Annotated in this window: 115 protein-coding genes, 1 rRNA gene, 3 pseudogenes and 2 riboswitches (1 of these 121 running past the window's edge); of the genes and pseudogenes, 95 read left to right on the top strand and 24 right to left on the bottom strand. The window is 44.2% G+C overall.

The window, feature by feature from the left end; genetic code table 11:
* The 7 genes from J2Z20_RS10380 to pstB form a co-directional block, all read left to right on the top strand.
* Positions 1-260: the end of an MFS transporter gene (locus J2Z20_RS10380; protein ID WP_209849217.1), read on the top strand. It extends 964 nt beyond the left edge of the window; 260 of the gene's 1,224 nt are visible here — the last part of the coding sequence; the start codon falls outside the window, past its left edge; it ends in the stop codon at positions 258-260.
* A 94-nt stretch (positions 261-354) separates the two neighbouring features.
* Positions 355-696: a hypothetical protein gene (locus J2Z20_RS10375; protein WP_209849214.1), complete on the top strand. Its 342-nt coding sequence runs from the start codon at positions 355-357 to the stop codon at positions 694-696.
* Positions 697-963: 267 nt separating this feature from the next.
* Positions 964-2,634 carry a glycoside hydrolase family 13 protein gene (locus J2Z20_RS10370; protein WP_209849211.1) on the top strand — a complete coding sequence of 557 codons (1,671 nt, stop codon included), beginning with the start codon at positions 964-966 and terminating at the stop codon, positions 2,632-2,634.
* Between the two features lie 326 nt (positions 2,635-2,960).
* On the top strand, positions 2,961-3,875 hold the full coding sequence (locus J2Z20_RS10365) for a phosphate ABC transporter substrate-binding protein (RefSeq protein ID WP_209849208.1): 915 nt from the start codon (positions 2,961-2,963) through the stop codon (positions 3,873-3,875).
* 83 nt (positions 3,876-3,958) lie between these two features.
* Positions 3,959-4,861 (top strand): phosphate ABC transporter permease subunit PstC, encoded by a 903-nt coding sequence (gene pstC / locus J2Z20_RS10360; protein WP_209849206.1) that lies wholly within the window; start codon positions 3,959-3,961, stop codon positions 4,859-4,861.
* On the top strand, positions 4,858-5,745 hold the full coding sequence (gene pstA / locus J2Z20_RS10355; protein WP_209849203.1) for a phosphate ABC transporter permease PstA: 888 nt from the start codon (positions 4,858-4,860) through the stop codon (positions 5,743-5,745). The genes pstC and pstA overlap by 4 nt, the downstream gene beginning before the upstream one ends.
* A 13-nt stretch (positions 5,746-5,758) precedes the next feature.
* On the top strand, positions 5,759-6,517 hold the full coding sequence (pstB, locus tag J2Z20_RS10350) for a phosphate ABC transporter ATP-binding protein PstB (protein ID WP_209849200.1): 759 nt from the start codon (positions 5,759-5,761) through the stop codon (positions 6,515-6,517).
* Between the two features lie 258 nt (positions 6,518-6,775).
* On the opposite strand, the gene J2Z20_RS10345 is transcribed toward pstB, so the two are convergent.
* Positions 6,776-6,877, bottom strand: coding sequence for a sporulation protein YjcZ (locus J2Z20_RS10345; protein WP_209849198.1), 102 nt, complete (start codon positions 6,875-6,877; stop codon positions 6,776-6,778).
* Positions 6,878-7,125: 248 nt separating this feature from the next.
* On the opposite strand from J2Z20_RS10345, the gene J2Z20_RS10340 reads away from it, so the two are divergent.
* Genes J2Z20_RS10340 through J2Z20_RS10325 form a run of 4 tightly spaced genes read left to right on the top strand, consistent with a single transcriptional unit; the run spans position 7,126 to position 10,536 of the window.
* A complete protein-coding gene (locus J2Z20_RS10340) occupies positions 7,126-8,028 on the top strand; it encodes an ABC transporter ATP-binding protein (RefSeq protein ID WP_209849196.1) in 903 nt (300 codons plus the stop codon).
* A complete protein-coding gene (locus J2Z20_RS10335; RefSeq protein WP_209849193.1) occupies positions 8,025-8,768 on the top strand; it encodes an ABC transporter permease in 744 nt (247 codons plus the stop codon). Before J2Z20_RS10340 ends, J2Z20_RS10335 begins: the two co-directional genes overlap by 4 nt.
* On the top strand, positions 8,765-9,937 hold the full coding sequence (locus J2Z20_RS10330) for a sensor histidine kinase (RefSeq protein ID WP_209849190.1): 1,173 nt from the start codon (positions 8,765-8,767) through the stop codon (positions 9,935-9,937). Before J2Z20_RS10335 ends, J2Z20_RS10330 begins: the two co-directional genes overlap by 4 nt.
* On the top strand, positions 9,934-10,536 hold the full coding sequence (locus J2Z20_RS10325) for a response regulator transcription factor (protein ID WP_209849187.1): 603 nt from the start codon (positions 9,934-9,936) through the stop codon (positions 10,534-10,536). Before J2Z20_RS10330 ends, J2Z20_RS10325 begins: the two co-directional genes overlap by 4 nt.
* A 110-nt stretch (positions 10,537-10,646) precedes the next feature.
* On the opposite strand, the gene J2Z20_RS10320 is transcribed toward J2Z20_RS10325, so the two are convergent.
* From J2Z20_RS10320 to J2Z20_RS10305, 4 genes are all read right to left on the bottom strand, one after another.
* Positions 10,647-12,161 (bottom strand): sodium:solute symporter family protein, encoded by a 1,515-nt coding sequence (locus J2Z20_RS10320; protein ID WP_209849185.1) that lies wholly within the window; start codon positions 12,159-12,161, stop codon positions 10,647-10,649.
* 40 nt (positions 12,162-12,201) lie between these two features.
* Positions 12,202-12,954 (bottom strand): SDR family NAD(P)-dependent oxidoreductase, encoded by a 753-nt coding sequence (locus J2Z20_RS10315; RefSeq protein ID WP_209849182.1) that lies wholly within the window; start codon positions 12,952-12,954, stop codon positions 12,202-12,204.
* 19 nt (positions 12,955-12,973) lie between these two features.
* The gene (locus tag J2Z20_RS10310) at positions 12,974-14,701 is read right to left on the bottom strand and encodes a methyl-accepting chemotaxis protein (RefSeq protein WP_209849179.1); all 1,728 of its coding nucleotides are present in this window, start codon (positions 14,699-14,701) and stop codon (positions 12,974-12,976) included.
* Positions 14,702-14,857: 156 nt separating this feature from the next.
* Positions 14,858-14,946, bottom strand: a riboswitch (cyclic di-GMP riboswitch).
* 620 nt (positions 14,947-15,566) lie between these two features.
* A complete protein-coding gene (locus J2Z20_RS10305; protein WP_209849176.1) occupies positions 15,567-17,081 on the bottom strand; it encodes a DHA2 family efflux MFS transporter permease subunit in 1,515 nt (504 codons plus the stop codon).
* A 125-nt stretch (positions 17,082-17,206) separates the two neighbouring features.
* On the opposite strand from J2Z20_RS10305, the gene J2Z20_RS10300 reads away from it, so the two are divergent.
* The 6 genes from J2Z20_RS10300 (at position 17,207) to J2Z20_RS10275 (ending at position 23,014) form a co-directional block, all read left to right on the top strand.
* Positions 17,207-17,818: a TetR/AcrR family transcriptional regulator gene (locus J2Z20_RS10300; protein WP_209849173.1), complete on the top strand. Its 612-nt coding sequence runs from the start codon at positions 17,207-17,209 to the stop codon at positions 17,816-17,818.
* A gap of 121 nt (positions 17,819-17,939) precedes the next feature.
* Complete coding sequence (locus J2Z20_RS10295) at positions 17,940-18,455, top strand: RNA polymerase sigma factor (RefSeq protein WP_209849170.1); 516 nt, start codon at positions 17,940-17,942, stop codon at positions 18,453-18,455.
* Positions 18,436-19,794 carry a TolB family protein gene (locus J2Z20_RS10290; protein ID WP_209849167.1) on the top strand — a complete coding sequence of 453 codons (1,359 nt, stop codon included), beginning with the start codon at positions 18,436-18,438 and terminating at the stop codon, positions 19,792-19,794. The genes J2Z20_RS10295 and J2Z20_RS10290 overlap by 20 nt, the downstream gene beginning before the upstream one ends.
* A 29-nt stretch (positions 19,795-19,823) precedes the next feature.
* Entirely contained in the window at positions 19,824-20,393 is a 570-nt protein-coding gene (locus J2Z20_RS10285) for a hypothetical protein (RefSeq protein WP_209849164.1), read from the top strand.
* 80 nt (positions 20,394-20,473) lie between these two features.
* A complete protein-coding gene (locus J2Z20_RS10280; RefSeq protein WP_209849161.1) occupies positions 20,474-22,753 on the top strand; it encodes a beta-glucosidase family protein in 2,280 nt (759 codons plus the stop codon).
* 60 nt (positions 22,754-22,813) lie between these two features.
* Positions 22,814-23,014 carry a hypothetical protein gene (locus J2Z20_RS10275; protein ID WP_209849559.1) on the top strand — a complete coding sequence of 67 codons (201 nt, stop codon included), beginning with the start codon at positions 22,814-22,816 and terminating at the stop codon, positions 23,012-23,014.
* Between the two features lie 84 nt (positions 23,015-23,098).
* On the opposite strand, the gene J2Z20_RS10270 is transcribed toward J2Z20_RS10275, so the two are convergent.
* Positions 23,099-23,323: a hypothetical protein gene (locus tag J2Z20_RS10270; protein ID WP_209849159.1), complete on the bottom strand. Its 225-nt coding sequence runs from the start codon at positions 23,321-23,323 to the stop codon at positions 23,099-23,101.
* Between the two features lie 325 nt (positions 23,324-23,648).
* Here J2Z20_RS10270 and J2Z20_RS10265 point away from each other — a divergent pair, with 325 nt between their 5' ends.
* Together J2Z20_RS10265 and J2Z20_RS10260 are read left to right on the top strand one after the other, a co-directional pair.
* Entirely contained in the window at positions 23,649-24,563 is a 915-nt protein-coding gene (locus J2Z20_RS10265) for a DMT family transporter (RefSeq protein WP_209849157.1), read from the top strand.
* Positions 24,564-24,640: 77 nt separating this feature from the next.
* Positions 24,641-25,486, top strand: a complete 846-nt coding sequence (locus J2Z20_RS10260) for a sugar phosphate isomerase/epimerase family protein (RefSeq protein ID WP_209849155.1) — start codon at positions 24,641-24,643, stop codon at positions 25,484-25,486.
* Here J2Z20_RS10260 and J2Z20_RS10255 read toward each other — a convergent pair.
* From J2Z20_RS10255 to J2Z20_RS18135, 3 genes are read right to left on the bottom strand one after another with little or no spacing between them, the layout of a single operon-like run.
* The gene (locus tag J2Z20_RS10255) at positions 25,478-25,900 is read right to left on the bottom strand and encodes a VOC family protein (RefSeq protein ID WP_209849153.1); all 423 of its coding nucleotides are present in this window, start codon (positions 25,898-25,900) and stop codon (positions 25,478-25,480) included. The two genes, J2Z20_RS10260 and J2Z20_RS10255, sit on opposite strands and share 9 nt — an antisense overlap.
* An 18-nt stretch (positions 25,901-25,918) precedes the next feature.
* The gene (locus J2Z20_RS10250; RefSeq protein ID WP_209849151.1) at positions 25,919-26,785 is read right to left on the bottom strand and encodes an alpha/beta fold hydrolase; all 867 of its coding nucleotides are present in this window, start codon (positions 26,783-26,785) and stop codon (positions 25,919-25,921) included.
* A 36-nt stretch (positions 26,786-26,821) separates the two neighbouring features.
* Positions 26,822-27,472: a TetR/AcrR family transcriptional regulator gene (locus J2Z20_RS18135; protein ID WP_280921754.1), complete on the bottom strand. Its 651-nt coding sequence runs from the start codon at positions 27,470-27,472 to the stop codon at positions 26,822-26,824.
* Between the two features lie 157 nt (positions 27,473-27,629).
* Between J2Z20_RS18135 and J2Z20_RS10240 the strand changes: the two genes are divergently transcribed.
* Positions 27,630-28,343 carry an SGNH/GDSL hydrolase family protein gene (locus tag J2Z20_RS10240; protein ID WP_209849149.1) on the top strand — a complete coding sequence of 238 codons (714 nt, stop codon included), beginning with the start codon at positions 27,630-27,632 and terminating at the stop codon, positions 28,341-28,343.
* A gap of 29 nt (positions 28,344-28,372) precedes the next feature.
* On the opposite strand, the gene J2Z20_RS10235 is transcribed toward J2Z20_RS10240, so the two are convergent.
* Positions 28,373-29,245, bottom strand: coding sequence for an SDR family oxidoreductase (locus tag J2Z20_RS10235; RefSeq protein ID WP_209849148.1), 873 nt, complete (start codon positions 29,243-29,245; stop codon positions 28,373-28,375).
* A gap of 174 nt (positions 29,246-29,419) precedes the next feature.
* On the opposite strand from J2Z20_RS10235, the pseudogene J2Z20_RS18355 reads away from it, so the two are divergent.
* The 11 genes and pseudogenes from J2Z20_RS18355 to J2Z20_RS10185 form a co-directional block, all read left to right on the top strand.
* Positions 29,420-29,581, top strand: a pseudogene (locus J2Z20_RS18355) (GNAT family N-acetyltransferase); the annotation flags it as partial.
* Between the two features lie 33 nt (positions 29,582-29,614).
* Positions 29,615-30,484, top strand: coding sequence for a PhzF family phenazine biosynthesis protein (locus J2Z20_RS10230; protein ID WP_209849146.1), 870 nt, complete (start codon positions 29,615-29,617; stop codon positions 30,482-30,484).
* A gap of 76 nt (positions 30,485-30,560) precedes the next feature.
* A complete protein-coding gene (locus tag J2Z20_RS10225; RefSeq protein WP_209849144.1) occupies positions 30,561-31,352 on the top strand; it encodes a polysaccharide deacetylase family protein in 792 nt (263 codons plus the stop codon).
* Between the two features lie 231 nt (positions 31,353-31,583).
* Positions 31,584-32,986: pseudogene (treP, locus tag J2Z20_RS10220) on the top strand (PTS system trehalose-specific EIIBC component); the annotation flags it as partial.
* Positions 32,987-33,022: 36 nt separating this feature from the next.
* Positions 33,023-34,708, top strand: a complete 1,686-nt coding sequence (gene treC / locus J2Z20_RS10215) for an alpha,alpha-phosphotrehalase (RefSeq protein WP_209849143.1) — start codon at positions 33,023-33,025, stop codon at positions 34,706-34,708.
* Between the two features lie 59 nt (positions 34,709-34,767).
* Positions 34,768-35,478 carry a trehalose operon repressor gene (gene treR / locus J2Z20_RS10210; RefSeq protein ID WP_209849140.1) on the top strand — a complete coding sequence of 237 codons (711 nt, stop codon included), beginning with the start codon at positions 34,768-34,770 and terminating at the stop codon, positions 35,476-35,478.
* A gap of 223 nt (positions 35,479-35,701) precedes the next feature.
* Positions 35,702-36,337 carry a class I SAM-dependent methyltransferase gene (locus J2Z20_RS10205; RefSeq protein WP_209849535.1) on the top strand — a complete coding sequence of 212 codons (636 nt, stop codon included), beginning with the start codon at positions 35,702-35,704 and terminating at the stop codon, positions 36,335-36,337.
* A 217-nt stretch (positions 36,338-36,554) separates the two neighbouring features.
* Positions 36,555-37,856 (top strand): NCS2 family permease, encoded by a 1,302-nt coding sequence (locus tag J2Z20_RS10200; RefSeq protein WP_209849138.1) that lies wholly within the window; start codon positions 36,555-36,557, stop codon positions 37,854-37,856.
* Between the two features lie 139 nt (positions 37,857-37,995).
* Entirely contained in the window at positions 37,996-38,547 is a 552-nt protein-coding gene (locus J2Z20_RS10195) for a DJ-1/PfpI family protein (RefSeq protein ID WP_209849136.1), read from the top strand.
* A gap of 170 nt (positions 38,548-38,717) precedes the next feature.
* A complete protein-coding gene (locus J2Z20_RS10190) occupies positions 38,718-39,767 on the top strand; it encodes a FecCD family ABC transporter permease (protein WP_209849133.1) in 1,050 nt (349 codons plus the stop codon).
* A 14-nt stretch (positions 39,768-39,781) separates the two neighbouring features.
* Positions 39,782-40,819: a FecCD family ABC transporter permease gene (locus tag J2Z20_RS10185; RefSeq protein ID WP_209849132.1), complete on the top strand. Its 1,038-nt coding sequence runs from the start codon at positions 39,782-39,784 to the stop codon at positions 40,817-40,819.
* Here the strand turns inward: J2Z20_RS10185 and J2Z20_RS10180 are convergent.
* A complete protein-coding gene (locus J2Z20_RS10180; protein WP_209849130.1) occupies positions 40,816-41,772 on the bottom strand; it encodes an LLM class oxidoreductase in 957 nt (318 codons plus the stop codon). The genes J2Z20_RS10185 and J2Z20_RS10180 overlap by 4 nt on opposite strands.
* Before the next feature lie 167 nt (positions 41,773-41,939).
* On the opposite strand from J2Z20_RS10180, the gene J2Z20_RS10175 reads away from it, so the two are divergent.
* Entirely contained in the window at positions 41,940-42,116 is a 177-nt protein-coding gene (locus J2Z20_RS10175; RefSeq protein ID WP_209849556.1) for a hypothetical protein, read from the top strand.
* 83 nt (positions 42,117-42,199) lie between these two features.
* Here J2Z20_RS10175 and murQ read toward each other — a convergent pair whose 3' ends face one another.
* Together murQ and J2Z20_RS10165 are read right to left on the bottom strand one after the other, a co-directional pair.
* Entirely contained in the window at positions 42,200-43,114 is a 915-nt protein-coding gene (gene murQ / locus J2Z20_RS10170; RefSeq protein WP_209849128.1) for an N-acetylmuramic acid 6-phosphate etherase, read from the bottom strand.
* A complete protein-coding gene (locus tag J2Z20_RS10165; RefSeq protein WP_209849126.1) occupies positions 43,107-44,069 on the bottom strand; it encodes a BadF/BadG/BcrA/BcrD ATPase family protein in 963 nt (320 codons plus the stop codon). The genes murQ and J2Z20_RS10165 overlap by 8 nt, the downstream gene beginning before the upstream one ends.
* Before the next feature lie 233 nt (positions 44,070-44,302).
* Here J2Z20_RS10165 and J2Z20_RS10160 point away from each other — a divergent pair, with 233 nt between their 5' ends.
* From J2Z20_RS10160 to J2Z20_RS10100, 13 genes are all read left to right on the top strand, one after another.
* Positions 44,303-45,139, top strand: a complete 837-nt coding sequence (locus tag J2Z20_RS10160; protein WP_209849124.1) for a MurR/RpiR family transcriptional regulator — start codon at positions 44,303-44,305, stop codon at positions 45,137-45,139.
* Positions 45,140-45,210: 71 nt separating this feature from the next.
* A complete protein-coding gene (locus tag J2Z20_RS10155; protein WP_209849121.1) occupies positions 45,211-46,581 on the top strand; it encodes an ABC transporter substrate-binding protein in 1,371 nt (456 codons plus the stop codon).
* 97 nt (positions 46,582-46,678) lie between these two features.
* Entirely contained in the window at positions 46,679-47,599 is a 921-nt protein-coding gene (locus J2Z20_RS10150) for a carbohydrate ABC transporter permease (protein WP_209849118.1), read from the top strand.
* Between the two features lie 47 nt (positions 47,600-47,646).
* The gene (locus tag J2Z20_RS10145; RefSeq protein ID WP_209849115.1) at positions 47,647-48,480 is read left to right on the top strand and encodes a carbohydrate ABC transporter permease; all 834 of its coding nucleotides are present in this window, start codon (positions 47,647-47,649) and stop codon (positions 48,478-48,480) included.
* Positions 48,481-48,493: 13 nt separating this feature from the next.
* Positions 48,494-49,600: an ABC transporter ATP-binding protein gene (locus J2Z20_RS10140; RefSeq protein ID WP_209849112.1), complete on the top strand. Its 1,107-nt coding sequence runs from the start codon at positions 48,494-48,496 to the stop codon at positions 49,598-49,600.
* Positions 49,601-49,639: 39 nt separating this feature from the next.
* Complete coding sequence (locus tag J2Z20_RS10135) at positions 49,640-50,332, top strand: hypothetical protein (RefSeq protein ID WP_209849109.1); 693 nt, start codon at positions 49,640-49,642, stop codon at positions 50,330-50,332.
* Positions 50,317-51,492 carry an exo-beta-N-acetylmuramidase NamZ family protein gene (locus J2Z20_RS10130; protein ID WP_209849100.1) on the top strand — a complete coding sequence of 392 codons (1,176 nt, stop codon included), beginning with the start codon at positions 50,317-50,319 and terminating at the stop codon, positions 51,490-51,492. The genes J2Z20_RS10135 and J2Z20_RS10130 overlap by 16 nt, the downstream gene beginning before the upstream one ends.
* A gap of 2 nt (positions 51,493-51,494) precedes the next feature.
* Positions 51,495-53,144, top strand: coding sequence for a beta-N-acetylhexosaminidase (nagZ, locus tag J2Z20_RS10125; RefSeq protein WP_342454293.1), 1,650 nt, complete (start codon positions 51,495-51,497; stop codon positions 53,142-53,144).
* Positions 53,141-54,328: an anhydro-N-acetylmuramic acid kinase gene (locus J2Z20_RS10120; RefSeq protein WP_209849096.1), complete on the top strand. Its 1,188-nt coding sequence runs from the start codon at positions 53,141-53,143 to the stop codon at positions 54,326-54,328. Before nagZ ends, J2Z20_RS10120 begins: the two co-directional genes overlap by 4 nt.
* Positions 54,329-54,371: 43 nt before the next feature.
* The gene (locus J2Z20_RS10115) at positions 54,372-55,787 is read left to right on the top strand and encodes an FAD-linked oxidase C-terminal domain-containing protein (protein WP_209849093.1); all 1,416 of its coding nucleotides are present in this window, start codon (positions 54,372-54,374) and stop codon (positions 55,785-55,787) included.
* A gap of 22 nt (positions 55,788-55,809) precedes the next feature.
* A complete protein-coding gene (locus J2Z20_RS10110) occupies positions 55,810-57,204 on the top strand; it encodes a (Fe-S)-binding protein (RefSeq protein ID WP_209849532.1) in 1,395 nt (464 codons plus the stop codon).
* A 99-nt stretch (positions 57,205-57,303) separates the two neighbouring features.
* Positions 57,304-57,501, top strand: coding sequence for a YwbE family protein (locus J2Z20_RS10105; protein ID WP_209849090.1), 198 nt, complete (start codon positions 57,304-57,306; stop codon positions 57,499-57,501).
* 128 nt (positions 57,502-57,629) lie between these two features.
* Positions 57,630-58,538: an aldo/keto reductase gene (locus J2Z20_RS10100; RefSeq protein WP_209849087.1), complete on the top strand. Its 909-nt coding sequence runs from the start codon at positions 57,630-57,632 to the stop codon at positions 58,536-58,538.
* A 65-nt stretch (positions 58,539-58,603) separates the two neighbouring features.
* On the opposite strand, the gene J2Z20_RS10095 is transcribed toward J2Z20_RS10100, so the two are convergent.
* Positions 58,604-58,954 carry a VOC family protein gene (locus J2Z20_RS10095; protein WP_209849084.1) on the bottom strand — a complete coding sequence of 117 codons (351 nt, stop codon included), beginning with the start codon at positions 58,952-58,954 and terminating at the stop codon, positions 58,604-58,606.
* Positions 58,955-59,178: 224 nt separating this feature from the next.
* On the opposite strand from J2Z20_RS10095, the gene J2Z20_RS10090 reads away from it, so the two are divergent.
* From J2Z20_RS10090 to J2Z20_RS10015, 17 genes are all read left to right on the top strand, one after another.
* Entirely contained in the window at positions 59,179-60,408 is a 1,230-nt protein-coding gene (locus J2Z20_RS10090) for a CynX/NimT family MFS transporter (RefSeq protein ID WP_209849081.1), read from the top strand.
* Positions 60,409-60,690: 282 nt separating this feature from the next.
* A complete protein-coding gene (locus J2Z20_RS10085) occupies positions 60,691-61,449 on the top strand; it encodes a glycoside hydrolase family 25 domain-containing protein (RefSeq protein WP_209849078.1) in 759 nt (252 codons plus the stop codon).
* A gap of 20 nt (positions 61,450-61,469) precedes the next feature.
* On the top strand, positions 61,470-61,604 hold the full coding sequence (locus J2Z20_RS18130; protein WP_280921753.1) for a hypothetical protein: 135 nt from the start codon (positions 61,470-61,472) through the stop codon (positions 61,602-61,604).
* 101 nt (positions 61,605-61,705) lie between these two features.
* Positions 61,706-62,209, top strand: coding sequence for a hypothetical protein (locus tag J2Z20_RS10080; RefSeq protein WP_209849075.1), 504 nt, complete (start codon positions 61,706-61,708; stop codon positions 62,207-62,209).
* 272 nt (positions 62,210-62,481) lie between these two features.
* Positions 62,482-63,114, top strand: coding sequence for a sigma-70 family RNA polymerase sigma factor (locus tag J2Z20_RS10075; RefSeq protein WP_209849073.1), 633 nt, complete (start codon positions 62,482-62,484; stop codon positions 63,112-63,114).
* A 15-nt stretch (positions 63,115-63,129) separates the two neighbouring features.
* A complete protein-coding gene (locus J2Z20_RS10070; protein ID WP_209849070.1) occupies positions 63,130-63,297 on the top strand; it encodes a YvrJ family protein in 168 nt (55 codons plus the stop codon).
* A 2-nt stretch (positions 63,298-63,299) separates the two neighbouring features.
* A complete protein-coding gene (locus tag J2Z20_RS10065) occupies positions 63,300-63,548 on the top strand; it encodes a helix-turn-helix domain-containing protein (protein ID WP_209849068.1) in 249 nt (82 codons plus the stop codon).
* A 177-nt stretch (positions 63,549-63,725) separates the two neighbouring features.
* Entirely contained in the window at positions 63,726-64,661 is a 936-nt protein-coding gene (locus J2Z20_RS10060) for a cation diffusion facilitator family transporter (RefSeq protein ID WP_209849066.1), read from the top strand.
* Positions 64,662-64,984: 323 nt separating this feature from the next.
* Positions 64,985-65,461: an Lrp/AsnC family transcriptional regulator gene (locus tag J2Z20_RS10055; RefSeq protein WP_209849064.1), complete on the top strand. Its 477-nt coding sequence runs from the start codon at positions 64,985-64,987 to the stop codon at positions 65,459-65,461.
* A gap of 123 nt (positions 65,462-65,584) precedes the next feature.
* On the top strand, positions 65,585-67,141 hold the full coding sequence (locus tag J2Z20_RS10050; RefSeq protein ID WP_209849062.1) for an ABC transporter substrate-binding protein: 1,557 nt from the start codon (positions 65,585-65,587) through the stop codon (positions 67,139-67,141).
* A 37-nt stretch (positions 67,142-67,178) separates the two neighbouring features.
* Positions 67,179-68,135: an ABC transporter permease gene (locus tag J2Z20_RS10045; protein WP_209849060.1), complete on the top strand. Its 957-nt coding sequence runs from the start codon at positions 67,179-67,181 to the stop codon at positions 68,133-68,135.
* Positions 68,135-68,965, top strand: a complete 831-nt coding sequence (locus tag J2Z20_RS10040; protein WP_209849058.1) for an ABC transporter permease — start codon at positions 68,135-68,137, stop codon at positions 68,963-68,965. Before J2Z20_RS10045 ends, J2Z20_RS10040 begins: the two co-directional genes overlap by 1 nt.
* 45 nt (positions 68,966-69,010) lie before the next feature.
* Complete coding sequence (locus J2Z20_RS10035) at positions 69,011-69,985, top strand: ABC transporter ATP-binding protein (RefSeq protein ID WP_209849055.1); 975 nt, start codon at positions 69,011-69,013, stop codon at positions 69,983-69,985.
* Positions 69,982-70,962 (top strand): ABC transporter ATP-binding protein, encoded by a 981-nt coding sequence (locus J2Z20_RS10030; protein ID WP_209849052.1) that lies wholly within the window; start codon positions 69,982-69,984, stop codon positions 70,960-70,962. The genes J2Z20_RS10035 and J2Z20_RS10030 overlap by 4 nt, the downstream gene beginning before the upstream one ends.
* A 25-nt stretch (positions 70,963-70,987) precedes the next feature.
* Positions 70,988-71,569 carry a chromate transporter gene (locus J2Z20_RS10025; RefSeq protein WP_209849049.1) on the top strand — a complete coding sequence of 194 codons (582 nt, stop codon included), beginning with the start codon at positions 70,988-70,990 and terminating at the stop codon, positions 71,567-71,569.
* On the top strand, positions 71,566-72,096 hold the full coding sequence (locus J2Z20_RS10020; protein WP_209849046.1) for a chromate transporter: 531 nt from the start codon (positions 71,566-71,568) through the stop codon (positions 72,094-72,096). Before J2Z20_RS10025 ends, J2Z20_RS10020 begins: the two co-directional genes overlap by 4 nt.
* Positions 72,097-72,124: 28 nt before the next feature.
* On the top strand, positions 72,125-73,735 hold the full coding sequence (locus tag J2Z20_RS10015) for a gamma-glutamyltransferase family protein (RefSeq protein ID WP_209849043.1): 1,611 nt from the start codon (positions 72,125-72,127) through the stop codon (positions 73,733-73,735).
* Between the two features lie 130 nt (positions 73,736-73,865).
* On the opposite strand, the gene J2Z20_RS10010 is transcribed toward J2Z20_RS10015, so the two are convergent.
* The gene (locus tag J2Z20_RS10010; protein WP_209849040.1) at positions 73,866-75,212 is read right to left on the bottom strand and encodes a sensor histidine kinase; all 1,347 of its coding nucleotides are present in this window, start codon (positions 75,210-75,212) and stop codon (positions 73,866-73,868) included.
* Positions 75,206-75,883, bottom strand: coding sequence for a response regulator transcription factor (locus J2Z20_RS10005; RefSeq protein ID WP_209849037.1), 678 nt, complete (start codon positions 75,881-75,883; stop codon positions 75,206-75,208). The genes J2Z20_RS10010 and J2Z20_RS10005 overlap by 7 nt, the downstream gene beginning before the upstream one ends.
* Before the next feature lie 195 nt (positions 75,884-76,078).
* On the opposite strand from J2Z20_RS10005, the gene deoC reads away from it, so the two are divergent.
* Together deoC and J2Z20_RS09995 are read left to right on the top strand one after the other, a co-directional pair.
* The gene (gene deoC / locus J2Z20_RS10000; protein ID WP_209849034.1) at positions 76,079-76,753 is read left to right on the top strand and encodes a deoxyribose-phosphate aldolase; all 675 of its coding nucleotides are present in this window, start codon (positions 76,079-76,081) and stop codon (positions 76,751-76,753) included.
* A gap of 192 nt (positions 76,754-76,945) precedes the next feature.
* Entirely contained in the window at positions 76,946-78,238 is a 1,293-nt protein-coding gene (locus tag J2Z20_RS09995; RefSeq protein WP_209849029.1) for a homocysteine synthase, read from the top strand.
* A 90-nt stretch (positions 78,239-78,328) separates the two neighbouring features.
* Here J2Z20_RS09995 and J2Z20_RS09990 read toward each other — a convergent pair whose 3' ends face one another.
* Positions 78,329-79,060: a ZIP family metal transporter gene (locus J2Z20_RS09990; protein WP_209849026.1), complete on the bottom strand. Its 732-nt coding sequence runs from the start codon at positions 79,058-79,060 to the stop codon at positions 78,329-78,331.
* A 385-nt stretch (positions 79,061-79,445) separates the two neighbouring features.
* Between J2Z20_RS09990 and trxB the strand changes: the two genes are divergently transcribed.
* Positions 79,446-80,387, top strand: a complete 942-nt coding sequence (trxB, locus tag J2Z20_RS09985) for a thioredoxin-disulfide reductase (protein ID WP_209849023.1) — start codon at positions 79,446-79,448, stop codon at positions 80,385-80,387.
* A gap of 71 nt (positions 80,388-80,458) precedes the next feature.
* Entirely contained in the window at positions 80,459-80,698 is a 240-nt protein-coding gene (locus J2Z20_RS09980) for a glutaredoxin family protein (protein ID WP_209849020.1), read from the top strand.
* A gap of 83 nt (positions 80,699-80,781) precedes the next feature.
* Here the strand turns inward: J2Z20_RS09980 and J2Z20_RS09975 are convergent, their stop codons facing one another.
* A complete protein-coding gene (locus tag J2Z20_RS09975) occupies positions 80,782-80,982 on the bottom strand; it encodes a hypothetical protein (RefSeq protein WP_209849018.1) in 201 nt (66 codons plus the stop codon).
* A gap of 288 nt (positions 80,983-81,270) precedes the next feature.
* Here J2Z20_RS09975 and xylA point away from each other — a divergent pair, with 288 nt between their 5' ends.
* The 3 genes from xylA (at position 81,271) to J2Z20_RS09960 (ending at position 85,230) form a co-directional block, all read left to right on the top strand.
* Positions 81,271-82,584 carry a xylose isomerase gene (gene xylA / locus J2Z20_RS09970; RefSeq protein WP_209849015.1) on the top strand — a complete coding sequence of 438 codons (1,314 nt, stop codon included), beginning with the start codon at positions 81,271-81,273 and terminating at the stop codon, positions 82,582-82,584.
* A 150-nt stretch (positions 82,585-82,734) separates the two neighbouring features.
* Complete coding sequence (locus tag J2Z20_RS09965) at positions 82,735-83,859, top strand: transglutaminase domain-containing protein (protein WP_209849011.1); 1,125 nt, start codon at positions 82,735-82,737, stop codon at positions 83,857-83,859.
* 84 nt (positions 83,860-83,943) lie between these two features.
* Entirely contained in the window at positions 83,944-85,230 is a 1,287-nt protein-coding gene (locus J2Z20_RS09960; protein WP_209849008.1) for an MFS transporter, read from the top strand.
* Between the two features lie 64 nt (positions 85,231-85,294).
* Here J2Z20_RS09960 and J2Z20_RS09955 read toward each other — a convergent pair whose 3' ends face one another.
* Complete coding sequence (locus J2Z20_RS09955) at positions 85,295-86,752, bottom strand: amino acid permease (protein ID WP_209849005.1); 1,458 nt, start codon at positions 86,750-86,752, stop codon at positions 85,295-85,297.
* A gap of 117 nt (positions 86,753-86,869) precedes the next feature.
* Positions 86,870-87,068, bottom strand: a riboswitch (Lysine riboswitch).
* Between the two features lie 106 nt (positions 87,069-87,174).
* Positions 87,175-88,320: a conserved virulence factor C family protein gene (locus tag J2Z20_RS09950; RefSeq protein ID WP_209849002.1), complete on the bottom strand. Its 1,146-nt coding sequence runs from the start codon at positions 88,318-88,320 to the stop codon at positions 87,175-87,177.
* Positions 88,321-88,734: 414 nt separating this feature from the next.
* On the opposite strand from J2Z20_RS09950, the gene J2Z20_RS09945 reads away from it, so the two are divergent.
* The 4 genes from J2Z20_RS09945 to J2Z20_RS09935 all read left to right on the top strand — a co-directional run bounded on the left by J2Z20_RS09945 (position 88,735) and on the right by J2Z20_RS09935 (position 93,006).
* The gene (locus tag J2Z20_RS09945; RefSeq protein WP_209849529.1) at positions 88,735-90,081 is read left to right on the top strand and encodes a cytochrome ubiquinol oxidase subunit I; all 1,347 of its coding nucleotides are present in this window, start codon (positions 88,735-88,737) and stop codon (positions 90,079-90,081) included.
* Entirely contained in the window at positions 90,078-91,112 is a 1,035-nt protein-coding gene (locus J2Z20_RS09940) for a cytochrome d ubiquinol oxidase subunit II (protein WP_209849000.1), read from the top strand. The genes J2Z20_RS09945 and J2Z20_RS09940 overlap by 4 nt, the downstream gene beginning before the upstream one ends.
* Before the next feature lie 6 nt (positions 91,113-91,118).
* A complete protein-coding gene (cydS, locus tag J2Z20_RS18350; RefSeq protein WP_415640029.1) occupies positions 91,119-91,229 on the top strand; it encodes a cytochrome bd oxidase small subunit CydS family protein in 111 nt (36 codons plus the stop codon).
* Between the two features lie 151 nt (positions 91,230-91,380).
* Positions 91,381-93,006, top strand: a complete 1,626-nt coding sequence (locus tag J2Z20_RS09935; RefSeq protein WP_209848997.1) for an ABC-F family ATP-binding cassette domain-containing protein — start codon at positions 91,381-91,383, stop codon at positions 93,004-93,006.
* Positions 93,007-93,089: 83 nt separating this feature from the next.
* On the opposite strand, the gene J2Z20_RS09930 is transcribed toward J2Z20_RS09935, so the two are convergent.
* Positions 93,090-93,275 (bottom strand): hypothetical protein, encoded by a 186-nt coding sequence (locus tag J2Z20_RS09930; protein WP_209848993.1) that lies wholly within the window; start codon positions 93,273-93,275, stop codon positions 93,090-93,092.
* 204 nt (positions 93,276-93,479) lie between these two features.
* Between J2Z20_RS09930 and J2Z20_RS09925 the strand changes: the two genes are divergently transcribed.
* From J2Z20_RS09925 to J2Z20_RS09915, 3 genes and pseudogenes are all read left to right on the top strand, one after another.
* Positions 93,480-94,349, top strand: a complete 870-nt coding sequence (locus J2Z20_RS09925; protein ID WP_245252224.1) for a cation diffusion facilitator family transporter — start codon at positions 93,480-93,482, stop codon at positions 94,347-94,349.
* 85 nt (positions 94,350-94,434) lie between these two features.
* Positions 94,435-94,859 (top strand): annotated as a pseudogene (locus J2Z20_RS09920) (metal-dependent hydrolase).
* A 98-nt stretch (positions 94,860-94,957) separates the two neighbouring features.
* Complete coding sequence (locus J2Z20_RS09915) at positions 94,958-95,956, top strand: asparaginase (protein WP_209848990.1); 999 nt, start codon at positions 94,958-94,960, stop codon at positions 95,954-95,956.
* Between the two features lie 87 nt (positions 95,957-96,043).
* Here the strand turns inward: J2Z20_RS09915 and J2Z20_RS09910 are convergent, their stop codons facing one another.
* Entirely contained in the window at positions 96,044-96,268 is a 225-nt protein-coding gene (locus tag J2Z20_RS09910) for a DUF1128 domain-containing protein (RefSeq protein ID WP_209848986.1), read from the bottom strand.
* Between the two features lie 156 nt (positions 96,269-96,424).
* Between J2Z20_RS09910 and yyaC the strand changes: the two genes are divergently transcribed.
* The 5 genes from yyaC (at position 96,425) to J2Z20_RS09885 (ending at position 101,935) form a co-directional block, all read left to right on the top strand.
* Entirely contained in the window at positions 96,425-96,970 is a 546-nt protein-coding gene (gene yyaC / locus J2Z20_RS09905) for a spore protease YyaC (RefSeq protein WP_209848983.1), read from the top strand.
* A 46-nt stretch (positions 96,971-97,016) separates the two neighbouring features.
* A complete protein-coding gene (locus tag J2Z20_RS09900; RefSeq protein WP_209848981.1) occupies positions 97,017-97,811 on the top strand; it encodes an alpha/beta fold hydrolase in 795 nt (264 codons plus the stop codon).
* Positions 97,808-98,458 (top strand): DUF6483 family protein, encoded by a 651-nt coding sequence (locus J2Z20_RS09895; RefSeq protein ID WP_209848979.1) that lies wholly within the window; start codon positions 97,808-97,810, stop codon positions 98,456-98,458. Before J2Z20_RS09900 ends, J2Z20_RS09895 begins: the two co-directional genes overlap by 4 nt.
* Positions 98,459-98,606: 148 nt before the next feature.
* Positions 98,607-99,788 (top strand): class I SAM-dependent methyltransferase, encoded by a 1,182-nt coding sequence (locus J2Z20_RS09890; RefSeq protein ID WP_209848977.1) that lies wholly within the window; start codon positions 98,607-98,609, stop codon positions 99,786-99,788.
* 77 nt (positions 99,789-99,865) lie between these two features.
* On the top strand, positions 99,866-101,935 hold the full coding sequence (locus tag J2Z20_RS09885) for an O-antigen ligase family protein (protein WP_209848975.1): 2,070 nt from the start codon (positions 99,866-99,868) through the stop codon (positions 101,933-101,935).
* Positions 101,936-101,948: 13 nt separating this feature from the next.
* Here J2Z20_RS09885 and J2Z20_RS09880 read toward each other — a convergent pair whose 3' ends face one another.
* Positions 101,949-102,260: a dehydrogenase gene (locus J2Z20_RS09880; protein WP_209848973.1), complete on the bottom strand. Its 312-nt coding sequence runs from the start codon at positions 102,258-102,260 to the stop codon at positions 101,949-101,951.
* A gap of 176 nt (positions 102,261-102,436) precedes the next feature.
* Between J2Z20_RS09880 and uptA the strand changes: the two genes are divergently transcribed.
* From uptA to J2Z20_RS09820, 12 genes are all read left to right on the top strand, one after another.
* Positions 102,437-103,051 (top strand): undecaprenyl phosphate transporter UptA, encoded by a 615-nt coding sequence (gene uptA / locus J2Z20_RS09875; RefSeq protein WP_209848971.1) that lies wholly within the window; start codon positions 102,437-102,439, stop codon positions 103,049-103,051.
* Positions 103,052-103,690 (top strand): MBL fold metallo-hydrolase, encoded by a 639-nt coding sequence (locus J2Z20_RS09870; protein ID WP_209848968.1) that lies wholly within the window; start codon positions 103,052-103,054, stop codon positions 103,688-103,690.
* A 158-nt stretch (positions 103,691-103,848) separates the two neighbouring features.
* A complete protein-coding gene (locus tag J2Z20_RS09865; RefSeq protein ID WP_209848966.1) occupies positions 103,849-104,034 on the top strand; it encodes a hypothetical protein in 186 nt (61 codons plus the stop codon).
* Between the two features lie 129 nt (positions 104,035-104,163).
* Complete coding sequence (locus J2Z20_RS09860; RefSeq protein ID WP_209848964.1) at positions 104,164-104,547, top strand: ATPase; 384 nt, start codon at positions 104,164-104,166, stop codon at positions 104,545-104,547.
* 145 nt (positions 104,548-104,692) lie between these two features.
* Positions 104,693-104,980, top strand: a complete 288-nt coding sequence (gene gatC, locus J2Z20_RS09855) for an Asp-tRNA(Asn)/Glu-tRNA(Gln) amidotransferase subunit GatC (protein ID WP_209848962.1) — start codon at positions 104,693-104,695, stop codon at positions 104,978-104,980.
* Between the two features lie 27 nt (positions 104,981-105,007).
* Positions 105,008-106,465, top strand: coding sequence for an Asp-tRNA(Asn)/Glu-tRNA(Gln) amidotransferase subunit GatA (gene gatA / locus J2Z20_RS09850; RefSeq protein WP_209848960.1), 1,458 nt, complete (start codon positions 105,008-105,010; stop codon positions 106,463-106,465).
* A 50-nt stretch (positions 106,466-106,515) separates the two neighbouring features.
* Positions 106,516-107,955, top strand: a complete 1,440-nt coding sequence (gene gatB, locus J2Z20_RS09845) for an Asp-tRNA(Asn)/Glu-tRNA(Gln) amidotransferase subunit GatB (RefSeq protein WP_209848958.1) — start codon at positions 106,516-106,518, stop codon at positions 107,953-107,955.
* Between the two features lie 77 nt (positions 107,956-108,032).
* Positions 108,033-108,506, top strand: a complete 474-nt coding sequence (locus tag J2Z20_RS09840; protein WP_209848956.1) for a GNAT family N-acetyltransferase — start codon at positions 108,033-108,035, stop codon at positions 108,504-108,506.
* A 2-nt stretch (positions 108,507-108,508) separates the two neighbouring features.
* Entirely contained in the window at positions 108,509-109,219 is a 711-nt protein-coding gene (locus J2Z20_RS09835) for an MgtC/SapB family protein (RefSeq protein ID WP_209848952.1), read from the top strand.
* A 21-nt stretch (positions 109,220-109,240) separates the two neighbouring features.
* Positions 109,241-110,953 (top strand): DUF4097 family beta strand repeat-containing protein, encoded by a 1,713-nt coding sequence (locus J2Z20_RS09830; RefSeq protein ID WP_209848949.1) that lies wholly within the window; start codon positions 109,241-109,243, stop codon positions 110,951-110,953.
* 136 nt (positions 110,954-111,089) lie between these two features.
* Positions 111,090-111,515 carry a peroxide-responsive transcriptional repressor PerR gene (gene perR, locus J2Z20_RS09825; RefSeq protein WP_209848946.1) on the top strand — a complete coding sequence of 142 codons (426 nt, stop codon included), beginning with the start codon at positions 111,090-111,092 and terminating at the stop codon, positions 111,513-111,515.
* 211 nt (positions 111,516-111,726) lie between these two features.
* Complete coding sequence (locus tag J2Z20_RS09820; RefSeq protein WP_209848943.1) at positions 111,727-113,337, top strand: glycosyl hydrolase family 18 protein; 1,611 nt, start codon at positions 111,727-111,729, stop codon at positions 113,335-113,337.
* A 47-nt stretch (positions 113,338-113,384) separates the two neighbouring features.
* Here the strand turns inward: J2Z20_RS09820 and J2Z20_RS09815 are convergent, their stop codons facing one another.
* Positions 113,385-113,774 (bottom strand): YgzB family protein, encoded by a 390-nt coding sequence (locus J2Z20_RS09815; RefSeq protein WP_209848940.1) that lies wholly within the window; start codon positions 113,772-113,774, stop codon positions 113,385-113,387.
* A gap of 121 nt (positions 113,775-113,895) precedes the next feature.
* Between J2Z20_RS09815 and J2Z20_RS09810 the strand changes: the two genes are divergently transcribed.
* Positions 113,896-114,774: a nucleotidyltransferase-like protein gene (locus tag J2Z20_RS09810; RefSeq protein WP_209848937.1), complete on the top strand. Its 879-nt coding sequence runs from the start codon at positions 113,896-113,898 to the stop codon at positions 114,772-114,774.
* A gap of 378 nt (positions 114,775-115,152) precedes the next feature.
* A 16S ribosomal RNA gene (locus tag J2Z20_RS09805) occupies positions 115,153-115,343 on the top strand; the annotation flags it as partial.

Genomic DNA, 115,343 nt, shown 5'->3' with positions numbered 1-115,343 from the left:
GTGCATGGGGAGGCATGTACGCATACTCTCCAGAGTTATATCCAACAGCCGTTCGCTCAACAGGTGTCGGGCTTGCGGCTTCCTTTGGACGTATTGGGGGCATCGTCGGTCCGTACCTTGTAGGCATGCTCGTATCGAAGCATACGCCGATTACTACGATATTCTTTATATTCTTCATTGCCATTGTCATCGGCGCACTGACTGTGTTGTTCTTCGGTAAGGAAACGAAAGGGTTCGATCCGGACGAAGCGGCTGCTTAAGTTGTTTCTCAAGTGTCAGCATAATAGGAAGTTGTTTATCTCAAACTACCCCTTAACAAAAGTGATATACTGATTGATGAAGGGGTGAGTTGTTATGCAGATTGAAGTTTTAAAAGATATCATTCGTGACGAACGTGGAAATTATTACGTTGCAGTACACAGTGAAGGGAAAGAATTAACGCTGGTGAACGCTTTTGTTGAAGCGTCTTACGATATTATCCTCAAATTTGACGATGAATTTAAGGAGAAATACCGGGAATACGAGGGCTCATTTATCGGGAAAATCCCAATGGATAACCTTAGACATGACTATGTCTTTGCTCTTAAGGATGAAGGTTACGGCAGAGTGTATGATTTGAAAGAGGTAAGCGAGCATTACAAGGTTACTTTTATCGATATGATTGAGTTTTACCGAAATCCGAAATGGAAAAAATAAATCATCGTCAATAGTATGACCGTTAGCCGAGTGAAATTCAGAATGATCTCTGATTTTCCTCGGTTTTTTGTTGAAATGATGTATTGTGATAAGTGATGGCCTTATGGTATGTTGCTTATTAGGTAGATTCTAGAAACAGACGGGGACGTATAGTCATTAACGTGGCAGTCTAGAACTTTTTAAACGTTCTGGGCTGCTATTCTGTTATGTATAGGTGATGATTTAGCCTCGTCAATCTGAACAAAATACGCTTGAGAGGTAAGAAAGATGAGAACATGGTGGAAAGAAGCAGTTGTGTATCAGATTTATCCGAGAAGCTTTATGGACAGCAACGGGGATGGCATCGGAGATTTGCAAGGCATTATTTCGAAGCTGGATTATTTAAAAAATCTAGGCATTGATGTCATTTGGATTTGTCCGATCTATAAATCACCGAATGATGATAACGGTTACGATATTTCTGATTATCAGGATATTATGGATGAGTTCGGGACGATGGCAGATTTCGATAAACTGCTTGCAGAAGTTCATGCGAGAGGCATGAAATTAATATTGGATTTGGTGATCAATCATACAAGTGATGAACATCCTTGGTTTATTGAATCACGTTCTTCCAAAGATAATCCTAAGCGAGATTGGTACATATGGAGAGATGGCAAAAACGGCCGCGAACCAAACAACTGGGAAAGTATTTTCGGCGGGTCGGCTTGGCAATATGATAAGACTACGGATCAGTATTATTTACATATCTTCTCTACAAAACAACCCGATCTAAATTGGGAAAACGAACAGATGCGGCAAGAAGTATATCAAATGATTAACTGGTGGCTGGACAAAGGAATTGATGGTTTCCGTGTCGATGCAATCAGTCACATTAAGAAAGCTTATGGACTCCCTGATATGGACAATCCAGAAGGAAGACAGTATGTTCCATCTTTCGATGGTCATATGAACCGTGAAGGGATTCAAGAATTTCTAACGGAGCTCAAAGAAAATACGTTATCCAAATATGACATTATGACCGTTGGTGAAGCGAATGGTGTGAATATCAATCAAGCGGATGAATGGGTGGGCGAACGTAACGGGAAATTCAATATGATTTTCCAGTTCGAACATTTGGGACTTTGGGATAAAGGAGCGAAGAAATCGGTTGATCTGCTGGGATTGAAGAATACGTTTACCAAGTGGCAAAAAGGTCTCGAAAATAAAGGTTGGAACGCGCTTTTCTTAGAAAATCACGATCAACCGCGGTCTGTGTCCACATGGGGCAATGACAAAAAATATCGGATCGAAAGTGCGAAGATGCTAGGCGCGTTTTACTTTCTAATGCAGGGAACTCCGTATATTTATCAAGGCCAAGAAATCGGCATGACGAATGTGAAATTCAACTCGATCGAAGATTATGATGATGTAGGCATGATAAATTACTACAACATTGAAACTGCAGCCGGACGCCCTCACGAAGAAATTATGCAAGTGATTTGGGAACGCGGAAGAGACAATTCAAGAACTCCAATGCAGTGGTCTAACGAACAAAACGCAGGTTTTACGACTGGTAAGCCTTGGTTTGGCGTGAATCCAAATTATTCGGAAATTAATGTAGAAAAACAATTGGAAGATCCTAACTCGATACTCCATTTCTATAAAAAAATGATCCAGCTTCGTAAACGACATTCAGTGCTTGTATACGGTCATTATGATTTGCTGCTTAAAGATCATAAACAAATATACGCCTACACTAGAACGTTAGGGGAAGAGAAAGTACTTGTGATCTGTAATTTTGGCGATAGCAAAGCGTTATTTAAGCTTCCTTCGAACATTAAGTTCGAGCGCTCGGAATTGCTGCTAAATAATTATGCGGTTAAAGGGCCAGATACACCGAAGAAAATAAAGCTGAAACCTTATGAGACAAGAGTATATTTGCTGAGAAGTAAGTAATATGAAAGTGCGCTTTTAGTGGAATTATTCCGCTTGAAGGCGCGCTTTTTTAATACAACATCATACATATTACCGAAGCGAATTTTGGATGCGTTAATTTAAGAAAGGTGGCATAGATCATGAATGAAAAATTAAAGCAAGGGTCGTTTTGCTGTTTGAAAAATGCCATTTAATCAACCCACGTTACCAGCGTTATTATTTTTAACATTTTACATTCCGTTTACATTTAGAAAACATCACATTAATAAGCAGCTTCTACAATAAGAACTGTGATCAGCAAATGATCAACATATAAACAAAAGATCAGGAAGGGGAAACAAAAACAAATGAAAAAGACGATGATGCTGATTTTGGCTGCTGTACTCACGTTAGCACTTGCAGCTTGCGGTAAGAATAGCGGAGGTTCAGCGGAAGGTGGAGATCAATCGAGTGCCAATACAAATAGTGAGTTGACTGGTTCAATTCTGGCGACTGGATCTTCAGCGCTTCAACCTTTGGTAGAAGAAGCATCAAAAACGTTTATGGATAAAAACAAAGGCATCACAGTACAAGTTCAAGGCGGCGGAAGCGGCACTGGCTTGACACAAGTTGCCGGCGGTCAAGCGGACATTGGTAACTCCGATGTATTCGCATCTGAGAAACTTGATGCTGCTCAAGCTAAAGACCTTGTAGACCATCAAGTAGCAGTTGTTGGTATGGCTGCAGTTGTGAACCCTAAAGTTAATATAGACAATCTTACGAAACAACAATTAGTTGATATTTTCACTGGTAAAGTAACGAACTGGAAAGAACTTGGCGGACCTGATCAAAAAATTCAAATTGTTAACCGCCCTGCTAGCTCTGGTACACGTGCGACCTTTGAAAAATATGCACTTGGCATGAAAACAGAAGACCTTCAAGGATCCATTCAAGAGGATTCCTCAGGTACAGTTAAGAAACTTATCGCTGAAACACCTGGTGCCATCGGATACTTGGCTCTATCCTATATTGATGATTCCGTAAAAGCTGTTAAATACGAAGGTGTAGCACCGACTGAAGATAACGTTGCAAACGGAACTTATCCAATCTGGGCATATGAGCACATGTATACAAAAGGCGAACCAAAACCTGAAGTTAAAGCCTTCTTGGATTACATGACAAGTGATGAAGTTCAAAATGGCGCTGTTAAAGATTTGGGATATATTCCAGTAAGTAAAATGCAAGTTGTACGCGATGTTGACGGCAACATCAAGAAGAAATAATTAACTTAGATTAATTGATATTAAAGACCATAAAGAGGCGGAGCGTCATCTGCCTCTTTATAGTCGTGTAAAGGGAGAGATTTATGGCTCGATCTACAGAAAGGCAACAAGCAAAGCCGCATCTTGTGGAAGAATGGGTTGGTCGAATTTATACCTTTTTGTGTATCCTTCTGCTTATCGTAACCATTTTTTCGATGGTTTATTTTGTGGCATCTAAAGGTCTAAGTACTTTTTTTGTTAACAAAGTGAATATAGCTGACTTTTTTACAGGCGTAAAATGGAGCCCTGATGGAGTGCCGCCGCTGTTTGGAGCTCTGCCTTTCATTTTTGGATCATTCAGCACATCAATACTGGCAGCTCTAATTGCAGCTCCTATGGGGATTTGTGCATCATTGTTTATGGTTGAAATCGCGCCGAAATTTGGACGTAAATATCTTCAACCGGTGATTGAATTGCTGGCCGGTATCCCTTCTGTCGTATACGGATTTGTGGGTCTAAGTGTGATTGTTCCGTTTTTTAGAAATGTGTTTCCAGGACAAGGGCTTGGGATTGCAGCAGGCTCAGTGGTACTCGCTGTCATGATCTTGCCTACGATAACGACGATAACAACCGATGCGTTAGCTGCGCTTCCTTCAGGTCTGAAGGAAGGATCTTACGCACTAGGCTCAACGCGTTGGCAAACGATATATCGCATTGTGCTTCCAACCACTTTACCAGCACTGCTTACTGGGGTTGTACTTGGAATAGCGAGAGCTTTCGGTGAAGCACTTGCCGTACAAATGGTTATTGGGAATGCGCCGCATATCCCGCATTCACTGTTTGAATCGACATCTACGCTTACAAGCGCAATTACGCTAAGCATGGGTAACACTGCAATGGGTTCAGCACAAAATAATGCACTTTGGACGCTTGCGCTTATTCTACTCTTAATGACATTTGTTTTCGTATTTATCGTCCGCTGGCTGGAAAGGAGATCGAAAATATGAAGGCAAAAACAGCAGATAAAATAGCAACGGCTGCTATTGTGGTTGTCGCCGGGTTGATTATAGCCATATTGGTAGGTATGCTTGGCTTTATACTCGTACGCGGGCTCGGGCATATCAGCTTCCATTTCCTTACGTCTGCTCCAGAAACGATTCGTAAAGGCGGGGGCATAGGTCCGCAATTGTTTAACTCGTTGTTCCTTTTGGTTCTTACGATGGTTATTACGATTCCGTTAGGTCTTGGTGCTGGTATCTATATGAGTGAATATGCTAAACCGAACAAACTCACCGATTTCATTAGACTTGTTGTAGAGGTATTATCTTCATTTCCATCCATTGTGGTAGGTCTGTTTGGACTTTTGGTGATTGTCAACTTATTTGGATTTGGATTCTCGTTATTCTCGGGTGCATTAGCATTAACCGTATTTAATCTTCCATTAATGGTGCGCATTACTGAGCAAGGGCTCAAGAGCGTGCCACGAGAACAGAAGGAAGCGAGCTTAGCACTAGGTATTTCAAAGTGGAAGACAATTACTTCCGTTATGCTTCCTTATGCGCTCCCTGTTATTTTAACTGGGACAATCCTTGCTGCAGGGCGTGTATTTGGTGAAGCGGCTGCGCTGCTCTTTACAGCGGGGATGAGCTCACCGCGCCTTGATTTTACAGATTGGAATCCGCTGAGCCCTGTGTCACCGCTAAATCCATTTAGACCGGCGGAAACACTGGCAGTTCATATATGGAAAGTGAACTCAGAAGGACTCGCTCCGGATGCGTCCGAAATCGCTGCAGGTGCGTCAGCTGTGTTGATTATTACGGTGTTATTATTTAACCTTGCTGCAAGATGGCTCGGTCGTCTCGTGTACCGCAAGTTTACAGCTACTAAATAAGGAGGTAAACCGAATGCAGGAAATCGCATTATCGGCCAGAAATTTGAGTGTTCATTATGGGGATAAGCCTGCAGTGAAGAACATTTCACTTGATTTTGCCTCTAAAGAGGTTACGGCTTTAATTGGGCCTTCCGGCTGTGGTAAATCAACCTTCTTACGCAGCTTGAATAGAATGAACGATTTAATTCCAGGCGCCAAAATTACGGGTCAGATTCTAATTGGTGATGAGGACATTAACAATCCGGCAACCGATGTTGTTTCACTGCGTCAAAGAATCGGTATGGTGTGGCAGCGTCCGAACCCTTTCCATAAATCAATCTATGAAAATATTGCCTTTGGACCTCGGTACCATGGAATAAAGAGCAAGAAGAAGCTTGATGAAATTGTTGAGGAATCGCTAAGAAAGGCTGCGCTATGGGATGAAACGAAGGATCGTCTTCATAAGTCGGCTTTGGCGCTTTCGGGCGGACAACAGCAGCGTCTATGTATTGCGCGTTCAATCGCTGTCAAGCCAGATATTATTCTGATGGACGAACCAGCTTCTGCGCTTGATCCAGTCTCAACGGCAAAAATTGAGGAACTGATTGCTGAGCTCAAGAAGGATTACTCGATTATTATCGTGACACACAACATGCATCAAGCAGCTCGTGTTTCACAGAAAACGGCTTTCTTCCTGAACGGTGAAGTCGTCGAATACGATCAAACCGTCAATATGTTCTCTAACCCTCAGAAGCAAGAGACCAATGATTACATTAGTGGACGGTTTGGATGATTGATGGACAGAGTGAATTGTAGAAATAAATAGGGTAGCAAGCCCTCGGAACTGGGTTGTTCTTGATAAAATCTGACTTCCCTTTAAAAGGTAGCCCCCTTTCGTTATATTCACTTGTAATCTATGAAATATGAGAAATTTTTAAATATGAAACGGCATTTTGAACATTATTAAAATGTAAACCTTTAATAAATTGTATAAAACAAATAAACACTCCAAATGGAGTGTTTATTTGTTTTCATAGCCAGGTTCAAGAGATTAGTATAAAAATGAACGGGTTACAATAACCAAGAGAATAAACAGAACTAAGATCGCAGCTGTACTGGTAAATAAGCCTCCGCCGTATCCTGCACCACCCATACTGATCTCTCCTTTCAAAATAGGTTGTTACTACTCTATATTCATATGTCAGAAAACGAGCCATTGCTTGGACGGATATATATGAGAAAACATCATGCTTTTTGCTAGATTTATAATTACATTTATGTTACATAAAATTCATATGACATTTGTCACCTCAAAAAGGTGATAGCTCTGACTACTACCTTTTTCGGCAATCGTTATGATAAAGACAAGGAAATAACGAAGGATACGAAGGAGTGGAATAGATGGGAAATGTCATTGAACTGGAACGGGTCACGAAACAATACGGCCCTAACAAGGCGGTGGATCATTTATCACTGTCGATCAAATCAGGACAGGTGGTCGCACTTCTTGGACCTAACGGTGCAGGTAAAACGACAGCGATCTCTTTGATACTAGGATTAAAGAGACCCACAGCAGGCACGGTGCGGCTGCTTGGCGGAAATCCTCAAGATGAACATATACGCGGCCGTATTGGGGCGATTCTGCAAGAAGTGGATGTCATTGATCGTTTGAAGGTCAAGGAAGTGATCGATTTGTTCCGCAGCTACTATGCACATCCAATGCCTACGGAAAGATTGCTTCGCCTTGCGGGATTGGAGAAGGAAGCGGAGCTGTTCACCGAGCATTTATCCGGTGGACAAAAACGAAGATTACAATTTGCGCTAGCTTTATCCGGGGATCCTGAAGTGATTTTTCTGGATGAACCGACTGTTGGCATGGACGTAACGTCAAGACGGGTTTTCTGGGAAATGCTCCGCGCTCTTGCTCAGGGCGGCCGAACGATTGTACTCACGACGCATTATTTGGAAGAGGCTGATGCGATTGCGGATCGAATACTCGTTATTAACCACGGGAAAATTGTGGCCGATGGTACACCAGATCAATTGAAAGGGTCGCTTGGCGGCAGATATATTTCGTTTATTGCGGGTCCTGCTATACAGCAAGATGATCTTGCAGCTCTGCCAGGCATCGACCGAACAGAGTGGAATGGACGTCATGTGAAGCTGTATACGGCGAATACCGATAGCCTGTTATTTTCTCTAGTTGAACGCGGATTTGATATGAAGGACATCGAGATTAAAGGCGGTGGGTTGAATGAGGTCTTTGAACAAGTGATAGAAACGGAAGGGGCTGGAATCAAATGAGAAAATTTATGATTCAGTGTAAAGCGGAGCTTAAGAGGACGATACGTAACCGCAGATTTCTTATTTCCAGCGTCCTTCTTCCTCTTGCTTTCTATTTATTCTTCACCTCTACATTTGGAGATCAGCAGGTAGGGGGAACAACTTTCAGTGCCTATTATATGATTTCGATGGCTGTATTTGGTGTGATGGGCGGGGCTGTCCAAACGTTAAGTGTCCGGTACGCACAGGAAAGAGCTCAAGGGTGGATGAAGACGCTGCGGATAACACCGGTATCTCATACTCAGTACATCTTAGCGAAAATGTTCGCACAGATGGTGCTTAGCGCGATCATCATCGCTGTTATTTTCCTAGCAGGACTGTTAGTTAAACATGTAGATTTATCAATTCAGGTATGGATTGAAAGTGCTCTTTGGATTTGGGTCGGCTCGCTGCCTTTCATGGCGCTTGGTATTTTACTTGGTCTTGTAAGCGGCAAAGCAAGTGTGCAGGTGATCTCTTCTGGCGTATATTTAATATTGGCGATGGTCGGAGGGTTGTGGATGCCTATAGAAAGCTTCTCCAAATCTATGCGATCGGTATCTGAATGGACGCCAACGTACCGATTTGCTCACGTCGTTTGGAACATGATTGAAGGAAAGAGCGTTCATGTGCAGGATATAATCGTTTTGCTAGTTTATCTTGCGTTGTTTATAATAGTATCAACGATGATCAGTAAACGACAAGAAGCGGTGAATGCATGAAAAAATGTTCTTTTCGGCTGTTCCCCCCGGCGATGGGGGTTATGCCTTATTTGTGGTTAATCTACTGGTTAATGCCCGTTTACTATTTGTTCAAATTGTCTCATACATCTTGGGAAGCCCTCTTTGGGCTTTCTTTGATTTTGATATTTCAGGTCGCTTATCGGCAATCTTATTGGGAGCAAGGAGCACGCCTTCTTTTATGGGTAACGATTGAAATTGCGATTATTATGACTCTCGCGATACACTGGGACCCAAACTTTTTGTACGTTGGTTTTTTCACAACAGCGGCGATCGGGAATTTACGCAGCAAGAAAATGATGCTCGGTGCAGTTGCATTTTTGCTCGTTGCGTTTATTAGCACACCATTTTTTTCTTCAAATGATTACGATGTCATTGGCCAGTTGGGCGCTGAGCTTGCGCTGTTCGTTACTCTTGCAATTGTTCCGTTCGGGATGCGCGCAGCGCGGAGGTATCGTGAAATGAACCTGCAGATCAAGGATGCGAACATGCAGATTGAACGTCTAACGAAGCAGGAGGAGCGGCAAAGAATTGCGCGTGACCTCCATGATACGCTCGGTCATACGCTATCGATGATTTCGTTAAAAGGTCAATTAGCAGGGAAATATGTGACACGAGATCCGGAAAGAGCTGTTCAGGAGTTAAAAGAAATTGAGGAAGCGGCACGGAAGGCACTCACCCAAATGCGTAATTTAGTGTCGGATATGCATATGGTGAATCTGCAAGAAGAACTGCTGGGCGCTCGACAAATTGCGGAAGCTGCTGATATTAAGCTCGAAGTACACGGAGATATTGAGGCGGTACAAAGGCAGCATTCTTCGCTGACTTGTACTATTTTAGCCATGTGTCTGCGTGAATGTATGACGAATGTTGTGAAGCATAGCGGCGCTTCCCGGTGTGTCATTACGTTCACGGATACCGGCACAGCTACTCAGCTAGAGGTTGCCGATAACGGGAAGTGGGCTCATGATCAGGAGAGAAAGACGGAAGCCATTCGGCAAGGTCATGGATTATTCGGAATGCGGCAACGGCTGGAATTGGTTGAAGGAATACTGGACATGGATCCGAATGCGGCGACCGGTACAATTGTGACCGTCACAGTTCCGCGAATTGTGTCTGGCAATATAGCATTGTCTGGAGGTGGAGCATGATACGCGTCATCATTGCGGAAGATCAATCGATGGTGAGAGGCGCTCTTACCGCCTTACTTAATATGGAAGAAGATATTGAAGTCATCGACGAGGCTGCTGACGGAGAGACAGTCTTACATAAAATAGAATTGTTGCAACCCGATATTTGCATTCTCGATATTGAAATGCCTGGAATGAGCGGGCTTGATGTAGCTGAAGCGATCAAGAATAGAAAGCTCCCCAGTAAAGTAGTCATTGTTACGACATTTGGCCGCGCGGGTTACTTGCAACGTGCACTAAAGGCTGGAGTCAAAGGATACATGCTGAAGGATGCTCCGGTGGAGCAGCTCGCGCAAGTGCTTCGAGATGTATCACGAGGTGGACGCTATATCAGTCCAGAGCTCGCTGTAACTGTATTTGAGGATGAGAACCCACTGACAGAGCGTGAAAGAATGGTTCTGCAGCTCGCATCTGATGGGCTCAGCACAGCCGAGATGGCTAAGCATTTATTTTTATCTGAAGGAACCATCCGCAATTATATGTCAGAATTGATGCAGAAGCTCGAGGCCAAAAATCGTATAGACGCAGTCAAAATTGCACAGTCGAAAGGGTGGATTTAGGTAAGCCCAAATGACGAACTGTAGAGAATAAATCTACATTAAGAAAAAGGAGCTGTCTGCCGGATTCGATAAATCGGGAGACAGCTCCTTTTATTTACACCTTTTATATATTAGGCCTTCGCATGTGCTCCAAAACCGGATTTTACGTCTTTGTTAGGGCTATCAACTCTATCCAATGAAGCGTCCTTCTGTCTGTCAAACATTTCCCGAACAGCAGGAGTAGCCGGAAAGATGAAGCTGAACAGCACAATAGTAATCCCTGACCAGATTACACCGGAAATGCTCGGCATCATCCAAAGGTCGGTGACAAGTCCGAAGAATCCGGTGGAGTCCGTGGTCCATCCTGGCACCCCAACGATGGAAGTGATGATGTAATAGAGTAGACCGACCGTGATGCTGGCCCACACGGCAATTGTGGAAACTCTCTTCCAGAATGGCCCGAGCACGAGGGGCCAGAAAACAGTAACGAAAATAATATCCCATGCGAGATACGCTAGGTTAATAATCTGCTGGAAGTTAATCGCCAGGATAAAGCCGATTACGGCACTCACGGCGATACCAATCCTTGAGATCAGCAACAGCTTTTTCGGGGTCGGATTTTTATTAATGAAATCCAGATAAATGTTCTTGGTGAATACTCCTGAGGAAGCGACGAAACAGGCTGCCAGGGTCGACATCCCCATTGCGCCAAGCGCAGTCAGGAAGATCGCGGAAACTATAGGCGGGAAGTAACCTTGGGCGAATGTCAGCATTAGGTTCTCCGGATTTTGGCTGCCCGGATAAATGAATTTGTAAGCTTCGCCGAGCATGCCCGGAATCCAACTGATGGCAATGACCGCGATACCTGAGATGATCATACCCTGTTGAGCGATCTTCGGGTTCTTGGCTCCAGCGACCCGCTGCCCTAAGTCAGCTGCTGGAATATCGCCAAACGCAAGCACAAGATACAGACTCCAGAACGTCGCACCCCCTTTATTGAACAGGGTGCTTACGTTCCACCAATCGGGGTGGAATATGTTGTCGTGATATGAATAAATGACTGCAACAGTAATTCCTAGTATCCCTAGAATGGAGAGAAGGCCCTGAATAACTTCAGTGTAGGCAACAGCCCACAGTCCGCCAATAATGGAATACAGAGCCGTCAGAAGCACGAAAAGCAGGGCGGCTGGAATGAAAGGAAGATGGAAGATCGCCTGTATGATGTAGGTTCCTCCGACTGTCAGGGCTCCTGCATTAAAGAAGCCGAAGGCAATCGCCATCACGGTTCCCGAGTAAGCGCCCAGCTTCTTACTGGCATAGCGCAGACCATAATAGTCGGCGATGGTCCAGCCCTTGAGTCTGCGCAGCGGCCGGGTCCAAATGAAGGCGCCCAGCACCATGCATGTTCCAAGTCCAGCCATGGTTGCCGTCCCTTCAAAGCCGCCGGTCGTGTAACCGGATCCGATAGCAGCGAAGAAGAACGGGGCGGCAAGCATAGCGGCAAGAAGGCTGCCGGCGACAACATACAGCGGCATGCTCCAGCCTGCGACGAGCAGATCCTCGGCTGTGTTAATTTTTTGATACCCTTTAAAGCCTATGTAATAAATAAACACCAAGTAGATGAGAAATACGATAATGGACGTCATGTTGGTCCTCCTATTTACAACCTTGTTGTAACCTATGTAATCAGTTCATTACGCTGCCGCCGTTGGCGCCGAGCACTTGGCCTGTGTAGAAATTTGCATCGTCGGAAGCAAGGAACAGCACCGACTTGGCGATTTCTTGAGGCTGAGCTAGCCTCTTCAGCGGGTATTTCGCCGCTTCTTCCTCTTCGTATCCCTCGCCGAAGTCTGCGAGGATATCGGTCAGTGTTCCTCCTGGAGCTACTGAATTCACATTAATGTGAGGAGCCAGTTCCCGGGCCAAAGCTTTAGTGAAGGAGGTAATACCGCCTTTAGCTGCGGAATAATGCGTAAATTCCTCACACCCTAGACTGGCTAAATCTGAGGAAATGTTAATGATTTTGCCGGACTTCTTGTCCCACATCCGGCGTGCTGCTTCTCTTGCATTATAAAATGTTCCATATAAATGCACTTTGATCATCCGGTCCCACTGCTCATCGGTCATTTCACGAACCGTAACAGCTTGGGCAATACCCGCATTATTCACAAGAATGTCAAGCGTGCCGAACAAGCGGTCAAATGCGCTGAACATCTCACGCACCTGGGCAGAGTCACTTACATCCGCAAGGAAAACTTCCGCTTTAACGCCATAGGATTCTGCTTCTTTTTTTACTTCAAGAGCGTCCTTGTCATCGCCAATATAATTGATCATGACGTTCGTTCCGGCTTTGGCAAATTCCAATGCCACCGCTTTACCAATTCCTTTGCTTGCGCCTGTAATTAACGCCTGCTTGCCTTTTAGTCCTGTATAACTCATATTTGGTCTCTCCTATTTGCTAAACTTTGAACTGCTGAATTAATTCCTGCAGAGATTGCGAGGTATGGCTTAAAGATTCCGTTGCTTTGGCTACTTCCTTGATGAACTGCAGCTGTTGTCCGGAGGCATAGGAGACTTGATCAGCTTTCTGTGCGATATCCCCTGCGGCAGATCTAAGTTCAGTTACTGAAGCCGTTACCTCTTGGGAGGAAGCAGAAATTTGCTCGGAAGAAGCTGAAATTTCCTGCATTTGCATAGCTACATTTTTAGTAGATTCCAAAATCTGCTTAAAGGAACGTCCTGCTTCTTCCATCAGCTTAAGTCCTATATAGGCCTCGTTCTGTCCTTCCATGGCTATAGTCTGGGATTCTGTAGTGTTGCGTGTAATGCCCGACAGGTGCTCGGCAATGGTACTTGCAGAGCGGCCTGTGCTCTCGGCCAACTTCCGAATTTCTGTGGCTACGACCGCGAAGCCTCGGCCGTGTTCACCGGCACGCGCAGCTTCAATGGAGGCATTTAGCGACAACAAATTGGTCTGTTCCGCTACATCGGTAATCAGATTGGTCATCTCATTAATTTCGCCGATCTGCGAGTTCAGAATATTAACTACATCGGCAATACGCGTTACAGAATCGGTAATTTTGTGCATTTGATCCTGCAATTTTTGGACGGATTCATAACCGTTCTGAGCACTCAAGGCCATTTGCTCGGACTCATCGGAAGCGGTAGCGGTCGATTCAGCAATACGCTGGATTCCCAGCGCAGTCTCTTCCAGGACAGTTACGGTTTCATCAGTGATTTTAGATGTCATTAATGTTTTTGCGGCGACATCGGACATATCCTGATTTACTTTTACCGAGTAGGATTCGGTATCTTGGGAACTTGCAGTCAGCTGTTCGGATGAAGAGGCTACATGCTCGGAAGATTCCTGAATGCTCAGAATCAGAGAGCGCAGATTATTCTGCATTTTGGCGATCGCCATATTGAGCTGACCAATTTCATCATTGGATTTGTAACTGAACTGACTGCTGCTTAAGTCACCCTCCGCGATACGGTTAGACACGTTAACAATAGTTTTCAGCGGTTTGAGAATCATATTTATAATGGAATATATCACAAGTGCTACGATGATCAGACCAATGAGTGTGATCAGCAGCTGTTGGTTCCGTGCTTGATTAGAGAGCTGATTAATGTAGTCCGCGGAATAGTCGATACCGATTACAGCAATGACTTTGCCATCTAACTTAATGGGAGAGAATACGGTTCTCCAAGTACCGAAAGGGTCAGTGAAAATATCAGTAACCTGTGACGTTCCAGTGGAATACACCTTCTTGGCAGTCTGGAGATGGATAGGAGCGATATCCTTAAACAAAGCCCCTGGCTTATAAATTTCATTTAAATTGGACGTAAACGCCTGAGTAGTCACCTGATCGTTCTTCAGGGTCCAGATATAGCTCCAGCTCATGATGCCTTGGTCTTTCTGGATTTGATCAAGCTGTTTCTGCATGCTTACAAAGTCTGGGTTACCGTTACCGTTGCTGCTTAAAAGCCGATTAACCTGAGCGGGATCGATCTGCATGCTTGTCAGTGTACCTACACTAAGCAACTCTCTCTTCAAATCATTATCAAGATTTTTTTTCAAAATGTTTAAGCTGAAGTAGGTCACCGCAGTAAAAATCAAGACAACAATAACAATAACGATAAGTGATACCTTATACTTTAATGATAAATTTCTACCTTTTTGCATTGCTCTTCTCCTTTATTGTAATTTCTCTCTAGCAGACGTTTACGGCTTTCTCTGTTTTTGACGGCCCTCCTCCCAGTGGTGTCTCAATAAAAAAAGCGCCTGCCAGGAAAATACTAGACAGTACGCGAAAACGCATTATTCAGATAGAACAATGACATTGGCGGCCTGTCAACCTTAGGATCTTTTAATCCTTTAGGCACATAGCTTTGCGTCCCCGTGTTTCCGCGGGTTTGCCTTTTACAACTTTTGGTATATCAAATGTACCAAAAAACGACAAAATAATCTATGATTTTTACAATTTTAATAATAAAAATAGTTCTATTTAACTAGCTTTAAATTTGGTAGGATTAGGTTCTCCGCAGTATTCTCTAAGCACATAGTACGGTTTGACCGTATGATCTACATTTCCATATAGAGAAAAAGCCACTCCTTATCATTAGAGTGGATTCTTCATCTGCTTATGGAATTTATCCTTTATACGAACGCATTTATTCAAGTGTAAATAATTGTGTCTTGTTGCAGGCATTCGTATTAGGCCAGCAATGCTTTTTTTGCTCCAGTAGTCGGCTAACCAATTAGCATTTTGCGTAATAGCATTCTCATCAAACAAATCGTTTGATTCTGTTTTGTTCAACTTTCATCTTAAATTATCCAGGTTTCAACATAGATACGACTTGTCGTGTTTGTATGCCCACAGCTGCTCTATACGCTAATAATGAATCAAAAATCAATCCCCTTTTATTGCAATTTAACAATATGGAAAACTTTAGGGATTGTTCTACTTAAATAGGCAGTGGCCGAGGCGCCTGCCCGTTGTCGCTTATTTGCTCTTGTTTTCCGTAAGTTTAACTAACTATGCCACGTACTACTGTTGAACTTGCGGCTTCACAGCCTTTGCATCGCTAGGAGCGATCTCCAATCGTGCTTTGCCAGCCAGTAAACTAAGTGCAAGCATAGCCATACAGATCGCTGCACCGGCGGCAAAGACGATAATGATGCCATTATTTAAGCCTTGTTCAAGGACGTGAAGAATCGGAGCTGGGATACGGGCACGCGCAGCCGTGTCCATCAAAGCCTGCGGTTGTATAGCATTCATATCCTTAGCAGCAGGAAGTCCTTGTATCGTATGAACGAGTCGATTATTAATAATCGCTGCGAATACACTGCTGCCGAGCGCTAGACCGATGTTGCGGAAAAAGCTGACGAGCGCTGTAGCCGTACTGTTATGCTCCCTTGAAACGGAGGTCTGCATGAGCATCATCGTTATCGGGAAGAGCGGACCCATGCCGGCACCCATGACGATCATCGCTGCGATAACATAGCCGTGGCTTGATGCCGGCGTGAGCCCATAGAGCATGCCGCAGCTAATGCCGAGCAGCACAATTGCCACGGCCATACTGGTACGGAACGTAAGTCGGCTCTGCAGCATACTTCCCGCCATTGAACCGAAAATGAGTGTCACGGATAGCGGTGTTAACGCATTGCCAGCTCTGCTGACACTTTGGCCGGCAACACCTTGGATGTACATTGGAATGTAGGCCATAGCAGCAGCCATGATCAGACCTAACAAGAACGAGATGCCTGTCGAGGATACAACAGTGCGAGAGAACAGATGAAGCGGAATCATTGGTTCTGAGGCTTTCTTCTCAGCGAGGATGAACACAACAAGGAAGATTACACTTACGGCAAATAAAAGTATGATTTGCCATGAGGACCAGGTGTAGTCAACACCGCCCATAACAAGCGCAAGCATGAGCGAAGTTATTGATATGGTCAGTGCGGTGAATCCTGCGAGATCGAGGCGAGATGACTTTCGGCTGCTCGATTCGAAATAAAATAAAGCAAGCAGCAGCATGGAGATGATGCCAAACGGAACATTAATGAGAAATACCCAGTGCCATGAAAGCTTTTCGGTCAACCAGGCACCGACTTGCGGACCCGCGACGAGTGCGATACCGTTGGTGGCCATGAACATCGCCTGCATACGCCCGCGTTTCTCGAGCGGAATGATTTCGAAAATCATGGCGAAAGCAAGCGGCATAAGCGGCGCGCCGCCGACACCCTGCAGTGCGCGGTACCAAATGAGCTGCGTCATACTGTCTGCTGTGGCACAGAGTACGGAGGCTACTGTAAAGAGAAGAAGACCTAGCAGTATGAACGGTTTTTTACCGTAAAGATCAGCGAGCTTGCCGAAAATCGGAATAAACACGGTTGTCGTAAGCATGTAAGCGGCAGTTACCCAAGAAAACAGATTCATTCCGCCTAGTTTAGCGATAACGGTGGGCATGGCTGTGGATACGATCATCCCATCGATGTTGACCATTAAAATGCCAATAAAGACGGCAAGAAGAATAAACGGAACTCGTTTTTTTGCGAACATAAATTGTTCCTCCTTCAATTTTGACTGATTGTCAGTCAGTGACTCGAGACAGATTATATATTGTTGACTGACAATCAGTCAATAGTTAAAATGAAATTAACTTGAACATTTTTGGAGGGCTAGTCATGGCACGTGTTTCGAAATCTCCGGAAGAACGGAAGAAAGATATATTGGATGCGGCGAAGGAGCTTTTTCAAACGAAAGGCTATGAGCGGACGGCGGTAAGCGATATCGTCAAAAAAGTAGGTGTAGCCCAGGGTACCATCTATTATTATTTTCAGTCCAAGAGTGACATTGCTGACGCCCTTATTGACAGGGAACTGCAGGAAAATATCGCTTCGCTTCAGCAGATTGTAGATGAGCAGGGCGCAGGTGCAGTGGACAAGCTGGAGAAAGTGCGCAAACTGCTTGCACAAGGCAATAACCGTATGGATGAAATCGAGTATTTACATGAAGATCATAATGCGATGCTGCATCAAAAAGCGCTCGTGCGAATGATCAGGGAATATGCTCCGCTCGTTGCATCAATCGTAGAGCAAGGGAACCGGGAGGGTGTATTCCATACCGATAACCCTCTCGTAATTACTGAATTTTTATTAGCGGGTTCACAGTTTTTGTTTGACCCCGGCATTTTTAGCTGGACGGAAGAAGAGCTGCGGCTCAAACTTGCGGCGGTCGATGAAATTACCGAGAAGCTGCTTGGTGCGAAGAAAGGAACGTTTCATTTTAGTCTCTAAATTATATGTAATCAAAAGCTGAGTTCTGCTCAGCTTTTTTTGTTAATTGTAACCAAATTGATTTTGCATCGTCTTTGCTAGTAAGAAACCTTTTCTCAAGAAGAATAGAGGGGAACATAAAATGGACTGGGAACAGATATGGAGGCAGCACTGGCAAGAGATATACCGCTTTATTGCATACAGGGTTAGTGACCGGCAGGAGGCAGAAGACCTAACGCAGGAGACATTCCTTAGGGCGATCCGTACGGAAGCAAGGTATATTGAGAACAATGACAATATTGTTGGTTTGTTAAAAACGATTGCCCGCAACCTGATTATCGACAAATGGCGAAGCAGTAAAAAAACAAATAATCAGGTGCCTTTAGAGATGGAATTTGCCATAAGCAGCCCAGAAAAGGGGCCTGAAGAAGAAGTGGTGCAGATGGATGAAGTGCGTAGAGCGCTCTCTTTGCTAAATGAAGAACAACAACAGGTGATTACATACCGATTATTGCGAGGTTTTTCCGTTAAGGATACAGCTGAGCTGCTTGGTAAGAGTGAATCGAGCATCAAAACGACTCAATTTAGAGCGATTGAGATGATAAGAAAAATATTAACTAGAACAGGAGGCATGGACTATGGATACAGCAGAAGATAGAGAAGAGCAGCTATCGCAATATATCGATCTTTTAAACGAAGGCAAAGCAGATCTATACTTGCTGGGCTCGGACGACTTAGAGCTGGCGGAGCTGTTTGAAACGGTTAATATGATTAAAGCGATGAGAGAAGAAGTGGAATTGCCGTCCTCCGACTACGTGGAAAGGGTAGCAGCGCAGCTAAGAGAGGCAAGTAAAGATGCCGAAATTACTGAACCTACTGAACGTCATAAAAAGTCCCCTTCACTCAAGACAAGAAATGATCTAGTAAAACGGTGGATTCGTATAGGCTCTGCAGCGATGACCATCATTCTTGCATGCTCCTTATTATCCAATCAGTTCATATTTAATACAGCGAGTGCCGATAACATCAAAGTATTAAGTGAAGTCAATTTAGTCGACCTCGGTCTTTCTGAAATTAGTCATCCTGTACCTATAAATGATGGGGAGCAAGTCATGTTTGAAAAAAATGATCAGCTGTGGATTTGGAACGCTGCGGATGGAACAACAACTTCGTTGCCGCTTGAGAAGTTCCTATACATGAGAGATCCAGCCATTTCTCCGGATGGCAAACAGGTTGCCTTTTCTGGTTATATCAAAGGTTCTCCGGCCATTTGGATTATGAATATAGACGGTTCGCACCGCATCCAGATCACGTATCCGAAAACAATGGATGAGGCTCATACGCTTCCTGCTTGGTCCCCAGACGGCAAGTCAATTGCTTTTACAAGCACAACAACTGCATCTAATGATCCCCATGGTTTTCAAATAACGGATCAAAGCGTATGGATCATAGGCATGAACGGCCAAGGGCTTCAAAGAATCGGTACCGGAGCCGAGCCTAGCTGGTCGCCTATCGGCAATCAATTAGCCGTTACGAGAGTAAATGCTCAAGATGAGTCCATCCGGGAAATTTGGATTTTGGATATAGACGGCTTACATGAGGAGAAATTGACTGAGGGCACAGATCCATCTTGGTCACCAAATGGACAGTTCATTGCTTATTCTAAATATACGAGTGAAGAGCGTCAGAGCGAGAAGTTACCGCCTAATACGAAGATCGTGGAAGGACATAAAGAAATATGGGCGATCCATATCGGCAATAAAACAGAAAGTCGTCTGACTGCATCACCAGTAAATAATATGCAGTTAGAAGAGATGCTGAAGAGTTATAAGAATAGAGATTCTAACGTCTCCATGGAATTCAGGGGCGAGGGAATATACAGCGACTGGAATCCAACATGGTCCAAAGATAACAAGCAAATTTTGTTCCTTCGCGACGTTAACGATGAGAAGGGAAGACACTTCGGGTTATATAGACTAGATTTAAAATTTGAATAGCTAATTTAATAAATATGGGGGGATTTGAAATGAAGATATGGAAAATAAGCATAGTCGTCACTTTACTAGGGCTCATGATCGCAGGATGCAGCGAAGCAGAGACGAAGCTAATTGACTCTGCGCCGAGCGCAAACACTTCACAGACAAATCATGAAGATGCGAGTGCACAGATTGAACCGGCTAAACCAGCTGCGCAGACCAAAGAACAATCAAATGATCCGACTCAGCTTGTTGAGCTGGATCATTTGAAAGTATCGGTAAATAAAAATTGGACCGTTCAGCATGGATTAGATTCCGTTAGTTTTTCTGAAGGCAATAACCCAATTGGTGGAATTGACGGACTAGGATATAACGAGTCAGTGGATCGGCTTATTCCTAATCAATCGGAAATTGTGGACCAGAAAGAATTAGAGGATTTGCCTGTTAAGGCGTATCAAGTGACAACTAAGTTTGATACGACTTCGGATAAACAACCTGATCAAGTTCATGTCTATTTGTTATTAAAAGATCAGAAAGTCGTGTATGATTTACACTTTGATTCGGGATCGATTGATGAGAAAGAGATTGTTGATATCGCGAAGACAGCGGGTATGAAGTAATAAATAGAACTAAATCATAGTGTGCAAGCGTACTCTACATTAAATGGAGTATGCTTTTTTATTTTGAAGGAGGAGTAGTGATGGAAAGAGATATTCAGGAGCTTATTTCTCAAATGACACTCGAAGAAAAGGCGGGTCTTTGTTCAGGCCTCGATTTCTGGCATACGAAAGCAGTGGAGCGGCTTGGTATTCCATCGATTCTGTTAACAGATGGCCCTCATGGACTTAGAAAACAGAAGGAGGGTACAGATCATTTAGGGTTAATGGACAGCGTTCCAGCTACTTGTTTCCCATCAGGAGCGGGACTCGCTTGCTCTTGGGACCGGGGATTAATAGAGCGTGTAGGCGCAGCATTAGGAGAAGAATGTCAAGCGGAAGATGTCGCTATTTTGCTTGGACCGGCAGTTAATATGAAACGTTCACCACTCTGCGGAAGAAACTTCGAATATTTCTCGGAAGATCCTTACCTATCTTCTGAAATGGCTGCCCATCATATTAAAGGGGTACAGAGTCAAGGCGTAGGAACGTCGCTGAAGCATTTTGCCGTGAATAATCAAGAACATCGCAGAATGACGATCGATGCGATCCTCGATGAGCGAACGCTTCGGGAAATTTATCTTGCCAGCTTCGAAGGTGCTGTTAAGCAGTCACAGCCGTGGACAGTCATGTGTTCTTATAATCAAGTGAATGGAACGTTTGCCTCAGAGAATGAATATTTTTTGACTGATATTTTGAAGAATGAGTGGGGACATGGAGGTTTCGTCGTATCGGACTGGGGAGCGGTGAATGATCGTGTGAAAGGTTTGGCTGCAGGCTTGGAGCTTGAAATGCCTTCAAGCAGCGGTGTTGGTGATCAGAAAATTATAGATGCGGTGCAGAGCGGCAAGCTATCAGAAGAATCGTTAAACAAAGCGGTAGAAAGACTGTTGGCCGTTATCTTTAAAGCTTCTGATCAGAAAAAGCCGAACGCTTCCTATGATCCAGATGTTCACCACCAATTAGCTAAAATAGCTGCGATAGAAAGTATGGTTTTGCTAAAAAATGAGGATCAAATTTTGCCCTTGAAAAAAGAAGGAACGATTGCGGTAATTGGGGCGTTTGCTAAGTTTCCTAGATATCAAGGAGGAGGAAGCTCACACATTAACCCTACTCAGCTCGATGATATTGCTGAAGAAATAAGTAAGGTGATTGGAAGCAGCGGTGAGATGGTCTATGCAGATGGATACATACTTGACAGTGATAATATCGATGAGCAGTTAATTCAAGAAGCAAAGGATGCAGCTGCTCGCTCGCAAACAGCGATTATTTTCGCAGGTCTGCCAGAGCGATATGAATCAGAGGGCTATGATCGCGAACATATGCGCATTCCAGAAAATCACTCGAAGTTAATAGAAGCTGTTGCTGAGGTTCAGAGTAATAGTGTCGTCGTGCTATGTAATGGCTCGGCTATTGAAATGCCATGGATTGATAAAGTGAAGGGCGTATTGGAAGGGTACTTGGGCGGTCAGGCGCTCGGAGGCGCCATTGCGGACTTGCTATTCGGGGCTGCGAATCCTTGCGGCAAACTGGCAGAAACCTATCCGCAGCAACTGAGTCATAATCCTTCCTATTTAAATTTCCCTGGTGAAGGCAACAGAGTGGAGTACAAAGAGGGACTCTTCGTCGGATATCGTTATTATGATGCTGCCCATATTGAACCTTTATTTCCTTTTGGATATGGGCTGAGCTATACGACCTTCGAATATACGTCATTGTCTATTGATAAAAAAGAAATGAGTGATCGTGAAACACTTCTGGTGACGGTAAATGTGAAAAATACAGGTACGATTGCCGGTAAAGAAATTGTCCAGCTTTATGTGAGGGATGTTAAGAGCAGCGTGATAAGACCGGAGAAAGAACTTAAAGGATTTGAGAAGGTTGAGCTTCAGCCGGGTGAAGAGAAGATCGTTACATTTCAGCTAAATAAGCGGGCGTTTGCATATTATAATACGGACCTCAAGGATTGGCATATCGAGAGCGGAGATTTCGAAATTCAGATCGGCAAGTCATCAAAGGAGATTGTGCTAACCGAAAAAGTGTATGTTCACTCATCTATTGTCATTCGAAACACGTTTACTCGAAACTCAACCATCGGCGATTTAATGGAGGAACCTGCTGCCTCTGCGGCAGTTCAGCAAATGCTTCTTCAGTTTCATGAGAAGAGCGGTCTCATGGACACCTTGAAAGATAATCCTGAAATGGCGATGGCCATGATGAAATATATGCCTTTGCGCGCTTTAGTTACTTTTAGCCAAGGTATATTTACGGAAGATATGCTGGATACGATGATTGAACAATTGAATGCGTTAAGTACTGATTGACAATCAAATTGTAAAAAGTATATTTTGGCACAATATGGAGAAAAATAGGATACTAAATAAATGATAAGCCTGAGGAAAGGAATGAATGCAGTGGAGATTTCTCTAAGTGCTGACGAGGTTATTAATCGTATTAAGCAACTTCAAGCAAATGGAGGCTCAGTGAATAAAAAACAAATCAAACAAAGTGATCCTGAGCTCATGAGAAGTGCATTGTTTTATTTTCCTAGCTGGGATCATGCAGTAAAAAACGCAGAAGTGTGATAAACGCATATATGAAAGGGAAAGGATGTAGAAATCCTCTCCCTTTTTCTTTTTTATAAAGCAATTTACTAAAGTTGAATGCGCTTATACGATAAGTCCTATTGCAAGCAAAGTAAACAAAGAAAGTGTTAATATTTGATTTCTTGCGCCAAAAAGTGCGCTTGTCTGAACTTCACCGTCACTAACCTGCAAGTAAACATTGCTGCAGTCTACATTAGTGATAACCCCTTCGTAAGTTTGACCATAGATCGTATGAACAATAACGTTACGATGCAGACAGCTTCTGCAGAAATGATATTGTTCTACCACGACGACCACCTCCTTTATCCAAGATTGAATAGTTAGAAAGTCCAAACTTGAATACCAACAGTATATTTCGGATAAGGTGAGGCTGCCTGTACGCTTGTCTTTGTTCGCTCAAAAGTTGATATGACAGAGAGAGCCATGGGATTCTCATCCCAAGAAGGCTTCATTTTCAGTTTTCCTATAAACCCCTCTATGGTATAAGAACTCGTACCTTGGGCGGCGTTTTTTTAAAACCCATATTAGTTACTAAAAAAATAACAGTTGATAAACTGACACAAGAGGCGTATTATTGGGAATGCAATTTTTAAGAAAAAAGGAGAGGAACATCGTGGGAGAACGATCAAGTTTTAAAAGAGTTGCTCTGATCTCGTTTCTTGTTCTTGTATGGGGTGTTACTTGGCCGATATACAAAATAGCTTTACATTATACGCCGCCTATACTGTTCGCAGGAATGCGTACGCTTATTGGCGGGTTGCTGCTAGTTTTGTTATTCATACCAAGACGAAGTCAAATTCGTTGGAAACAAAACTGGTCTAAATATTTCATTTCATCTATTTTCAACGTTACTGTATTTTATAGTGTACAGACAGTAGGTCTAATTTATTTGCCCTCTGGGTTATTTTCGGTCATTGTCTATCTTCAACCTGTGCTGGTCGGCATTCTGGCTTGGCTATGGTTAGGAGAATCGATGTCGCTTATGAAAGTCATGGGTTTAATTCTTGGTTTTCTCGGGGTAGCTGCAGTCAGCGCCGGACAATTCTCAGGTCATGTGGCTGTTCTCGGCATTGTGTTAGCTCTCATTGCAGCAGCTAGCTGGGCTATTGGAACGGTGTATGTGAAAAAAGTGAGCGGTCAAGTAGACTCCTTATGGCTTGTCGCTTTCCAGTGCGTTTTCGGCGGAATCTTCTTGACTGGACTAGGTTCAGGGGTTGAAGAATGGTCACAAATCACTTGGAACATGCCGTACTTGTTCGGACTCATATTCGGAATCGTTCTTGGTATTTCAGCTTCATGGGTCGTTTATTTTATACTGGTCAACGCCGGCGATGCGAGTGTAGTAGCATCCTACACGTTCCTCGTTCCGCTGATCGCTGTAATAACGGGTACCTTGTTCTTAAATGAACCGTTTACGCCTTCGCTTATTGCAGGACTTCTACTCATTGGGGTCAGCATTTATCTCGTTAACCGTAAACCAAATGCGAAGATAGGACAAGCTGGGAAGCCGTCTTATTTGGAATCTTAATCTTCATATTTCAACGCCTAAGGATAGAGCCATTATATGCATAGATTTAATGGTGATCGAATAAGGAGGGATAGACAATGTCTTATTTATCCGTAAGTACGTGGAGTTTGCATCGATTGCTTGGTCCTCTTCGTTGGACAGCTTGGGATGCCGAAACTGGGATGCATATCACGAATATACAGGATCAGCCTCAAGTTCTTACTCTGTTAGAACTGCCATTTGAAGCTGCCAAGAGAGGGTATCAGGCAGTGGAAGTATGCCACTTTCATTTCCCCTCTACGGAAACGGCTTACTTAGAGCAGCTTCGCAGCGCTTTCGCGGATGCGGGAGTAGCGTTTGATACGCTGCTTCTAGATTACGGAGATTTGACTTCACCTAGTGAAGCGCGAAGAGCGGCGGACAAGAACCTCATTCGTAAGTGGATCGAAGTTGCTTCCATATGCGGCGCGGGGCAAATACGAGTAGTCGCTGGTGAAGCGCCGCCTACAGATGAAGAAGCTATTCGCACTTCAGCATCAGCTTTGTCGGAGCTGACTCATTATGGAACTTCCAAAGGCGTCCGAGTGATCACTGAGAACTTCAAATCGTTAACCTCTACCGGAGAAAGCTGCATGAAGCTGCTTGGTCAAATAGACGGTTCAATTAACATGATTACCGATTTTGGCAATTTTCATGGCGCTCTGAAGTATGAAGAGATTTCGATGACGGTTCCATACAGCGTATCCATTCACGCCAAAGCAATCTATAACCAATCTGGTCTGCCGGATGAAACGGAGTATCGTCGCTGCCTTGACGCTACTCGCGCAGCAGGCTTCAATGGTGCATTTGTTCTCATCTATGACGGCCCGGGCGACATGTGGGAAGGTCTCGAACGTATCAAGCGTATTGTAGATCCCTATATCACTGATAATTCTTCACGTTAGTGATAGTCCACTCGAATTTTGCAATACGATCCGCCAGCCGTCCGGATCACAAATCGTAATTCCGTTAATCGCCCAGTACGGATTTTCCGGTTCTACAGAGGGATATCCCATCTGATGCAGTCTTGATGCAATCTCATCGCGCCGCTTTCGATCCGGTATGTAAAATACGAGCAAATTGTCTTCAGAAGGCGGCGGTACTGCAGAAGCATCTTCATGTTGTGTGAACTCGAGATGGTAATGGGCATTTGGAAGACCGAACATAACACCGTCGTATCCGTTGTGATTTGCAAAGGAACCGATGATTTCAAGTCCTAATCCTTGCCCATAAAAATCAATGATTTTGTCCATTTGATGCGTCGGACGAGCCACACGAAATTGTACAGCAGGCATTTTCTCTGACCATAAATGTTCCATAATATCCTCTCCCATACATTATTTTTGCAAAAATTGCAGTACATGCTGATCGACAACTTGCGGCTGCTCTAACGTGACGCCATGTCCAGCATCTTTGATCAAATGGGCATCAAGCTTTGGAATAAATCGCCCTGCCCGCTCGATCGCAGCATTCGGATTGTACTGAACCTCATGATTACCAATAAGCAGTAAAGTAGGAGCCTCAATCTTCTGCAACTCATCGTCTGTCAAATAGCTCGCGAACACTTTAATACGCGGTATACAGTTTTGCATAGCGACGATAAATTGATATCTAATCGTACTGTCGATCTTGCTCGCATCTGCGGACATGTAACGAATAAACCGGTCAATATTTTGGGCTGATGGGAAGATACCCGCATGCAGACTTCGCAGAAAGAACTGTTTCTTTTGTTTCTGCAACGACGCGCCAGGACAAATCGTAATTAATTTATCGACTCGATTAGGCAATAGAATAGCAAATACTAAGGCTAAGAAGCCGCCATAAGACATTCCCATCACATTCGCCTTATGAAGATGAAGTTCGTCTAATACGTCGCTGAACCAATTTGCACAATCCGCTTTGCTTTCAATTTGCTTAGTCGCTACACTTCGATTGATATCACCCACAAAATCAAGCGCGTAAACTCTGTACTGCTCACTCAAATCTTTAATATTATCTTTCCACATCGTAGAGCTGAAGCCAAATCCATGTAACAGTACAAGCGGCTCAGCGCCTTTCGGACCCGCTGCGATGACATGAGTACGGCCAAAGCGCGTATTTACATACGAGGACCCATATGGAACATCCCACTCTTGAAGCGTTCTATCATATGCCTCTTTAAAAAGGGATTCCCCTTCTTTTTTACGATAAATCGTTTTTTGCATAGGTAAGCGCTCTCCAATCTTAAAAGTATTGGTAAACTAAACTATTTTCTTTGTAAAAAATTCGATATGATCAGCCATGCGACTCTCGATGTCAGTTGTATCTTTCTGGTCAATTCGTAACATCATGAACACTTCAATCATGGAGAACAGCGGGTATTGGTATTCTGCTGCGAGCATGGCAGGACTATCAGGCTTGATTCGTTTAAGTAGAATGAGTTTATCAAATACGATTTCTAGAAAATGAAGAGTGTTCTCTACGATGTCTTGAAGGTAAATTTCCCTCGCGAGGGGGTTGCGGTACTGCTCGAGATACATAATGCGCCATATTTTCTCCATCGATGGATTAGAGATATGCTCCTTAAAGTTCTGAAATCCCTTCTCGAGAAATTGTTTGGGGCTCATTATCGCAAGAATGCTGTCTAATTGCTCAGTAGGAGGCATGATTTTAGCCGTTTCCATTCGGAAATTATAAAAAATCGTTTTCAGCAGTTCATCCTTCGAACTGAAATGGTTATACAAAGAACTCTCCTTAATATTCACCTCTCTCGTAATGTCCCGTATTGACACGGAGCTGAACCCTTTTTCCGAGAAAAGCTGAATCGCCGCATCGATAATTTTATTTTTATTGGCATTCGTTATTGGCTCACCTTTTAAATCGAAATATGAATTGTTGGCAGTTGAATCCAAAATATACACTCCATTCGGCTTTATTAATGATATATTAACTAACGTTCGTTAGCGTGTCAATTATAATGTGTAATTTGAAATTGAAAATTAGAAGAACACATTTGATGCATGGTATAATGATGTTAAAATAAAAAAATAGGGCGAGTAGGGATGGTTTATGAAAATTGTTTGTTTTGGTGACAGTTTAACGAGAGGCGTTTCCATGGTCAAAAGTCGTTTGAGAATTATTAAAGAGAACTACCCGTATTTTTTACAGCAATTATTTACGCTGGGTGACGAGAATGAAGCCAATGTTACTGTTATTAATAAAGGTATTTTTAATGATAATTCTGATTCTCTGCTCTCTCGGTTAAATAAAGATGTCATTGAAGAAAGTCCTGATTATGCGATTGTAGCTATAGGAGGAAATGATTGTAACTTTAAATGGGATGAAGTCGCAGAAAATCCTGATAAAGAGCATCAACCCATCGTACCTATAGAGCGTTACTTAGATAACATCAAAACAATGATTTCCCTGATCAAAAAGTCGAATATTACTCCTATTGTGATTACCCTCCCCCCTTTGGACCCTGTACGTTATTATCAATCGATTGCTAAGACATATGGCAATTCCGTTAGTCATTGGATTAGTACGCTTGGCGGTATAGAGCATTGGCATGGTCTATATAATCGGAGCTTAAATAAAATAGTGGATGAATTAGAAGTGATTAAAATCGATGTCAGAACGGCTATTAAGCAAGCCGGTGATTTATTTGATTTAATTAGTGAGGATGGAATTCATTTAACATCAGAGGGTTATAAGGCACTCAGTACAGAAGTTTATAAATATTTATCGAATTTTACCGATATGAAAAAACCACAGCAAATTTAAATGTGCTGTGGTTTTTTATCTCTTTATAATTAGCGGTTAAAAAGTTCTTGAACTGATTGTTTAAGCGGTGTGATAGAATCGCCAATGAGATTTTTTAGATCATTAGTAGTATCTTCAAGTTCTCCATTCGCTACAGAGCGATAGAGACCGTATACTTGGAAGCCGATAAGCGGTTCAGCAACGCCAGCTTTTTTCAGGTCTTCCACGACTTCAGCTTCGGAAGTTGAACGATGAACGACTTTTTTACCGGAAACTTCAGAGAGAATTTGTGCAAGCTCATCAAAGCTCCAAGCCGTAGGCGCAGTCAAGTTGTAAACTTTGTTCTCATGACCATCTTGCGCAAGAACTGTCGCTGCAGCTAGAGCAAGATCATTGCGAGTTGCGACATTAAGCTTGCCGTTTCCTGCTGAAGTAATCATTTCTCCGCGTTCTACCGCTGGCAGCAGACCTTCGTTAACAAAGATGTGAGTGTAAAGCGGGTTACGAAGAATTGTATACGGAATGCCAGTCGTACGAATCATGTGCTCGGTAGCCAAATGAACTTCTTGCAGTCCAATAGTCGACTTCTCTGCAAATGCGAAGCTTGTATAAACGATATGTCCTACTCCAGCATTTCTAGCTGCTTCAATAGCTGTAGCATGCTGGCGAACACGTACTGTATCGTCCATCAATGGAGAAGAAACCAAGAAAAGCTTGGAAGCTCCTGCAAAAGATTTTTCAAGAGAAGCAGCGTCGTCATAGTCACCATGACGCACTTCAATTCCGCGGCTTGCTAGTTCGGCACCCTTTTCTACGTTACGTACACTGACAACGATTTCGCTTGCAGGTACATTTTTGTTGAGCAAATGATCGACGACAAGTCCGCCGAGAGCTCCTGTAGCTCCTGTGATAACGATAGACATTAGTAAATCCTCCTCTAATCATCAAAATAGTTATACTAGGTTTCCTATGGAATTTTGTAATCATGTGAAGCTGTATCCATTATAGTTACAAGTTACTATCAAAGTCAAGAACGGATTTTTTTCGACCATATGGAATTTATCAATGGAGGGACACCGTGTTTACGTATAGAATCGAACCGATTTGAAATTAGAGCGTGCATAGGAAATATAAAGAGCAGAGCCATCCCCGAGAGACTGGGATTTAAGAACGAAGGAACGATCAGGCAAGCAGAACTCATTGATGGACGATTTCATGATCATGTGGTATATGGATTATTGGCAGAGGATCTAGAATAGAGGAGAACTAATTCAATAGTGAGGTGTTATTTCATGCGATATTATGTAGTAGATGTGTTTGCGGAACAAAAGTACCAAGGGAATCCGCTTGCCGTATTCTTACCTGATCAGGAATGTTCTAAAATCGAGATGCAGCAAATCGCTAGAGAGATTAACTACTCGGAGACGACCTTTATAATGTCTGGTAAGAAGCAGGATGGTGGGTATGATGTTCGGATTTTTACGCCTGACAGAGAGGTCCCTTTCGCAGGGCACCCTACACTTGGGACTGCGTTTATCATTAACCAGTTACTTGAACAAAGTCAGTGTGATCAAGTGATTTTAAATTTAGGCGTGGGTCAAATACCCGTTAATATCACGGAAGAAGAACTCTCTATGGAGCAGAAGGGTCCTGATTTTAGAACGGTCATTGAGCAACCGGAAGTGATGGCTGAAATTCTGCAAATCAACGTGGAAGATATAAATTGCAATTATCCGATCCAAGTAGTATCTACAGGTTTACCTAGTATTATAGTGCCTTTACATACCCTTGATGCTGTAAAAAGATGTTCGATTCATCATGAAAAGTTCCAAGCCTTTATTGATCACACAGTAAAAGCAGGAGTTCTTGTTTTTGCACCTGAGTCTGAAAAAGAAGAAAATGATCTTAGAGTTCGAGTATTTATGGATGATACAGGGTTCCTTGAGGATCCAGCGACTGGCAGTGCCAATGGAAATCTCGCGGGGTATTTGCTTGAGCATAATTTTTACAACACACCGAAGATAAATCTTAGGGTAGAACAAGGTTATGAGATGGGTCGTCCTTCTCTTATTAAAGTAGAAGCTGAAAAGGTCGGCAGGCAGTTCAGAATAAACATTGGGGGGAAGGTGTTCTTAGTAGCGAAAGGAGAATGGATGAACTAATCTCTTGATTAAATTCCCAGTTTATTTTGTTCGGAAATGAACAGGATATTACTAGGGAGGTTATAAACCACAGACTATGCACATCATTCTTGTAATGCTCATTATGTTAATGACCGGATGCGAACAAAAAGCGGATCTTCCTGAGTCGCAAACAGAGGAACAACAATCTGTACCCCAAAAAAGTAAATCGATTCAAATGATCTCTCGAGTCAACACAGATTCTATTCCCATCTTGATGTATCATTCGATTGGCCTCAATGATCGCAGTACGCTTTTTGTGCCCCCAAAGGTATTTAATAAACAAATGGAACATTTGAAGAATGCCGGGTATCATACCATGACTTTCAAAGATCTTATCAATTGGAAAACGGAAGAAGTGATCCCAGATAAACCGATTTTAATTACATTTGATGATGGTTATTTGGATAATTTCACAATCGTTTATCCAATTTTGAAAAGGCTTCAAATGAAAGCAACGATATTCGTAACCAGTGATTTTATAGGTTTTCCTAATCACTTAAATTGGGGTCAGATAAAAGAAATGGAACAATCCGGATGCATTGAAATTGGTGTACATACCCGGCATCACTTAGATTTGACAAAAAATAACCCGTTACAACTTGTGGACGAAGTTTGGGGAGCTAAACAGAGATTGGAGAAGAGATTGGGACATCCGATGATCGCTTTTGCTTATCCTTCTGGTAAATTCAACCACAAAGTGGTAGAGGCGGTTAAGCGAGCCGGTTTTGAATTTGCCGTAACGACACAGCCTGGTTACGCCGTAAAGAAACAGGGATTTTTAACCCTCCATCGCGTTCGAATATCCAGAGGTCAGTCAATGGATGCTTTCATTCGAGAATTCCCTTAGATGCTGAATTAGACACTAAATATTTAAAAACTAGAGTATGACGACGCGAACCCTGAACGTTTACAATATGTAAGCGTTTATTTTTTTATTGACAAACATGTATATACAGGTTTAGAATGAGGTTCGTTGGCGAACATGTATATACAAGTTGTGTTATGTAGCTGTCATTTTATTTTTTTAGGCGTGAAGAAAGCGTAAACAATTCTTTTTTAATCGTTAGGGGTGTTCTGAATGGCTGTTGATAAAAAATTAGTTGAACAAATCATAGAAGCCGTAGGCGGTAAAGATAATATCGAGATGGCCACACACTGTGTGACTCGTCTGCGATTTGTTCTTAACGACGAGGGCAAAGTAGATACCGAAGCGCTGAAGAACAATGAGCTGGTCAAAGGTAACTTCTCCGCTCAAGGTCAATATCAGGTCGTTATTGGACCTGGCCTCGTTGATAAAGTGTATGATGAAATGATTAAAATTACGGAATCGCAGCGGTCCTCGAAAGACGATGTTAAGAAGGCTGCCGCTAAGAAGTTGAATCCATTGCAACGTGCAATCAAAACATTGTCGGATATTTTCATTCCGATTTTGCCTGCTATTGTGACGGCTGGTTTACTTCTAGGTATTAATAATATTTTGACAGGTCCCGGAATCTTTTTTGAAAATAAAGCGCTTGTAGATGTTTATACGCAGTGGAGAGATTTTGCTAACATCATTAATACGATTGCTAGTACCGCATTCGCTTTCCTGCCTGCTCTAATTGGTTGGTCGGCGGTAACGCGGTTTGGCGGAAGTCCTCTGCTAGGTGTCGTACTTGGACTTATTCTCGTTCATCCTAGCTTGCTTAGTGCTTACAGTTATGCGGATGCAGTAAGTAAGGGTCAAGTTCCAACTTGGAATTTGTTCGGCTGGCATATTGAGAAGATCGGTTATCAAGGACAAGTACTGCCAATGCTGATTTCTTCCTATGTGCTTGCTAAGATCGAAGTTTTCTTAAATAAAAGAGTACCCGACGGTATTAAGCTGCTCGTGGTTGCGCCAGTTTCACTTCTTGTAACCGGATTCCTTGCGTTTATCGTCATCGGTCCTGTTACATTTGCAATCGGTAATGCGATTACTTCCGGTTTTGTGCATATTTTCGATTCATTTGCAGCGATTGGCGGATTCATTTATTCATTTATGGCGGGCTGTATTCACTGCTCGTTGTAACAGGAATGCACCATACGTTTCTGGCAGTCGATGTTCAGCTCATCGCGAATACAGGCGGCACATTCTTGTGGCCGATGCTTGTCATGTCTAATATTGCTCAGGGTGCAGCAGCACTAGCAATGATGTTTGTCTTTAAAGATCAGAAGTCTAGAGGTCTCTCTCTTACTTCGGCGGTTTCAGCTTTTCTTGGTGTAACGGAACCGGCTATATTCGGTGTTAATCTTCGTTACCGTTATCCGTTTATTAGCGGTATGATCGGGTCGGCGATTGCTGGTGTTGTGCTTATGATCAGTCATGTGAAAGCGGCGTCAATCGGTGTTGGCGGTATTCCAGGGTTCTTGTCGGTATTCCCTAAATATTGGGGTCCATTCTTTGGCGGAATGGCGATTGCATTTATCGTTCCGTTTGTCATTACCTTCATTTACGGGAAAGCGCGCAAAACAAATTAAGCTCTGGTGGTGTAGAAAATGAAACAACCTTGGTGGAAAAAAGCGGTCGTCTATCAAATTTATCCTCGAAGCTTTAACGATACGACCGGTAATGGAATTGGCGATATTGAAGGTATTATTGAAAAGCTTGATTATTTAAAATATCTCGGTGTAGATGTGTTATGGCTGACACCGATTTATGAATCTCCTCAAAACGATAATGGTTACGATATTAGCAATTACTATGACATCTTCAAACCATATGGAACGATGGAAGATGTGGAACGGCTTATTGATGAGGTTCATAAACGGAATATGAAAATAATACTGGATATCGCGGTGAACCATACGTCTACTGAACATGAATGGTTTAAGCAATCACGCAGCTCGGTGGACAACCCTTATCGTGATTTCTACATTTGGAAAGATCCTAAGGACGGAGGACTGCCGAACAACTGGCAGTCCAAATTCGGCGGACCGGCATGGGAATATGATGAGAAGACGGGTCAGTACTATCTTCATCTATATGATGTGACACAGGCCGACCTCAACTGGGAAAATCCGAAGGTTCGCGAAGAAGTGTATAAAATTATGAACTTTTGGATGCGTAAAGGAATTGACGGTTTCCGTCTTGACGTTATTAACGTCATCTCCAAAAATCAGGACTTCCCTGATGATGAAGGTACTGTGCTAGGTGATGGACGTAAATTCTATACGGATGGACCTCGTATCCATGAGTTTTTACAAGAAATGAACCGTGAAGTATTTTCGAAATACGATACGATGACGGTAGGCGAAATGTCATCTACCTCCATTGAGAACTGTATTTTATATACGAATCCTGATCGCCATGAGCTCAGTATGGCATTTAACTTCCATCACTTGAAGGTAGATTACCCTGGCGGTCAGAAGTGGGTCAAAGCTGATTTTGATTTTCTTAAGCTCAAGCAAATTTTAACCGAGTGGCAGACAGAAATGCATAAAGGCGGAGGATGGAACGCGCTATTCTGGTGCAACCATGACCAGCCGCGTATCGTGTCACGTTTCGGTGACGACGGCAAATACCGCGTAGAATCAGCTAAAATGCTCGCAACGACCATTCATATGCTGCAGGGCACGCCGTACATTTACCAAGGTGAAGAAATCGGGATGACCGATCCGAAGTTCACGGAGCTCGAACAGTATCGTGACATTGAATCGCGCAATATGTATCGTTTGATGAAAGCTGAAGGCAAGAGTCACGAAGAGATCATGGATATATTGCAGCAGAAATCAAGAGATAATTCTCGTACCCCTGTTCAATGGAATAGCGGCCCTAATGCCGGTTTCACAACGGGTACACCATGGATTCCGGTTGCGGATAACTACCTTGAGATCAATGCTGAAGAAGCAGTGAAAGACCAAAATTCGGTATTCCATCACTACCGGAAGCTGACCCAGCTCCGTAAGCAGTACGATATTATTACCGAAGGCAGATATGAATTGTTGTTGCCTGACGATCCAGCTATATTTGCATATTTACGCCATGGGGACGGGGAAAAGCTGCTCGTCGTTAACAACTTCTATGGACAAAATACGGAATTTGTTTTACCTGCAGAAGCGGACCTTGATGGGTTCAAATCAGAGGTGCTGCTTTCTAACTATGAAGATGCACCTGCAGGAATAAATCATTTCCTACTGCGCCCATACGAATCTGTCGTGTTCCATCTGACTGCGGAAAAGTAAAATCTATAATTGTTCCCACGGGGCGGAAAAGCATGCTACAATAAATTCGGTGATAGATGATGAGAGAGAACATCTACTTAACGATATATCGTGATTATGCGGACAAAATTCAGTCTGGGCAACTGAAACCGCAGACGAAGCTTCCATCTGAAAGTGAACTTATGGAAGAGTACGGTATTTCACGTGAAACGGTACGCAAAGCGCTGAACTTGTTGTCTCAGAACGGATATATTCAAAAGATTAAAGGCAAAGGTTCCTTTGTACTCGATGTAGGCAGGCTCAATTTTCCCGTGTCTGGGTTAGTCAGCTTCAAAGAGCTTACTAAGACACTTGGCAAACCTTCACGCACGATCGTGTATGAAACGGAACTGATTAAGCCGGATCATTATATTAAGCAGCATCTTCAATGTTCGGAAACGGTTTGGAAAGTCGTTCGAGCGCGTGAGATTGAAGGGGAACGCATTATACTGGATAAAGATTATTTTGATCCGAATATCGTGCCGATGCTCACGAAGGAGATAACGGGCGATTCGATCTACGATTATTTAGAACATGAGTTGAAGCTGAAAATTAGCTTTGCCAAGAAGGAGATTTCCGTAGAGCAATCGATAGATGAAGATCGAAAGTATATGGATTTGCATGACTATCTCCATGTCGTTGTCGTTCGTAACTATGTGTATTTAGAGGACGCGACGCTGTTTCAGTATACAGAATCACGGCATCGCTTAGATAAATTCCGATTTATTGATTTTGCAAGGCGTGGGAATTAGAATCGTCAGAAGTAAGAGCCCTTTTAATAGGGCTCTTTTTCATATTCTTTTTTACAGTCTACATATAGAGGAAAATAACTTTTTAGTATAGAATAATTTAAATTTAATTGAGAGTAGAATTATTAGCTGAGAAAAGAAAGTGAGCTGAGTTTAGTTGAGTAGAGAAGACGCAGGATTAGATTTGAGCAGAATTATTTTTATTGGCAGAACTTTCGATGAGTACATGCAAATGTTCAATCTTTCTGAAGAACAATTGCTTGGACAAAAGATTCTTGATTGCCCGGCAGGTGCATGTTCGTTTACTGCAGTGGCGAGTGGGCTAGGAGCAGATGTAACTGCGGCCGATATAGCCTATTACCACTCTATTGCTGAACTTGAGAAGAAGGGATTTCAAGACATTGAACATGCAATGATCGGTATGGAAAAAGCAAAGGACAACTTCCTTTGGAATTATTTTAAATCCGTTGATGGCTTAAGAAAGGTTAGAATGTCAGCACTTACCGAGAGTGTAAGGAATATGAAGCAATCACCAGAACGGTATGTAGCTGCCGTATTGCCCGAGCTTCCCTTTAGTGATAACAAGTTTGATTTAACTTTATCTGCACACTTTTTGTTTATGTATGCTGATCGCTTGGATCTTGATTTTCATATCCGAACGATAAAAGAGTTTATGCGTGTCACCAAAAAGGAAATTCGTATATTTCCAATGGTAGACCTTACGAGTAAGCGGTATGAACATTTGGAAGAGTTGCTCGCCTGTATCCATAACGAGGGATGGGACACGGAAGAAGTGAAAGTATCATATGAATTTCAAACAAACGCAAACACGATGCTTAGAATCCATAAAATAATGAAGTAAGCAAAGAGCTAGCTCTAAGTTCCAGACTTAGAACTAGCTCTTTATATTTTGAACAATCCCTAGAATGCTGATCGCTGATAAAAATGAGTGAAATAAATAATTTCCGAATATTTTATAAAAAAATATAGAAAATGTTCGTGTTTAGCTGTATAATGGGTAAGTGCTCGGATAGTCCGTGCACATACTACTGAAATTAAGACGAACGGAGGGCTTTACGTTGTTCGATTTCAAAGCTCATGGAACTTCACCTAAAACGGAAGTACTGGCTGGTGCTACTACGTTTTTCACGATGGCCTATATTATGGTGGTCAACCCGTTAATTTTACAGGATGCAGGAGTTCCCTTTAATCAAGTATTTACGGCAACGGTTATTTCGACCATTATCGGTACGCTGCTTATGGGATTGCTTGCAAAATATCCAATTGCGATTGCACCGGGAATGGGTCTTAACGCATATTTCACCTATTCCGTTGTGTTAGCGCATAGCGGGCTTAGTTACCAAGAAGCTTTCTCTGCCGTGTTCGTGGCGGGCATTTTGTTCCTTCTGCTTTCGCTTACGTCATTACGAAGCAAACTGATCGAAATCATTCCTTCAAATTTAAAATACGCAATTACCGCAGGGATTGGCCTGTTTATCGCATTTGTCGGTCTTCGGCTCAGCGGTATTATCGTCGCTAACAAATCTAATTTGGTCGGACTTGGAGACCTGCATTCCTCAGGAGTCATTCTGACGCTCGTTGGACTTGGTATTACACTCGTATTAATGTCTCTTAATGTGAATGGCGCGATCTTCATCGGTATGGTCGTCACTGGAATTATTGCATGGCTAATTGGCATGCTTAGCTTTCATAACGGTTTTGTATCTATGCCGACGCTGCCAGAGGGCATTATTGTGTGGAACCCGATTGAAGCTGTAAAAGACGTATTCTCGAACCACTTATATGCAGTAGTGTTCTCATTCCTGCTTGTGACCTTGTTCGATACAACGGGAACGGTGCTCGGTGTTGCTCAGCAGGCCGGTCTCATGAAAGATGGCAAGCTCCCGCGTGCAGAGCGGACTCTCTTCTCCGACTCCGTAGCTACAGTAGCCGGCTCGATGCTCGGAACTAGCCCAACTTCTGCCTACATTGAATCAGCATCTGGCGTAGGCGCAGGCGGTCGTACGGGTCTGACAGCTGTAGTCGTTGCTGTGCTGTTCGCGATTAGCGCATTTTTCAGCCCGCTCGTTGGGTCGGTATCCAGCCTTGCTTCCATCACGGCACCAGCACTGATCATTGTCGGCTGTCTCATGCTCGGCAGTGTGAAGCAAATCGAATGGGAACGATTCGATGAAGCTTTCCCAGCTTTTATTGTCATCTTGACGATGCCGCTTACGTCCAGCATTGCGACAGGTATTGCGCTTGGCTTCATCTCGTACCCGCTGATGAAAATGGTTAAAGGACAATTTAAAGCGATTCACCCGATGCTTTACATTTTTGCAATCTTGTTTGTACTTCAGCTTGTGTTCGTACCGCACTGATATGATGAATGCTTAGAAGAAGGCATATCCTTTGGAAAGAAACGAAGGATATGCCTTTTTGTGTATATATTCTGGCGTTTTTAAGCATCATAAACTCATGTGTTTAAAAATTAAACTAATGTATGGGGGTTTTTAATCCATGAGCCAAAAAATACTCATCGTATCTGGAGATGCTGTAGAAGCGCTTGAAATTTATTATCCGTATTACCGCTGTTTAGAAGAAGGCTATGACGTGGTAATCGCCTCTCCTACCGTCAAAAAATTATATACCGTAAGTCATGACTTTGTGGAAGGATTGGAGACTTTCGTGGAAAAAGCGGCCTATGGTATAAGCTCGCATACAGCCTTCGAAGATGTGAAACCTGAGCAATATGACGGATTAATTATCCCCGGAGGCCGGGCACCTGAATATATTCGTATGAATGGTTCCTTGCCGTCGATAGTCCGTCATTTCTTTGAAGCAAATAAGCCCGTCGCCGCGGTCTGCCATGCTGCACAGGTGCTTTCAGCTATTCCGGACTTAATGAAGGGTCGCAAGTACACTGCTTATCCTGCATGCCGGCCAGATGTTATAGCCTGTGGAGCTACTTATGTCAATGAAGGGGTTCATAAGGATGGGAATTTAGTTTCGGGCCAAGCATGGCCGGATTTGCCTGGGCTAATGAGGGAGTTTATTCAATTACTGAAGTAGCGTTAGAGCTTGATAAATAATGCCTAGTGATTCCCGGTAAATGATTTACCCGGGAATTTTTCAATTTAATAAGTGAAAATATGTTGACAGCACAAATGATAATAATTATCATTGTTCTGAGCTTTGAGAATTGTTATCATTTATTTGTTGAGGAAGTTGATAAAAATCTTATGAAAACGATACATAATGAATCGAAGCATAATGAATCGAAACGTGTTCAATCGAAAGTACAATCGCGTCCTCTTATAGCGATGATTATTATAGTGGGTGGATTAGCGGCCTTATTTCTGGGTATCACCCTCTCCATCTCGTTAGGTGCAGTAAATATTCATTTCCGTACGGTCTGGGAAGCGGTTTTTCACTTTAATCCGGATTCGTCACAGCATCAGGTCGTTAGGCAAATTCGTTTGCCGCGAGCATTAGCTGGTGCTATTGTAGGCGCTGCTTTTGCGGTTGCAGGCTGTATTATGCAAGGGATTACGCGGAATCCACTAGCAAGTCCAGATTTGATAGGATTAAATGCAGGTTCGGCTTTTGCGCTTGCGGTATGCTTTAGCTTTTTTCCTGGAATGTCTTTTCATAGTATCATTATGTTTTCTTTTGCCGGGGCTGCACTCGGAACGGGTATTGTATATGGAATTAGTTCAATCTCCAGAGGAGGTCCTACTCCCATAAGACTTACGCTAGCTGGCGCCGCTGTATCTGCACTGCTCTTATCATTTAGCCAAGGGCTGTCGATTTATTTTCATACGGCTCAAAATATATCGTTCTGGTATGCAGGCGGACTAGGGGGCACAGACTGGGGCATCATTAAAATGATCAGTCCATGGATTGCTGCGGGATTGGTCGGCTCGCTAGTATTGTCACGGTCCATTACGATTATGAGTCTCGGTGATGACATTGCTGCCAGTCTTGGACAACGAACTACACTTGTGAGAGCTGCGAGTGCAATTCTGGTGCTTGTCCTTGGCGGAGCAGCGGTTGCTGCGGTGGGACCTGTAGGCTTCATTGGTCTTGTCATACCTCATATCGCTCGTCTGTTAGTAGGTGTCGATTATAAGTGGAGTATTCCTTGTTCTGCAGTGCTTGGAGCGTTGCTGCTCGTATTTGCTGATATTGGCGCGCGAGTGATCAATGCACCTTACGAGACCCCAGTTGGCGCGATCACCGCTTTGATCGGTGTTCCCTTTTTCCTATATCTTGCCCGTAAAGAAAAGTGAGAGTGGTAGTTTATATGTCTTCCATAAAACGAAACAATTCAGTAGCTTCAAGAGGATCCTTACGTACGATAACGACGATTTCAATTTTATTTGTACTTATTGTTATATCATTTATTATCAGCATGAATACAGGAATTGTCCGGCTTTCACCCATTGATGTATTTAAAACATTGTTTGGGTCTGGTACGCCGAGACAGGAACTTATATTGTTTGATTTCAGGCTCCCTCGAATTGTGATCTCTATACTTGTTGGAGCCGGTTTAGCGGTGTCTGGGGCGATTTTGCAAGCAACTTTCCGCAATGAGCTCGCAGATCCAGGAATTCTCGGAATCAATTCGGGGGCGAGCCTTGCTGTCGTATTGTTTATTACGTTCTTCCCTCTTAACGAGTTGTCTCCGATTTTCATGCTTCCATTTATTGCGCTTCTTGGAGGAAGTCTGGCAGCAGTGCTGATCAATATATTAGCGTATAAAAAAGGTTATGGGATTTCCCCTTCCAGACTTATTATAACGGGAATTGCCGTAACATCCGGAATCTCAGCGGCTCTTCTCATGCTGACTGTTCGGCTTGATCCTCGGAATTTCGAATTTGTGACGATCTGGCTTAGCGGGAGCATTTGGGGGACGAATTGGAAGTTTGTATTGGCGCTTCTTCCTTGGATTTTAATATTGCTTCCTTTTGTCTATTTTAAAGCTAGAACGATTGACGTCATGAATCTTGGTGATTATATTGCAGCAGGGCTTGGGACATCGGTAGGGCGAGATCGACTCGTGCTGATGGGTACTGCAGTAGCGCTTGCGGGTTCATGCATCGCTGTGGGAGGAGGAATTAGTTTTATCGGATTAATTGCCCCTCATATCGCTCGCAGATTAGTAGGCCCGCTGTACCGTGCACTCATTCCGACATCTGCTCTTATAGGCGGACTATTGTTAATCGTTGCTGATACGTTAGCACGCGTTATTCTGCAACCGGCTGAGGTGCCTACGGGTATTGTTGTTTCCATGATCGGAGCACCATACTTCTTGTATTTGCTCGCAAGAGCGAGAGCTTAATCGCTTATTCCCGTTAATGTCGGAAAGCTTGGGACGACCTCTTGACCTAATTCCTCAATCACTTCTTCAGCAGGTCGATGGCCGTATTTTAAATTAATGATGACATGGTTAACACCCGCGATTTTCAGTCTATCTAAGAATTCGATCAGCGGGTTGCGGCCAATTCGGAACCCTAAGTGAATAGGAACTGGTGCGTAGTTTGGATCCTCCATTAAATCAACATATAACGACTGACTGAAAGGTTTGAACTCACTCGTTAATAAACGCCACTGATCGATCATATCGGCTTGCTGATTAATATTTCGAGGATAGTACATCCATCCGTCACTATGCTCAGCAATCCATTCAGGAGACTGCGTGCTGTGGCCTGTTACGAGTACGGGAATGTCAAATAGGGCTGGCTTCGGCAATAAGTCGCCATAAGGGATATGATCATCAGGTGTTCTGATCGAAGTATAATTGCTCTTCCATACTTTTTTCATTAAATGAATGGATTGTCTGAACAGCTCACCGCGCTCATCAGGGTCAACTGAAAAGGCTGGAAATTCGATAGGGCGATCTCCTGTAGCAACCCCGAGAATAAGCCGTTCGCTAGACAGCTTGTCTACCGAAGCAGCGGATTTGGCAACGTGCAGCGGGTGCCGTAGCGGTAAAACAATACTTGCAGTACCGAGTGCTATTGTCTTTGTATGAGCAGCGATAAAACCTAAAAACACCCACGGATCATACATCTGTCCTACATCTCCGAAATAAGGATCATATAACGGAACATCTCTGACGAATAATGAAGCAAAATTAAGCTCCTCTGCTCTTATGGCGAGCTTGATTTGCTCATCAATATTCATCACTGGTATGCTGGGCCTGTAAGATTCCAGAGGAAAGAATAAACCAAGAGTTAAATCATTCTCTCGAAACATACGTGAATATCCTCTATGCTGATCAAACTGTCTCATTCTCACTCCTCCATTCAAATAGAAAGACCAAAGGTACAATCTTGAAATATTGTGTCTGATTGACGAGTGCTCTATTCTAACTGATAAACCTATGAAGCATAATTGCTTCCATCCTTCGAATGAAAACATCTTTTTAGAAGACAATAGTTAGGTGATGGAGGTGATGAGTGGCGATGACCAAGCCTAAGAAGGGGCATGTTGAATTTAGACCTACTCCCGTTAAGATTGTAGCAGATGCGCCTCAAGATGAGGAAATGCGCGAGCATCTGGATGAGCTCAAGGCAAATGACGGATATGAAGGTTCGTGTATTGTAATAAATAGCAAATCGGTTGACAAATCGTGAATGGACGTTTCAAAAGATGATAAGCCAAGTTGACTTCCGTTAAATTACCGAAGTCAACTTGGCTTTTTTCTTTCTGGCTGAAATCAACTTTCGTTCATTTTATGTTCAATGGCGGTGCGGACGAATCCGTCAGTTTCCTGCAGCAATTCCCGTGCTTCTTCTGCTTTTACGCCAGCCAGCAGCATGACGATTGCTGTTTTGACATGGCCTGAGGACTCGCTGTAAGCGCGTTCCACTTCTTCATCGGGTGCATTAGTAGCCATATAGATAATCCTTTTTGCTCGGTGAACGAGCTTTTCATTAGACGGATTTAGATCGACCATTAAATTTTCGTACACTTTACCAATTCGGATCATCGCTGTTGTTGTCAGCATGTTTAGAATGATTTTTTGCGCAGTTCCAGCTTTCATTCGCGTCGATCCCAGAATAACCTCCGGACCTACAACAGCTTCAATCATTAACTGTGAATACTGCTTCATCGGTGTATCGTAATTGTTACATAAACCGATCACGACAGCACCAAGTTCGCCTGCGCGCTTCATGGCGCCAAGTACATAAGGAGTACGGCCGCTTGCAGCGATGCCTATGACGACATCTCTCTTATTTATGCCGTGTTCATCGATGTCGTCTGCCCCAAGAGACTCGTTGTCCTCCGCACCTTCAATAGATTCCTTCACCGCCTGGAATCCCCCTGCGATTAACCCTTGAACCATCGACGGATCAGTCCCGTAGGTAGGCGGACACTCGGAAGCATCAAGAATACCGATTCGTCCACTTGTTCCGGCGCCGACATAGAACAGCCTGCCTCCACCTCGGAATGCTTCAACAATGAGATCGGCAGCTCTAGTGATTTGCGGAATGATCTCATGAATGCAATCAGCGACATGACGGTCTTCGTCATTAATTAATTTCATGATTTGCTCAGAACTCATCTGATCGATGTTACGCGTCTTCTCATTCAATTGTTCGGTCGTTAAAATGCTGAGAATTTCATTCATGAGGACTAGTCTCCTTTGTTCCTTTATATATCTTACGCGCAAGAAGCGCTGCTCCAACAGCCGACGAACGGTTGCTATTTCCTTGGACGAACGACAAATTGGGGAAACGGTCTAGCATCGTTTCACGGTACACGCTTCGAAACGTTATGGAATGCTTAAATATGGAGCCTGTTAAAACGACATCCGCTTTCTGCAAAGAGGGGTGCTTACTAATTAAGGCGGTCGTCGTATCTGCTAGTTCAATCGCCTGACTTCGAACGATATTGCAAGCTGCTTCATCCCCAGCTTCTGCTTCTTCGATGCAGTACTTAGCGAAAGCGGCGATTTCTGTTTTCCCAACAGAAGGCTGATATACATAAGATTTCAGGTCAGAGATTTGCTGGAATCCGAAAGTTTCGATAATCCGTTTGGTCATCGTCGTTGGAGGCAATATGCCATCATAGCTTTTCATGACCGTCTTAAGCGTCAGAAGTCCGATTTGATAACCGCTCCCTTCATCACCCAAGATATGACCCCATCCACCGCTATTAAATTTGGCGCCACCCTCTATTATCCCGAAAGTGTTAGAGCCGGTCCCAGAGATGACGAGAATACCATGTTCTCTTTCGACTGCAGCCATGAGAGAGATTTCTGCTTCCGATTTCATAGTGATCGGGAAAAATAAATGTTGACGTTGTTGATACGTTTGGAGAAATTTAATGATCGGCTCCTTATCTTTGTCAGAACTTATACCTGACATACCAAGACATATTCCATTACATGAAAATCCAGAAGTTTTTATTTGATTTAACAATTGGTTAAGCACGTGATTAAGCTCTTGGATCGCACCATTTAAGGTAACAATGTAAGGGTTAGTAGAGCCGCCTGTATATGAGGCTAAAACCTTGCCATCACTAGTAATAGCGGCCGCTTCTGTTTTTGTGCCGCCTCCGTCAACGCCAATATATATTTCCATAATTCACCACTTCGCTTTCCATTTCAGTATAGAAGAAACATGAAGAATTGTAAAATAAAATTTTATATTTCCAAAATTATGTTGAAATTTAATTTCATTCATCCTATAATGAATTCAATCGGAATCATTTGGAAGCGATACCATTTTCGACTTCCGAATTTTTATGTTATGAAATCTAACATTAAATATTGAATAATTTTACTAACCATTCATTTTGCGGGGGTGTCACATTCATGAACGGCGGACTTGTTCGTTTGAGGGAGGTGTGTGAAACATTAAATCCATCCGAACGCAAGGTTGCTACCTTCATTTTGCAACATCCGGATCAGATGGTTCAGATGTCGGTTGCGGAACTTGCCGAGAGTAGCGGGGCAAGCCAAGCAGCTATTGTACGGCTATGCAAAACGATGGGTATTAAAGGGTATCAAGATCTTAAATTGAAGGTGGCCGGCGATTTGCAGGAACCTGTGACTGCGGGCTATCAAGATATTAGACCTAATGACAGCATTTCAGCCATTATCCAAAATGTATCCAACAATAATATTCAATCGATTCGTGACACGATGAAAATTTTGGAGGAACGGATGGTAGAGCGTGCAGTCGATATGCTTAACGGGGCGAAGCGGATTTATTTATTCGGCGTTGGAGCCTCGAATTTAATTGCGATGGATGCACAGCAGAAGCTGCTGCGGATTAATAAGGTTTGTTTCTCCTTCTCTGATCCCCACTTACAGTTAACATCTGCCGTTATGCTAACCCCAGAAGACGCTGCCGTCTTTATTTCCTATTCAGGTGAGACGAAAGAGATGGTACGTGCAGCGGAGATTGCTAAAGAAAAAGGGTGCCAGACAATTAGCATTACTAAATATGGAGATTCAACATTAAGCAGGACGGTTGACATTCCTCTCTTCACTTCTTCAACAGACAACGAGATTCGCAGCGGAGCGATGGCGTCGAGAATTACCCAGTTAAATGTTATCGATATATTGTATCTCGGAATTGCCAGCCGAAATTATGAGCATGCGGTGGAGTATCTAGAGCAGAGCAGGCAAGCGATCAAAAGGTTGTAATCCGGTACGCTAAAGTTTAGCCGCCGGTAACACATATAACAAGAAATAAAAATGATAAGGAGAAGAAGCAAATGAAAAAAAGTTGGCTCGTACTCATGTTAGCTCTCATCCTAGTAATCATTACAGCGTGTGGAAATAGTGGAAGCTCAAAGGGGAACTCTGAAGGGGAAAAAGGTTCAGACGCAAAACAAGATACGGTCGTGGTCTGGACGTATCCTGTGCATGGTAAATATGAAGATGACCTCAAGCAATTGCTCGCTGATTTCAAACAAAAACATCCAAATATCAACGTTGAAACAGAGGTACTATCTTGGGCAGAAGGGCCAGAGAAATTCACCCTGGCACTTAATGCGGGTAACCCGCCTGATTTGTATTTCCACAGTGTAGATGGATCGTACGTAGATACGGGCCTTGTTCTACCGCTTGATAAATACCTTACACCAGAAATTAAAGACGATTATTTACCAGGGACACTCGAACTTGGTCAAATCAAAGGAACACAGTACGGCCTTCCACTCTACCAATTCCAATGGGCATGGGGCGGTAACAAGCGCATTCTTGAAGAAGCAGGCATTGACTGGCAAAAGATTCAGAAAGAAGGCTGGACTTGGTCTGAGTTTGAAGCTGCAGCTAGTAAACTGATGAAGAAATTACCGGACGGCTCCACTCAATATCCGCTTGTTACAGACGGTACGTCACTTGATTTCATTGAAATGTTGACACGTAACAATAACATGCCAGACGTACTGAACGAAGCTGGTGAATTCCAGTGGAATGATGGGCGTATATTGGATACGTTAACTTTTATTCAAGATTTGCTGAAAAAAGGCTATATGCCGGCAGAAACAGCTGCACTTGCACCGGCAAAACGTACAGAAATGTTCTACGCAGGCCAAGCAGCCATTATATCTAAAGCGATTCCTTATTATGACGTCATGATTCAAAACCGTAATAAAGATATCGATTCAGGTACAGTGCAAGGTGAAAAGATCGATTTCGTACTGCTGCCTGTACCTCATAACGATAATGCTCCTGCACAAACAACAATGGGCGGAGAAGGATATGTTGCATTTAAGCAGAAGAAAGATAAAGGCGAAGAACATGCTAAGAATACGTTCCTTGTCATGGAAGCTTTAAGCGGGGCACAAGCCGGAAACTCTGCAAATGAACTTGTTCTGCCATTCGTCCGCAAATCGCAAGCAGACCTTTTTGCAGGAAAAGGGCTTGGTAATAAGGTGAATATTGAAGCGGCTGAAACGATGGCGAAGAATATCTCCAAACCTGTCGTTCTCAATTTGGATATCAATGATGCAGCTAAAATGAAACAATTTAAAGAACAGGTTGTAAAACCAAATATGCAAGCTCTTTATTCGGGTGAGAAGACACCGCAAGAAATCGCAGATGATTTTATCCAAAAAGGGAAACAAATTTTAGGGAAATAACAATTCCTGTGGGAAGTGTCCCGATTCCTCTTATGGATTCGCAAGTCACTTCCCTTTCTTACTAATTCCTGTCTCTGCTTCAGGAAGGGGGAAAGAGATGCAAACTCAAACGATGACAGCACCACCACGTACACCTTCTCCGTTCAAACGCTTTTGGCGGGAATACGGTTGGGCGTATCTGTTCATTTTAGCGCCAGTATTGTTGTTTCTGTCGTTCACTTTGTATCCGGTCGTCACAGCGTTTCTCATGAGCTTTCAAAAGTACAACATCATGAATTCGACCTGGATCGGACTGGATAATTACAAGCGAATGCTGCATGATGACGTATTTTGGAAATCAATCCGAAATACAGTCATTTTCACCATCGGTACGGTTCCGATTAATATTATAATCACGTTCGGTCTATCCTTCTTCATTTACCAAATGAAAAATTCATGGCAGACGTTCTTTAAAGCGACTCTGTATTTACCAACCGTAGCCTCCGGCGTTACGATCTCTATCGTATGGCTCGCGATCTTTGATCCGACGGATAGTGGTCTCTTGAACCGCTTGCTTGAATTATTTGGCATCGATCCTCTAATTTGGCTGGGAAAATCAAACTCAGCGCTCTTGTCACTAATGCTTATGAATTGGCTCGGTTCGCATGGCGCTGGCATTATATTGTACCTTGCGGCAATGGGAGGAATCCCGAAATCACTGTATGAAGCAGCGGATATTGATCATGCCAGCATGTGGACGAAATTTCGGCGCATTACTTGGCCGCTTATGAAGCCGACGACATTATATCTGCTAGTCACTGGCGTAATTACTTCATTCCAAGTGTTCATCTCTGTATATCTCATGACTCAAGGCGGTCCGAATTTTGCGACGACAACGATTGCTTATCTCATTTATGAGACGGCATTCAAATTTTACGATTTCGGGCTTGCTTCCGCGCAGTCATTCGTGCTTGCGTCACTCATCATTATCGTATCTATTATTCAATTTAAATATTTCTCAAGCGATATCGAGTACTAAGTTCCGCTCGAGTACGGTTTTGCCTCGTAAAACCTGGGGGTGTATATATGAAAACAAAAACGAAATGGCTTCTATTTATCGTAGCTGTGGTTATATTACTGATCTGGACTCTTATTACGGTAATCCCATTATATTGGATGTTTATTGGTTCATTTCAAGATACCAAGTTGTCTGCTACGTTCAGACCTAAGATGATCCCTGAATTGTGGTCAATCGCTCCTTATGAACGTTTTTTTGAAAAAACAGCGGCGATCAGATGGCTGTTGAACTCATTATTTGTATCTAGTGTACTTACGGTAACGAATGTATTTTTTGCTTCACTTGCCGGGTATGCCTTTGCCAAGTTAAAGTTTCCCGGAAACAAAACGGTGTTCTGGGTGTTGCTTGGCACAATGATGATTCCGGCTCAGGTCACACTTATTCCACTCTACATTTTAGTTATTAATGTGTTTAATCTCGGAGATACATACACGGCGATCATCTTGCCTGGGGTCGTGAGTGTCGGGAACATTTTCTTGATGAAGCAGTACATGTCCTCACTGCCGACTTCGCTCATTCATGCTGCAAGAATCGATGCTTGCAGTGAATTCGGAATCTTTTGGAAAATTATACTCCCTATGGCGAAGCCGGGTTTAGCGGTATTAGCTATTTTTACATTCGTCACTTCATGGAACGACTTTTTTTGGCCTTTCCTCGTTACGAGTTCCACGGAAATGCGTACGATTCAAGTCGGTCTTGCTTCATTCGTATTTGCAGAAGCGACAGATTTTGGTGCACTGATGGCAGGGGCGACGGTCGCCGCGCTGCCGATGATGGTTCTATTCTTTTCATTACAGCGTTACTTCTTACAAGGCATCACCATTGGAGCAGTTAAAGGCTAGAGGAGGAGAGCCCATGGCACGCGTAGAATTTCGAAATGTTCGTAAACAGTTTGATGATGAGAAAAAAGGGATCTTCACTGCGGTGGAAGGGTCCAATTTTGTAATTAACGATAGGGAGTTCGTCGTATTTGTCGGCCCTTCCGGCTGTGGTAAAACAACCTCGCTGAGAATGATTGCGGGCCTTGAGAAGCAGACGAGCGGTGATATCATCATCGGCGATCGAATTGTTAACGATCTGCATCCAAAGGATCGTGACATTGCAATGGTATTTCAGGATTATGCGTTATACCCGCATATGACGATACGTGAAAACTTGTCATTTGGTTTGCGAAACTTGAAGAAACCAAAGACTTATATAGAAGAAAAAGTTCGTGAAGCTGCAGCGGTATTAGGTCTTGAAGAAATGTTAGACCGCAAGCCGCGTGAGCTCTCTGGAGGACAGCGTCAGCGCGTGGCAGTTGGTCGCGCCATCGTGAGAGATCCGCAGGTGTTTCTGTTTGACGAGCCGCTGTCTAATCTTGATGCTAAGCTGCGCGTTCAGATGCGTGTTGAGCTGGCTGATCTCCATAAACGGCTTGGAGCAACGATCGTTTATGTTACGCATGATCAAGTGGAGGCGATGACGCTCGGCGAACGAATCGTCGTCATGAATCAAGGTGTCATTCAACAAATCGCTTCCCCCGCCGAGCTGTATGCAAACCCGCAAAATATGTTTGTGGCTGGGTTCATTGGATCGCCGCCGATGAATTTTATTGATGCACGTGTACTGGGCAATAGCGTTTTTGTAGAAGGTACAGAATTTGCCTTGCAGGATACAATTGCGGACGGTTTACGAGCTTATCAAGGGCGCGAAGTCATACTTGGCATACGTCCAGAGCACATTTTCGGTGAGGACGTAGTGAGTAGTGTATCAGGGAACTATCGGCTGACCAAACAAATTAAGGCAGTGGAGCATTTAGGGTCAGAGAATTTGATCTATTTCCCTATTGGGAACCGAACGGTGACCGCGAAGGTGCATCCAGAGACGGTTGCCTATCCGGGACTAAGTAAAACGTTTGTCCTTGATTTCAGCAAGGTCCACTTTTTCGATCCGGAAACGCAGCAACGAATTGAGTATTAAAGTGAATATTGGACTCATATGAAAGGAGAGCGTGAAGAGATGCGCAAACTGAATGATGTTTTGAAACAAACGGGCAAAGAAATATACAGAGAAATCATTCGTATTGCGTTATACAGTGTAATCAGCTCCGCAGCACTTGTACTTATCATTTTCCTTGTGCCGACCATATTTGCTCTGGTTCTGCTTCCGCTGCTGTACATGCCGCTTGTATACGGGGTGTGTTACGCCTATCACCGGAAGACGATGACTGGAAAATCAGGCCTTCGCGATGTATTGAAGGGAGCTGTCAAAGGGTTTGGAACATCTGCCTTGTTCGGCATATTATGTGTATTACTCGGACTTATTTTATGGTCGACGTGGTGGTACTACGGTGATAAAGAAGGATTCATGTATTTGGCGATTGCTGTTTTTCAAACTTATTTTGTCGCGATGGCGCTCGTATCCCAATTTTACACACTGCAGCTCGTATTGCAGGAAGGAATGGGTATTTTTAAGGCGATGGCAGAAAGTGTGAAGCTGTTTTTCCGGTACCCAAGTTACACACTCGGCGCTTGTATCCAGGTTGTATTTATACTGGTACCTCTTCTATTAACGGTTGTCGGATTCGCCTTTTTGTTTGGTGGTATATGGGCGGTTTATCAACATAAAGTTAGTTATAATGTTCTTCATCATGAAGAAGAGCAAGGGGAAAGCGCCGGAACAGCTGGAGGTCACGAATGGGCACGGTCGTAGAGACAGGAATCGACGTTCTGCAGCGCCTAGGGCACCCACTTATCACTGGGCGGCGAATTGGACTCGTGACGAACCCAACCGGCATTACTGCGGATTTTCGCTCTTCTATAGAAGTGTGCAGCAACCTTGAAACGTCTGTTTTGACGGCCCTTTTTGCCTGTGAACATGGACTCTATGGAGAGCTTCAAGCAGGAAAACGGGTAGAGGACGTCCAGGATGAAAGGTTCGGCGTACCGGTATTTAGTTTATATGGGATAAGTAAAAAACCGACGGCTGATATGCTGCAGCATGTGGACACGGTCGTCTTCGATATACAGGACTTAGGCGTACGATTTTATACCTATTTGACGACGCTGTCTTATGTGATGGAAGCATGTGCGGAACATGGGAAAAGTTTGCTCGTTCTCGATCGTCCGAACCCTCTTGGAGGCGCCTTGTGTGAGGGCGGCTTCTTAAAGGCTGGGTTCGAGTCGATGGTCGGGGCGTGGACAATGCCGATCCGTACTGGAATGACGATTGGTGAACTCGCTAGGATGATGAATGATCTACGAGGGCTGGGGTGTGATCTGGACATCGTTCCGCTCACAGGGTGGAATCGGAGCATGGAATTCACAGCTACAGGGCTTCCTTGGATGATGCCATCCCCGAATATTCCCACAATGGATACGGTGCGGGTGTATGGGGGTACTTGTTTGTTTGAAGGTACGAACGTTTCAGAAGGAAGAGGTACGACAAGGCCGTTCGAATGGATCGGTGCGCCTTGGTTAGATGGGCGGAAGCTCGCTGAGCGTTTGAATGGGTATCGATTACCCGGAGTGCACTTTCACTCGGTATATATGTCGCCGACCTTTTCTAAATATCAAGGAGAGCTATGCGATGGGGTGAGATTATTTGTTACTGACATAGAACGTTTCGAGTCTGTGCGGACGGGGCTTACACTGCTTCATGAGGTCATGAATCTTCATCCAGATCACTTTAAATGGCTGGAGCCGCCTAAAGATCGGTCCCGATATTTTATTGATTTGTTGACCGGCGGAGATGATGTACGAAGGTTGATCGGCACGGACGATGGTCTAAGACTGATCGTAGACAGTTGGCGAGAACAGGCGGAAGAGTGGAAGATCATTCGAAAATCCTATTTGCTGTATGGGGAGGAATGAAAGTGGGCGAACTAACAAAGTTGGAACAACTCGTCAGTGGAATGAATTTGCGCCAGAAAATCGGACAGATGCTGCTTTGTGGTTTTGAAGGTACGGAAGTAACCAATGAACTGAAACGATTTATTGAAGAACAGCAAATAGGCGGTGTCATTTACTTCGCGCGTAATGTGGAGTCGGCTCAGCAGGTTGCAAGGCTTACTGAACAGCTGCAAGACATTGCCGTTCGTTCAGGCAATGTGCCGCTGTGGATTTCGATCGATCAAGAAGGCGGCATGGTCGCGCGTATTACGGAGGGCATTACTCTGATGCCAGGCAATATGGCTGTAGCTGCGGCTGGATCGCTGGATTCTGCATATAAACTGGCTAACCTTAGCGGTAAGGAGCTGCGTGAACTCGGGATTAATATGAACTTTGCTCCGGTGCTTGATGTGAATAACAATCCAGGTAATCCTGTGATTGGCGTTCGTTCGTTTGGAGAATCTGCTGAGTCAGCTGCGGAATACGGAGCTCGAATGGTGCATGGTTATCAGGATGCTGGCGTAGCTGCTACGGCCAAACATTTTCCAGGGCACGGGGATACTGATGTGGATTCACATTTGGATTTGCCAACGATAGCTCACAGCTGGGATAGAGTGGAGAGGATCGAGCTTGTCCCGTTCAAGCGGGCAATCCAGGAAGGCGTCGATGCGATGATGTCGGCGCATATTTATTTTCCGGCCTTAGAGACGAAGAAGCTCCCAGCGACGTTGTCACATGCCATACTTACAGGTCTTCTCCGTGAACGGCTTGGATATAAAGGCATTATTATGACCGATTGCATGGAGATGAACGCGATCGCTGAACATTATGGCACCGTTCAAGCTTCTGTGATGGCGATTGAAGCGGGTGCGGATATCGTACTCGTCAGTCATACACCAGAGCTGCAAATTGGCGCGATCGAAGCGATTGAGAGAGCGGTTCAAGAGGGGCAGATTAGTGAGGACAGAATTAATGCATCGGTTACGCGTGTGCTTGCATTGAAGGCGAAGCGCGGCATACTGGGAATTGATGGCGGCACAGTTGATACTCAGCATGTCGAGGTTGGCTGTGAGGAACATATGGAAGCCGCACGTCGCGTAAGTGAAGCGAGCATTACATTAATTCGAGATGAGGCTAAGATGCTTCCGCTAACAAGAGAACGAACGCTTGTTATTACAGTCGCACCTGCTGTTGTGACAATGGTTGACGAAACATTTAAAAATGCACAAAGTCTAGGTGCTGCGCTGCTTCAGAACGGTTTGGACGTCGTTGACCGGGTTGCTAAGCTAGCGGATGTCCCGGCAGAGCTCTCTGCCCTCCTTGATGAAGCAGCTGCCGAAGATGTAAAACAAATTGTCATCGGGACATACAATGCACAGTTTAGTGTTGCTCAAATAAGTCTTGTCCAAGGCTTACAGAAGGTGGGGAAGCCGCTTGCGGTGGTTGCTCTTCGCAATCCGTACGATCTCCTTGTGCTTCCCGAAGTTAAGACGTTTGTTGCGGCTTATGAAAGTCGCCCCCTTACGCTGCGAAGTACAGCGAAGGCACTCCTTGGGCTGATCCCGTTCAAGGGACATTTGCCCGTATCACTAGGTGATCAGTATCCAGTAGGCTGGGGTGTGACGAATTCATGATTCACATCTTGTGGGATAAACCAGCTGTCACTGTAGTTGGGTTAATGTCGGGCACTTCTCTCGACGGAATCGACGTGGCGATTGCGAGAATCGAGGGGTGCGGACTTGATTCGCAGGTAGAGTTGCTCCACTATTACAGCCGGCCTTACGAACCTGTTCTAAGGGAACGGCTAAAATCACTTTGCACAGTGGAATATTCGAATGTTGCTCTCGTCTGCGGTATGAATTCGTTCTTAGCAGACCGATTCGCAGAAGCAGTACACGAAGCTGCACGTGAAGCGGGCATGGATATGGGATCGATCGATTTCATAAGTTCACACGGTCAGACCGTATGGCACATACCAGAGGCCGATGCCTACGATTTACTTCTCGTTCGCTCGACACTTCAGCTTGGCGATATTTCCGTACTTGCTAAACGCGCGGGTAAGCCGGTTGTCGGTGATTTTCGGCCGGCAGATATAGCTGTTGGCGGTCAAGGTGCACCGCTTGCACCTTATGGGGATCTTATTCTTTTTCGTCATCCGGATAAGGGAAGACTTCTTCAGAATGTAGGAGGCATCGGAAACTGCACCGCTTTACCAGCAGGTTGCTCTGCGGCTGACGTATTTGCGTTCGATACGGGTCCGGGCAACATGATTATCGATCAAGTTGTACTCGTGCTCACAGAAGGCCGTGCCTCATATGATGAAGGTGGAACATGGGCTGCACAGGGATCAGTGGATGAGGCGCTTGTCAGTGAGATGATGTCGCATCCGTATTTCCTGCTGGCACCGCCGAAATCAACAGGACGGGAGGTGTTCGGTAAGGCTTACGCCTCTGCCTTTATCGCAAAGGCCAAAGAGCGTGGCTTATCGGATGCTGACATTGTAGCAACAGCTACGTCTTTTACGGCACATTCCATAGCGGATGGTTACCAGAAACACGTCATTCCTCGCTGCCGAATAGACGAAGTCATCGTCACAGGCGGCGGTGCTCATAACCAAACGCTGCTTAGAATGTTGGCAGATTTGTTGCCTGAGCAGTCAGTCATGACTTCAGAGTCGCTCGGCTTTAATGACGATGCGAAGGAAGCCGTCATTTTTGCATTACTCGGCAATGATTTTATGAATGGGATAAGCAATAACCTGCCTTCGGCAACGGGCGCAGCGCATCCGACGATTATGGGTAAGCTGGCTTTACCTTAACTTGAACGAAAACCATCAACTTCTTGATCGAAGGAGGATTGCCATGCTTGCAGACACAATTCGGAAACAATTGACTGCTATTGTTGGCAGCAACGGGTTTAAAGACGACACGGAGACGTTAGTATCTTACAGCTATGACGCCACTCCGCTTCTTCAAGCAATGCCTGACGGCGTTATTTTCCCTAGCAGCACGGAAGAAGTGTCAGCCATTATCAAAGTGTGTGCTGAACATCGTATTCCCGTCATTGGCCGCGGTGCTGGCAGTAATTTGTGTGGAGGAACGATTCCGATGCAAGGCGGGCTCATCATCGTGATGACGCGCATGAACAAGCTGCTTGAGATCGACACGGACAATTTAACAGCAACGTTCCAAACCGGTCTGAATACGAAGCAATTTCATCAAGCTGTGGAAGCTGCAGGGTTGTTCTATCCGCCTGATCCGAGCAGCATGATTATTTGTACGATGGGCGGAAATATCGCACTTGGCGCCGGGGGATTGCGAGGGCTGAAATATGGCACGACCAAGGATTATGTTATTGGTCTGGAAGCCGTACTTGCGGATGGAAGTGTGCTACGAACCGGAGGGAAGCTCGTTAAAGATGTAGCGGGTTATGATCTGACCCGCCTGTTGGTAGGCTCCGGTGGAACTCTAGCAATATTGACGGAGGCTACGGTCAAGCTCATTCCTAAGCCAGCATACCGCCGCGCAATGGTAGCGATGTACGATGATCTGCATGCGGCTGCGAAAACGGTATCGAGTATCATTGCTAACCGTATCATTCCGTGCACGCTTGAATTTATGGATCAGCCCACCTTACAGGTCGTTGAAGATTACGCGCAAATTGGACTGCCTGTTCATGCCAAGGCGATGCTGGCGATTGAGCAGGATGGAGATGAAGGGACCGTAGAGCATGATCTGAAGCTCATCGAGCAGATTTGTTTGCAGGAGGGCGCGATTGAACTTAAGATCGCACAATCACCAGAGGAAGGTGCGAAGGTGATGGAGGCTCGGCGCAGTGCATTAGCTGCACTATCGCGGCTGAGACCAACAACTATTCTAGAAGATGCGACAGTGCCTCGTTCGAAAATTGCAGAGATGGTTCTTGAGGTGCAGCGAGTTTCAGAGAAATATAACGTGCAAATTTGCACATTTGGTCATGCGGGCGACGGCAATTTGCACCCGACTGCCATGACAGACGCGCGTAATAGTGAGGAAATCCATCGTGTGGAACAGGCCTTCGAAGAAATATTCGAAGCGGCTGTTCGGTTAGGCGGTACCATCACAGGCGAGCACGGGGTAGGAATCGTCAAAGCGCCTTATTTGGAATGGAAAGTAGGTTCAACTGGTATAGAAATGATGAAACGGATTAAGCAAGCATTTGATCCGGACAACATTATGAATCCAGGTAAATTGTTTGCCGAGACGAGGAAACGCATGGTTATGAATGAGCACCGCTGAGGGAGATGATTCTATGACTGCAATGATAAATCAATCCGAGGCATTGGCAGAGCGTCTTAAGCTGACGATCGATGAAGATCAATTGACGAACTGCATGCGGTGCGGCTTTTGTCAGAATGCATGCCCGACGTTCATTGAGACAGGTCTTGAAGCGGCGTCCCCGAGAGGGAGAATCGCGTTAATGAAGGCAGTCGTTGATGGTTTAATGTACCCTGATCAATCGTTCCAAGATCAGATGGATCTCTGTCTAGGCTGCCGTGCATGTGAACCTGCTTGTCCGTCCGATGTGAAATACGGGCAATTAATAGAACAGACAAGGGAAGCCATTGCACATGAAAGATCTTATTCTTTGCCCGTTCGCATGGCTAGAAAAACATTTCTAAAAGGGATTTTCCCGCATCAAGGACGGATGAGAATGGTCGGGAAAACACTCCGTTTCTATCAGCGCTCTGGACTTCAGCGGGTCGTACGAGCATCCGGCGTCATGAAGTTGCTTCCTGAACATTTACAGGAGCTCGAAGCGGTCATGCCGGAAACATCTGGAGACGGTTTGGTTGAACGGTGGAAGTCTCTTCGTTTGCCAGCACGCAGCGAGGTAACTAAATCAGGAGAAAGCATATTTATTGTACCTCCGATTGGCGAGAAGGTTGCTCGTGTTGGGATGTTCCGTGGCTGTATCATGGACGTGATGTTCATAGAGACGAACGTCAATACAGTTCGGCTACTCCGTCAAGCAGGATTCGAGGTCGTCATTCCAGAGAGCCAAGCGTGCTGTGGTGCCCTCCATGCTCATGCTGGAGAGATGGCAGAAGCAAGGACGCTTGCCGAGCTTAATCTGCACGCATTCGCTGATGCAGACGTAGATTACGTTGCAAGTAACGCGGGCGGCTGCGGAGCGATGTTGAAAGAGTACGATCATCTGATGCAAGATGATGCGGCGCATCGTGAGCTTGCTATTCAATTTTCAAATCAGGTGAAAGATGTGTCTGAGTTGTTGTCGACAATTGGACGACCGCTGACCATGCAGGAGGAAATCGCACCGAAAACAGTAACATATCAGGATTCATGTCATCTGCGCAATGTCATGCGTATTCAGGGTCAGCCAAGGGAATTAATGAGAGCTCTACCTGGTGTTGAACTCTGCGAGCTTCAGGGAGCGGATACCTGCTGCGGCTCGGCTGGTATTTACAATATGACTCAGCCGGAAATGTCTAAGAACGTGCTTGATCGTAAGATGGAGCATGTAAAGAAGACCGATGCGAAGTATGTTGTCACTTCAAATCCCGGCTGCTTGCTTCAAATGAAATGGGGCATTCACAGATCTGGACTTAACAATGAAATGGAAGCTGTGCATCTTGTGGATCTGCTGGCAGAGCATGTTCGTTTTGATGCTGAGGCATCGGGAGCAGGAAAGTGACATCGCACTCAAATCTATTCGATGTAGTATTCACGCTCCTTTTTGTGTACTATTGTAATACTGAACTGTATTACAGATCGTTAATGGGAAGTGACATCAATGAGCGGACAATTGCGTTCTAATATACGCCCTGGTCTTGAAGTGGACATTGTACTCAAGCAGGATCAACCTACAGGAAAACTGACGCGCGGAATCGTTAAGGACATCCTAACTAATTCGCCTCAGCATCCTCACGGGATCAAAGTTCGTTTAACAAGCGGACAAGTCGGACGTGTGAAGGACATTATTAATAAGTAATCGCCTAACACAGGTTAGAGGGCACCTTGATAAGGGGTGCTCTCTTCTTTTTTAATAGTTGGAACAATAACTCAATATGTATAATAATAGAATTATGAGTACATATGCACGGGAAGGAATGTTGAAATATGAGAAAGAACCGTTTGGGTAAATCCGATCTATATGTTAGTGAAATCGGATTTGGCTGTATGACCATCGGTACCGAAGAGGCAAAGGGAGCTTCGTTAATTCATGAAGCGCTTGATCGAGGTATTAACTTCCTAGATACGGCTGATTTATATGATGCAGGACGCAACGAGGAGATTGTCGGCAAAGCCATTAAAGGACGGCGCTCGGATGTAATAGTAGCTACTAAAGTCGGTAACCGTAGAGTTCCTGGTCAAGAAGGATGGGTATGGGATCCATCGAAGGCTTATATCAAAACAGCTGTTAAAGAAAGTCTGAGACGTCTGCAAACGGATTATATCGATTTGTATCAGCTGCATGGGGGAACGCTGGATGATCCCATTGAGGAGACGATTGAAGCTTTTGAGGAATTGAAGCAAGAAGGGTTCATTCGTTATTACGGCATCTCATCCATTCGTCCTAACGTCATTCGGGAATATGTAAAACGGTCTAACATCGTAAGCGTAATGAATCAATACAGCATTCTAGATCGGCGTGCAGAAGAGGAAGTGCTTCCGCTGCTTGCTGAACACGGTATTAGTGTCATTGCCCGCGGTCCCATTGCGTCAGGCATTCTCTCGGAGCGGGGAGGAAATAAAGTGGATAACGGTTATTTAAACTATTCCCGTGAAGAGCTTGTGGAGCTTCGAGAACAATTACAAAGTCTTGTACATGAATCGAGAAGCCTTGCCCAAACGGCCTTGCGGTACTCGCTGTCTCATCCTGCAGTGGCCGTGGCGATTCCTGGGGCCAGCTCTTTGCAGCAGCTGCTGCATAACATTGAATCATCGGAAATTCCGCCGCTGACTGCTGAAGAACTGGAAACGATCCGCCGAGTAAGCAAAGCCAATCAATATACAGCCCACCGCTAATTTCAATCATGTAATAATAATGGATAGAGTCATCAGCGAATATCTGATTTCTCTATCCATTATATTTAGCAATGGCACACCATGACATGGTTCCCATCAGGATCTTTGAAATTAAACCAATGGTTATGTTCAATTTCCGTTATTAATTCCACATTTTTAGCTTTCATATATTCATATGCTTCCTGAATGTTATTCGTATTCAGATGGAATGCAGGTGTTCGGAAAATATGATTCTCTGAAAAAATCTTGCTGTCGAGTACAATCCCCGTTCCATTCATAGGCAATACGTACAAATGGCCAAATAATATTTCCCCGTCTGCGGGTATTCCTAATATGTCACAATACCAATCACGAGCTTTTTCGATGTTGCTTACTGGAATAAACACCGTACCAATTTGATTTAAAATCGGATTCATAACTTCCTCCCCAAAAGTTTTTAGCCTATCATAGTACTATTCTATTTAAATTAAATAATTCCTGTGAAATTCCGAATGAAGTCAATAATAGATTTTTCAGGAAACAATTCAACCTATTAATAATTTACACGATGAAAATCATATGATAGTCTGAAAGAATCAGTAAATTGTACAAAGATTGTGAATGAAAGATTTAGATAACGAATTGGAAGTGAAAAAGCATCATGGATTCACAGCAGTTGAACACAAACCTAAGTACAAGCTCTGCGGCAAAACAGATCTCTGACGCCGGAGGGTGGCTTCTTGTTTTAGGAATTATTTTAATCGGAGCTAACTTAAGAGCGCCGTTAACTTCAGTAGGACCTTTAGTGGGCGAAATTCGGGACTCACTCGGTATTTCCAACACGGCAGCCGGAACGATTACGACTTTGCCTTTATTGGCTTTCGCTCTTCTATCCCCTTTTGCTCCTAGGCTAGCAAGACGATTCGGGATGTCATCTGTGCTGATGTTCTCTTTAGTATTGCTAACGATTGGGATCGTCCTGCGGTCTATGTCAGGAACGACGACTTTGTTCATCGGCACAGCGCTGCTCGGTCTCGCCATTGCAGTATGTAATGTGCTTATACCAAGTCTCGTGAAGCAACAATTTCCTGACAAAATGGGTATCATGACAGGAGTTTATTCCGTGTCGATGAACCTGTGCGGAGCGATTGCTTCTGGAGTCAGCGTTCCGCTTGCGGATAAGCTTGGCCTAGGATGGAACGAGGCGCTTGGATGCTGGGGCATTCTCGCCTTGATTTCGATTGTATTCTGGATTCCTCAAATGCGTAATCGGAATCAAGAAGTAACTGCGACCTCGTCTGAAAAGATGAAAGTCAATTTGTGGCGTTCTCCTCTAGCTTGGCAAGTTACGATGTTTATGGGACTCCAATCTACGATTTTTTATACCGTTGTAGCTTGGTTTCCTGAAATTTTAGGGGCCAGAGGCATGAGTTCTAATTTGGGCGGATGGATGCTTTCCTTGGCTCAGTTCGCGATTCTTCCGGTTACTTTTATTGTGCCGATTTGGGCTGCACGAATGAACAGCCAACGTTTACTTGTCATTATGACGGCGATCTTTTTCTGGATTGGAATCGGTGGACTCTTCCTTGGCGGCAGCAGTTTGGTTCCATTATGGGCAATATTGATCGGCATTGGCGTTGGGTTTGCCTTTAGTCTAGCAATGATGTTCTTCGGACTTCGCACGCAAACGACTCATGAAGCAGCTGAATTGTCAGGGATGGCTCAATCGGTCGGATATTTACTCGCAGCTGTAGGTCCAACACTGTTCGGATCTTTGCATGACGCCACTCATAGCTGGAACGTTCCACTTATTTTGCTTCTGGCCGCTAGTGTTCTGTTGCTTCTATTTGGTTTAGGCGCAGCAAGAAATCGATTTGTCGGTACGAAATAATTTTTTTAATTTCTTAAATAACGTATTTATGAGCAGCTCTTACAATAAGGGCTGCTTTTTCTGATTGATTGTCCCTTGCAGATGAAGCATCCGACTGAAAAATTGCCCTTTTTTCGTACCGTTAATACCCCAACGTAATTTTTCCTAAACGTGAATTAACTTCCGCTTCTTTTACATAGGTCATAAACAGATTTGTGGTGATTGAAGTAAAGGAAGTTGAATTTTTATATGAAATGGTTGTGCAAGCTGAATGTTATTTCACTTTAGATAGTGTAATCGACAATGACCGGTCGAAATCGATTAACAATATCACTAGGAGGAACTAGGATGGCATACAAAGGTTTTGACATTAGCTATTGCCCAACCAAGACTCAGCTCCAGAATTTCTGGACGGGGTCACCGTTTTATTTCACTTCTTTCTACACAGGACCGAATGCGAGCAACGCCACGAGTTTCAAGGGACAAGCTGCAATGATCAAGAGCATTGGTTACGGGTTGATGCTCGTTTACGTTGGTCGGCAAAAAAGCTCTTCCAATCTGACCAAATCCCAAGGTAATACCGATGCCATTGATGCCGGCAGCAAAATAGATGCAGAAAAGGATGCGAACGGTAACGCAGCGATCAGTACTAGCGCAACGATCTTCTTGGATATTGAGCAAGGTGGCCAGTTATCCAGCAGCTTCCTTGATTATATCGAAGGATTCTGCAAAGGAATCTGGGATAACACCACTTACTATCCGGGTATCTACTGCTCGTACTCATCTACTGCTGACCAGATCAAAACTCGCCTTGAAACGGTTAAGATTGGAACAGTGTCTCTGGCAGATTTTACTAAATTTTGGGTATTTCGCTTAAGTAATCCATCTCCTGGTTGCACGGTGACTACGAATCTTGAACCGAGTGATAGCGGTGTTTCTTATGCTGACGTATGGCAATATGCACAATCGCCTACGGGTACTGAGTGCAAAATTACTTACAATGGCACTACGCTCGGGGTTGATTTGGATCTTGCAATTACCACTAACCCATCTGGGGCTTAAGGAAGGAGAGAGACCATTTTATGAATAAAAAGGCGATTGTTCCAAACGGAGATCCTGTTAAACATAAAGAGAAGATTGATCACTTTAAAGAGCTTCATCATATCCTTCTCAACGAGGATAAGGAACGGGTTGAAAAGAAAAAACAGGATAAGTAACACAATGATGCAGAGAGTCTTTGGCTCTCTGCATCATTGTGTTTAATATCCATATAATGGTACTATAAATTCAATAAGCTGTTCCCAAAGGAGGGTTCTCATTGCGAAAACTACTAATTGTCTCAAGCTTGATTCTCCTTCTCAGTGCTTGTTCAGTATCGAATGTATCCAAGCCGTCAGATCTCCCTTTAGTATCTACACAAAGTCCCCCTGCTGTGGACACTCCTGGGGCGGGGAAAGCGAATAAACCCACTCCTTCAAAGGAGGGGACTTTAACCAGGGATGAGGCCCTTAAACGTGTATGGGGTAATCAACTCCGTCCAATTCCTGAAATAAAATTTGGAGATACAAATGTTGATGTTAAGTTTTGTGGAGTCAGACCTTACACGATTACATATACCACGAATGCAGAAGAAGTTGAACCTAATGTTTTCGGAGTTACAATTGTTGAGGATTGGAATGTGGTTTTAAACGATGAGAGAGTCGTGAACTACGCCTTCTACATCGTCACCCCAAATAAAACGGAGCTGGTTTATCAAAGTGGCGGACTGGGATCTCTGGGCAATTGTAAACCTCCTGGAAATCTATACGGTACTGAAAAATAACGTTCACGTCGTCTCAACTACCCTCTTTCTTAGGATTTACGAATTCCTGAGATAGTTTTTTTTTCACTTATCATAAGAAAAAAATTGGTAAAAAAGGCGCTTCACGTACAAGAACGCTTGTTTCATAATAGGAATGGAGGAGAAATTGCACAAGTGGGTTGTCCTCTTTTTTTTCGATATAAATACGAACATTTGTTCTTATTTTGGTTGTTTTTTTATCAACTTTAAACACTTTTATAAAAAAAAGGATCATTTTACAGGGGAGGGATTATATGATTACCGAAATGGAATGCAGAGACATGACAAAGGAAGAATTAACAGCAATTTCGATTTATTGGGAAAAGAATAAGAAGGTTCTGTGCAACCCAGTGATACGAGGTTTTTTCGAGGATAAAGCAAATGTGTTGTTACTTGCAAGACATCTTGTGAACCCCAGCAAGGAGGCGAGCTCGAAATTAGAAGGTGCCTTCCTACGCTATTTTTTTAGAGTTCGCTTTACGAAATACTTATGTTCTTTAATCAGGTATTGCGATATTGATTACCACAGGAAACGTACCCGTGATGAACTGCGGTACCCTCTGGTCTTCGATGCACTGATGGGTGATGGGGAATCCACAATTGGAGAGATTTTGTACAGTACTGCGATAGAGGAAGAGATTCCAATTTCCGATCCGAAGACCTTTCAACAGTCATTCAATGACGATTCGTTATTTTACGCCTTTAACCGATTAACGGACAAGCAGAAGCTTATCATCACTCTTGCCTACTCGACCAGTGCGATAGATAACGAAATCGCTCGATTGCTGCACATTTCCCAGCAGGCTATCACCAAGACAAGGCAGACTGCCCTAAAAAAAATGAGGAATAACATAACCGATAGACAGCAAGAATCTCACCGTAACTGAAGGGAGGGAGCTAACATGGATGATACGCAGCTGATCAGTCTAATCACCACTTCAATCTCAAACTTTGGGTTTCCTATTGTCATTACCGCATATTTACTTACCCGTTTTGAGAAGCGAATTGATACTTTGAACTCTTCAATCATTGAATTGTCGCAGGCCATTAAGGAAGAGGTGCGCAAGTAGAGATGAGTGAACCCGAATTATTCGACCTTGTAAGTCGGGCAAAGGACGGAGACAAGGAAGCTCTTAAAGAGATCCTCCTTCTATTCCAGCCGGCGATTCAAAAAGCCTGTAGAAGGGCCAAAATACAAGAGCGCCACGATCTTGAACAGCATATGAGTGAAAAAATTATTCGAGCGATTTATTCGTATGATATTGATTCGATCCCAGATTACTCGCGGGTTGTAACAATATTATCTGAATCGTCAGAGTAACGGTAATGGATTTTTAAACCAACCTTCAGTGTATTTCTAATGAATATCATTAGTATTATCCATAAAAAATTCATTTGTGAATCGCCATCCTAAGATGTATACTTATCACACAATCTAGATTATAATAATTCTAAATAAGAAAATGCGAACCCAATAAACGAATGAAGGATGGTTAAGATGAATAATGTGGATTACCATCATCTAAATCACGTGAAAGTCCAGAGTACCTCGAAAAAAACATTATGGATTACGCTATTGTTAACGTTGTTTTTTACGATCGTGGAAATTGTCGGGGGTTTATTGTCTAATTCCTTGGCGCTTCTATCGGATTCTGCACATATGATTTCAGATGTACTTGCACTTGGATTAAGTATGACGGCCATATATATGGCGACACGTCAGCCAAACCGGAAATATACATTTGGATTTCTTCGATTTGAGATTATCGCTTCGTTCCTGAATGGATTGGCACTTGGTGTTATTGCGATCGGTATCTTTGTTGAAGGGATTAAACGTATCATTCATCCGCAGGAAGTCAATTTTGGTCTGATGCTTACCATCTCCTGTATCGGGTTAATCGTTAACATCGTTCTGACAGTTATTTTAAGTCGGAGTAATAAAGAAGAAGAAAATTTAAATATTAAAAGCGCACTTTGGCACTTTATCGGTGACATGCTTAGTTCGATCGGTGTTATTACGTCCGCCATCGTCATTCACTTTACTGGATTTACAATGATGGATCCGCTCATTAGTATGGTGATCGGTGGAATTATTTTTACAGGCGGATTCAAGATTATTCGTGAATCCTACCTTATTCTTATGGAATCGGTGCCTGATAAATTTAATTTGGATGAAATTCGCCATGATATTAGCCAGATTGAAGGCGTTGAAGACGTACATGAAATGCACTTGTGGGCAGTCACTACCGATCATTACTCAATTACAGCCCATGTATTTGTTAGACCGAGCATTCAACCTCACTGCGTTATTCTAGCCATTAACGATACGCTTAAGAAGAAATACGGTATTTATCATTCGACCATTCAAATCGAGGATCCGCTCATCCATGACCATGGTCAATACGGTAAAGAGTTTTTACAGCTTCACGCATGAAAAATGAGTAAAGATAAAACAGCAGGAACACCTTCCTGCTGTTTTTTTATACATGCTACGCGAGTGACTTGAAGGAAAAAGAGTTGGGATCAAAAGCCAAAAGCCCAGCTCTTTTTTTGTTTTTCTGTGACCGAAAGTATGGAATTGCTTCATAGTTGTGGAAATATGCTATTTAGATAAAATTTCGCAAATTCTATATTGCAACTTGTCGTGATTCGTATTATATTATCTAGAAATAGTTTCAAATCGTCTTAAATTTTTATTGTATGACTGTTAATAGTTCTGTATGTCGAAAATAAAGACGAAAAACAGGAAGGTGAAGTATGGAGGAGAAATATCAACGTTCGCTATACCCCCAATTGGATGACCTTGACTATGGCATCGTTCGCGCTCTGCAGGATAATGCCCGGTTACCGTTTACTCAGATTGCCAAAGATTTGGGTGTCACGGAAAAAACAATTCGGATGCGTGTTCAGCAAATGCAGGACGAGGGCATCCTCAGTCTGGTAGGTATCGTAAATCCGGTTAAAGCCGGACTGAACGTGCAGGCGTTTGTACAACTGGCGGTGGAAGCAAACAAGCTGGACGATGTGGTGGCCAAGCTGCAGGAAATCCACGAAGCCCGGCTGGTTGTGCTCACGTCAGGCGAGTATCAGTTGAACATCCAGGTTCTGGTTCGCAGCTACGAAGAATTGTCACAATTTTTGATGAATAAGCTCAACAAGATTGAGGGTATCACCAGAGTCAATGTAATCAATGAGTTGAAGATCCTCAAATCCAAGTACAAATTTGTACGCTAACGCTAGTGTCTTTCTGAAAGGGGGGATGCCATCAAGACGGATGTAGGGAGCTGGAGATAAAAATTAGAGAAAGTCTGTCGGATGGTACTTTTGAAAATCGCCAAAGAGAGAAGGTGTTGACTCATGTTTTTCAAATCGATGAACAAATCACTGCTGATTACTTTACTGGGAACTGCCCTGCTGGTCACTGGCTGTGGGGGCGCAAACCAAGGAGCAAGCGACAAAGCTGGAGCCACATCTTCAGCGACTGCCGGGAAAAAGGTCATTAACATCGGCCTGAAAGCAGATCCGCCGTCTATGGATCCGAACATTTCTACTTCACTGTATGATCGTCAAGTGTACGCAAGCTTGTACGACAAGCTGTTTGACATTGACGCTAACGGCAAAATCGTTCCTATGTTGGTGAACTCGTACGAAATAACTCCGGACGGGAAAACCTACACCTTCAAGCTGAAAGAGGGAATTAAGTTTCATGATGGCACCGACTTCGACGCGGAAGCGGTCAAATTCAATTTCGAACGAAACATGACAGCTCCGAAGTCGAAACGGAGAGGCGAATTGAAAACAGTTGACTCCGTAACGGTTGTGGACAAAAACACGGTAAAAATTCAGCTAAAAGAACCATTCGCCCCGTTCCTGTCCATCTTGACCGACCGCTCCGGCATCATGGTTTCGCCGGCAGCAGTGAAGAAGTATGGCGATGATTATCTCAATCATCCGTCAGGGACAGGCCCATTCTCATTTGTTGAGCAAGTAAAGGGCGATCATGTGACGCTGAAGCGAAATGATAATTATTGGAATGGCAAGCCAAAAGTGGATGAGGTTATCTACAAGGTATTCACTAATGGCACTGCCAAGGTGCAGAACTTGCGCTCCGGCATGCTAGACATTATCGACGATATGCCGGTCAAGGAAATTCCGGCGATCAAGGCAGACGCCAACCTGCAACTGATTGCCGAGCCAGGTATGGGTTTCCAAGGTATATACCTGAACAATTCCAAGCCGCCGTTTAACAACAAGTACCTGCGTCAAGCCGTTGACCGCGCAATCGACCGGGAAGCATTCGTGAAAGTGTTGTTCAATGGGTATGCACTGCCAGCTCACACAGCCTTTTCGCCTGGAAACATGGCTTACAGCGATCTGGACAAGGCAACCAAACCGAATCCGGGCGAAATCAAGGATCTGCTGGCCAAAGGCGGTCAACCGAACGGGTTCAGCTTTAAACTGTACATCTCCACTTCACCGGAGAACGAACAGTTCGGCGTAGTGCTCCAAAACATGCTGAAACAGTTCAATATCAATGTGCAACTGGAAAAAATGGAGTACGGCCAACTGTTGGATATAGGCGACAAGGGTGATTTCGAGGCGCTGCAACTGGGATGGTCCGGTCGTCAGGATCCCGATCAAAACATCTACGATTTCGTTGTGACCGACATGCCGAATAACGACGGTCGTATTTCTAATCCGAAACTAGACGAATTGCTTCTCAAAGCCCGGGTTGAATTAGATGAGGGCAAACGCAAAGCAATTTATGACGAAGTGAACAAAGTTATGCAGGACGAAGCACCTTATGTCTATGTATATCATCAGTATAACATGCTGGGCTTGAATAAGAAAATAACAGGCTTTAACTATGTACCAGACGGCTTGATCCGCACAGCTACATTGGATAAGCAGTAACTTTATTCATAACAGCACGAATAAGGGGGAAATTGTCATGATGTTCGTGGTCAGAAGACTATTGCTGACAATCCCGATTCTCCTGCTGGTGTCGATTATGACGTTTTCCTTGATTCACATGATCCCGGGCGATCCAGCCCGGGTCATTTTAGGACAAGAGGCGACACCGGAAGCATATCAGGCACTACGGACGGAGTTGGGATTAGACCAGCCGATCGTAGTGCAGTATTTTTCCTGGCTGGGAAAAGTGCTGCAGGGGAATTTGGGTATATCCATCACCGACCGGGTACCGGTCTCTACGTTAATCATGCAGAGACTGCCCGCTACAATTGAGCTGACAATTGGGACTTTTCTTGTTGCGATATTAATTGCGTTTCCTGCGGGCATACTTGCGGCCGTGCGGCGAGGAACCTGGATTGATTACACCAGCACCTTCGCGGCGCTGGGAGGTATGAGCATCCCCAGCTTCTGGCTGGCCATGATGCTGATCATCTATTTTGCTGTAAATCATCAATGGCTTCCTTCTTCCGGGTACGTGCCGTTTCTTCAGAACCCGACACAAAATCTTCTGGCAATGATTCTTCCTTGTGTGGCCACTGGCCTTCGTGAATCCGCCGTGCTGATGCGGATGTTGCGCTCGTCTCTTCTGGATGTGGTAAGCATGGATTTCGTCCGCACGGCTAAAGCAAAGGGATTGAACGAAGCCCGTACCATTTTGGGCCATGCGCTGCGCAATGCAATGGTGCCTGTAGTAACCACCTCGGGTCTGATGATTGCGGGCCTGTTGGGCGGTTTGGTGATTACCGAGTCCATTTTCTCGATTCCCGGTTTCGGACGCTTGATTGTGGAATCGGTATTTAAACGAGATTATGTAACCGTACAGGGAGCGATTCTTGTCTCCGCCACGCTGGTCGTAATTGTTAATTTGGCTGTGGATATCCTGTACGCTGTGATTGATCCGCGTATCAAGGCGGGGAAAGGAGCGGGCGAGTGATGAAAACGGTGAAGAAATTTTTGCGCAATGGTCTGGGTGTCATCGGGGCGCTGATCATTCTAGGATTGATCGTCGTGGCGGTGTTCGCGAATCAAATCGCGCCGTATGATCCAAATGCGCAAAACTATGATCAGGTCCTGTCGGCTCCAAGTAGTGAGCATCTTTTTGGAACAGATGACCTTGGCCGGGATATCTTCTCTCGTGTCGTGTTCGGCGCACGAATTTCCATCGAAGCTGCGCTGATTTCCGTCGGAATCGCGATGCTGATCGGTGTTCCGATCGGACTTTTGTCCGGATACTATCGCGGATTCTGGGATGAATGGATCGTGATGCGCAGCGTGGATGCGATGCAGGCATTTCCTTTCCTGATTTTGGCGCTGGCGATTTCCGCCGTTCTCGGGGCCGGCTTTGGCAACGCTATGCTCGCCATCGGGATCGGGTTCGCACCCGCCTTTATCCGTATTACCAGGGGGCAGGTACTGACGCTGCGGAACATGGAATATATTCAGGCAGCGCGTTCAGTCGGGGTAAAGGACGCACGGATTCTATTTCGCCACATTCTTCCCAACGCACTAAACCCGATCGTGATTCAGGCGACTCTGGCTATGGCGTCAGGCATTATTGCCGAAGCATCCCTTTCCTATCTGGGGCTCGGTGTACAGCCGCCGACACCATCCTGGGGAAGCATGCTGAACCAGGCGCAAACGTTATTATCCGTGGCACCATACGCGACCATTTATCCGGGAATGGCTATTTTCCTGGTTGTGCTTGGATTTAATTTGTTGGGGGACGGACTGCAGCAGATTCTAGACCCCCGCGTGCGGAAATAAAAAAGCAATAACCGATATCCTATCAAGAATAAAGGAGTGGAGCAGATGACGACCATTTTGGAAGTTGAGCAACTGAAAACCCGGTTTCGTACGGATAACGGCGTCGTCAGCGTGGTCGATGGCGTTGACTTCTCCATTCATGCCGGCGAGACGCTGGGTATCGTTGGTGAATCCGGCTGTGGGAAAAGCGTGACAAGCTTGTCGATCATGCGCCTGTTGCCTCCGAACGGAAAGATAGAAGGAGAGATTCGCTTCAACGGGAAAAATATACTTGATCTTACGGAAAAAGAGATGCAGTCTGTTCGGGGTAACGAGATTGCGATGATTTTCCAGGAGCCAATGACCTCCCTCAACCCGCTGCACACCGTGGGCAGACAAATTGAAGAAGCAATTATTCTCCATATGAAGCTGGACAAGGCTGAGGCAAAAAAGCGTGCAATTTCCTTGCTGAAGGCAGTGGGAATGCCGCGGGCGGAGGAAATCTACGAGGAATTTCCGCACCAGCTATCCGGAGGGATGAGGCAGCGTGTCATGATTGCGATGGCTATGGGCTGCAATCCGAAACTAATCATTGCCGATGAACCGACAACGGCGCTGGACGTAACCATTCAAGCGCAGATTCTTGATCTGATGCGCGAAGTCAAGGAAAAAACAGGAACCTCCATCATGCTGATTACGCATGACTTGGGAGTTGTTGCCGAGATGTGCGACCGGGTTATTGTAATGTACGCCGGCCAGGTTGTGGAAGAGACGGATGTGGATACTTTGTTTGAAAATCCAAAGCATCCGTATACGATCGGGCTGATGAATTCGATACCGGAACTGGATGATGAGCGGGAGTATCTGGATACTATTCCTGGGACGGTTCCGCTCCCCCATCAGATGCCAAAAGGCTGCCGGTTCGCCCCGCGATGCTCGCAGGCGATGGCGATTTGCCACGAGAAGCCCCCTGAACTGCTGCAATTGAATGGTCACAAATGCCGCTGCTGGCTCTATGCGGAGGAGGGTGAACAACAATGACTCCACTATTGGAAGTAAAGGGTCTACAACAATACTTTCCAATCAAGTCAGGCTTTTTGAAGAAAACAACGGGATACGTCAAGGCGGTCGACGGCATCGACCTGAAGGTGTATCCTGGCGAGACGCTGGGTATCGTAGGCGAGTCGGGATGTGGTAAATCAACGACTGGCCGGACGATCTTGCGTCTGCTGGAGCCGACTGCGGGAGAAGTCTGGTTTGACGGCAAGGATTTGGCGAAGCTGTCCAAGGAAGAGATGCGCCGCATGCGCAAGGACCTGCAGATGATTTTTCAGGATCCATACGCATCGCTCAATCCGCGGATGACGATAAAGCAGATCCTGATGGAATCGCTGATGGTGCACAAGATCGGCACAACAGCGGAACGGGAACGCATTATCGAGGAAATTATTGAAGTGGTCGGATTGCGAAAAGAGCACCTCAACCGTCATCCGCACGACTTCTCCGGCGGGCAACGTCAACGGATCGGGATCGCACGCGCGCTTGTCGTCAAGCCAAAGCTTATCATTGCAGACGAGCCGGTCTCTGCACTAGACGTATCCATCCAGTCGCAAGTTTTGAATCTCCTTAAAGATTTGAAAAAGGAATTCAACCTTACGCTGATGTTTATATCCCATGATTTGTCTGTTGTCAAGCATTTGTGCGACCGGATCGCTGTCATGTATTTGGGGCGCGTGGTGGAAATTGCCGATAAGCGGACGCTTTTTGAAAATCCGAGCCATCCGTATACGCGGGCGTTACTGTCTGCCGTGCCGGTGGCTAAGCCAAGGCAAAAACGGGAGCGCATCCTGCTGCAGGGAGATCTGCCCAGCCCGGCAAATCCGCCGAGCGGCTGTACGTTTCACCCTCGCTGCCCATACGCGACTGAGATTTGCAAAACTAAAGCGCCGAGCCTTTCAGACATTGGAGCAGGACAGCTCGTTTCTTGCCATCTAGTGCAGTCAGGCCAACTGAAGTAACGACTGGACGGGACGGAGGGACAGGATGATTTATTGGCAATTGTTTCTTGCATTTTTTCGCATCGGCATTTTCGGTTATGGAGGAGGCCCTACGATGGTGCCTCTGTTCTATACCGAGTGTGTAAAGAAATATAAATGGGTAACTGAGGAAGATTTCACGGATAATCTCGCAGTAGCCAATGCCTTGCCCGGTCCGATTGCCACCAAGCTGGCGGCCTTTATCGGGTACCGGGTGAAGGGTTGGCTCGGCGCGCTGGTGGCCAACTGCGCTGTTGTGCTTCCTGTCGTTTTACTGATGATCGGCCTGCTCGAGGTCATTTATCAATGGAAGGATGCGCCGGGCGTTTACGGCATGATCCAGGCTATCCAACCGGTCATCGCTGTTATGACGGCTGTGCTCACTTGGGAATTTTTGCAAAAGGGCTGGAAGGGCAGCAAAAACAAGAGCGGCGTGTCGATCACGCTGGCTCTGTCCCTTGTGGCACTGTTGTTCCTTAACTGGCATCCTGGCATTGTGGTCGGCATCGCTCTGGTGGTTTCGTTTGCTTATACCACCTGGGCGGTCAGAAAACAAAAAAAGGAGCGCAGTAAGGAGGGAGTATTATGATCTACCTAAAATTGTTTTGGGCCTTTTTCATCTCCAACATTTTAGGGTATGGCGGTGGACCGCCGAGCATTCCGCTCATCCAGAATGAAGTGGTGAACCACTATCATTGGATGACGGTCAAGGAATTCGGGGAAGTGCTGGCGGTGGCCAATGCCCTGCCCAGTCCGATTGCCACCAAGCTCGGCGGCTATGTGGGATATCAGGTAGCCGGGGTGCCTGGAGCTATCGTAGCGCTTTTTGCGACAATCGCTCCAACCGCGGTCGCCATGATCGCGCTGCTCAAATTCATGAACTTGTTCCGTAATGCGCCGCAGGTGAAGGCAATGACCCAGTCAGTACGCCCGATCGTAACCGTTCTTCTCGGAATTATGACCTATGAGTTTTTTATGGGAGCGCTGGAGGGAATCGGCTGGATGCAAACCTGTTTATTGGTGATAGCCTCTTTTCTTCTACTGGAAAAGTGGAAGGTTCACCCCGCTGTGGTGATTGCGGCATCCATGGGATACGGGTTTTTTTTCATCAGATAACGTCAATTTTTGAAACGGAGGAACGCAGATGAAACGCTTTGACGCTATGGAGTACCCATATGCATCAAGACGGATGACGACCTATGCAACGAACGGGATGGTGGCCACTTCTCAACCTTTGGCCGCACAGGCAGGTCTTGATATTTTGAAGAAAGGTGGAAACGCCATTGACGCCGCGATTGCTACGGCTGCCTGCTTGACGGTAGTGGAGCCGACATCGAACGGTATAGGCGGGGACGCTTTTGCCCTGGTCTGGGTGAAAGGGGAACTGCACGGGCTTAATTCAAGCGGTCCGGCCCCGAAAAGCATTTCTATTGACGCCGTAAAGGCAAAAGGTCATGACGAGATGCCTGCCTACGGCTGGACTCCGGTTACCGTACCGGGGGCGCCGGCGGCATGGGTGGCCCTGTCCAAGCGCTTCGGAAGGCTGCCGCTTACCGAGGTCCTGAAGCCTGCCATCGAGTACGCGGAAAACGGATATCCGCTCTCCCCCACACTGGCCCACTACTGGGGTGTCGCCTTCAACAAGTTTAAGCAAGTGTGCACAGGTGAGGAATTTTCCCACTGGTTCACCACCTTCGCTCCGGACGGACGCGCACCCAAAGCAGGGGAAATTTGGAAATCACCGGGCCATGCGCGGACGCTTCGTCTGATCGCGGAGACGGACGGGGAAAGCTTTTACCGCGGCGAGCTTGCCGAGAAGATCGACGCTTTTTCCCGGGCAAGCGGCGGCTTTCTGACCAAAGAGGACCTGGCTGCCTATCAGCCGGATTGGGTTAAGCCAATCAGCGTCAACTACCGCGGGTATGATGTATGGGAAATCCCGCCCAACGGTCAGGGGCTGGTCGCTTTGATGGCGCTTAACATTCTGAAGGGATTTTCTTTTGATGAAAAAGAGACAACGGAAACCTACCACAAGCAGATCGAAGCGATGAAGCTGGCGTTTACCGACGGATTACACTATATCACCCAGGAAGATAAAATGAAGGCAACTGTGGAACAACTGTTGTCGGACAACTATGCCGAGAGCCGCAGGCGCCTTATAGGTGACGAGGCGATTACGCCGGAGCCGGGCGAACCGCGCGCCAGCGGAACCGTTTATCTGGCGACTGCTGACGGGGAAGGCAACATGGTATCCTTCATTCAGAGCAACTATATGGGCTTCGGTTCGGGGATCGTGGTGCCGGACACCGGAATCGCCATGCAAAACCGGGGCCATAATTTCTCATTGGACCCTGCTCATGATAATCGCTTGGAGCCGGGGAAAAAGACGTATCATACGATTATTCCGGGGTTTTTGACCAAAGACGGCAAGGCCGTTGGACCGTTTGGCGTAATGGGCGGCTTCATGCAACCGCAGGGCCATGTGCAAGTGGTGATGAACACCATTGATTTCCATCTGAACCCGCAGGCTGCCTTGGATGCACCGCGCTGGCAGTGGATGAAGGGCAAGGTGGTGGAAGTGGAGCGCCACTTCCCGGAACATATTGCGTTAGCGCTGGCAAGAAAAGGACATCAAGTCAAATGGGCGCAGCTTGGCAACAGTTTCGGGCGCGGCCAGATCATCTGGCAAGGTGAGAACGGTGTATTGATCGGTGGTACCGACATGCGCACGGATAGCTGCATTGCGGCATGGTAATCGGAATACGGAACCAGCCAGCGACCTTCTCATTCATGAACATGGTCAATACGGCAAACAGTTTTTAAAGTTTCACGAATAAAATAAGTAAAGATAAGACCATCAGGAATACATTCCTGTTGGTCTTTTATCATTTGTACTGGTATAGCGGCAATGTCACAATGACAGAAGTGCCTTTATCAAGCTGACTTCTGATCTCGATATTTCCTCCGTGGAGCTTAACGATTTTACGTACAATGGACAGTCCGAGTCCGCTGCCGCTCGTTTGGGATGTACGAGAGCGATCTGCTTTATAGAATCGATCAAATATACGAGGGATGTCCTCTTCAGCGATGCCTATTCCGGAATCTGTGATGATGATGGTTGCATAAGTTGGAGTTGAAGTGAGCTGAATATGAATTTGTCCTTCGTTTGGCGTAAATTTAATGCTATTAGAGAGCAGATTCATCCACACTTGATTGAGCAGGTCTTCATCCCCATCGATTTCCACCTTCCGAAGGTCTGCTTCGATGTGTAGTTGCTTCACACTCCATAGCGGAACGCAAGCCGCAACAGCCATTCGTATTTGTTCGTCCAGTCCAAAGCGGGTCATGTTCAATTTAATCGTATCCAGCGATGCGAGCTTTAGCAGATTGGCGCTTATTTTTGATAACCGTTCGCTTTCTTGTTCAATAATTTGCAGGTACTTGGCCTCTTGTTCATTTGCCGTCTGGCTAAGCGCTCTTGCAAAGCCTCGGATCGAAGTAAGCGGGGTTCGTATTTCATGAGACACATTGGAGACAAACTCTTGGCGCATTGCTTCAATGCTGGACAGTTCCTTGGTCATCATATTGAAAATACGGCTCAGCTCCCCGATTTCATCTCGGCTTGTCACTTCAACCTGCACGTTATAGTCCCCTTTTGCCACTTGTTTCATCGCCTGGGATATCGTGCGGATCGGCTTAGATAACAATCTGGCCGCGACGAGAAATAGGATCGTCCCGACCACGATCGTAACAGACAACACAATCATCATCATTTGCCCGAATTGATTAATAGAATGATTTGAAGCTGGCCGTAGAAAAATAGCATAATGAACGCCATTTCGAGTGAAAGGAACGCCGACGAATCCCGGTCGATAGCCGAACTGCTTCATTCCCCGGTACGTGTTGCCAGCAAGTACGGATTGAACGATTTCATTATCAATTTGCCACCTATCATTTTGGTTGCCAAAATGTAGCTGACGACCGTCTTCCCGAATGAGCAAGATGTTGAATTGCAATTTGGACATACTTTGCAGCCAATCTGGAAGAACGTAAGCAGGCAGTTTTGATTGAATGCGCGTGATTTCGGTAGCATCTTCAATCATTCGCTGTTCGAGGAAATCAGACGCTTTGCGTTGATAAAATAGGTTGGTTAGTAAAAATGTTATAATAATGCTGACCGCGACGACGCCTATAAATGTGATCACGAGCTTCCCGTATATCGTTTTTACCATGTATTCACCTCTAATCGATAACCGATACCGCGAATGGTTTGAATACGAAATCCGAGTGATTCAGGAAAACGAGTACGCAATCTTTTAATATGAACATCTATCGTGCGCTCATCACCGTCAAAGTCCGGCCCCCAAATTTTCTCTATTAATTGATCACGCGTAAACACTTGATTTGGATAACTGGATAGCATGTAGAGCAGATCGAACTCTTTGGCTGGTATAGGAAGTGTCTGTGAACCTGTCTTTGCGAACTTGGTAGATGCTTCTAACGTAAGGGCGCCAATCGTAACGCTCTCTGATGCATAAATACGATATCTGCGAAGCAATGCCCTTACACGCATGACGAGTTCATCTGGATCAAATGGTTTGACGACATAATCATCTGTACCCAGCTTGAACCCATTAATTTTATCTTCGGATTCGCCCTTCGCACTAACGAACAGAATGGCGATATCCCCATAGTATCGACGGATCTCTTGGCATAGTTGCCAGCCATCGACATACGGCATCATTATATCCAGAATGACGAGGTCAAAGGACTCCTGCTCGAGCCATGACAATGTCTCTCTTCCATCCGCAGCAGCTCGTACTTCGTATCCTTCTTTGGTCAAGTAGAGGCGCAACAATTCGAGAATGGATGGGTCGTCATCCGCAATTAATATTTTCACCATATGTATTCTCCCATCAGACCTCATATAAAATAGATAAGTGCCTATTTAAATGATAACAACTTTTGGGCACATGTAAAATGCGCACTTTGATCATTCTAATATGAGGGATTACAGAAGGATTTAGATCACAATGAGGAGAATAAAGTGTAGAAGATTTGGATCAAGTGTCTAATTAAACCTAGGAGGAAATAAGTCATGAATCAGCAGTCCATCACGAAAATTATCGATCATACGCTTCTTAAAGCAGATGCGAGAAAAGAAGACATCATTAAGCTCGCTCAAGAAGCGAAACAATATGGGTTTGCTTCCGTTTGTGTAAATCCAACATGGGTAAGTACTGCATATGAGATTCTACGTGATACTGAAGTTAAGGTTTGCACGGTCATCGGTTTTCCTCTCGGAGCCACAACACCGGAAACAAAAGCGTTTGAAGCCAAGAACGCGATTGAGAATGGTGCAACTGAAGTGGATATGGTCATTAATATCGGTGCGCTTAAGGATGGTAATAATGAACTCGTGAAGCGGGATATCGCGGCTGTAGTCGAAGCTGCACGCGGTAAAGCGCTCACGAAAGTGATTATTGAGACATGCCTGCTTACGGACGAAGAGAAGGTTCGCGCTTGTCAGTTGTCCGTAGAAGCTGGTGCGGATTTCGTGAAGACATCGACAGGCTTCTCCACAGGCGGTGCTACGAAAGAAGATGTTGCGCTCATGCGTAAAACGGTTGGACCCAACATCGGCGTAAAAGCTTCGGGCGGGGTTCGCAGCGCAGAAGACGCAAAAGCCATGGTTGAAGCCGGCGCAACTCGCATTGGTACAAGCGGCGGAGTAGCCATTGCGAAAGGCGAGCAATCGAGTACAGCATATTAAATGACATTGAAGAGGTCTCTTTCCAAGTAATTCAGGAAAGGGACCTTTTTTCGTTATACAACAAGGAATTGTACTCAATTCTATTATTACGCATCAGATTTATCGGAATTAACTCTTTTCAAATGAATGAAAGTATGCGAGAATATTGGAAAATTAATCATAATATTGATGATACTAGGGGAGGTTTTATCTATGTCTGAAGAGCGCAAGCTATCTATTGAAACGTTAGCGGTTCATGCAGGGCAGCAAATTGATCCTACAACTCTTTCGCGAGCAGTGCCTTTATACCAAACGACATCTTATGGATTTCGGGATACTGAGCACGCGGCAAATCTGTTTGCACTAAAGGAATTTGGCAACATCTACACCCGTCTTATGAACCCGACGACCGATGTGTTCGAAAGTCGTATTGCTGCGCTCGAAGGAGGCGTAGGCGCACTTGCAACAGCTTCCGGTCAGGCTGCGATTACATTCTCTATTCTTAACATTGCCGGCGCAGGGGATGAAATTGTGTCTTCTTCTACTCTGTATGGCGGTACATACAATTTGTTCTCGACGACGCTCGCAAAGCTCGGCATTAAAGTGAAGTTCGTTGATGCAAGTAGTCCTGAAAATTTCCGTGCTGCGATTACGGATAAAACTAAAGCATTGTATGCAGAAACGCTCGGCAATCCGAAAGGGGATGTGCTTGATATTGAGGCAGTAGCTGCTATCGCGCATGAGAACGGCATACCGCTCATCGTAGATAACACGTTCCCAAGCCCTTATCTGCTTCGCCCCATTGAATTTGGAGCCGACGTTGTTGTCCACTCGGCAACGAAGTTTATCGGCGGTCACGGTACTTCGATCGGCGGGGTGATCGTTGACGGAGGCAAATTTGATTGGAAAGCAAGCGGCAAGTTTCCAGGTTTAACAGAACCAGATCCGAGTTATCATGGTGTTGTATATACAGAAGCTGTTGGGCAGGTGGCTTATATTATTAAAGCGCGCGTACAGCTGCTGCGCGATATCGGAGCATCCATTTCTCCATTCAACTCTTGGCTGCTTCTTCAAGGATTAGAGACGCTCCATTTGCGTATGGAACGCCACAGTCAAAATGCGCTTAAAGTTGCTCAGTTCTTAGAAGCTCATGAAGACGTTGAATGGGTAAGTTATTCTGGCCTACCAAGTCATCCATCCTATGAACTTGCTCAGAAATATCTAACGAAGGGCCAAGGTGCGATCCTCACGTTTGGTATTAAGGGCGGAGTTGAAGCAGGACGCAAATTGATCGAAAATGTGAAGCTATTCTCTCACCTTGCAAACGTTGGCGATTCGAAATCATTAATCATTCATCCTGCAAGTACAACGCATCAGCAGTTAAGCGAAGAAGAGCAGCACTCCGCTGGGGTGAATCCGAATCTGATCAGATTGTCCGTTGGAACGGAATCAATCGATGATATTTTATATGATTTGGAGCAAGCCATTAAAGCAAGTCAGCTCTAAGCACTGATCCCTTATAAAAAAAGGCTGTTTTCCTTTGAGTCTTTACTCTTTGAAGGAAACAGCCTTATTTTTTTAATATAGGTATATCGTTCAGAACACTTCTGTCAGCCAAATCATCGTTACAAGTCCAAGAATAAATGAGACCGTAGCCACCCGCTGATTGCCGTCGCCGTGGCTTTCAGGGATGAGTTCCTTATATACTACGAACATCATCGCCCCTGCTGCGAATGCAAGTCCATACGGTACCAGTCCGGAAATAACGGAGCTAAGCGAGTAACCAAGCATACTTGTTACAATTTCTACAACGCCGGTTAAGGTCGCGATGCCGAGAGCCTTCCAGCGATTAATATCTTGATTCACGAGGAACAGTGCAACAAGGAATCCTTCTGGAGCATTTTGCAAGCCTATTGAAAAAGCGATTAGATTTCCCAGGCTCTCCGTATTGCTGGCATAGCTGACACCGACCGATAGTCCTTCGGGAAGATTGTGGAGCGTGATGGCCGTAATGATCAGAAATGATCTTGTTTCAATGTTCAGGTGATAGCCCGTACTATTTTCGAGCTCAATATGAGGAATTTTCATTTCTAAAATAAGCATTAACATACTTCCCAGCATGATGCCGGCAAAAATAACGAACAGGTTGGATAACTCGAGAGCTTGAGGGATTAAGTTATAGACGGATGCAGAGGTCATAATACCAGCAGCATAGGCTAGTAAAATATCACGTAAACGATGAGTAACCTTTCTCATAAATAGTATCGGAACTGCCCCAAGTCCAGTGGACATGGCCGATATGAAACTGCCTATAAATGGCTCAATCATGCAGTGTAGTCCTCCGTATGATTACCTTTTTCAAAGCGTCTTTAAGTTCATACAAACTTCATTTTAAACTTTCGAATCAATATTGACATTATACGACATTATCAGCATAATTAATTTTAAATAATAATTATTATAATTAAGAAAGATCGAAATTTTAATAATTGTTATGTGTACAGATATACCCTACGGGGTTTACCAAGATCCTTGCCCATAGCAAACATTTTTATGATATAGTTTACTGTATGCAGGAAAGCTACTTTTTATTGCCAAAGGAACGATTCTTTATACTTTCTGATGCTAGCTTTGTAATCTGTATTACATTATATATGGGTCCTATCAAGTAAAATCATCTTAAATAAGAAGATCCATGAGGGAGGAATTATTGATGTACAAATCAATTATTATAGGTACTGGCCCAGCGGGATTAACTGCGGCTATTTATTTAGCACGTGCTAACCTAAATCCGCTTGTCATTGAAGGTCCCGAACCAGGCGGTCAATTGACGACAACGACAGAAGTTGAGAACTTCCCAGGTTTCCCAGAAGGTATTATGGGACCAGAGCTTATGGATAACATGCGTAAGCAAGCAGAACGTTTCGGTGCGGAATTCCGCAGCGGTTGGGTCAATAGCGTGGATCTGAGCAAACGTCCATTTAAATTAAGTGTTGAAGGCCTTGGTGAACTTGAGGCAGAGACATTAATTATTTCTACAGGTGCTAGTGCTAAATATTTGGGCATCCCTGGAGAACAAGACAATGTTGGTCGCGGTGTAAGTACGTGCGCAACTTGCGACGGATTCTTCTTCCGCGGCAAAGAAATTATCGTTGTGGGCGGCGGGGACTCAGCCCTAGAAGAAGCTAATTTCTTGACTCGCTTCGGTTCTAAAGTAACCGTGGTGCACCGTCGTAATGAACTGCGCGCATCCAAAATCATGCAAGACCGCGTGCGCAGCAATGAGAAGGTTGAATGGGCACTAAACCGTACACCCATTGAAGTGGTTACGAGCGAGACAGGCATTAAAGGACTCAAAGTTCGCAACAATGAAACAGGTGAAGAAGAAATCATTGAAGGAACTGGTTTGTTCGTTGCAATTGGACACACACCAAATACTCGCTTCTTAGGCGGCCAAATTGATACAGATGAACATGGCTATATCATCACTCGTCCTGGCACATCTGAAACGAACATTCCAGGTGTATTCGCTTGCGGCGACGTTCAGGATACACGCTACAAACAAGCGATTACGGCTGCAGGCAGCGGCTGTATGGCAGCGCTCGACGCTGAGAAATTTATTGAAAGCTTAGAACACAGCTCGGTACAAGCATAATAAATGTGCCCGCTGTCATAATAGATACTGCATGGTTGCTGACATAATTTTAGTTTGAGGTGAGAAAAATCATGGAGAACGTTGTTGTATACACAACTACAAACTGTCCGCATTGCAAACAAGTAAAAAGCTTTTTGGCAGACAAAGGCATTTCTTACGAAGAGCGCAACATTGAGCTTAACGAAGAATATGCGCAACAAGTATACGATATGGGAGTTCGCGCAGTTCCTTTAACGGTGATCGGCGACTTTAAAATTCTAGGTATGAACAAACTTCAATTTGATAAAGCACTCGCTGAATACAACGCCTAACTTATAGATAGATAAAAAAGCTGTGTCTGACACGATCAGACGCAGCTTTTTATGTATGAGATCAAATTACTAAAGATGTCTTCCTAAGCAAAAAACACGGATAAAATAATTTCAAAAGCTATGAAGCATAGAACACCAGCACCGATGAGACGCAGTCCAACTTTTTTCTTAGATTCGAATAACCGTAATATACCAAGGCTAATAAGCGGTGCGATAATAATTAAGAAGAACAGTACCGTAAGCAATAGTTCAGCTGAGATGTCTGAAATGTTGACAATGGTCATCGTCAATCTTCTCTCCAATCGTTTTATACTGTGTACAATGATGTATGTAGAGCGTATCACAATATTTCTATTATACCGAAATGAATGATTTATTTCCTTAATTTGTGAGCGTCAAATACGTCAATTTTACGTCAATTCTCAGTAATTAAAATTTCGAGATCCCATTCTATATTTATTTAAGTAAGCATATTCATACATATTGAAAACTTGTTTAAACGAATAGACAACGATGAATGGAGTATGATAGGATATTTTTGTAAACGCTTTCAGAAAAGGAGGGCTTTTCATATGTCTTATTTTGAAGTGGGTAAGATTGAATACGAGGGCAGCAAGTCGACAAATCCATACGCTTATAAATTTTACAATGCTAGAGAAGTGATTGCTGGCAAGACGATGGCAGAGCATTTACGCTTCAGTATGGCTTACTGGCACACATTGACGGCAGGCGGTGCAGATCCGTTTGGTGCAAATACATCCGTTCGTTCGTGGCATAAATATAGCGGACTTGATTTGGCAAAGGTTCGGGTTGAGGCCGCTTTTGAGTTTTTGGACAAGACAGGAATTCCCTTCTTCTGCTTTCATGATATAGATATCGCCCCTGAAGGCGACAGCCTCCGTGAATTTTATAATCATATTGATACTGTTGTAGATTTAATTGAAGAACATATGAAATCAAGCGGGAAGAAACTGTTGTGGAATACCGCGAATTTGTTCACGCACCCTAGGTATGTCCATGGTGCAGCAACAACATGCAATGCAGATGTATACGCTTATGCTGCAGGTCAAATTAAGAAAGGTCTCGAAGTAGGCAGACGTCTTGGAGCTCAGAACTATGTGTTCTGGGGTGGACGTGAAGGGTATGATACTTTGCTGAATACGAACCTTCGGCTTGAGCTCGATAATTTGGCCCGAATGCTCCAGATGGCCGTTGATTATGCGAAGGATATTGGGTTTGAAGCTCAATTTCTCATTGAACCGAAACCGAAAGAGCCAACGAAGCACCAATATGATTTCGATGCGGCAACAACGATCGCATTTTTACAAAATTACGGGCTCGATGACCATTTTAAATTAAACTTAGAAGCGAACCATGCGACGTTAGCTGCACACAATTTTGAACATGAATTGCGTATAGCTCGCGTCAACGGTATGCTCGGTTCGCTTGATGCGAACCAAGGGGATTTACTCATCGGCTGGGATACAGACGAGTTCCCTGTAAACATCTATTCTGCTACGCTCGCCATGTATGAAGTGCTGCAAAACGGGGGACTTGGGCGCGGAGGTATAAATTTTGACGCGAAGGTACGCCGTGCTTCATTCGAGCCTGACGATTTGTTCCTCGCTCATATTGCTGGTATGGACACATTCGCCAAAGGGCTTAAAGTAGCAGCAAAATTAATTGAAGATCGTGTGTTTGAGAATATTACCGAGCAGCGATACAGCAGCTTTAACGAAGGGATTGGAGCAGAGATTGTCTCGGGCAAAGCAACGCTGAAGTCACTCGCTGAATATGCTCTACATAATGAACAGCCGCGTCTTAATAAATCAGGGCGGGAAGAGCTGCTCAAATCCGTTCTCAACCAATATATTTTTACAGAGTAACGATGATGCCAATGTTTCTTTGTCAGTTAAATATTCATCTTCTGGTACATATGATAAAATAAGGTTATCTTTGGAACTCATGATAAGTTCGGATTATATAGCGATTTGTCCGCATATAAATAGAAGACATCGTTTAAAGAGGAGGCGGAAATGGCTGTGCTCAAGCATCGTTATAGGCTGCTTAAGTTAGTAATTGCAGGATCTTTACTAACAGCGGTGTTACCGACAACGCTTCAATGGAGTCAGGTGTATGCGGCCACAAGTACAGGGGCTCTCAAGACACCGGGCGAAATTCAGCAGAAGTTGATCGCCGGACTTACCTTGCGTAACCATATCATTACTTTTAAATATAAAGGAAGTACAGATAAGCTGAAATCTGTTCTAGATAAGGCGCTTCAAGCTGCGCTCGAGAGCGATCCGTATACGATGTATATTTTAGATCGCTATTCCTTCCAATGGCAAGGAACGTCGATGTCTGTAAATGTGACCGTTGATCTTACCTACCGAGAGACGAAGGAACAGACAGATTACGTGGATTCACAAGTGAAGAGCATCCTCAAAGAGCTGATCAAACCGGGAATGAACGATCACGAGAAGGTGAAAGTCATTCATGATTGGGTCGTCTTGCATTTAAAATATGATGAGAGCATGGACTACTACACTGCATATGAAGGATTGAAGACGGGAAGGGCAGTCTGCCAAGGTTACTCACTCCTTACTTACAAAATGCTGAAAAGCGCAGGAATTACGAATATAATAGTGGAAGGACAGGCTGGAGGCCAGCTTCACGCTTGGAACTTAGTTCTTCTCGGCGGCAAGTGGTACCATCTGGACACGACTTGGGACGATCCGCTCCCAGATCAGGGCGAAGTTCACACTGCCTATTATTTGCGAACAGATGTACAGATGAAGAAGGATCACAGCTGGACGAAAACATATCCTCCCGCGGTTACTTTGTACCGAGAAACGTTAAGTGCACTTATTTGGCAGGATCAGAGCAAGAGTGCTTTTTATACGAAACTAGAGAAACAATTAGGCTATAATTTTTATCTCGAGAGTGAAATCGTAAGTACATCCGCTCAGTTAAACGAAAAGGTGACTGCGGCTGTAAAAGCAGGAGATCGTAAACTCACCTTTCGGTACGACGGGTCCAAGAGCAGTCTGGAGCAAGATTTGCAGAAGCTCTATAACTTAGGCTTAAACCAAATTAAATATAGTATGAGCCCGTTTGAAGATACGGGTGATTGGATGGTAGAAATCGAATGGACAAAATAACTGGAAAAACAATGACTCCGCCTTGATCAATCCCTTGGCCTCATAACTTACTAATCAGAAAACTAAGGGGAACGATAATTAAATATGCTGAAGAAGTCATTCTACTATTTATGGGGAACGCAGACTATTTCTAACGCAGCGGATGTCGTTTATATTATGGCGCTTACCTATTTGGTATTAGACCAGACGAACTCGGCGCTCGCAGCGGTACTTGTGCCATTTTTCCGAGTGGCGTCACAGACAATAAGCGGTTTACTAGCTCCGCTTCTCGTATCTAAATATCAACTGCCGCTTTTGCTCTTCGGCTCACAGCTCGGCCAGTTTATATTGTTTGGCGGGCTCACGATTTATTTGATCTTGGTACCGAAAGGGCATAATTTCTATTTTGTGTTTACGATCGTATTCTTCATGTCGTTTCTAGATGGCTGGACCACACCGGCGCGAAATGCGCTCGTTCCTCGGCTTGCTGAAGGAAAAGGACTGCTGAAGGCCAATGGCCTTATTTCGACAACCGATCAAATTGTACAATGTGCTGGCTGGGGGCTAAGCGGAATACTTGTTGCTGTACTTGGTTCGGCACATACGTTGTTGTTATCTCTAGCTCTGTATGGGGTAGCGATGGCATTTACGATGTTGATTAAAGACCCTACCGAGAGCAATAGTAATTATTTTCGTCATTTCAAGACATCCTCTTTTGAATCGGTAATCGAAAGAGAGAAAGCAAGACCCTCTCGCTGGCATATAATGAAGGAAGGCTGGATAGCTCTTTGGCATCATCCGAGACTCCGTACCTTAACTTTCATGGATGCAATTGATATGCTGGGCGGTTCCATTTGGGTAGGCTCATTCACATTGCTTTTTGTTACGACTAGACTGAATGAAGGTACAGAATGGTGGGGCTTTATTAACTCTGCTTATTTTGCCGGTACAATTGGCGGGGGCTTATTCGTCGTTACGATGGTTAACCGGCTAGAAAAGCGAGTGTTTACAGCAATGGTGACAGGGATGATTGTGTATGTCATACTGACAGTGCTTTATGCTCTGAATACGCATCCCTATATGGCGCTGGTGCTTATTCTGTTAACAGGTCCAGTTACGGAGCTGTCCGCTATTTCAAGAAGGACGTTAATTCAGCGGTCTGTGCACAAAGATTTGCTGCCGAAAGTGCTGTCAGCTCAGTCGACATTAACTAATTTCATTTTTATTATTTCATTGTTATTTATGGCATGGCTTGCGGATAAAATCGGCATTGTTCATATTTATTTGCTTGGGGCAGGGATCAGCTTGTCAGCTGCGACGGTTGGTCTGCTGCACCGAAAGTCGTTCACTGAGCAATCGCCACTCAAAGTACCTATTACCGATACAAAATAGTAAGTACACAAAAGAGCTTATAGCGGTATCCTGTCAAGGATTGCTATAAGCTCTTTTTATCAAATTATCTATTGTGAGGGTTCAAGTCGCACTCATTCAGCGGGATGATTTTTGATTGATGCTTGAATTTGTATCCGAGCCAAATGACAAGGAAGAGCGGAATGCTAATGTACGAAGCGATAACGCCGTACCAATCAATTTTGCCTCCCGTAAATGCGCCTAAGTTCTGACCAATAATCACAATCATACAAAGTACAAAGGCAAAGATCGGGCCGAATGGGAACCAACGTGCTTTGTAGTGCAGTTCATCAAGAGAATGTCCTTGTGCGATGAACGCTTTGCGGAAACGATAGTGGCTGATCGCAATCCCAAGCCATGTAATAAATCCGCACATTCCTGAAGCATTTAACAGCCATGTATAGACAACGCCATCCCCGAAGAACGAAGCGAGGAAGGCGAGCATGCCGATGGCACCTGTAACGAGCAAAGAATTCATCGGAATGCCTCGTTTGTTCACCTTAGCGAGAAATTGCGGTGCTTTTCCTTCCTTCGCGAGCGCATACAGCATCCGAGAGGATGCGTACATGCCAGAGTTGCCGGCAGACAGAACGGAAGTCAGGATGACAGCGTTCATGACGGAAGCGGCGAACGCAAGCCCAGCTTTTTCGAAGACTAAAGTAAATGGACTAACACCTATACTTTCAATATCACTGCGAATCAGATTCGGATTTGTATAAGGAATAATAAGACTGATTACCGTAATCGCTAAAATATAAAATATTAAAATACGCCAGAACACTTGGCGAATGGCACGCGGCACATTTTTGTTCGGAGCTTCACTCTCACCTGCGGCTACCCCAACAAGCTCGGTACCTTGGAATGAGAATCCTGCTGCCATAAAGACGCCAAGGAAGGCGAAGAAGCCGCCGTTAAATGGAGCATTGCCCACTGTAAAGTTCGTAAATCCAACGGATTTACCGCCAATAATACCAAAGATCATGAGCACGCCAACGGTAAGGAATATTATAACCGTTGCGACTTTAATAATGGAAAACCAGTATTCAGATTCGCCGTAGCCTTTTACTGATAAAATATTAAGACCGAACAGCAATACTAAAAACAATACACTCCACAGGAAAGAGGAGCTATGCGGGAACCAATATTTGATGATGAGTGTCGCCGCAGACAGCTCGGCGGCAATCGTAATGGCCCAGTTATACCAGTAGTTCCAGCCCATCGCAAAGCCGAGTGACGGATCAACAAAACGTGTAGCGTAAGTGCTGAATGATCCGGAATCCGGCATATAGGTTGCTAATTCACCCAGACTTGTCATCAAGAAATAAACCATAATTCCTACTGCGACATATGCCAGCAGCGCGCCGCCAGGTCCGGCTGAAGCAATAGCTCCGCCGCTTGCAAGAAAGAGCCCAGTTCCGATCGAACCGCCCAGCGCGATCATGGTCATGTGCCGGGCTTTAAGACCTTGTCTTAAAGTGGACTTGTTGTTACTGCGTACTTGCATTCTATATAATCCTCCTTTAGAAATCCACTTCTATGGAAGAGGGCATAAAAAAGACCGCAGGCATTGGAACCAGCGGTCTGATCATTCTCGATCTATATTACCGCACCATACCTTCCACGAAAAGATAGCACAACACGAACGCCCCGGTATATTTAGACGTTCGTGACAGTTCTGTCCCTTTCGGTAACAGCCCCAGCATGTATAGTTAGAGTCACCTATACACACTTCGGCGGTGGTGCCTTTCAGCTCGGGATTACAGACAGCTCTAATGTCTACTCCGTGCGTACTCTTCACAACCGCGACCTCTACCTCATCTTGTTTAGTATGATGAGGTTGAATATGAAATTATTTAATACAGTTTCCAAGTATAAATGAAACAGGATGAAAAGCGCAATGTATTTTTCATAACAATTTCTTCCTTGTTATGAATTGCCGTTCTCACGCCGTTTCGCCATTTGCTGCCACACCGTTCCTGCAGCCTGTTCACCGGTGCGAATGCGTTCAAGCGCCATCTTGGCTTGCAAACTTACTTCAAATTCAGGATCCTCGGCTGCTTTCTCGAGCGCTTGCTCTGCTTCATCGGTTCCCACTTCATATAGGAACCGTGCTGCACGCCAGCGGACAAGCTTGCTACTGTCGAATAATGCTTCCATCATCGGACCAGTAGCAATCGGATCCCCGATGTCGGATAACGTATCGCCAGCTGTTCGGCGAACGGCAGGGGATTCATCCTTGAGCGCTTCAAAGAGCAGCTTCATTGCTTCTTCTGTCCGCAAATCACCAAGGTACACGACAGCGAGGCGGCGAATTTGCAGCTTCGGATCGTGCAGAGCTTTCTCAATCAGCGGCAGGCGCTCTGGAGTAGGCTTCATCATTTCGAGGGCAGCATAACGAATACGCCAGTCATCACTTTGCAGACGTTCTGCTAATTCGTCGTCACTTAGTTCACGCCGCTCTTCGATAAATTCTTCATTGCTTGCGCCATGCGCAATGGCTTGCTGGGTGATCTTCTTAAGACGTTCTTCAGGAAAAGCAGCCTCCAGCTCTTGCTCTACTTCACGCGCAATGTCTGCAAGCTCTCCATATCGAACACCGTAGTCGACTAGCTTACGTTCCTTAATGAGCGTGGCGCTGGCAACTTCCGTTACTGCTTTCGTAAATCGATCTGACAAGGCGATACGCTCTTCTTGATTGCCAGATTTCACACGGATTTGCATGGGGATTCCGCGGAAAAATTGCACAAGTACTTCAGCTTCTCCGAAATGCTCAGCGTTATTTAGATCTTCTTCGGACCAAGAAGTATCAAGCCCTTCTTGACCGAACTGCTCCTGCACTTCAGCTAATATGGCAGACCAATCCGCACCCCCTTTACGGTCAAGCGCTACGAAATCGGCTGTATGAAATACGCTCTTTACCCCATTAATGTGCAGCATTCGCCGAATCCATGGCGGAGCGGATCGTTCATTATCTAATGTATATGTTTTGCGTACTCCAGGAGCTGCGGTTTCGTCTAGATGCAGCTTCATCGTATTTGGGCTTGGAGTCGGTTCTATGGATATAAGTTTCATGGCTGAGTAACAACCTCCTTTATACCTCTTATTTTACCTCATTTTGTGAAATGCGAAAATTATCCTCTCATTTCCAGTCGTTCCTTTTTTAGAGCAAGCATAAAACAATTGAGAAATTGCAATCTTAAGATTGACATGTTGATTTAACATTTTTTCGTAATTGAACCTTCAATGACTATACAAATTTATTGTGAAAATCATCACAAAAAAAGATAAAGATAAAATACAAAGCTCTTACAGGGGAGGTCGAATGTTATATGCAAAGCCATAAGAAACAAGAGAGAACTCTTATCATCGTCTGTGTCGTCGTGGCCATTGTGATGCTTTATGCGTTTATTAGAAGTTTCATTCGTTATTCGCATTATTTCTCGTGAGAAAATTTATGAATAGAGGGGTTGATATACCATGAACATACTGTCATCGATGGATCCTGTACTGCTGAGTCGTATACTTACTGAAGTTACGCTCTTTGTACATATTATTTTCGCATCCTATGGCGTTGGCGTTCCGCTTATGATTTTGCTCGCAGAGTGGAGAGGGGTTCGTACCAATGATCAACATTACGTTCTGCTTGCGCGCCGCTGGGCACGCGGTTTTGTAATCTCCGTCGCGATCGGCGTCGTTACCGGGACATCTATAGGTCTTCAGCTTAGCTTACTGTGGCCGACATTTATGCGCGTCGCAGGTCGCGCCATCGCGCTCCCGCTGTTTATGGAGACATTTGCTTTCTTTGCCGAAGCTATATTTTTAGGAATGTATTTGTATACATGGGAACGATTCAAAAATAAATATACGCACTTGCTGCTGTTGATTCCCGTTGCACTAGGCTCTTCTGCCTCTGCGTTTTTCATCACAACTGTCAATGCGTTTATGAATTATCCTCAAGGCTTCACGCTTCAAAATGGGGTATTCACGAATGTACAGCCGTTTAAAGCCATGTTTAACCCGGCAACCCCAACGAAAGTAGCACACGTCTTAGCGTCGTCCTATACAGTTAGCGCAGCATTGCTCACTTGTATTGCAGCCTACAACATCCTTAAAGGCCGCAAGCATGTCTATTACAAAAAAGCGCTGAAACTTACGGCGATTTCTGCGTTTGTGTTTGCTGTCATTACAGCGATTATTGGCGACTTCTCAGGTAAATATTTAGCGCAGTATCAGCCGGCCAAACTAGCGGCAGCAGAGTGGCATTTTGAGACGATGCGCCAAGCCCCCTTTGTATTTGGAGGTGTGCTTGGTGAGAATAATGAAATTAAATACGGAATTAAAATTCCATATGCATTAAGTATTTTGGCAGGCAATTCGCCAAATTACGAAGTGATTGGTCTTGACCGGATTCCCGATGATGAAGAACCGCCGCTGTATATTCACTATTTATTTGACCTAAAAGTATCCACGGGTGTGCTGCTTGTTATCATTCCGCTTCTATATATGCTGCGCAAGAAATTGCCGGGGAAGAAGCATTATCCTAAATGGCTGCTTGTTTTGCTCGTTGCTCTTGCTCCGCTTGCGATGACTGCTTATGAGCTTGGGTGGATTTTCTCAGAAGTAGGCAGACAGCCGTGGATTTTGGTCGGTTACATGAAAGTAGAAGAAGCGGCGACGACATCAACCAATGTAGGCTCTATGCTCGTTCTATTCATTATTTTGTATTTGGTGCTGTGTATTTCTTGTATTCGCGTGCTCAGCAAACTGTTTAGAAATAGAAGCGCTGAGGAAGAAATGCAAGAACGCGGAATGGAAGGAGGGGATCATATATGAGTTACGCAGATGTAGGGATTACAATTTTATGGACGTTTCTCTTCGGATATATCATCGTTGCATCAATCGATTTTGGTGCCGGATTTTTTAGCTACTATAGTGTAGTTACAGGTCATCAAAATGTGATACACAACATCGTACAACGTTACTTATCTCCAGTCTGGGAAGTGACCAACGTGTTTCTTGTATTTTTCTACGTTGGCTTGGTTGGATTTTTCCCGGATGCGGCTTACTATTACGGTACTGCGCTTCTCGTATTGGGGAGTGTGGCTATCGTGCTGTTAGCGATTCGGGGTGCTTATTATGCCTTTAATACATATGGCAGCAGCACGAAGGAAAGAAGCAAAGTATATATGGCATTGTACGGGGCGACAGGACTTTTGATACCGGCTGGGCTGTCTACCATCCTTGCGATTTCTGAGGGAGGCATTATTGAAGAGGCAGGCGGACGTGTCTTATTTGATTGGAGAGAGTTTTTTACGAATCCGTATACATGGTCCGTTATTATTTTGGCGATTGTTAGTGTACTGTACATTTCTGCGATGTTCCTCGCTTACTACGCGAAAAAAGCAAGGGATCAAGGCGCATTTAAAATCCTTCGCGGGTATGCTTTATTTTGGAGTGGACCGACGATTCTGGCATCACTGTTTGCGTTCTTTCAAATATACAAACAAAATCCTGAACACTTTATGGCGATGATTGATAACTCGTGGATGTTTGTCGCTTCCTTGCTGTTCTTCCTTGTTGCTGTGTATTTCATGGTTAAAGGAGAAAACCTGGGTCTTGGCTTTATAGCGGTTATGCTGCAGTTTGGCTTCGCTTGGTTCGGGTATGGACGGTCGCATTTGCCTTACATTTTGTATCCATACATCAACATACATGAGAGCATTACGAACGAATCGACGGCTATTGCGCTCATTATTGTTTTTGCTGCGGGGCTGCTCGTCGTTATCCCTTCGATTGTACTCATCATGAGGCTGTTCTTGTTCAATGCCAAGTATGTGAGCGGTCAATCTCCTAAGAAAGGATGATGCGAAATGGAACAATATATTACGGTTTTTATAGCACCGCCGCTCGTCGTTGTAGCTACCATCGTGTTCTTGTTCATATACGCCGCCAAATATAAGAACCCGAAGGACGATAAGTAAAAAAAGTGCCTCCGCTGAAGTAGCGGGGGCACTTATATTATTCGGACACAGCCATTGACCTTTTTTTTCTTATTATTGCTATCATGAGCCGTCCTATTATATGCTATAATACATATTTGGCAGAGATTATGGAAAAAGGATGGTAATGTGAATGATCAGTACAAGTGGAGTAACGCTTCGTTATGGGAAGCGAGCCCTCTTTGAAGATGTTAATATAAAATTTACGCCTGGTAATTGCTACGGACTTATCGGTGCGAATGGAGCGGGGAAATCCACATTTCTAAAGATTTTGTCTGGGGAAATTGAACCGAACTCTGGTGAAGTGCACATGACACCAGGTGAACGAATGGCTGTCTTGAAACAGAACCATTTCGAATATGATGAATTTAATGTGCTGGAAACTGTAATTATGGGTCATACAAGACTCTATGAAATTATGAAAGAGAAAGATGCACTGTATGCGAAAGCGGATTTTTCAGAAGAAGATGGAATTCGCGCAGGGGAGCTTGAAGGTGAATTCGCCGAGCTAGACGGATGGAACGCAGAGTCTGATGCCGCTGCCCTCCTCATTGGACTTGGTATTCCACGCGAGCTTCATGATAAGAAAATGGCGGAGCTGAGCGGTAACGAGAAAGTACGCGTTTTGCTGGCACAAGCTTTATTCGGCAATCCTAATAATTTGCTGCTCGATGAGCCTACGAACCATTTGGACATTGAATCCATTTCATGGCTTGAGAACTTCCTCATGGACTATGAGGGCACGGTTATTGTCGTATCTCACGACCGTCACTTCTTAAATAAAGTATGTACACACATTGCAGATATCGACTACGGTAAAATTCAATTGTACGTTGGTAACTACGATTTCTGGTATGAATCAAGCCAGCTCGCACTCAAACTTGCGAGAGAGCAAAACAAGAAGAAAGAAGAGAAAATTAAAGAGCTGCAAACGTTCATTCAGCGCTTCTCTGCGAATGCTTCGAAATCGAAGCAAGCGACTTCTCGTAAGAAGCAGCTTGATAAAATTACGCTTGAGGACATTCGTCCATCCAATCGTAAATATCCGTTCATTAACTTTAAGTCTGAGCGGGAAGCGGGTAAACAGCTTCTTACCATTCAAGGGCTCACGAAGACTGTTGATGGCGAGAAAGTACTTGATAATGTTAGCTTTGTTGTAAATAAAGGAGACAAAATTGCCTTTGTAGGGCCTAACGGTCTGCCGAAAACGACATTGTTCCAAGTACTGATGAATGAACTGGAACCAGACAGCGGTGAATATAGCTGGGGTGTAACGACATCACAAGCTTATTTCCCGAAAGACAACTCAGAATATTTCGATGGCGTTGATCTGAGTCTAGTTGATTGGCTTCGTCAATATTCCCATGATCAAGATGAGACATTCCTCCGTGGTTTCCTTGGACGTATGCTGTTCTCAGGTGAAGAAGCACTGAAGAAAGCAAGTGTTCTGTCCGGGGGAGAGAAGGTTCGTTGTATGCTCGCGAAAATGATGCTGAGCGGAGCGAACGTGCTTCTGTTTGATGAGCCTACGAACCATTTGGATTTGGAATCGATCACTGCGCTCAATAATGGGCTAATCGATTTCGATGGTACGATTTTGTTCACATCTCATGACCATCAGTTCATCCAAACGATTGCCAACCGGATTATTGAAATTACACCAAGCGGTATTATTGATCGTGTAATGAGCTATGATGAATATTTGGAAAGTGAAGAGATTAAAAAGCTGCGTGAAGAAATGTATCCTGAAGAAGTATAAGGATCATCCACTCGCCGCTTCTTACTCATAAACAAAGAATGCTGTTTTCCTTTTTGACGAAAGGTAAGCAGCATTCTTTGTTTTTAAGAGCCTCCAGTACGGCGGCGTTGGTTGTTTGGTTTTTTCGTGTTTTGACTTGTCAGCTTTTTCGCAGAGCCTAATTGGTTCTGGCCAGGCCTGGGTGATCCCGTATTTTGCTTTTTCTGCTCAAGCTTTTGGCGTATAGCATCGGCTAAGCTAATTTTACGAGAGTCCTGTTCTTCCGTCATGGTTTCATCCTCCTTGAAGGTTATGCATTCACATTGTATCCGTTTTTAAATGCTCGTACAAGGGAAACAATGTAAAGGATAACGACTCGTACTTTGACCGCGGGCAACACTGTTTCTCTAGACCCACACCGATTTCTTTTGATAAGATAGCAAAGTCAATTTTTTACCTCATTTGGAGGAGAAACAACTGGGGGTGTCACAGGTTTGGTGGATGTATACGAAAATATAAAAAAAGGGGAACGAGGCGCCTGGGTCAGTATAGCGGCATACTTGTTGTTGTCTGCCTTTAAGCTGGCAAGCGGATATTTTTATCATTCAGACGGGCTGCTGGCTGATGGATTCAATAACCTGACAGATATTGTCGCATCTGTCGCTGTACTTATTGGACTTCGTATATCGCAAAAGCCTCCCGATTCCGATCACACATACGGTCATTTTCGTGCTGAGACAGTCGCTGCACTGGTAGCGTCATTTATAATGGCAATGGTAGGGATTCAGGTCGTTATTCAAGCCATTGAGTCACTTTTCACTGGAAAGGAAACGATACCGAGCTTACTTTCAGCAGGCATCGCCGTCATTTGTGCAGTCTCGATGCTGGCTGTCTATGCATACAATCTGAGATTGGCGAAACATATTAATAATCAAGCATTAATGGCTGCGGCAAAAGATAACCTGTCTGACGCTCTTGTAAGTATTGCAGCAGCTGTCGGTATTGTAGGAGCACAGTTCGGATTGCCATGGCTCGACGGCGTCGCGGCAGTTGGCGTAGGATTGCTTATTTGTAAAACGGCTTGGGATATTTTTCGCGATTCGACCCATAGACTTACAGACGGATTTGACGAGAACCAGCTCACCGATCTTCGAACGACTATAGCCCGGACGAAAGGCGTTGAAGGAATCAGGGATGTCAAAGCTAGAGTTCACGGCAATCACGTGCTTGTGGATGTTGTCATTGAAGTAAATCCTGAACTGACTGTCATTGAAGGACATGAGATCAGTGATAAAATAGAGGAGCGAATGAAAAAAGCGCATAATATTATGCACGTGCATGTACATGTGGAACCTAAACAGTAAAAGTGCATAACATAGTTAACGATCCCCCATCTACGAACGGCTTATAGTTGGGGGATTATTCATTTTGATGAGGGGGAATACTGAGATGGACTTAAGATATCCCGTAGGTCAGTTTACATTTGACGGAGAGATTACGAGTACTCAAATTGAAAGCTGGATACAAGAAATTGAAGAGGCGCCGCGTATTTTAAGAGAAACAGTAAAGGACTTACAGGACGAACAGTTAGATACTCCTTATCGACCAGGGGGATGGAGCCGTATATGGAAGATCGATGGGCAGAACTTCCTGATTCTAAGTTGCCAGTTGAGGTTTCTCTGAAGCTTTTAGAAGCATTACATACCAGATGGGTAAGTCTGCTGCGGAGTTTAAGTGAAGCTGACCTCTCGAAGACATTTTTCCATCCGCAATCAGGGGAAGTTTCTGTTGGCTTAAATATAGGTATCTACGCATGGCACTGCAGACATCATATTGCTCATATTACATCTTTATGCAATAGACAAGGTTGGTAGGTTGCTTTCATGTATATTTGTACTATACTTTAGTGTGTATTCATAATTTGGTTTTTATATATGCATTCATGGTTAAAGCATAAAGGAGATGTATTAGTATGGAGTCCATACTCGTGAAGGAATACCGGGGCGGCACACTAGAATGTGCCCATATGGGTCATATCAGTATAGTCGGTGAGGACGGTAATATTGTATCTTCAGCAGGCGACCCGCATTTTGTCGCCTTTACTCGTTCATCAGCTAAACCTTTTCAAGCGATCCCTGGTATTCGCGGCGGCATCATTGAGCATTACGGACTGTCAGATCAGGAAGTGGCAATCATGGCTGCATCTCACGCTGCTGAGCCTTATCATATTGAGACATTAGAAAGCATTATGGCTAAGACGGGGCTAGAAGAGAACGGAATGATTTGTGCTCCAAGTTATCCATTAAATGAATCTGCGAGAGAGTCAGTTATTCGTGCTCAAGGCTCAAAGCGGCGTGTATTCCACAATTGTGCCGGTAAGCATTTAGGGGTGCTTGCATACAGCAAAATGAAAGGATACTCGCTTCATGATTATGCGGGTAAAGATCATCAAGTACAGCAAGAGATATTGGAAGTGCTTGCTGAAATGAGCGAACTTCAAGTGGATCAAATTGGGCTCGGGACGGATGGTTGCGGATTTCCTGTGTTTGCCCTCCCATTGTCTGCGCTGGCTACAGCTTATATGAAACTGGCTTGTCCTGATCTGATCGAAGACGATGCAACAAGAAATGCTGTTGTCCGGATTACGAATGCGATGAATCGTTATCCTGAGCTGGTCGGTGGAAATGGAAGAGTAGATACCGTTCTGCTTCATGATCACAATATTGTAGCTAAGGGAGGATTTAAAGGCGTCTTCTGTCTTGGTCTGCGCAAAGAAAGACTTGGGATTGCCTTTAAAGTGCTGGACGGTTCTGAGGAAGAATGGGGCTGGATCGTACAAGCAATCCTGGGACAAATCGGATACGAGCATAAAGAGACGATTGAACGTGTGCGTGCGCAATTTACAAATCGAATTGTAAACGATGCTGGACTTGAGGTGGGCCACGCCGAGACTGTTTTCAAACTTGTATAACTTGCACAATAATAAAGTCCATCATGCTAAAGGAAATCGATTCCTTAGAACGATGGACTTCTTAGTATTCATCAATGAGTCATTTGATTAGGCTCCCCGCAGTTTGCCAAGCTCAGTAGCGATAGCTTCCACTTCGGAAATACTCAAATTTGGTTTGCTCATTACGAGTTCGTACACATCACGAATATCATCATAATGGTTGACCGAAAATGCTGAAGGCTGCATGGCAGCACCTGAAGCCATTCTAAGTTTCGTTTTAATTTCTTCAATCATATATTCCACATTTTCCTGGTTTTTTTGAGATAAATCCATTTACGTTTCATCCTTTCTTACGCTTTCTTTCACGAAAGAGCTGTATGTATTGTATCATGATTGTACCTTTGACAACCATTTTTTTTGCGGGATCAGGGTCCGTTGGGTTAGAATGAAGTGAATAGAAATTAACAGGAAAAAGGATGGTTGCAGTGAATGGCAATTCAAAACCTCTTTTCATTACCGGATGGAGCTGGACGCCGCAAAATGGCAGGGGAAGAGCTAACTGCTTTTTTTGAGCATATTCATGGGCATGTTCCGCTCGAATTGATCACCTTTGTATGCATTGGAACGGATCGGTCCACTGGAGATGCCTTAGGTCCGCTAGTCGGCTCGAGACTTCGCTCTTATGGGTTTATGAATGTCATTGGCACTCTTGAACAGCCGTGTGATGCAAATAATTTGAAACAGCAGCTAGAAACGATACCAGACGATCACACGGTCATTGCTGTTGATGCCTGTCTTGGCCAGCCAGGTACGGTGGGCTCATTCATAGTATCGAATAACCCTCTAATACCTGCGCAATCGGTTGGAACAGATTTACCTGCAGTAGGAAATTACAGCATTGCAGCTGTTGTAAATGTTTACGGACCTAAACCGTATTGGACATTACAAATGACATCTTTATATCAGGTCATGCAGATGGCAGATCAAATTGCCGAAGCCGCTGCGAAAGCGTTTGCTCTCATTCAAGTTTCATAGATGGTTGTTAATAGTTCATAGTTTGCACAGAAAGAAGGATTTGTGGGTGGAAAAGGTTAATGTGGACGGATATACAATCAGTTATTCTGATCAAGGCGCAGGAGAAGCGGCTGTGCTGCTGCATGGATTTTGCGGCAGTTCTGCTTATTGGAATGATATTGTTCCGCTGCTTTCAAGTCATTACCGGCTCATTGTTCCAGATTTACGGGGTCATGGACGGTCAGATGCGCCTATGGGACCTTATTCAATTGATCAGATGGCAGATGATATTGTGAAGCTGCTGGATCATCTTCAAATTTCTAAGGCGACTGTATTTGGTCACTCTCTAGGGGGCTATATTTCGCTATCTTTGGCTGAGCGGTATCCATTAAGAATGAAAGGATTCTCCCTTGTTCACTCTACCGCTTATCCTGATAGTGAAGAAGCGAAGAAGAAACGACTTCAGGCGGTTTCCAGCATTCAAGCTCACGGTATCGCAGATTTTGTAGATGGGTTGATTCCTGGGTTGTTTGCAGCAGACAATGTAAAGCTTATGCCAGAAAAGATTATGCGAGCCAAAGAAATCGGATACCACACACCGCCTCAAGGAGCGATTGGCGCTTCGCTTGCGATGCATGATCGTCCAGACCGAAGAGACGTCATTGCGAATTCAGAGCTGCCTGTGCTGCTTGTTGCTGGTGAGAAAGATGGCGTTGTTCCGCATGAGAAGACGTTTACGGCATCGAAATCAAATATTATTCAGTCTATTATCCCAGGTGCAGGTCATATGAGTATGATGGAGAAGCCGCAGCAGCTTGCGAACGTTATGCACTCTTTTCTAGAAAGGATTACCCGCTTATGAGCTATCGCAGAGACTATTTAATCCGTATGTTTGAGGATATGACAACGATGGTTGCGAAAGTCTTCGGACTAAAGCAAGAACAGAAATATATTGAAGCGATTTGGGAATTGGATGATCTCATGCGTAAGTTTTTCGGCTTAAACTCCAAATTAATCAACTCTTTGCCTCCAGAAGATATTATTGAAATGCTTCGTGTTGGCGGAGTGGTTGAAGTGGATAAGCTGCAGACCTTAGCAAGGCTCTTAAAGGAAGAGGCGGATGTCTTTTTAGCTAAGAATGAACTGGACGAAGGGATTGTTCGGCTTATGAAGTCGCTTCATCTATATTTGTATGCGGCGCTTCATGGAGCAGATCTTGAACTGCAAGATCTCCCGCAGCAAATTGCTGAACTTAAGGAGCGGCTAAAAGGCTATGAACTGCCTGTAAAGAGTGAAAAGTTAGTGCTCCAATATGAAGAACAACAAGGTCATTTTGATTTGGCAGAAAATGCACTATATCGATTACTAGATCGTCATGCTGCTTCGCCGGCAGAAGCTATCGCCTTCTACGAAAGATTACTTCAGTACTCGGATGAGCAATTGGAGCAAGGCGGTCTTCCTCGTGATGAGGTGGAAGAAGGAAGAAATGCGATGCTGCAAAGACAATAATGCAAAGAAGCTTAGAACCTATTTTCAAGGATCTAAGCTTCTTGTTTTGAGGAAGTGTTATTCACCCTGCAGTTTTATTAATAAATCAGAATGTGCTATTGTTACGATTGAAACATAAAAGTTCATGTAGAAAGTAGGCTGTACAATCATGGAATCACTGCGGAAACTCATTCGTCTCATGGTGGAAGAGCGCTCGCTTATTACAGCGACACTTAGCCAATTGCGCAAGCGTGACGGAGATTCCTTCACTAAAGTGCTTATCAAACCAGTCGAGTTAAAAAATAAACTTCATTATCAATTGGAGTATCACTATGCCAATAAAGTGACGCACGAGAACATTGCTCCAGAACAGCTCGAAGCGCAGTTAATGAGCTTATTCGAGACAACCTTCCGTCAAGCGCTGTTCTGTACTGTGAATGCTGACTATCAGGTGCTCATTAGTAAAAAATATAAGGTTTCTATTCTGACGAAGTCTCCTACGAAGATGGCCGTTAATCTCGCTCACAATCGTAAAAAGCAGTACGTACTCGAAGAAGGAGTTCCTGTTCCTTTTCTCATTGAGCTTGGCATTATGAATGCAGAGGGCAAAGTGCTCGCGAAAAAATTTGATAAATTCAAACAGATCAATCGTTTCTTGGAAATGGTTCAAGATGTGCTTCCTCACCTTCCTCAAGATAGACCGATTACAATTCTCGATTTCGGCTGCGGAAAATCATACCTTACATTCGCACTTTATCACTATTTGGCGATCCAGCAAGGCAGAGAGTTGAATGTTGTCGGATTGGATCTTAAGGCGGATGTGATCGAACGCTGCAGTTTGCTGGCGAAAAAACTGAAGTACGATCATTTGCGCTTTCTTGTCGGTGACATTGCAGAATATAACGAAGTAGATCAAGTCGATATGGTTGTCACGCTCCATGCGTGCGATATCGCAACAGATGCTGCGCTTGAGAAGGCGATTCGGTGGAATGCGGGTGTTATTTTATCCGTACCTTGCTGTCAGCATGAGCTGTATTCGCAAATCGAAAGCTCAGTGCTCGATCCGCTGCTGTCTCACGGCATATTGAAGGAACGGTTCTCTTCGCTGGCCACCGATGCAGTTCGGGCTAAGATACTCGATATTCTCGGTTATAAAACACAGCTTCTAGAGTTTATTGATATTGAGCACACCCCGAAAAACATTATGATCCGTGCCGTAAAATCACCGGCAGGAGATGCCCAATCGTTGTGGAAAGAATATACGGCATTTCGTGATTTCCTAAATATATCTCCGTATTTGGAGCGTGCAGTCGGCGATTTACTGGTATTGGCGACGGGGCATTTCATCTAAATAGTATGAATGCATCTAATGAGGTCAACACTGGCTGTTGACCTCATTTTTTTCTATATTTGACGGGAGGGCCCTGAATGGCTGTATTTGTTTTGCTATTAGAAGCTATTGCGGTATGTCTGTTCACAGGCTTGTTTTTCAATCGGGATATGTACTCGCTATTATTTGTGTGCAGCAGTACAGCTATTGTTATGCTTCTCCCCTATATCATTCAAAGCTCCAAACGTCGTCGTCATTTACGACTTACCCTTGGTTTCTCTGGCCCCTATAAGTGGGATCGAGTAATGCTGTTTCTGCCTTGGCTCATCGCTCTCGTCTATGGTTTTCATTTAGCAGTCTCACCTTTATCGATACAAGGTACATTAAACGAACTGCTCCGTTGGTCGTGGATTGGTCTTATTTTATGGATGGCGTACATGACTTCTTATCTGGGCAAAGGAAGACAATTGCTTCTAATAGGCTGGCACATGATGGGCGCGGTTTTGGCAGTTAGCTCTATCCTTTCGATTTACGGAATCATATCTTTGCCTCATTCTATTATGAGGACTGGACAGGCAGAGATCGCTTCACATGGGGCGAGACTTGCCGGATTGTTGCAATATCCGAACACTTTCGCTGTCATTATGGGAGTGTTCACGTTAGAACGATTATTCGCTTCTGCATCAACATATAAGTCTCACACTCCTTCCTCTACCATGTTCATTTCCGCTCTTCCGCTGTTTCCTTATATCGTACTTCTCCTTCTAACGGAATCGCGCGGCGCGTGGCTTTCCACTTTGATTGGTTTATTGGTCGGCGCAGTGCTGTTAAATAAGGATGAGCGAAAATCGTTTCTTATAATATGCTCCACCTCTGTATTTGGAGCAGTCATGATCTATTTGCAGCTAAGTTCAGTGGAGCTTGCTCCGGAGAGCTTCGTTGGTATGCTGTGGTTTTGCTTTATATGGGTGTTGTCTATTTTATTGACACTCGGTCTACTTAAGCTCGGATCAGGGAGATCGCTCATTTTTCGCTATCTATCTTACGCAGCTTCTGTAATTATGTTAATTCTGGGCGGGGGCAGTATATTTTTTCATGTCAAATCAAGGTTAACCGAGCATTTTAGCACCATATCAGCACGGACTTTAATTTTCCATGATGCACTTGCTTTGTTTAATCGGTATCCATGGCTTGGACAAGGCGGAGAGACGTGGCGTTTGAGCATGCGTGAGGTTCAAGAACAACCCTATGTGGGCAGCGAAGTTCATAGCGGATATTTAGATATGCTGCTGAATTTAGGTGTTGTTGGGCTTGGACTTATGATCTTTATGCTGTTTCTAATGAGTTACCGCTTATTGCGCGCAAGAAGTGTAATGACAGGTTGCTGCGCAGTTTTGATTACTCATAGTGCCGTGGATTTTGACATGAGCTATGGATTGACGTGGCTGCTATTCATTTGGATAACCGTTCTAGGTGTCCCTTCTTCACCTATTAAACGTGCTGATGAGGGTGTGATGTGGCACTGGACATTGAGGAATGATCGGATCACGCTGCAGCGTGTCATGATGGGTATGGCAATCGTAGTTCTCTTAGGCATTACGGTTCAATCGTTACGTCTAAACATGGGTGAACATTGGTACATTAAGTCGTTGCAAGCTTCTGCCTCGAAGCAATCACAGTCTTTATTAGAAAGGTCATTGCGCTGGAATCCGTACGACGCGAATCCGCGAATTGTACTATCCCAAGATGTAAACCCGAAGGAAGCAGTCACCTTACTGAAAGAAGGCTTGTCCTTTAATCCTGAGCACCCTGATCTTTGGTGGCAATTGGCAAGAGCATACGCACAAGCAGGAGAGAACTCTCTCGTTATTTCCGCAGTAGATACTGCGCTTCGGCTCGATCGTTTTAACACAAATAAGCAAGCGGAAGCTTTAACTTTGCTTTTAGATATTGGTATTAAACAATATATCGAAGGGGATGGACCTGGGGCGCACGCGACTGTCATGGCTGGAATTGAGAAATACAATCAATATAAAAGTTTAACCCAGCTAACATCCAAAACCATTCACCTTCGTAACGACCGAGAGTTCTATTTGACGAAGGAAGCTGACGACACAGGGCATAGATTAGAACGGTTCGCACGCCAGCTGTCCTTCCAAACGAAGTGAGCGTTAGGCATATTTATCCACCGAAGGCATCTCGAAACGCTTGAGATAACTCTGTCCGATCGATTTTCCACAGTTCTGCTAATTCGGAGCTCACATCCGTATGCCACCAATCCGCTAATTTCTTCCGATTGCTCTGGTTCTCTACGATCCAAAGCAAGTTATTGATGACTTTTTTGAAGTATAATTCCTCCCCTTGTTTAAAAAGTTCAGGAGCAATATACACTTTGAGCCGCTTGACGGTGCGATACAGCTCTTTGCTGCATGCGCGGCGGATTTTACGGGGAGACGGAAGTGAAGATTGATGCTTTTCGTTTATTTTGTTCATCGAAAATGGCCACTCCTCTCTCATTTCTTCATAACATATGCGGATACAAAGGGAAGGGGTACTATAATCGAATCGCTTCAATGCGGATGCTGTTAAGTAGAAGTCATCATTCGGCGTATGTTAGAATAGTGTTATGGATAAGCCTGTAACAAAAAGTGAAAGAAAGAGGGTTTGGAGTGGATTTTATATCAAATGTCATTGGCCAGTTGTTTGATTGGATTCAAAGTTTAGGATATTTCGGGATTATGCTTGGACTAATGGTGGAAGTCATTCCAAGTGAAATCGTGCTTGCATATGGCGGATTCCTTGTGGCTCAAGGCAAAATCAATTTTGCCTTAGCGATATTGTTTGGTGTGGTAGGAGGCGTCATTGCACAACTGTTTATTTATTGGATTGGCAGATATGGCGGACGGCCTTTTTTGGAAAAGTACGGTAAGTATATCCTTATTCAAAAGAAACATATTGATCATGCCGAGGAATGGTTCCGTAAATACGGTACAGGTGTTATTTTCACAGCTCGTTTTATTCCCGTTGTTCGTCATGCAATTTCCATTCCAGCAGGCATATCTAAAATGCCAGTAGGACGATTTACTATTCTTACAACGCTTGCGATTATACCTTGGTCCATCCTTTTTGTGTATTTAGGCAAGGTGCTTGGCGATCGTTGGGAGCACGTGGATGAATATGCATCTAAATATACTGGACCTATCTTGCTCGTAGCGCTTGCGCTTCTTATCGTCTATTTTCTAATAAAATGGTTCGTTTCGAAGAAAAAGAAAGGGGATGCATAAATGACTTCTCAGCTGAGAATAGAAACATTTTGCCTCGGTCCCGTTCAGACAAATGCTTACCTGATTAGAGGTGAGGATGACAATAAAGCAATTATTATCGATCCAGGAATGAATCCTGAAGCGTTAATTCGCAGGATAGAGAACTTAGAAATTGAAGCGATCTTGCTGACTCATGCTCATTTCGATCATATTGGCGGCGTGGATCAAATTCGTAAATTAAAGGGCTGCCCTGTATATATTCATCCGTTAGAAGCAGATTGGCTTACTTCTGCGAAGCTGAATAGATCAGCCCATTGGGCTCCTCAAATCGAGCCTATTGAGACGGACCCTGCGGAGTACGATCTGGCTGAAGGGCAGACGTTACAATTTGTCGGCCATTCTTTCAAGGTGTTCCATACCCCAGGACACTCTCCGGGCAGCGTAAGCTTCTTGTGCGGAAACGATTTATTTTCGGGAGACGTATTGTTTCGTTTAAGTGTAGGACGTACTGATTTGCCTGGAGGAAGGGAAGCGGATTTATACAATTCGATTCAAAGTAAGCTGTACACCTTCAAAGATGAGGTTAAAGTATATCCTGGCCATGGCCCAGCAACGACGATCGGGTATGAAAAGGTACATAATCCGTTTGTTCACATCTAATATATTTACAAAATTTTCATAAAATCTATAGACGACCCCTAAAGATTTTGTTAAAATATTTTCAATTGAATGAACATTGTTGCGAAGAACGCAAGCTGAGGATGATTCCCGGTTTGCGTTTTTTTTTCTTTGTTCGCTAATTAGAGGGGGATACGGAGTTGAATGAGCGGTTTTCAGACCATTCAGATGAGAGTTCGATAGGACAACTAGAAGGGATGGTGTCTCATCATGATGATGTGTGCTCGAATCCATACATCAAGCTGTCAACATGGGATCATGTGTTCAAAATAAACGGCGAAATTAAACAGTATTGGTTCTATAAATTGGAAGAGTATCGTAAATAGTATAAATTATGTTTTATGCAGCTGCTCCAGCTAATTCCATATTAAATTTACCTTTCCATAGACATCACTATCTTTTTTTAGTAGAGTATATAAATAAATGAATATATAACACAGCCAGGGAGGTAGACGATGCTACGTTTAGGTGAGAAAGTGGTCATTGTAAATGACACCTTTGAGCAGAATCTTCCTGTTGGAGAGTATGGATATATTATTGCCTACGACCGTAATCCGGATAATGCGTTTGATTATGTTATTCGTGCACCGAAGGTCAATCGGAACTTTTTCGTACCAGCTTCTGATATCGACTTGGAAGAAAGTCTGTTAAAGCAAGAAGCTGAGAGAATCGAGCGAGAAGCACTAATTGATTATGCACTTGCTACACATAATGAGGAGCTGTTCAGACATGTGATGAACGGTTTGGCGCAGAATACAGATGAGGAAGAGGCGGACTCAACGGAAGTTATGTCTCAGGACGAATTTATAAAACAAGTAAATCTTCGTGCTTGGATTTAAAGAGAGTCGGCAGATGCCGACTCTCTTCTTTTGTATTCTAAAACGTTCATTTCCTTCCTGTGGATTGAATTGTCCACCTTTCTACAATATAATTAAAAAATATTATCAGGAACTAAATGAATGTGACCTGGAGGAACGAAAAAAGATGACGATTCATGTAAAAGATGTCGAACATGTAGCGAAGCTCGCTAGGTTAAATCTAAATGCTGAGGAAGAGCAGATGTTTACTGAGCAGCTTAATGCCATTTTACAATATGCAGAAAAGCTAAATGAATTAAATACGGATGATGTCGAGCCGACAACTCATGTTCTGCATCTAAGCAATGTGATGCGTGAAGATGAGGTGCGGGATAGTCTGCCGATCGAGAAAGTTCTCTTGAACGCGCCGGATGAAGAGGACGGCCAAATTAAAGTGCCTGCAGTATTGGAATAGGGATCGCTTAGAAGGGAGGAACAGACATTGACGCTGTTTGATTTGCGTTTACAAGAAATACATAACAAACTCCGCAGCAAGGAGTTATCCGTTTCCGATTTGGTGGATGAGGCTTTCGGTAAGATTAACGAGAGAGAAGATCGTGTGAAAGCTTACCTTACTTTAGATGAGGAGCAAGCTCGCAGCACAGCGAAGAAATTAGATGATAAGCTTGCGTCTAATGAACCGAAAGGCTTGTTGTTCGGTCTTCCTGCTGGAATTAAGGATAACATTGTAACAGAAGGCCTTCGTACAACGTGTGCCAGCCAGTTTTTATCCAATTATAACCCGATTTATGATGCAACTGTAGTCACCAAATTAAAGCAAGCTGAGAGCGTGACGATTGGAAAGCTTAATATGGATGAGTTCGCAATGGGCGGTTCTACGGAGAACTCTAGCTTCTACCCAACTCGTAACCCTTGGAATTTGGACTATGTACCAGGCGGATCGAGCGGCGGTTCGGCCGCTGCAGTCGCTGCGGGTGAAGCATACTTCACGCTTGGTTCGGATACTGGGGGCTCTATTCGTCAGCCGGCTTCGTATTGCGGAGTCGTAGGTTTAAAACCAACGTATGGTCTCGTATCACGTTTTGGTCTCGTTGCTTTTGCTTCGTCACTTGATCAAATCGGACCGATTACGAAAAATGTCGAGGATGCCGCATATGTTCTGCAAGCAATCGCTGGGTATGACAAGATGGACTCCACTTCGGCGAATATAGAAATACCTGATTATATCAGCGCTTTAACTGGTGACATTCGCGGCCTGCGAATCGCTGTCCCTAAAGAATATATGGGCGAGGGCGTAGACCCAGCAGTGAAGGAGTCTGTAATGGCTTCACTTCGTGTGCTCGAAAGCTTAGGTGCTGAATGGGAGGAAGTATCACTTCCTCATACTGAATATGCGGTTGCTGCTTATTACTTGCTTGCTTCTTCTGAAGCTTCTTCTAACTTGGCGCGCTTCGACGGAGTTCGTTACGGCGTACGCGCGGATAACCCAGATAACCTGCTTGACTTGTATCATAAGTCGCGCAGCCAAGGGTTTGGTTCTGAAGTGAAGCGCCGTATTATGCTTGGAACCTATGCTTTGTCATCGGGATATTACGATGCCTACTATTTAAAAGCGCAAAAAGTAAGAACACTTATCAAACGTGACTTTGATGAAGTGTTTGCGAAATATGACATCATCGTAGGTCCAACTGCACCGACGACAGCTTTCCGAATCGGTTCACAAGTGGACAATCCATTGACGATGTATTTGAACGATATTTTGACGATCCCGGTTAGCCTTGCGGGTGTGCCTGCACTTAGTGTCCCATGCGGTTTCGCAGAAGGTCTGCCTGTAGGTCTGCAAATTATAGGCAAACCTTTTGACGAATCAACGATTTTACGTGTCGCTCATGCATTTGAAGCAAATACCGAACATCATAAGCAGCGTCCAAACCTGTAATCACCGCAAGTTAACGGGTTTTCTTGCACAATGTTCTAGGAGGGAAATTCATGTCAACATCTAAATACGAAACGGTGATCGGGCTGGAAGTTCACGTGGAGCTGCATACGAAATCGAAAATTTTCTGCGGCTGCTCAACTGAATTTGGAGCACCTGCGAATACACATACTTGTCCGATCTGTTTAGGCCATCCTGGCGTTCTGCCGGTGCTGAACCGTCAAGCCGTGGAATACGCTATGAAAGCAGCGATGGCGCTTAATTGTACGATTGCGGATGTCAGCAAATTTGACCGCAAAAACTATTTCTACCCAGACTCGCCAAAAGCTTATCAAATTTCACAATACGACAAGCCGATTGGTGAGAACGGCTGGATTGATATTGAAGTCGATGGTAAAACGAAACGCATTGGCATTACCCGCCTTCATCTTGAAGAAGATGCAGGAAAATTGACGCACGTTGACGGCGGATACGCGTCGCTTGTCGATTTTAACCGTGTTGGTACGCCGCTTGTGGAGATCGTGTCCGAACCTGATATCTCCTCTCCAGAGGAAGCAAGAGCTTATTTGGAGAAACTGCGGGCCATTATGCAATACTGTGAAGTATCTGACGTGAAGATGGAGGAAGGCTCGCTTCGCTGTGACGCCAACATCAGTTTACGTCCATATGGTCAGAAGGAGTTAGGTACGAAGGCCGAGCTTAAAAACATGAACTCCTTCCGCGGTGTACAGCGCGGACTCGAATATGAACAGCTTCGTCAAGCAGACATCCTGGATGATGGCGGTCAAGTTGTTCAAGAAACTCGCCGCTGGGATGAAGCTCAAGGCAAGACGTTCTCGATGCGCAGCAAAGAGGAAGCACATGACTATCGTTATTTTCCGGACCCGGATCTTGTAACCTTGCACATTGATGAGGCGTGGAAAGAGCGGATACGCGCGACCATTCCTGAGCTTCCTGATGCGCGTAAAGCGCGTTATACTTCCGAATTTAATCTTCCAAGCTACGATGCAGAGGTGATCACTTCTTCTAAACAGCTTGCAGATCTGTTCGAAGAAAGCTTGAAGTATACGAAAGATGCAAAATCAGTAGCAAACTGGATTATGGGTGACCTCCTTGGTTATTTGAACAGTAATGGGCTTGAATTGTCTGATGTACAAATTACGGGTCAAGGCCTTGGCGAAATGATTGGTTTGATTGAAAAAGGTACAATCAGCAGTAAAATTGCAAAAACAGTCTTCAAAGAAATGATCACTAGCGGTAAGCTTCCTCAGCAAATCGTTGAAGAGCAAGGGCTTGTACAAATTAGCGATGAGGGTGCTATTCTCGCTATTGTGAACGAAGTTATTGCTGCCAACCCTGCTTCTGTAGAAGATTATAAGGCAGGTAAGGACAAAGCAATTGGATTCCTTGTCGGTCAGGTTATGAAGCTAAGTAAGGGAAAAGCCAACCCTGGACTTGTGAATAAACTGCTCGTGGATGCATTAAAGCGCTGATCGTCATGAGGAACGGATAAGGGCATGTCGATCTGACGTGCCCTTTCATTTTTATATTCGGAGCGAGGAGGATGCTCGTGATTATACAGTTATCATTAAACGATGATGATACGGTTCATCAAATATGGCGTCTGCAGCATATCGCTTATCGTCTAGAGGCGGAATTAATTGGTTTTAAACAAATCCCGCCGCTTTTAGATACATTTGACTCTATTAAGCAATGCGGAGAGCAATTTTTTGGATGTTTAAGTGAAGATGGGGAATTAATGGGTGCTATTGCCGTGGAACAAGAGGAACCGAATACCCTGACGATTTCAAGAATGATGGTGCATCCCGACTTTTTCCAAAAGGGGATTGCCAGCAGTTTGCTGAGATACGTATTTGATACATTTTCAGGTGTGGATCGGTTCATTGTGAGCACTGGAACTCGAAATATACCAGCGGTGAATCTATATTCTAAACATGGTTTCATACCTGTTCGTCGTAACGAAGTAGCGCCAGGAGTTGAATTAACGACATTTTATCGTGATTCTATGAAGGAGGGAGCATAAGCTTGTATAATCCATGGTTCATTGACAATGTCCACATATTGTTAAGATTATTAACGGCTATGTTGCTTGGCGGTCTTATTGGTTTGGAACGTGAGCGATCCAACCACGCTGCTGGCCTTAGAACGCACATTTTAGTTTGTTTGGGTTCAGCTCTCATTATGTTATTATCCATTTACGGCTTCTCCGAATTTGTGAATGAAGGAAATGTACGGATTGACCCAGCGCGTCTTGCAGCATCCGTTATTACGGGAATTGGATTCCTAGGAGCGGGTACTATATTGTTTACGGGTAAATCCATTACAGGCTTGACGACAGCGGCTTCAGTCTGGATTGTTGCAGCACTGGGGCTTGCCGTGGGAGCTGGATTTTATTTTGCGGCTTCTGTCTCTACTGTACTTGTCCTCCTTACACTTTGGGGATTCAATATTTTAGAACAACGATTTATTCGGACTAGTAAATATCATGTCATTACATTATTAGCCGCAAGTAGGCCTGATTTAATAAATAACATTTCTAATTATTTGCAAAATGAAGGAATTCGGGTTAAGAAAGTCATTATAGGTGACCAGGCTTCTTATGCAGGAGATCCTGATCCCACATCACCTAAAGCTGAACTGACGATTCATGTTACGCTTTCACACAGCTTTGATCCAATGAAATTGGTTTCTGAAATAAAGCGGGTTGAAGGTGTATGCAAAGTTTCGGTGGATTAGTATCTGGGAGGAATATAGATGATGCCGCGTAAAAGAAAACTTATTGCCGTTCTGCTTGCCGCTCTAGTGCCTGGCGCTGGTCATCTGTATTTAGGGTTGTTTCAGAAAGGAGTCGCCTTTCTATATGCCTCGTTGCTCGATGTGTTCTTACTGCTTTATTTCTCCTCGATGGTCATGGACATCAATGTACCGCTGCTTATTTTTCTCGGTGTTATAAATCCTGTTTTATATTTTTATAATGTATATGATGCGCTCCAATCTACAGATCAAATGAATCGCGGGAATATAAAGAAGAATAAGCTCAAACCATTAACGTTTGGGCTTTTACTCGTCGTTGGGGCAATAATCCTTATAGCGCTTTATCGGAAGCCGAAATGGCTTGATGGGTGGGTTGAACAGGCCGGTGTATATGCTGTGTCTGTTATTTTTATGGCCATCGCTGGTTTTCTTGTCATAACAGCTATTAGAAGCCGGACGAACAAGGTACGCATTGGCCGTTACACCTCGTCTATTCTTTGGTTCGGGATTGGAGTGTTACTCCTTGTAGATAAGTGGCGGGACCTGGATTATATGCAGCTTCTCTTAAAATGGTGGCCGTTCATTTTCGTTGTTGGGGCGATGGAGTATATCGTTATGCATATGATCTACCGTCAGCCTAGTGGGAAGAGAACGATGCGATTTAACTTCGACATACGGAATATATTATTATCCGTGTTCATTGCAGCTTCTGTGTTTGTTATTGCGGAGCAAGAGCTTTATATGCATCTTTGGAACCGGGTGAGCTTGAATTTGGCAGCAGCAGCGGCTGATTTTAGTGAAGAATCGGGAACGAGAGTAGACAAACCTATGATTACGGTACCAATCGAGAAGAACGCAGACAAGCTAGTCATTGACAATGTTAACGGGAGCGTCACAGTAAGGAAAGGGGCTGTGCAAGAGGTACTCGTTCAAACGACCATTTGGGTAGATGAAATTGCTCGAGGGGAAGCCTTGGGTATTGCTGAACAATCGACAGTGGAGGTTGGAAGTAATAAAGCCATTACCATTTCAACTCATGGTCAGACTTATGGTAAGACGGGTAAGCGCCATCCTCGTATGAATCTGTATATTACAATCCCTGAGTACAGCAATCTCAATGTAGATATTAGAACAACCAACGGCAATATGATTATGGAACATGTTAGAGCTGCAAGTAATATACATCTAGAGACGGGCAATGGAAAAATTAAATTGTATCATGTAATCGGTGATGTGACGGCTAAAACATTAAATGGAGACGTATATTTCGACGGGGTCTATGGAGATGTGAATGCTGAAACAAAGAGAGGCAGCTTTGAAGCATCAAATATAAATGGGAAAATCGCACTCTCAACACTAGTAGGCAATATTTCATTAGTAAGTTCCAATGGTGATATTCAGGTTCATACCAAGAACGGAAATATTTTTGTGGATGATGCCAAATCGAAATTAGACGCAGAGTCTCTAAATGGAACGATTGAAATTCGCACCCATGCCGTAGGGGGAGATTGGTCGGTATACAGCGCGGTGGGTGAAATGAATTTATATTTACCCGAAGCAGGCAGTTACCGGGTAGACGGTACAGCAACTTATGGAGATATCACAACCAATTTACCGCTTACTACCGAGCACAAGCGACTGTCGGGTAAAATCGGCAACGGCGATTATTTGATTCAAGTAGAGGGAAACAGCGATTTACATGTATGGAAATATTAATCCATGATCATACAGGTGTATTATAATTTACTCTCGTTGACAAAATATTTGTAGTAAACGTACAATACAGATATATGAATAAGGTCGGTTAAGGCCGTTTTTAATTGGCTATATCACGATTGAGGGGGTGGATAGGATGACAACGCGTGTCCAAGATGCGTTAGAACAACTGAAAATGAATGGTGTTCGTATCACCCCGCAGCGCCATGCGATTTTATCTTATTTAATGGAATCGATGACCCATCCTACAGCTGATGAGATTTACCGTGCTCTGGAACCTCAGTTTCCAAGCATGAGTGTTGCAACTGTATATAATAATTTGAAAATGTTTATTGAAGCGGGTATGGTTCGTGAATTAACGTATGGTGACAGCTCAAGCCGTTTCGATGCGAACGTCTCCAAACATTATCATGTGATTTGTGAGCGTTGCGGCAAAATTGAAGATTTTGACTATCCTTCCCTAACAGAAGTGGAGAATAAAGCGGAAGAAAGCACCGGATTTCAAGTAAATGGTGTTCGTATGGAACTTTACGGATTGTGCCAAAATTGCAGGGTTCATTAAAGGTTACGTAGAAATAAAAGACGTGAGGAGTTCGTGCAGGCGAACTCATCGCGTCTTTTTTTATTTACGTTAGTATACCTGGAATATGAGAGCGGAGGTTCAGTGATTGAGGCACACAAAGAGAGAAATACGAGGGTCGAAATTCGGATGTTTTAGTCTGTTAGGCGTTATTATCATTTGTATTTGTGCTTTTATAGGATTAACGAGGTTGATGCCTAATGATGACCATGTTAAGCCAGATTGGAGCGGCATCGACAAGCCTATTTTTTCTCAAGGTAAACTTATGGACTACTCGGCGATCGGCACAGGGGAGCAGCTTAAATTACCGCTTCCAGTAATAGAAGAGATTGTCGATCCTCATATTCGCTATGAAGAGTCGACGAAGTCTGTTATTATAACGACTTCAAGTAAGCTTCTGCATATTCAGAAGGATCAGAAGAGAGGTACACTGAACCAACAGCCTTATCAGCTTCGTTTTGCGCCAGAAGAAGTTGGTGGAGTTTTATATATTCCGATACGCCCATTAGAAGATATTTACGGTATTTCCGTCCACGAGGACCAAGATACAGGGGTGATTCTGCTGATGAAAGTAGGAGAGACCATTCAGTGGTCACATATTAAAGAGAGCGGTAAAAAGAACAAGACAGCGGCTATGCGCACGGATGCAACGATTCATGCTCCGATTTTACAAGATGTTGTTCAAGGTTCGAAGCTGCGTATTTGGGATGAGCAGGATCATTGGTATTATGCTCAGACGGATAACGGTTTTACGGGGTATGTACATAAGGATGAAGTAGTGCTGGATGATACTCAAAAGGTGAACCCACCAGAGGAACAGGCCCCTTCCAGTCCGAAAGATTGGAAGGGGAAGAAAGTTAATTTAACGTGGGAAGCTGTATATGAGAAAAACCCTAGCACGGAATCCATTGGTTCATTACCAGGTGTGAATGTTGTAAGTCCGACTTGGTTTAGGATTGTAGATGGAAATGGTAATGTGCGCAGTCAAGCAGACATCTCTTATGTTGAATGGGCGCATAATCGTCATATGGAAGTGTGGGCCCTTCTAAATAACGGCTTTAATCCAGACCTGACGAGCTCGGCGTTATCTACTTTTGAAACACGTCAAACAATCATTACTCAAATGCTGCATTACGCCAAAATCTATGATTTAGACGGAATCAATATCGATTTTGAAAATGTATATTCCAAAGATGGAGACAATGTGACCCAATTGGTTAGAGAGCTTAGACCGCTTGCTCATGAGCAAGGTCTAGTCATTTCTATTGACGTTACACCCAAATCGAGCAGTGAGTTGTGGTCACTATTTTTAGACCGTCAAGATTTAGGAGAACTCATAGATTATATGATTGTCATGGCTTATGATGAACATTGGGCTTCGAGTCCAAAAGCTGGATCAGTCTCATCCTTACCTTGGGCAGAAAAAGCCGTTACTAGGATTTTGAATGAAGACGGTGTCCCTGCAGACAAGCTTATACTAGGCATTCCGCTGTACACTCGAATATGGTCTGAGACAATTAAGGACGGGAAGACCGAAGTTAGCTCCAAAGCTGTAGGAATGGAGACTGTTCAAGAAACGATCCAAAAGTTAAAATTAAAGACTATTTTCTCTGAGGATACAGGACAAAATGTTGCCGAGTATCAAGAGGATGGTGTGGACAAAAAGATTTGGATTGAAGATAAAGTATCTTTAGAGGCGCGTGTTAAGCTTGCTAAATCACTTGGTCTGGCAGGAATTGCGACCTGGAATCGGAGCTTTGCATCTGAAGAATCGTGGGATATACTTAAACAAATTTCGGAATGATATAAAAAAGACCTTAGTCCGCTTAGGATAAGGTCTTCATTTATTTGTTAATGATGAACATGGCCGGCATGGTGATTAACCATTTGACCAGCTTCTACTTCTTCTGCAGTAATATTCGCTTTATTCGGGTCCAGTGTTAGTACGGTTTTGCAGAACATGCAGCGGTCTGTCTTTCCTAACATTTTCGTTAGTTTATGACATTCTGGACATTCTACTTGAACTGCGCTTGTAGAGAGCATTCCAGCCCAGAAATATACCCCTAGACTGCCGAGCATGGAGATCAGTCCAATGACCAACCCAATTGCGGCAAATACTTTACCAGATTGTCCAAAGAAAACAATACCTGCTGTACCAAGGATCATTAGTCCCATTCCAAGCACCGTCAGGAGCAAGCCCCATAGACGAAATTCATTAATTTTGCTCGATTTTAGAAGCATCATAATTACTCCATTCTTAGAAATATAGCAACTTTTAAAGAAGAAGGAACTAAAATATATATGTAGAACTATATTATAACTGAAAAGGTGGATAATCGCCAAGGATTGTATGGAGGGAAACGTGGAATTAACGAATCTATCATTTATTGGTGATCGTTCTCTTGGAAGTGATGCTATTGGAGCTGTTTCTTATCGCCGTCATGATGTTAACTTTCATAGCTCGCTTCTGCAAGATTTCGATATACTAATTCTCGTTGTATGTGAATGTGAGCATCTCAAACGTGAAGTTGAGCATCTAATCGATAAAGAACTTCGCTATCAAGTTTTATATGTCAGTCTGAACTATTTCAAACATTGGATCGTTTCAGGGGAAAACCGCGATATCGTAGAGTACCTTCTTCAAGGCACTATTATCTGGGATGAACGGGGAGTCATTAGACAAATGAAAGAAAAGCTATTCCAATTTGATCATTCCTTACGTGAGCAGAAGATGTTTTCGGAATTTGCTAAGTTTATGCGCATGTATGTTGAGGCAAAGCGCTATATTCAGGATGGACATATTTTAGACGCCTATCATAGTGTGCTCGAGGCGCTTCATCACTGGGCCAGAATTGAACTGATTAAACAAAATGTACATCCGGAAACTACGGTATGGAATCAGTTGCGTAATTTAAATGTAGCAGTATATAAGCTGTATGAGGAACTGGCAGGCGGCAATGAGACATTAGAGAAGCGTGTACAGCTCGCGATTATTGCTTGCGAATTTTCAGTGATGTCTAAGATGGAAGAGTGCTCTTCTATTCTTCTAACAATTCTGCGCAGCCGCAGTAAGCCGTGGGCGGTTCAAGAACTGGCAGAACTTCCTGAGCTCCAACATGTAAGTGCTGAATTACCCATGTTGCTTCGAAAGCTTGTCTATAGATCGTTAGTTAACGAAGAAGTTAGAACGATGCAAAGGGAGACAGAACTGGTACGCGAAATTCGTTACTGGGCTCTATGAGATATTGCAAAATCATTAGAGAGAATAATTGATGTTTAGGTTATTCTCTTATTTCTTTATTCATAATATAAAAATAAGGTTGACGAGCATACGAAGTCTGTGATAAATTAAATCTCGCCCCTTTAAAGGGACCAATCGTTTTGAGGCTTTAGAAAGAACTTGAAAAAAGAATTTTTTAAAAAAAAGTTCTTGACGAAGAGATGGACGATATGATATATTATAAAAGTCGCCGCTGAAAAGCGGATGAGACAAAAAAGTGAGTTTGATCTTTGAAAACTGAACAACGAGTGAGTGAATTTCACTTCGGTGAAATTCAAAAAATAGAGAACGAAATGTTCTCGTCAGTTTGATTCAAAATGAGCTAATCGCTCTTCTAATTTAATGGAGAGTTTGATCCTGGCTCAGGACGAACGCTGGCGGCGTGCCTAATACATGCAAGTCGAGCGGAGCTGATGAGGTGCTTGCACCTCTGAAGCTTAGCGGCGGACGGGTGAGTAACACGTAGGCAACCTGCCTGTAAGACTGGGATAACCCACGGAAACGTGAGCTAATACCAGATAGACAAGACC

It is taken from the genome of Paenibacillus sediminis, assembly GCF_017873765.1.
Lineage (GTDB): Bacteria > Bacillota > Bacilli > Paenibacillales > Paenibacillaceae > Paenibacillus_AG > Paenibacillus_AG sediminis.
The sequence above is the reverse complement of the archived record's forward strand: the minus strand, read 5'-3'. Positions and strand labels throughout refer to the sequence as shown.

Bases quoted from the DNA above. Each gene is read 5' to 3' on its own strand.
- J2Z20_RS10375 (WP_209849214.1), top strand. From the start codon at position 355: ATGCAGATTGAAGTTTTAAAAGATATCATTCGTGACGAACGTGGAAAT.
- J2Z20_RS10370 (WP_209849211.1), top strand. From the start codon at position 964: ATGAGAACATGGTGGAAAGAAGCAGTTGTGTATCAGATTTATCCGAGA.
- J2Z20_RS10365 (WP_209849208.1), top strand. From the start codon at position 2,961: ATGAAAAAGACGATGATGCTGATTTTGGCTGCTGTACTCACGTTAGCA.
- pstC (WP_209849206.1), top strand. From the start codon at position 3,959: ATGGCTCGATCTACAGAAAGGCAACAAGCAAAGCCGCATCTTGTGGAA.
- pstA (WP_209849203.1), top strand. From the start codon at position 4,858: ATGAAGGCAAAAACAGCAGATAAAATAGCAACGGCTGCTATTGTGGTT.
- pstB (WP_209849200.1), top strand. From the start codon at position 5,759: ATGCAGGAAATCGCATTATCGGCCAGAAATTTGAGTGTTCATTATGGG.
- J2Z20_RS10345 (WP_209849198.1), bottom strand. From the start codon at position 6,877: ATGGGTGGTGCAGGATACGGCGGAGGCTTATTTACCAGTACAGCTGCG.
- J2Z20_RS10340 (WP_209849196.1), top strand. From the start codon at position 7,126: ATGGGAAATGTCATTGAACTGGAACGGGTCACGAAACAATACGGCCCT.
- J2Z20_RS10335 (WP_209849193.1), top strand. From the start codon at position 8,025: ATGAGAAAATTTATGATTCAGTGTAAAGCGGAGCTTAAGAGGACGATA.
- J2Z20_RS10330 (WP_209849190.1), top strand. From the start codon at position 8,765: ATGAAAAAATGTTCTTTTCGGCTGTTCCCCCCGGCGATGGGGGTTATG.
- J2Z20_RS10325 (WP_209849187.1), top strand. From the start codon at position 9,934: ATGATACGCGTCATCATTGCGGAAGATCAATCGATGGTGAGAGGCGCT.
- J2Z20_RS10320 (WP_209849185.1), bottom strand. From the start codon at position 12,161: ATGACGTCCATTATCGTATTTCTCATCTACTTGGTGTTTATTTATTAC.
- J2Z20_RS10315 (WP_209849182.1), bottom strand. From the start codon at position 12,954: ATGAGTTATACAGGACTAAAAGGCAAGCAGGCGTTAATTACAGGCGCA.
- J2Z20_RS10310 (WP_209849179.1), bottom strand. From the start codon at position 14,701: ATGCAAAAAGGTAGAAATTTATCATTAAAGTATAAGGTATCACTTATC.
- J2Z20_RS10305 (WP_209849176.1), bottom strand. From the start codon at position 17,081: ATGTTCGCAAAAAAACGAGTTCCGTTTATTCTTCTTGCCGTCTTTATT.
- J2Z20_RS10300 (WP_209849173.1), top strand. From the start codon at position 17,207: ATGGCACGTGTTTCGAAATCTCCGGAAGAACGGAAGAAAGATATATTG.
- J2Z20_RS10295 (WP_209849170.1), top strand. From the start codon at position 17,940: ATGGACTGGGAACAGATATGGAGGCAGCACTGGCAAGAGATATACCGC.
- J2Z20_RS10290 (WP_209849167.1), top strand. From the start codon at position 18,436: ATGGATACAGCAGAAGATAGAGAAGAGCAGCTATCGCAATATATCGAT.
- J2Z20_RS10285 (WP_209849164.1), top strand. From the start codon at position 19,824: ATGAAGATATGGAAAATAAGCATAGTCGTCACTTTACTAGGGCTCATG.
- J2Z20_RS10280 (WP_209849161.1), top strand. From the start codon at position 20,474: ATGGAAAGAGATATTCAGGAGCTTATTTCTCAAATGACACTCGAAGAA.
- J2Z20_RS10275 (WP_209849559.1), top strand. From the start codon at position 22,814: ATGATAAGCCTGAGGAAAGGAATGAATGCAGTGGAGATTTCTCTAAGT.
- J2Z20_RS10260 (WP_209849155.1), top strand. From the start codon at position 24,641: ATGTCTTATTTATCCGTAAGTACGTGGAGTTTGCATCGATTGCTTGGT.
- J2Z20_RS10255 (WP_209849153.1), bottom strand. From the start codon at position 25,900: ATGGAACATTTATGGTCAGAGAAAATGCCTGCTGTACAATTTCGTGTG.
- J2Z20_RS10250 (WP_209849151.1), bottom strand. From the start codon at position 26,785: ATGCAAAAAACGATTTATCGTAAAAAAGAAGGGGAATCCCTTTTTAAA.
- J2Z20_RS10240 (WP_209849149.1), top strand. From the start codon at position 27,630: ATGAAAATTGTTTGTTTTGGTGACAGTTTAACGAGAGGCGTTTCCATG.
- J2Z20_RS10235 (WP_209849148.1), bottom strand. From the start codon at position 29,245: ATGTCTATCGTTATCACAGGAGCTACAGGAGCTCTCGGCGGACTTGTC.
- J2Z20_RS10230 (WP_209849146.1), top strand. From the start codon at position 29,615: ATGCGATATTATGTAGTAGATGTGTTTGCGGAACAAAAGTACCAAGGG.
- J2Z20_RS10225 (WP_209849144.1), top strand. From the start codon at position 30,561: ATGCACATCATTCTTGTAATGCTCATTATGTTAATGACCGGATGCGAA.
- treC (WP_209849143.1), top strand. From the start codon at position 33,023: ATGAAACAACCTTGGTGGAAAAAAGCGGTCGTCTATCAAATTTATCCT.
- treR (WP_209849140.1), top strand. From the start codon at position 34,768: ATGAGAGAGAACATCTACTTAACGATATATCGTGATTATGCGGACAAA.
- J2Z20_RS10205 (WP_209849535.1), top strand. From the start codon at position 35,702: ATGCAAATGTTCAATCTTTCTGAAGAACAATTGCTTGGACAAAAGATT.
- J2Z20_RS10195 (WP_209849136.1), top strand. From the start codon at position 37,996: ATGAGCCAAAAAATACTCATCGTATCTGGAGATGCTGTAGAAGCGCTT.
- J2Z20_RS10190 (WP_209849133.1), top strand. From the start codon at position 38,718: ATGAAAACGATACATAATGAATCGAAGCATAATGAATCGAAACGTGTT.
- J2Z20_RS10185 (WP_209849132.1), top strand. From the start codon at position 39,782: ATGTCTTCCATAAAACGAAACAATTCAGTAGCTTCAAGAGGATCCTTA.
- J2Z20_RS10180 (WP_209849130.1), bottom strand. From the start codon at position 41,772: ATGAGACAGTTTGATCAGCATAGAGGATATTCACGTATGTTTCGAGAG.
- murQ (WP_209849128.1), bottom strand. From the start codon at position 43,114: ATGAATGAAATTCTCAGCATTTTAACGACCGAACAATTGAATGAGAAG.
- J2Z20_RS10165 (WP_209849126.1), bottom strand. From the start codon at position 44,069: ATGGAAATATATATTGGCGTTGACGGAGGCGGCACAAAAACAGAAGCG.
- J2Z20_RS10160 (WP_209849124.1), top strand. From the start codon at position 44,303: ATGAACGGCGGACTTGTTCGTTTGAGGGAGGTGTGTGAAACATTAAAT.
- J2Z20_RS10155 (WP_209849121.1), top strand. From the start codon at position 45,211: ATGAAAAAAAGTTGGCTCGTACTCATGTTAGCTCTCATCCTAGTAATC.
- J2Z20_RS10150 (WP_209849118.1), top strand. From the start codon at position 46,679: ATGCAAACTCAAACGATGACAGCACCACCACGTACACCTTCTCCGTTC.
- J2Z20_RS10145 (WP_209849115.1), top strand. From the start codon at position 47,647: ATGAAAACAAAAACGAAATGGCTTCTATTTATCGTAGCTGTGGTTATA.
- J2Z20_RS10140 (WP_209849112.1), top strand. From the start codon at position 48,494: ATGGCACGCGTAGAATTTCGAAATGTTCGTAAACAGTTTGATGATGAG.
- J2Z20_RS10135 (WP_209849109.1), top strand. From the start codon at position 49,640: ATGCGCAAACTGAATGATGTTTTGAAACAAACGGGCAAAGAAATATAC.
- J2Z20_RS10130 (WP_209849100.1), top strand. From the start codon at position 50,317: ATGGGCACGGTCGTAGAGACAGGAATCGACGTTCTGCAGCGCCTAGGG.
- J2Z20_RS10120 (WP_209849096.1), top strand. From the start codon at position 53,141: ATGATTCACATCTTGTGGGATAAACCAGCTGTCACTGTAGTTGGGTTA.
- J2Z20_RS10115 (WP_209849093.1), top strand. From the start codon at position 54,372: ATGCTTGCAGACACAATTCGGAAACAATTGACTGCTATTGTTGGCAGC.
- J2Z20_RS10110 (WP_209849532.1), top strand. From the start codon at position 55,810: ATGATAAATCAATCCGAGGCATTGGCAGAGCGTCTTAAGCTGACGATC.
- J2Z20_RS10105 (WP_209849090.1), top strand. From the start codon at position 57,304: ATGAGCGGACAATTGCGTTCTAATATACGCCCTGGTCTTGAAGTGGAC.
- J2Z20_RS10100 (WP_209849087.1), top strand. From the start codon at position 57,630: ATGAGAAAGAACCGTTTGGGTAAATCCGATCTATATGTTAGTGAAATC.
- J2Z20_RS10095 (WP_209849084.1), bottom strand. From the start codon at position 58,954: ATGAATCCGATTTTAAATCAAATTGGTACGGTGTTTATTCCAGTAAGC.
- J2Z20_RS10090 (WP_209849081.1), top strand. From the start codon at position 59,179: ATGGATTCACAGCAGTTGAACACAAACCTAAGTACAAGCTCTGCGGCA.
- J2Z20_RS10085 (WP_209849078.1), top strand. From the start codon at position 60,691: ATGACCGGTCGAAATCGATTAACAATATCACTAGGAGGAACTAGGATG.
- J2Z20_RS18130 (WP_280921753.1), top strand. From the start codon at position 61,470: ATGAATAAAAAGGCGATTGTTCCAAACGGAGATCCTGTTAAACATAAA.
- J2Z20_RS10075 (WP_209849073.1), top strand. From the start codon at position 62,482: ATGATTACCGAAATGGAATGCAGAGACATGACAAAGGAAGAATTAACA.
- J2Z20_RS10070 (WP_209849070.1), top strand. From the start codon at position 63,130: ATGGATGATACGCAGCTGATCAGTCTAATCACCACTTCAATCTCAAAC.
- J2Z20_RS10065 (WP_209849068.1), top strand. From the start codon at position 63,300: ATGAGTGAACCCGAATTATTCGACCTTGTAAGTCGGGCAAAGGACGGA.
- J2Z20_RS10060 (WP_209849066.1), top strand. From the start codon at position 63,726: ATGAATAATGTGGATTACCATCATCTAAATCACGTGAAAGTCCAGAGT.
- J2Z20_RS10055 (WP_209849064.1), top strand. From the start codon at position 64,985: ATGGAGGAGAAATATCAACGTTCGCTATACCCCCAATTGGATGACCTT.
- J2Z20_RS10050 (WP_209849062.1), top strand. From the start codon at position 65,585: ATGTTTTTCAAATCGATGAACAAATCACTGCTGATTACTTTACTGGGA.
- J2Z20_RS10045 (WP_209849060.1), top strand. From the start codon at position 67,179: ATGATGTTCGTGGTCAGAAGACTATTGCTGACAATCCCGATTCTCCTG.
- J2Z20_RS10040 (WP_209849058.1), top strand. From the start codon at position 68,135: ATGAAAACGGTGAAGAAATTTTTGCGCAATGGTCTGGGTGTCATCGGG.
- J2Z20_RS10035 (WP_209849055.1), top strand. From the start codon at position 69,011: ATGACGACCATTTTGGAAGTTGAGCAACTGAAAACCCGGTTTCGTACG.
- J2Z20_RS10030 (WP_209849052.1), top strand. From the start codon at position 69,982: ATGACTCCACTATTGGAAGTAAAGGGTCTACAACAATACTTTCCAATC.
- J2Z20_RS10025 (WP_209849049.1), top strand. From the start codon at position 70,988: ATGATTTATTGGCAATTGTTTCTTGCATTTTTTCGCATCGGCATTTTC.
- J2Z20_RS10020 (WP_209849046.1), top strand. From the start codon at position 71,566: ATGATCTACCTAAAATTGTTTTGGGCCTTTTTCATCTCCAACATTTTA.
- J2Z20_RS10015 (WP_209849043.1), top strand. From the start codon at position 72,125: ATGAAACGCTTTGACGCTATGGAGTACCCATATGCATCAAGACGGATG.
- J2Z20_RS10010 (WP_209849040.1), bottom strand. From the start codon at position 75,212: ATGGTAAAAACGATATACGGGAAGCTCGTGATCACATTTATAGGCGTC.
- J2Z20_RS10005 (WP_209849037.1), bottom strand. From the start codon at position 75,883: ATGGTGAAAATATTAATTGCGGATGACGACCCATCCATTCTCGAATTG.
- deoC (WP_209849034.1), top strand. From the start codon at position 76,079: ATGAATCAGCAGTCCATCACGAAAATTATCGATCATACGCTTCTTAAA.
- J2Z20_RS09995 (WP_209849029.1), top strand. From the start codon at position 76,946: ATGTCTGAAGAGCGCAAGCTATCTATTGAAACGTTAGCGGTTCATGCA.
- J2Z20_RS09990 (WP_209849026.1), bottom strand. From the start codon at position 79,060: ATGATTGAGCCATTTATAGGCAGTTTCATATCGGCCATGTCCACTGGA.
- trxB (WP_209849023.1), top strand. From the start codon at position 79,446: ATGTACAAATCAATTATTATAGGTACTGGCCCAGCGGGATTAACTGCG.
- J2Z20_RS09980 (WP_209849020.1), top strand. From the start codon at position 80,459: ATGGAGAACGTTGTTGTATACACAACTACAAACTGTCCGCATTGCAAA.
- J2Z20_RS09975 (WP_209849018.1), bottom strand. From the start codon at position 80,982: ATGACCATTGTCAACATTTCAGACATCTCAGCTGAACTATTGCTTACG.
- xylA (WP_209849015.1), top strand. From the start codon at position 81,271: ATGTCTTATTTTGAAGTGGGTAAGATTGAATACGAGGGCAGCAAGTCG.
- J2Z20_RS09965 (WP_209849011.1), top strand. From the start codon at position 82,735: ATGGCTGTGCTCAAGCATCGTTATAGGCTGCTTAAGTTAGTAATTGCA.
- J2Z20_RS09960 (WP_209849008.1), top strand. From the start codon at position 83,944: ATGCTGAAGAAGTCATTCTACTATTTATGGGGAACGCAGACTATTTCT.
- J2Z20_RS09955 (WP_209849005.1), bottom strand. From the start codon at position 86,752: ATGCAAGTACGCAGTAACAACAAGTCCACTTTAAGACAAGGTCTTAAA.
- J2Z20_RS09950 (WP_209849002.1), bottom strand. From the start codon at position 88,320: ATGAAACTTATATCCATAGAACCGACTCCAAGCCCAAATACGATGAAG.
- J2Z20_RS09940 (WP_209849000.1), top strand. From the start codon at position 90,078: ATGAGTTACGCAGATGTAGGGATTACAATTTTATGGACGTTTCTCTTC.
- cydS (WP_415640029.1), top strand. From the start codon at position 91,119: ATGGAACAATATATTACGGTTTTTATAGCACCGCCGCTCGTCGTTGTA.
- J2Z20_RS09935 (WP_209848997.1), top strand. From the start codon at position 91,381: ATGATCAGTACAAGTGGAGTAACGCTTCGTTATGGGAAGCGAGCCCTC.
- J2Z20_RS09930 (WP_209848993.1), bottom strand. From the start codon at position 93,275: ATGACGGAAGAACAGGACTCTCGTAAAATTAGCTTAGCCGATGCTATA.
- J2Z20_RS09915 (WP_209848990.1), top strand. From the start codon at position 94,958: ATGGAGTCCATACTCGTGAAGGAATACCGGGGCGGCACACTAGAATGT.
- J2Z20_RS09910 (WP_209848986.1), bottom strand. From the start codon at position 96,268: ATGGATTTATCTCAAAAAAACCAGGAAAATGTGGAATATATGATTGAA.
- yyaC (WP_209848983.1), top strand. From the start codon at position 96,425: ATGGCAATTCAAAACCTCTTTTCATTACCGGATGGAGCTGGACGCCGC.
- J2Z20_RS09895 (WP_209848979.1), top strand. From the start codon at position 97,808: ATGAGCTATCGCAGAGACTATTTAATCCGTATGTTTGAGGATATGACA.
- J2Z20_RS09890 (WP_209848977.1), top strand. From the start codon at position 98,607: ATGGAATCACTGCGGAAACTCATTCGTCTCATGGTGGAAGAGCGCTCG.
- J2Z20_RS09885 (WP_209848975.1), top strand. From the start codon at position 99,866: ATGGCTGTATTTGTTTTGCTATTAGAAGCTATTGCGGTATGTCTGTTC.
- J2Z20_RS09880 (WP_209848973.1), bottom strand. From the start codon at position 102,260: ATGAACAAAATAAACGAAAAGCATCAATCTTCACTTCCGTCTCCCCGT.
- J2Z20_RS09870 (WP_209848968.1), top strand. From the start codon at position 103,052: ATGACTTCTCAGCTGAGAATAGAAACATTTTGCCTCGGTCCCGTTCAG.
- J2Z20_RS09860 (WP_209848964.1), top strand. From the start codon at position 104,164: ATGCTACGTTTAGGTGAGAAAGTGGTCATTGTAAATGACACCTTTGAG.
- gatC (WP_209848962.1), top strand. From the start codon at position 104,693: ATGACGATTCATGTAAAAGATGTCGAACATGTAGCGAAGCTCGCTAGG.
- gatB (WP_209848958.1), top strand. From the start codon at position 106,516: ATGTCAACATCTAAATACGAAACGGTGATCGGGCTGGAAGTTCACGTG.
- J2Z20_RS09830 (WP_209848949.1), top strand. From the start codon at position 109,241: ATGCCGCGTAAAAGAAAACTTATTGCCGTTCTGCTTGCCGCTCTAGTG.
- perR (WP_209848946.1), top strand. From the start codon at position 111,090: ATGACAACGCGTGTCCAAGATGCGTTAGAACAACTGAAAATGAATGGT.
- J2Z20_RS09820 (WP_209848943.1), top strand. From the start codon at position 111,727: ATGCCTAATGATGACCATGTTAAGCCAGATTGGAGCGGCATCGACAAG.
- J2Z20_RS09815 (WP_209848940.1), bottom strand. From the start codon at position 113,774: ATGCTTCTAAAATCGAGCAAAATTAATGAATTTCGTCTATGGGGCTTG.